115 protein-coding genes, 3 rRNA genes, 3 pseudogenes and 1 riboswitch (2 of these 122 only partly in view) are annotated in these 110,684 nt (G+C 68.7%); of the genes and pseudogenes, 77 read left to right on the top strand and 44 right to left on the bottom strand.

The features are described 5' to 3' along the window. Window positions 1-211, top strand: partial view of a hypothetical protein gene (locus ACQEU1_RS17930; RefSeq protein WP_433202562.1) — the 3' portion only. 344 nt of this gene lie to the left of the window's left edge; the window shows 211 of its 555 coding nt (coding positions 345-555); its start codon lies off the left edge, out of view; it ends in the stop codon at window positions 209-211. A gap of 351 nt (window positions 212-562) precedes the next feature. Here the strand turns inward: ACQEU1_RS17930 and ACQEU1_RS17925 are convergent, their stop codons facing one another. After that, on the bottom strand, window positions 563-1,141 hold the full coding sequence (locus ACQEU1_RS17925; RefSeq protein ID WP_433202559.1) for an N-acetyltransferase family protein: 579 nt from the start codon (window positions 1,139-1,141) through the stop codon (window positions 563-565). A 55-nt stretch (window positions 1,142-1,196) separates the two neighbouring features. Here ACQEU1_RS17925 and ACQEU1_RS17920 point away from each other — a divergent pair, with 55 nt between their 5' ends. Genes ACQEU1_RS17920 through ACQEU1_RS17905 form a run of 4 tightly spaced genes read left to right on the top strand, consistent with a single transcriptional unit; the run spans window position 1,197 to window position 5,731 of the window. Next, window positions 1,197-2,111 carry an ABC transporter ATP-binding protein gene (locus ACQEU1_RS17920; RefSeq protein ID WP_433202556.1) on the top strand — a complete coding sequence of 305 codons (915 nt, stop codon included), beginning with the start codon at window positions 1,197-1,199 and terminating at the stop codon, window positions 2,109-2,111. Beyond that, window positions 2,111-2,884: an ABC transporter permease gene (locus ACQEU1_RS17915; RefSeq protein ID WP_433202553.1), complete on the top strand. Its 774-nt coding sequence runs from the start codon at window positions 2,111-2,113 to the stop codon at window positions 2,882-2,884. Before ACQEU1_RS17920 ends, ACQEU1_RS17915 begins: the two co-directional genes overlap by 1 nt. Then, window positions 2,881-3,726, top strand: a complete 846-nt coding sequence (locus ACQEU1_RS17910) for an ABC transporter permease (protein WP_433202550.1) — start codon at window positions 2,881-2,883, stop codon at window positions 3,724-3,726. The genes ACQEU1_RS17915 and ACQEU1_RS17910 overlap by 4 nt, the downstream gene beginning before the upstream one ends. Window positions 3,727-3,769: 43 nt before the next feature. Next, on the top strand, window positions 3,770-5,731 hold the full coding sequence (locus ACQEU1_RS17905; protein WP_433202547.1) for a TIGR03960 family B12-binding radical SAM protein: 1,962 nt from the start codon (window positions 3,770-3,772) through the stop codon (window positions 5,729-5,731). Here ACQEU1_RS17905 and ACQEU1_RS17900 read toward each other — a convergent pair. Together ACQEU1_RS17900 and ACQEU1_RS17895 are read right to left on the bottom strand one after the other, a co-directional pair. Continuing rightward, on the bottom strand, window positions 5,721-6,458 hold the full coding sequence (locus ACQEU1_RS17900; protein WP_433202544.1) for a PhzF family phenazine biosynthesis protein: 738 nt from the start codon (window positions 6,456-6,458) through the stop codon (window positions 5,721-5,723). The two genes, ACQEU1_RS17905 and ACQEU1_RS17900, sit on opposite strands and share 11 nt — an antisense overlap. Then, on the bottom strand, window positions 6,455-7,885 hold the full coding sequence (locus tag ACQEU1_RS17895) for a S8 family peptidase (protein ID WP_433202541.1): 1,431 nt from the start codon (window positions 7,883-7,885) through the stop codon (window positions 6,455-6,457). The genes ACQEU1_RS17900 and ACQEU1_RS17895 overlap by 4 nt, the downstream gene beginning before the upstream one ends. 205 nt (window positions 7,886-8,090) lie before the next feature. On the opposite strand from ACQEU1_RS17895, the gene ACQEU1_RS17890 reads away from it, so the two are divergent. From ACQEU1_RS17890 to proB, 6 genes are all read left to right on the top strand, one after another. Further along, window positions 8,091-8,816: a TIGR03936 family radical SAM-associated protein gene (locus ACQEU1_RS17890; RefSeq protein WP_433202538.1), complete on the top strand. Its 726-nt coding sequence runs from the start codon at window positions 8,091-8,093 to the stop codon at window positions 8,814-8,816. Window positions 8,817-9,029: 213 nt separating this feature from the next. Then, the gene (locus tag ACQEU1_RS17885) at window positions 9,030-12,071 is read left to right on the top strand and encodes a translation initiation factor IF-2 N-terminal domain-containing protein (protein WP_433202535.1); all 3,042 of its coding nucleotides are present in this window, start codon (window positions 9,030-9,032) and stop codon (window positions 12,069-12,071) included. Between the two features lie 265 nt (window positions 12,072-12,336). Further along, window positions 12,337-12,648, top strand: coding sequence for a 50S ribosomal protein L21 (gene rplU / locus ACQEU1_RS17880; RefSeq protein ID WP_065913850.1), 312 nt, complete (start codon window positions 12,337-12,339; stop codon window positions 12,646-12,648). A gap of 14 nt (window positions 12,649-12,662) precedes the next feature. Then, window positions 12,663-12,920, top strand: a complete 258-nt coding sequence (rpmA, locus tag ACQEU1_RS17875) for a 50S ribosomal protein L27 (protein WP_053735607.1) — start codon at window positions 12,663-12,665, stop codon at window positions 12,918-12,920. A 139-nt stretch (window positions 12,921-13,059) separates the two neighbouring features. After that, entirely contained in the window at window positions 13,060-14,511 is a 1,452-nt protein-coding gene (gene obgE / locus ACQEU1_RS17870; protein ID WP_433202530.1) for a GTPase ObgE, read from the top strand. A 4-nt stretch (window positions 14,512-14,515) separates the two neighbouring features. Beyond that, a complete protein-coding gene (gene proB / locus ACQEU1_RS17865) occupies window positions 14,516-15,643 on the top strand; it encodes a glutamate 5-kinase (RefSeq protein ID WP_433202527.1) in 1,128 nt (375 codons plus the stop codon). Here the strand turns inward: proB and ACQEU1_RS17860 are convergent. Then, complete coding sequence (locus tag ACQEU1_RS17860; RefSeq protein ID WP_433202524.1) at window positions 15,636-16,901, bottom strand: MFS transporter; 1,266 nt, start codon at window positions 16,899-16,901, stop codon at window positions 15,636-15,638. The two genes, proB and ACQEU1_RS17860, sit on opposite strands and share 8 nt — an antisense overlap. A gap of 12 nt (window positions 16,902-16,913) precedes the next feature. Next, entirely contained in the window at window positions 16,914-17,498 is a 585-nt protein-coding gene (locus ACQEU1_RS17855; RefSeq protein WP_433202521.1) for an alpha/beta fold hydrolase, read from the bottom strand. Between the two features lie 56 nt (window positions 17,499-17,554). Here ACQEU1_RS17855 and ACQEU1_RS17850 point away from each other — a divergent pair, with 56 nt between their 5' ends. After that, complete coding sequence (locus tag ACQEU1_RS17850) at window positions 17,555-17,920, top strand: VOC family protein (RefSeq protein WP_433202518.1); 366 nt, start codon at window positions 17,555-17,557, stop codon at window positions 17,918-17,920. Here the strand turns inward: ACQEU1_RS17850 and ACQEU1_RS17845 are convergent. After that, complete coding sequence (locus ACQEU1_RS17845) at window positions 17,902-18,804, bottom strand: AraC family transcriptional regulator (protein WP_433202515.1); 903 nt, start codon at window positions 18,802-18,804, stop codon at window positions 17,902-17,904. The genes ACQEU1_RS17850 and ACQEU1_RS17845 overlap by 19 nt on opposite strands. 82 nt (window positions 18,805-18,886) lie before the next feature. Between ACQEU1_RS17845 and ACQEU1_RS17840 the strand changes: the two genes are divergently transcribed. After that, window positions 18,887-19,297 carry a DUF1772 domain-containing protein gene (locus tag ACQEU1_RS17840; protein WP_433202512.1) on the top strand — a complete coding sequence of 137 codons (411 nt, stop codon included), beginning with the start codon at window positions 18,887-18,889 and terminating at the stop codon, window positions 19,295-19,297. Here the strand turns inward: ACQEU1_RS17840 and ACQEU1_RS17835 are convergent. Further along, complete coding sequence (locus ACQEU1_RS17835) at window positions 19,275-20,459, bottom strand: cytochrome P450 (RefSeq protein WP_433202509.1); 1,185 nt, start codon at window positions 20,457-20,459, stop codon at window positions 19,275-19,277. The two genes, ACQEU1_RS17840 and ACQEU1_RS17835, sit on opposite strands and share 23 nt — an antisense overlap. A 40-nt stretch (window positions 20,460-20,499) precedes the next feature. Here ACQEU1_RS17835 and ACQEU1_RS17830 point away from each other — a divergent pair, with 40 nt between their 5' ends. Continuing rightward, on the top strand, window positions 20,500-21,216 hold the full coding sequence (locus ACQEU1_RS17830; protein WP_433202506.1) for an alpha/beta fold hydrolase: 717 nt from the start codon (window positions 20,500-20,502) through the stop codon (window positions 21,214-21,216). A 246-nt stretch (window positions 21,217-21,462) separates the two neighbouring features. Here ACQEU1_RS17830 and ACQEU1_RS17825 read toward each other — a convergent pair whose 3' ends face one another. Next, on the bottom strand, window positions 21,463-23,550 hold the full coding sequence (locus ACQEU1_RS17825) for a RecQ family ATP-dependent DNA helicase (RefSeq protein WP_433211557.1): 2,088 nt from the start codon (window positions 23,548-23,550) through the stop codon (window positions 21,463-21,465). Between the two features lie 233 nt (window positions 23,551-23,783). Here ACQEU1_RS17825 and ACQEU1_RS17820 point away from each other — a divergent pair, with 233 nt between their 5' ends. The 10 genes from ACQEU1_RS17820 (at window position 23,784) to ACQEU1_RS17775 (ending at window position 33,938) form a co-directional block, all read left to right on the top strand. Next, window positions 23,784-25,049, top strand: a complete 1,266-nt coding sequence (locus ACQEU1_RS17820; protein WP_433202503.1) for a glutamate-5-semialdehyde dehydrogenase — start codon at window positions 23,784-23,786, stop codon at window positions 25,047-25,049. Window positions 25,050-25,065: 16 nt separating this feature from the next. Beyond that, window positions 25,066-26,235, top strand: a complete 1,170-nt coding sequence (locus tag ACQEU1_RS17815) for a cytochrome P450 (protein ID WP_433202500.1) — start codon at window positions 25,066-25,068, stop codon at window positions 26,233-26,235. A 181-nt stretch (window positions 26,236-26,416) separates the two neighbouring features. Further along, the gene (gene nadD / locus ACQEU1_RS17810; RefSeq protein ID WP_382444478.1) at window positions 26,417-26,998 is read left to right on the top strand and encodes a nicotinate-nucleotide adenylyltransferase; all 582 of its coding nucleotides are present in this window, start codon (window positions 26,417-26,419) and stop codon (window positions 26,996-26,998) included. Between the two features lie 85 nt (window positions 26,999-27,083). Further along, on the top strand, window positions 27,084-27,287 hold the full coding sequence (gene cspE, locus ACQEU1_RS17805) for a transcription antiterminator/RNA stability regulator CspE (RefSeq protein WP_030468099.1): 204 nt from the start codon (window positions 27,084-27,086) through the stop codon (window positions 27,285-27,287). Between the two features lie 141 nt (window positions 27,288-27,428). After that, window positions 27,429-27,812 (top strand): ribosome silencing factor, encoded by a 384-nt coding sequence (gene rsfS, locus ACQEU1_RS17800; RefSeq protein ID WP_045316502.1) that lies wholly within the window; start codon window positions 27,429-27,431, stop codon window positions 27,810-27,812. Window positions 27,813-27,820: 8 nt separating this feature from the next. Then, complete coding sequence (locus tag ACQEU1_RS17795) at window positions 27,821-28,426, top strand: histidine phosphatase family protein (protein ID WP_433202493.1); 606 nt, start codon at window positions 27,821-27,823, stop codon at window positions 28,424-28,426. Then, entirely contained in the window at window positions 28,423-29,136 is a 714-nt protein-coding gene (gene octT, locus ACQEU1_RS17790) for a diglucosylglycerate octanoyltransferase (RefSeq protein WP_433202490.1), read from the top strand. Before ACQEU1_RS17795 ends, octT begins: the two co-directional genes overlap by 4 nt. 20 nt (window positions 29,137-29,156) lie before the next feature. Then, window positions 29,157-30,050, top strand: a complete 894-nt coding sequence (locus tag ACQEU1_RS17785; protein ID WP_433202487.1) for a DegV family protein — start codon at window positions 29,157-29,159, stop codon at window positions 30,048-30,050. Window positions 30,051-30,137: 87 nt separating this feature from the next. Beyond that, window positions 30,138-30,836, top strand: a complete 699-nt coding sequence (locus tag ACQEU1_RS17780; protein WP_433202484.1) for a helix-hairpin-helix domain-containing protein — start codon at window positions 30,138-30,140, stop codon at window positions 30,834-30,836. A gap of 306 nt (window positions 30,837-31,142) precedes the next feature. Beyond that, window positions 31,143-33,938 carry a DNA internalization-related competence protein ComEC/Rec2 gene (locus ACQEU1_RS17775; RefSeq protein ID WP_433202481.1) on the top strand — a complete coding sequence of 932 codons (2,796 nt, stop codon included), beginning with the start codon at window positions 31,143-31,145 and terminating at the stop codon, window positions 33,936-33,938. Here ACQEU1_RS17775 and thrC read toward each other — a convergent pair. Next, entirely contained in the window at window positions 33,922-35,178 is a 1,257-nt protein-coding gene (gene thrC, locus ACQEU1_RS17770; RefSeq protein ID WP_433202478.1) for a threonine synthase, read from the bottom strand. The two genes, ACQEU1_RS17775 and thrC, sit on opposite strands and share 17 nt — an antisense overlap. A gap of 11 nt (window positions 35,179-35,189) precedes the next feature. Continuing rightward, a riboswitch (SAM riboswitch) is annotated at window positions 35,190-35,335 on the bottom strand. Between the two features lie 78 nt (window positions 35,336-35,413). Between thrC and holA the strand changes: the two genes are divergently transcribed. After that, window positions 35,414-36,391 (top strand): DNA polymerase III subunit delta, encoded by a 978-nt coding sequence (holA, locus tag ACQEU1_RS17765; protein WP_433202475.1) that lies wholly within the window; start codon window positions 35,414-35,416, stop codon window positions 36,389-36,391. Window positions 36,392-36,394: 3 nt separating this feature from the next. On the opposite strand, the gene ACQEU1_RS17760 is transcribed toward holA, so the two are convergent. From ACQEU1_RS17760 to ACQEU1_RS17750, 3 genes are all read right to left on the bottom strand, one after another. Then, window positions 36,395-37,204: a hypothetical protein gene (locus ACQEU1_RS17760; RefSeq protein WP_433202472.1), complete on the bottom strand. Its 810-nt coding sequence runs from the start codon at window positions 37,202-37,204 to the stop codon at window positions 36,395-36,397. Window positions 37,205-37,297: 93 nt separating this feature from the next. Continuing rightward, the gene (gene rpsT / locus ACQEU1_RS17755; protein WP_166047155.1) at window positions 37,298-37,564 is read right to left on the bottom strand and encodes a 30S ribosomal protein S20; all 267 of its coding nucleotides are present in this window, start codon (window positions 37,562-37,564) and stop codon (window positions 37,298-37,300) included. Window positions 37,565-37,690: 126 nt separating this feature from the next. Beyond that, the gene (locus tag ACQEU1_RS17750; RefSeq protein WP_433202469.1) at window positions 37,691-39,955 is read right to left on the bottom strand and encodes a glycoside hydrolase family 3 N-terminal domain-containing protein; all 2,265 of its coding nucleotides are present in this window, start codon (window positions 39,953-39,955) and stop codon (window positions 37,691-37,693) included. Window positions 39,956-40,106: 151 nt separating this feature from the next. Between ACQEU1_RS17750 and ACQEU1_RS17745 the strand changes: the two genes are divergently transcribed. Beyond that, on the top strand, window positions 40,107-40,841 hold the full coding sequence (locus ACQEU1_RS17745; protein WP_433202466.1) for a PIG-L deacetylase family protein: 735 nt from the start codon (window positions 40,107-40,109) through the stop codon (window positions 40,839-40,841). 3 nt (window positions 40,842-40,844) lie between these two features. Here ACQEU1_RS17745 and ACQEU1_RS17740 read toward each other — a convergent pair whose 3' ends face one another. Further along, window positions 40,845-41,063, bottom strand: a complete 219-nt coding sequence (locus tag ACQEU1_RS17740) for a hypothetical protein (protein ID WP_433202463.1) — start codon at window positions 41,061-41,063, stop codon at window positions 40,845-40,847. After that, entirely contained in the window at window positions 41,063-41,992 is a 930-nt protein-coding gene (locus tag ACQEU1_RS17735) for an SPFH domain-containing protein (protein WP_433202460.1), read from the bottom strand. The genes ACQEU1_RS17740 and ACQEU1_RS17735 overlap by 1 nt, the downstream gene beginning before the upstream one ends. A gap of 73 nt (window positions 41,993-42,065) precedes the next feature. On the opposite strand from ACQEU1_RS17735, the gene ACQEU1_RS17730 reads away from it, so the two are divergent. From ACQEU1_RS17730 to ACQEU1_RS17695, 8 genes are all read left to right on the top strand, one after another. Further along, window positions 42,066-42,500, top strand: coding sequence for an NUDIX hydrolase (locus ACQEU1_RS17730; protein ID WP_433202457.1), 435 nt, complete (start codon window positions 42,066-42,068; stop codon window positions 42,498-42,500). A gap of 44 nt (window positions 42,501-42,544) precedes the next feature. Further along, entirely contained in the window at window positions 42,545-43,891 is a 1,347-nt protein-coding gene (locus tag ACQEU1_RS17725; protein WP_433202454.1) for a polysaccharide lyase 6 family protein, read from the top strand. 389 nt (window positions 43,892-44,280) lie between these two features. Continuing rightward, window positions 44,281-45,797: ribosomal RNA gene (locus ACQEU1_RS17720) — 16S ribosomal RNA — on the top strand. Window positions 45,798-46,141: 344 nt separating this feature from the next. Further along, a 23S ribosomal RNA gene (locus ACQEU1_RS17715) occupies window positions 46,142-49,225 on the top strand. Window positions 49,226-49,335: 110 nt separating this feature from the next. After that, window positions 49,336-49,452, top strand: a 5S ribosomal RNA gene (gene rrf, locus ACQEU1_RS17710). The 16S, 23S and 5S rRNA genes sit together here, the layout of an rRNA operon. A gap of 189 nt (window positions 49,453-49,641) precedes the next feature. After that, window positions 49,642-51,282: a circularly permuted type 2 ATP-grasp protein gene (locus ACQEU1_RS17705; RefSeq protein ID WP_433211554.1), complete on the top strand. Its 1,641-nt coding sequence runs from the start codon at window positions 49,642-49,644 to the stop codon at window positions 51,280-51,282. Window positions 51,283-51,295: 13 nt separating this feature from the next. Continuing rightward, the gene (locus ACQEU1_RS17700) at window positions 51,296-52,243 is read left to right on the top strand and encodes an alpha-E domain-containing protein (RefSeq protein WP_433202451.1); all 948 of its coding nucleotides are present in this window, start codon (window positions 51,296-51,298) and stop codon (window positions 52,241-52,243) included. A gap of 2 nt (window positions 52,244-52,245) precedes the next feature. Next, window positions 52,246-53,088, top strand: a complete 843-nt coding sequence (locus ACQEU1_RS17695) for a transglutaminase family protein (RefSeq protein ID WP_433202448.1) — start codon at window positions 52,246-52,248, stop codon at window positions 53,086-53,088. A 361-nt stretch (window positions 53,089-53,449) separates the two neighbouring features. Here ACQEU1_RS17695 and ACQEU1_RS17690 read toward each other — a convergent pair whose 3' ends face one another. Beyond that, a complete protein-coding gene (locus ACQEU1_RS17690) occupies window positions 53,450-53,872 on the bottom strand; it encodes a type II toxin-antitoxin system PemK/MazF family toxin (RefSeq protein WP_433202445.1) in 423 nt (140 codons plus the stop codon). Between the two features lie 89 nt (window positions 53,873-53,961). Between ACQEU1_RS17690 and lepA the strand changes: the two genes are divergently transcribed. Together lepA and ACQEU1_RS17680 are read left to right on the top strand one after the other, a co-directional pair. Continuing rightward, on the top strand, window positions 53,962-55,797 hold the full coding sequence (gene lepA / locus ACQEU1_RS17685; protein WP_285645378.1) for a translation elongation factor 4: 1,836 nt from the start codon (window positions 53,962-53,964) through the stop codon (window positions 55,795-55,797). Between the two features lie 56 nt (window positions 55,798-55,853). Beyond that, window positions 55,854-56,390 (top strand): EF-hand domain-containing protein, encoded by a 537-nt coding sequence (locus tag ACQEU1_RS17680; protein ID WP_433202442.1) that lies wholly within the window; start codon window positions 55,854-55,856, stop codon window positions 56,388-56,390. Here the strand turns inward: ACQEU1_RS17680 and ACQEU1_RS17675 are convergent. Together ACQEU1_RS17675 and ACQEU1_RS17670 are read right to left on the bottom strand one after the other, a co-directional pair. Next, entirely contained in the window at window positions 56,357-56,737 is a 381-nt protein-coding gene (locus ACQEU1_RS17675) for a PPOX class F420-dependent oxidoreductase (protein WP_433202439.1), read from the bottom strand. The two genes, ACQEU1_RS17680 and ACQEU1_RS17675, sit on opposite strands and share 34 nt — an antisense overlap. Further along, complete coding sequence (locus ACQEU1_RS17670; RefSeq protein ID WP_433202436.1) at window positions 56,734-57,324, bottom strand: dihydrofolate reductase family protein; 591 nt, start codon at window positions 57,322-57,324, stop codon at window positions 56,734-56,736. The genes ACQEU1_RS17675 and ACQEU1_RS17670 overlap by 4 nt, the downstream gene beginning before the upstream one ends. An 89-nt stretch (window positions 57,325-57,413) precedes the next feature. Between ACQEU1_RS17670 and ACQEU1_RS17665 the strand changes: the two genes are divergently transcribed. After that, entirely contained in the window at window positions 57,414-57,872 is a 459-nt protein-coding gene (locus ACQEU1_RS17665) for a winged helix-turn-helix transcriptional regulator (RefSeq protein ID WP_433202433.1), read from the top strand. 38 nt (window positions 57,873-57,910) lie between these two features. After that, window positions 57,911-58,522 carry a class I SAM-dependent methyltransferase gene (locus ACQEU1_RS17660; protein WP_433202430.1) on the top strand — a complete coding sequence of 204 codons (612 nt, stop codon included), beginning with the start codon at window positions 57,911-57,913 and terminating at the stop codon, window positions 58,520-58,522. Window positions 58,523-58,576: 54 nt separating this feature from the next. On the opposite strand, the gene ACQEU1_RS17655 is transcribed toward ACQEU1_RS17660, so the two are convergent. Together ACQEU1_RS17655 and ACQEU1_RS17650 are read right to left on the bottom strand one after the other, a co-directional pair. Continuing rightward, entirely contained in the window at window positions 58,577-58,804 is a 228-nt protein-coding gene (locus ACQEU1_RS17655; protein ID WP_433202427.1) for a hypothetical protein, read from the bottom strand. Window positions 58,805-58,878: 74 nt separating this feature from the next. Beyond that, the gene (locus ACQEU1_RS17650; protein ID WP_433202424.1) at window positions 58,879-59,310 is read right to left on the bottom strand and encodes an HD domain-containing protein; all 432 of its coding nucleotides are present in this window, start codon (window positions 59,308-59,310) and stop codon (window positions 58,879-58,881) included. Window positions 59,311-59,411: 101 nt separating this feature from the next. On the opposite strand from ACQEU1_RS17650, the gene ACQEU1_RS17645 reads away from it, so the two are divergent. The 4 genes from ACQEU1_RS17645 to ACQEU1_RS17630 all read left to right on the top strand — a co-directional run bounded on the left by ACQEU1_RS17645 (window position 59,412) and on the right by ACQEU1_RS17630 (window position 65,112). Continuing rightward, a complete protein-coding gene (locus tag ACQEU1_RS17645; RefSeq protein ID WP_433202421.1) occupies window positions 59,412-60,878 on the top strand; it encodes a chitinase in 1,467 nt (488 codons plus the stop codon). 124 nt (window positions 60,879-61,002) lie between these two features. After that, a complete protein-coding gene (locus tag ACQEU1_RS17640) occupies window positions 61,003-62,049 on the top strand; it encodes an NAD(P)H-dependent flavin oxidoreductase (protein WP_433202418.1) in 1,047 nt (348 codons plus the stop codon). 10 nt (window positions 62,050-62,059) lie between these two features. Beyond that, window positions 62,060-63,583 carry a DUF885 domain-containing protein gene (locus ACQEU1_RS17635; RefSeq protein WP_433202415.1) on the top strand — a complete coding sequence of 508 codons (1,524 nt, stop codon included), beginning with the start codon at window positions 62,060-62,062 and terminating at the stop codon, window positions 63,581-63,583. After that, a complete protein-coding gene (locus tag ACQEU1_RS17630; protein WP_433202412.1) occupies window positions 63,583-65,112 on the top strand; it encodes a DUF885 domain-containing protein in 1,530 nt (509 codons plus the stop codon). Before ACQEU1_RS17635 ends, ACQEU1_RS17630 begins: the two co-directional genes overlap by 1 nt. On the opposite strand, the gene ACQEU1_RS17625 is transcribed toward ACQEU1_RS17630, so the two are convergent. Both ACQEU1_RS17625 and ACQEU1_RS17620 read right to left on the bottom strand, forming a co-directional pair. Next, window positions 65,087-66,505 carry an amino acid permease gene (locus ACQEU1_RS17625; protein ID WP_433202409.1) on the bottom strand — a complete coding sequence of 473 codons (1,419 nt, stop codon included), beginning with the start codon at window positions 66,503-66,505 and terminating at the stop codon, window positions 65,087-65,089. The two genes, ACQEU1_RS17630 and ACQEU1_RS17625, sit on opposite strands and share 26 nt — an antisense overlap. A 59-nt stretch (window positions 66,506-66,564) precedes the next feature. Next, a complete protein-coding gene (locus tag ACQEU1_RS17620) occupies window positions 66,565-67,533 on the bottom strand; it encodes a zinc-binding dehydrogenase (protein WP_433202406.1) in 969 nt (322 codons plus the stop codon). Between the two features lie 70 nt (window positions 67,534-67,603). Between ACQEU1_RS17620 and ACQEU1_RS17615 the strand changes: the two genes are divergently transcribed. From ACQEU1_RS17615 to ACQEU1_RS17600, 4 genes are read left to right on the top strand one after another with little or no spacing between them, the layout of a single operon-like run. Then, window positions 67,604-67,822, top strand: coding sequence for a hypothetical protein (locus tag ACQEU1_RS17615; protein WP_355305336.1), 219 nt, complete (start codon window positions 67,604-67,606; stop codon window positions 67,820-67,822). After that, entirely contained in the window at window positions 67,819-68,274 is a 456-nt protein-coding gene (locus ACQEU1_RS17610; protein WP_433202402.1) for a ribonuclease domain-containing protein, read from the top strand. The genes ACQEU1_RS17615 and ACQEU1_RS17610 overlap by 4 nt, the downstream gene beginning before the upstream one ends. After that, window positions 68,271-68,534, top strand: a complete 264-nt coding sequence (locus ACQEU1_RS17605) for a barstar family protein (protein WP_433202399.1) — start codon at window positions 68,271-68,273, stop codon at window positions 68,532-68,534. The genes ACQEU1_RS17610 and ACQEU1_RS17605 overlap by 4 nt, the downstream gene beginning before the upstream one ends. Before the next feature lie 43 nt (window positions 68,535-68,577). Continuing rightward, the gene (locus ACQEU1_RS17600; protein WP_433202396.1) at window positions 68,578-68,994 is read left to right on the top strand and encodes a hypothetical protein; all 417 of its coding nucleotides are present in this window, start codon (window positions 68,578-68,580) and stop codon (window positions 68,992-68,994) included. 12 nt (window positions 68,995-69,006) lie between these two features. Here ACQEU1_RS17600 and ACQEU1_RS17595 read toward each other — a convergent pair whose 3' ends face one another. Then, entirely contained in the window at window positions 69,007-69,774 is a 768-nt protein-coding gene (locus ACQEU1_RS17595; protein WP_433202393.1) for an enoyl-CoA hydratase family protein, read from the bottom strand. 61 nt (window positions 69,775-69,835) lie between these two features. Between ACQEU1_RS17595 and ACQEU1_RS17590 the strand changes: the two genes are divergently transcribed. Both ACQEU1_RS17590 and ACQEU1_RS17585 read left to right on the top strand, forming a co-directional pair. Beyond that, a complete protein-coding gene (locus ACQEU1_RS17590) occupies window positions 69,836-70,453 on the top strand; it encodes a DJ-1/PfpI family protein (protein WP_433202390.1) in 618 nt (205 codons plus the stop codon). Next, a complete protein-coding gene (locus ACQEU1_RS17585; RefSeq protein ID WP_433202387.1) occupies window positions 70,440-70,874 on the top strand; it encodes a MarR family winged helix-turn-helix transcriptional regulator in 435 nt (144 codons plus the stop codon). The genes ACQEU1_RS17590 and ACQEU1_RS17585 overlap by 14 nt, the downstream gene beginning before the upstream one ends. A 21-nt stretch (window positions 70,875-70,895) precedes the next feature. Here ACQEU1_RS17585 and ACQEU1_RS17580 read toward each other — a convergent pair whose 3' ends face one another. From ACQEU1_RS17580 to ACQEU1_RS17565, 4 genes are all read right to left on the bottom strand, one after another. Next, window positions 70,896-71,510 carry a cyclase gene (locus ACQEU1_RS17580; RefSeq protein WP_433202384.1) on the bottom strand — a complete coding sequence of 205 codons (615 nt, stop codon included), beginning with the start codon at window positions 71,508-71,510 and terminating at the stop codon, window positions 70,896-70,898. A gap of 474 nt (window positions 71,511-71,984) precedes the next feature. Beyond that, window positions 71,985-72,464: a hypothetical protein gene (locus ACQEU1_RS17575; RefSeq protein WP_433202381.1), complete on the bottom strand. Its 480-nt coding sequence runs from the start codon at window positions 72,462-72,464 to the stop codon at window positions 71,985-71,987. Between the two features lie 117 nt (window positions 72,465-72,581). Further along, complete coding sequence (locus ACQEU1_RS17570) at window positions 72,582-73,199, bottom strand: response regulator (RefSeq protein WP_433202378.1); 618 nt, start codon at window positions 73,197-73,199, stop codon at window positions 72,582-72,584. Continuing rightward, window positions 73,196-74,305 (bottom strand): sensor histidine kinase, encoded by a 1,110-nt coding sequence (locus ACQEU1_RS17565; RefSeq protein WP_433202375.1) that lies wholly within the window; start codon window positions 74,303-74,305, stop codon window positions 73,196-73,198. The genes ACQEU1_RS17570 and ACQEU1_RS17565 overlap by 4 nt, the downstream gene beginning before the upstream one ends. A gap of 112 nt (window positions 74,306-74,417) precedes the next feature. On the opposite strand from ACQEU1_RS17565, the gene ACQEU1_RS17560 reads away from it, so the two are divergent. Continuing rightward, window positions 74,418-74,591, top strand: a complete 174-nt coding sequence (locus ACQEU1_RS17560) for a hypothetical protein (RefSeq protein WP_433202372.1) — start codon at window positions 74,418-74,420, stop codon at window positions 74,589-74,591. On the opposite strand, the gene ACQEU1_RS17555 is transcribed toward ACQEU1_RS17560, so the two are convergent. From ACQEU1_RS17555 to ACQEU1_RS17515, 9 genes are read right to left on the bottom strand one after another with little or no spacing between them, the layout of a single operon-like run. After that, window positions 74,588-75,283: a sirohydrochlorin chelatase gene (locus ACQEU1_RS17555; protein WP_433202369.1), complete on the bottom strand. Its 696-nt coding sequence runs from the start codon at window positions 75,281-75,283 to the stop codon at window positions 74,588-74,590. The genes ACQEU1_RS17560 and ACQEU1_RS17555 overlap by 4 nt on opposite strands. Continuing rightward, a complete protein-coding gene (locus tag ACQEU1_RS17550) occupies window positions 75,280-76,152 on the bottom strand; it encodes an ABC transporter permease (protein WP_433202366.1) in 873 nt (290 codons plus the stop codon). The genes ACQEU1_RS17555 and ACQEU1_RS17550 overlap by 4 nt, the downstream gene beginning before the upstream one ends. Further along, a complete protein-coding gene (locus tag ACQEU1_RS17545; RefSeq protein ID WP_433202363.1) occupies window positions 76,136-76,912 on the bottom strand; it encodes an ABC transporter ATP-binding protein in 777 nt (258 codons plus the stop codon). The genes ACQEU1_RS17550 and ACQEU1_RS17545 overlap by 17 nt, the downstream gene beginning before the upstream one ends. A 28-nt stretch (window positions 76,913-76,940) precedes the next feature. After that, complete coding sequence (locus ACQEU1_RS17540) at window positions 76,941-77,990, bottom strand: ABC transporter substrate-binding protein (protein ID WP_433202360.1); 1,050 nt, start codon at window positions 77,988-77,990, stop codon at window positions 76,941-76,943. A 15-nt stretch (window positions 77,991-78,005) separates the two neighbouring features. Further along, window positions 78,006-79,349 carry a sulfate adenylyltransferase subunit 1 gene (locus ACQEU1_RS17535; RefSeq protein WP_433202357.1) on the bottom strand — a complete coding sequence of 448 codons (1,344 nt, stop codon included), beginning with the start codon at window positions 79,347-79,349 and terminating at the stop codon, window positions 78,006-78,008. Further along, window positions 79,350-80,255 carry a sulfate adenylyltransferase subunit CysD gene (gene cysD, locus ACQEU1_RS17530; RefSeq protein WP_433202354.1) on the bottom strand — a complete coding sequence of 302 codons (906 nt, stop codon included), beginning with the start codon at window positions 80,253-80,255 and terminating at the stop codon, window positions 79,350-79,352. 8 nt (window positions 80,256-80,263) lie between these two features. Next, window positions 80,264-80,959 (bottom strand): phosphoadenylyl-sulfate reductase, encoded by a 696-nt coding sequence (locus ACQEU1_RS17525; protein WP_433202351.1) that lies wholly within the window; start codon window positions 80,957-80,959, stop codon window positions 80,264-80,266. Continuing rightward, window positions 80,956-81,114 (bottom strand): hypothetical protein, encoded by a 159-nt coding sequence (locus ACQEU1_RS17520; RefSeq protein WP_030472080.1) that lies wholly within the window; start codon window positions 81,112-81,114, stop codon window positions 80,956-80,958. Before ACQEU1_RS17520 ends, ACQEU1_RS17525 begins: the two co-directional genes overlap by 4 nt. After that, window positions 81,111-82,790 (bottom strand): nitrite/sulfite reductase, encoded by a 1,680-nt coding sequence (locus ACQEU1_RS17515; protein ID WP_433202347.1) that lies wholly within the window; start codon window positions 82,788-82,790, stop codon window positions 81,111-81,113. The genes ACQEU1_RS17520 and ACQEU1_RS17515 overlap by 4 nt, the downstream gene beginning before the upstream one ends. Before the next feature lie 369 nt (window positions 82,791-83,159). On the opposite strand from ACQEU1_RS17515, the gene hemW reads away from it, so the two are divergent. Next, window positions 83,160-84,368, top strand: coding sequence for a radical SAM family heme chaperone HemW (gene hemW / locus ACQEU1_RS17510; protein ID WP_433202344.1), 1,209 nt, complete (start codon window positions 83,160-83,162; stop codon window positions 84,366-84,368). Here hemW and ACQEU1_RS17505 read toward each other — a convergent pair. Then, on the bottom strand, window positions 84,365-84,571 hold the full coding sequence (locus tag ACQEU1_RS17505; protein WP_433202341.1) for a hypothetical protein: 207 nt from the start codon (window positions 84,569-84,571) through the stop codon (window positions 84,365-84,367). The genes hemW and ACQEU1_RS17505 overlap by 4 nt on opposite strands. A gap of 126 nt (window positions 84,572-84,697) precedes the next feature. Between ACQEU1_RS17505 and hrcA the strand changes: the two genes are divergently transcribed. From hrcA to ACQEU1_RS17475, 6 genes are all read left to right on the top strand, one after another. Then, window positions 84,698-85,720, top strand: coding sequence for a heat-inducible transcriptional repressor HrcA (gene hrcA, locus ACQEU1_RS17500; RefSeq protein WP_433202338.1), 1,023 nt, complete (start codon window positions 84,698-84,700; stop codon window positions 85,718-85,720). 42 nt (window positions 85,721-85,762) lie between these two features. Next, window positions 85,763-86,911, top strand: coding sequence for a molecular chaperone DnaJ (gene dnaJ, locus ACQEU1_RS17495; RefSeq protein WP_433211550.1), 1,149 nt, complete (start codon window positions 85,763-85,765; stop codon window positions 86,909-86,911). Continuing rightward, on the top strand, window positions 86,908-87,639 hold the full coding sequence (locus ACQEU1_RS17490; protein WP_433202335.1) for a 16S rRNA (uracil(1498)-N(3))-methyltransferase: 732 nt from the start codon (window positions 86,908-86,910) through the stop codon (window positions 87,637-87,639). The genes dnaJ and ACQEU1_RS17490 overlap by 4 nt, the downstream gene beginning before the upstream one ends. Window positions 87,640-88,165: 526 nt before the next feature. After that, entirely contained in the window at window positions 88,166-88,822 is a 657-nt protein-coding gene (locus tag ACQEU1_RS17485) for an alpha/beta hydrolase (RefSeq protein ID WP_433202332.1), read from the top strand. Between the two features lie 9 nt (window positions 88,823-88,831). Further along, a complete protein-coding gene (locus tag ACQEU1_RS17480; protein WP_433202328.1) occupies window positions 88,832-89,422 on the top strand; it encodes a TetR/AcrR family transcriptional regulator in 591 nt (196 codons plus the stop codon). Between the two features lie 8 nt (window positions 89,423-89,430). Further along, window positions 89,431-89,757, top strand: coding sequence for a histidine triad nucleotide-binding protein (locus ACQEU1_RS17475; protein WP_433202325.1), 327 nt, complete (start codon window positions 89,431-89,433; stop codon window positions 89,755-89,757). 130 nt (window positions 89,758-89,887) lie between these two features. Here the strand turns inward: ACQEU1_RS17475 and ACQEU1_RS17470 are convergent, their stop codons facing one another. Beyond that, window positions 89,888-90,691, bottom strand: a complete 804-nt coding sequence (locus ACQEU1_RS17470) for a GNAT family N-acetyltransferase (protein WP_433202322.1) — start codon at window positions 90,689-90,691, stop codon at window positions 89,888-89,890. Between the two features lie 103 nt (window positions 90,692-90,794). On the opposite strand from ACQEU1_RS17470, the pseudogene ACQEU1_RS17465 reads away from it, so the two are divergent. From ACQEU1_RS17465 to ACQEU1_RS17405, 13 genes and pseudogenes are all read left to right on the top strand, one after another. After that, window positions 90,795-91,487: pseudogene (locus tag ACQEU1_RS17465) on the top strand (PhoH family protein); the annotation flags it as partial. Next, a pseudogene (locus ACQEU1_RS17460) lies at window positions 91,476-92,285 on the top strand (LAGLIDADG family homing endonuclease); the annotation flags it as partial. The pseudogenes ACQEU1_RS17465 and ACQEU1_RS17460, both read left to right, overlap by 12 nt. A gap of 282 nt (window positions 92,286-92,567) precedes the next feature. Continuing rightward, window positions 92,568-92,924 (top strand): annotated as a pseudogene (locus tag ACQEU1_RS17455) (PhoH family protein); the annotation flags it as partial. Window positions 92,925-92,929: 5 nt separating this feature from the next. Further along, entirely contained in the window at window positions 92,930-93,475 is a 546-nt protein-coding gene (gene ybeY, locus ACQEU1_RS17450) for an rRNA maturation RNase YbeY (RefSeq protein ID WP_285645297.1), read from the top strand. 22 nt (window positions 93,476-93,497) lie between these two features. Then, window positions 93,498-94,787: a hemolysin family protein gene (locus ACQEU1_RS17445; RefSeq protein WP_433202318.1), complete on the top strand. Its 1,290-nt coding sequence runs from the start codon at window positions 93,498-93,500 to the stop codon at window positions 94,785-94,787. Next, window positions 94,780-95,112 carry a cytidine deaminase gene (locus ACQEU1_RS17440; RefSeq protein WP_433202315.1) on the top strand — a complete coding sequence of 111 codons (333 nt, stop codon included), beginning with the start codon at window positions 94,780-94,782 and terminating at the stop codon, window positions 95,110-95,112. Before ACQEU1_RS17445 ends, ACQEU1_RS17440 begins: the two co-directional genes overlap by 8 nt. Before the next feature lie 56 nt (window positions 95,113-95,168). Next, a complete protein-coding gene (gene era / locus ACQEU1_RS17435) occupies window positions 95,169-96,065 on the top strand; it encodes a GTPase Era (RefSeq protein ID WP_433202312.1) in 897 nt (298 codons plus the stop codon). After that, complete coding sequence (recO, locus tag ACQEU1_RS17430; protein ID WP_433202309.1) at window positions 96,066-96,818, top strand: DNA repair protein RecO; 753 nt, start codon at window positions 96,066-96,068, stop codon at window positions 96,816-96,818. It abuts the gene before it with no gap. Between the two features lie 48 nt (window positions 96,819-96,866). Continuing rightward, window positions 96,867-97,691 carry an isoprenyl transferase gene (locus ACQEU1_RS17425; protein ID WP_433202306.1) on the top strand — a complete coding sequence of 275 codons (825 nt, stop codon included), beginning with the start codon at window positions 96,867-96,869 and terminating at the stop codon, window positions 97,689-97,691. Continuing rightward, complete coding sequence (locus ACQEU1_RS17420) at window positions 97,688-98,086, top strand: YbjN domain-containing protein (RefSeq protein ID WP_090100486.1); 399 nt, start codon at window positions 97,688-97,690, stop codon at window positions 98,084-98,086. Before ACQEU1_RS17425 ends, ACQEU1_RS17420 begins: the two co-directional genes overlap by 4 nt. 23 nt (window positions 98,087-98,109) lie before the next feature. Further along, window positions 98,110-98,535: a hypothetical protein gene (locus ACQEU1_RS17415; protein WP_285645285.1), complete on the top strand. Its 426-nt coding sequence runs from the start codon at window positions 98,110-98,112 to the stop codon at window positions 98,533-98,535. Continuing rightward, window positions 98,532-99,542, top strand: a complete 1,011-nt coding sequence (locus tag ACQEU1_RS17410) for a permease (protein ID WP_433202301.1) — start codon at window positions 98,532-98,534, stop codon at window positions 99,540-99,542. Before ACQEU1_RS17415 ends, ACQEU1_RS17410 begins: the two co-directional genes overlap by 4 nt. Then, window positions 99,539-100,240: a TIGR03943 family putative permease subunit gene (locus ACQEU1_RS17405; protein WP_433202298.1), complete on the top strand. Its 702-nt coding sequence runs from the start codon at window positions 99,539-99,541 to the stop codon at window positions 100,238-100,240. The genes ACQEU1_RS17410 and ACQEU1_RS17405 overlap by 4 nt, the downstream gene beginning before the upstream one ends. A 42-nt stretch (window positions 100,241-100,282) precedes the next feature. Here the strand turns inward: ACQEU1_RS17405 and ACQEU1_RS17400 are convergent, their stop codons facing one another. The 3 genes from ACQEU1_RS17400 to ACQEU1_RS17390 are packed head-to-tail and all read right to left on the bottom strand — an operon-like array spanning window position 100,283 to window position 101,318. Further along, window positions 100,283-100,681, bottom strand: a complete 399-nt coding sequence (locus ACQEU1_RS17400) for a Fur family transcriptional regulator (protein WP_191304953.1) — start codon at window positions 100,679-100,681, stop codon at window positions 100,283-100,285. Beyond that, the gene (locus ACQEU1_RS17395) at window positions 100,678-101,028 is read right to left on the bottom strand and encodes an ArsR/SmtB family transcription factor (RefSeq protein ID WP_382439549.1); all 351 of its coding nucleotides are present in this window, start codon (window positions 101,026-101,028) and stop codon (window positions 100,678-100,680) included. Before ACQEU1_RS17395 ends, ACQEU1_RS17400 begins: the two co-directional genes overlap by 4 nt. 11 nt (window positions 101,029-101,039) lie before the next feature. Continuing rightward, on the bottom strand, window positions 101,040-101,318 hold the full coding sequence (locus ACQEU1_RS17390) for a hypothetical protein (protein WP_433202293.1): 279 nt from the start codon (window positions 101,316-101,318) through the stop codon (window positions 101,040-101,042). Between the two features lie 17 nt (window positions 101,319-101,335). On the opposite strand from ACQEU1_RS17390, the gene ACQEU1_RS17385 reads away from it, so the two are divergent. Beyond that, window positions 101,336-101,713: an antibiotic biosynthesis monooxygenase gene (locus ACQEU1_RS17385; RefSeq protein WP_433202290.1), complete on the top strand. Its 378-nt coding sequence runs from the start codon at window positions 101,336-101,338 to the stop codon at window positions 101,711-101,713. Here ACQEU1_RS17385 and ACQEU1_RS17380 read toward each other — a convergent pair. Beyond that, the gene (locus tag ACQEU1_RS17380) at window positions 101,694-102,371 is read right to left on the bottom strand and encodes a tetratricopeptide repeat protein (RefSeq protein ID WP_433202287.1); all 678 of its coding nucleotides are present in this window, start codon (window positions 102,369-102,371) and stop codon (window positions 101,694-101,696) included. The two genes, ACQEU1_RS17385 and ACQEU1_RS17380, sit on opposite strands and share 20 nt — an antisense overlap. Before the next feature lie 93 nt (window positions 102,372-102,464). On the opposite strand from ACQEU1_RS17380, the gene ACQEU1_RS17375 reads away from it, so the two are divergent. The 3 genes from ACQEU1_RS17375 to ACQEU1_RS17365 all read left to right on the top strand — a co-directional run bounded on the left by ACQEU1_RS17375 (window position 102,465) and on the right by ACQEU1_RS17365 (window position 105,343). Next, complete coding sequence (locus tag ACQEU1_RS17375) at window positions 102,465-103,850, top strand: glycine--tRNA ligase (protein ID WP_189159985.1); 1,386 nt, start codon at window positions 102,465-102,467, stop codon at window positions 103,848-103,850. Between the two features lie 118 nt (window positions 103,851-103,968). Beyond that, a complete protein-coding gene (locus ACQEU1_RS17370; protein ID WP_433202284.1) occupies window positions 103,969-104,439 on the top strand; it encodes a hypothetical protein in 471 nt (156 codons plus the stop codon). 31 nt (window positions 104,440-104,470) lie between these two features. Continuing rightward, window positions 104,471-105,343, top strand: coding sequence for a hypothetical protein (locus ACQEU1_RS17365; protein ID WP_433202281.1), 873 nt, complete (start codon window positions 104,471-104,473; stop codon window positions 105,341-105,343). Here ACQEU1_RS17365 and ACQEU1_RS17360 read toward each other — a convergent pair. Both ACQEU1_RS17360 and ACQEU1_RS17355 read right to left on the bottom strand, forming a co-directional pair. Then, on the bottom strand, window positions 105,333-106,238 hold the full coding sequence (locus tag ACQEU1_RS17360; RefSeq protein WP_433202278.1) for a serine hydrolase: 906 nt from the start codon (window positions 106,236-106,238) through the stop codon (window positions 105,333-105,335). The genes ACQEU1_RS17365 and ACQEU1_RS17360 overlap by 11 nt on opposite strands. A 16-nt stretch (window positions 106,239-106,254) precedes the next feature. After that, on the bottom strand, window positions 106,255-106,986 hold the full coding sequence (locus tag ACQEU1_RS17355) for a Type 1 glutamine amidotransferase-like domain-containing protein (RefSeq protein ID WP_433202275.1): 732 nt from the start codon (window positions 106,984-106,986) through the stop codon (window positions 106,255-106,257). A 60-nt stretch (window positions 106,987-107,046) separates the two neighbouring features. On the opposite strand from ACQEU1_RS17355, the gene ACQEU1_RS17350 reads away from it, so the two are divergent. The 4 genes from ACQEU1_RS17350 to ACQEU1_RS17335 all read left to right on the top strand — a co-directional run bounded on the left by ACQEU1_RS17350 (window position 107,047) and on the right by ACQEU1_RS17335 (window position 110,585). Further along, a complete protein-coding gene (locus tag ACQEU1_RS17350; RefSeq protein WP_433202272.1) occupies window positions 107,047-107,712 on the top strand; it encodes a YdcF family protein in 666 nt (221 codons plus the stop codon). Next, entirely contained in the window at window positions 107,712-108,950 is a 1,239-nt protein-coding gene (locus ACQEU1_RS17345; protein ID WP_433202269.1) for a deoxyguanosinetriphosphate triphosphohydrolase, read from the top strand. The genes ACQEU1_RS17350 and ACQEU1_RS17345 overlap by 1 nt, the downstream gene beginning before the upstream one ends. A gap of 10 nt (window positions 108,951-108,960) precedes the next feature. After that, entirely contained in the window at window positions 108,961-109,965 is a 1,005-nt protein-coding gene (locus tag ACQEU1_RS17340) for a serpin family protein (protein WP_433202266.1), read from the top strand. 101 nt (window positions 109,966-110,066) lie between these two features. Then, window positions 110,067-110,585: a Scr1 family TA system antitoxin-like transcriptional regulator gene (locus tag ACQEU1_RS17335; protein ID WP_433202263.1), complete on the top strand. Its 519-nt coding sequence runs from the start codon at window positions 110,067-110,069 to the stop codon at window positions 110,583-110,585. Here the strand turns inward: ACQEU1_RS17335 and ACQEU1_RS17330 are convergent. Then, on the bottom strand, window positions 110,582-110,684 hold the 3' portion of the coding sequence (locus ACQEU1_RS17330; protein WP_157512840.1) for a hypothetical protein. It continues 74 nt past the right edge of the window; only the last 103 of its 177 coding nucleotides appear in the window; its start codon lies beyond the right edge, outside the window; its stop codon occupies window positions 110,582-110,584. The two genes, ACQEU1_RS17335 and ACQEU1_RS17330, sit on opposite strands and share 4 nt — an antisense overlap.

Below are 110,684 nucleotides of genomic sequence, written 5' to 3'. Positions count from 1 at the left end.
CGATGGCGCGGAGGGGTTGGACGTCGCCGGGGACGTTTGCCGGCATTTCCGGGGGTGGCGGTTCGAGGAGGAGGGGCGGGAGTTCTGGGTGCCCGAGTTCTCGATGCTGTCGGTGGACTCGCGGATGATGATCCACACGACTTTGTGGGGGAACCACACGGTCAGCACGATCGTGGTGCGGCCTGATCGGTTGGCTGCGTTCGGTCCGTAGGTGGGTCTGTTGCGTTGGCGGGTTGCTGTTGCGTGCTTCCCCTGGGGCTCTGCCCCAGACCCCGGCAATCTGATCAGGGGGCAGGCGCTGTGAGCAGGCTGATGGCGCGACTCATGATGGGACCCCACCGCCGGGCCCTCTTGGCCAAGGGCCAAAGCAAAAGCCAACCGCCTCGGCTTCGCCGTCGGGTCGGCTCGCCTTCGGCCTCGCGCTCCTCAGGCGTGCCCGCCCCGGTCCTTGATCGCCTTCGGCCTCGCGGGACTGTCAGACCCCATCGCTAGGTTGGGTCGCGGGGGAGCCGAAACCCGAGGTGACCCCTGCGAAAGCCTGCCGCGATCAGGCCCGTCGCGATCAGGCCCGTCGCGGGCTGCTGCCCAGCCCGCCCGCCGCCGCCCCGTTCAGCGAGGTCCCCTCCGGGTAGCCGAGCGGCAGGTACATCCACACGTCGTCCCAGCGCTCCGCCCCCACCGCGATCGCGTTCGGCATCCGCCCGCACTCCCGGAACCCGAGCCGCTCGTACAGCTCGATCGCCCCGTGGTTGTTGCCGCGCACCCCGAGCATGAGGATCTCGATCCCGGCCGAGCGCGCGTGGTCGATCAGGCCCTCCACCACCCGCTTGCCCAGGCCGAGGCCGCGTGCCGACGGGTGCGCCATGATCTGCTGGACCTCGGCCCGGTGCTGGAACACGGCGGTCGAGCCCCGGCGCCACAGGCCCACCGCGCGCACCACGCCGTCCACCTCCACGGCGCAGAAGGCGGCGTCGCCGTCGCGGACCTGCTTCAGGACGCCGTCGAGCCACGTCGAGATGCGCTCGAAAGAGGGAGGGGAGTGGTAGCCGACCGCTCCGCCCGCCGCCACGACCTCGTGGACCACCGCGTGGATCTCGGCGCGGAGGTGGTCGTCGGCTTCCGAGAGCCACAGGAGCGTCATGGGGCGATCGTAAATGCAGTGAAAAATGTCGGACCCCTTCGTTAACGTCGGGCGGGTGGACAACCTCGTTGAGGCCAAGGCCCTGACCAAGCACTTCGGGTCGTTCGAGGCCGTGCGCGGCATCGACGTCGAGGTGCGGCGGGGTGAGGCGTTCGGGTTTCTCGGGCCCAACGGTGCCGGGAAGTCCTCGACCATGCGGATGATCTCGTGCGTGTCGGGGCGCACCGGGGGCGAGCTGAAGGTGCTCGGGATGGATCCCGGGACCGACGGGCCGAAGATCAGAGCGCGGCTCGGGGTGGTGCCCCAGCTCGACAACCTCGACACCGAGCTGACGGTGCGGCAGAACCTGCAGATCTACGGCAGGTACTTCGGGATGTCGCGGCAGAAGTGCCGGGAGAAGGCCACTGAGCTGCTGGAGTTCGCGCAGCTCGCGGACCGGGCGGACCACGAGGTGGAGCCCCTCAGCGGTGGCATGAAGCGCCGGCTCACGATCGCGCGGTCGCTGGTGAACGACCCGGAGCTCCTGCTGCTGGACGAACCGACGACGGGGCTGGACCCGCAGGCGCGGCACCTGTTGTGGGACAGGCTGTTCCGGCTCAAACAGGACGGCGTCACGCTCATCATCACCACGCACTACATGGACGAGGCCGAGCAGCTGTGCGACCGGCTCGTGGTGATGGACGGCGGCCGGATCGCGGCCGAGGGGTCGCCCAAGGAGCTGATCACCAGGTACTCGACCAAGGAGGTGCTGGAGCTGCGGTTCCAGCCCAACGAGGAGAAACCCGACCTCACCAGGTTCGCCGACCGGGTCGAGGTGCTGCCGGACCGGTTGCTGCTGTACACGCAGGACGGTGAGGCGACCTTGCAGAGAGTGCACGAGCAAGGGGTGACGCCCGTGCAGAGCCTGGTGCGCAGGAGTTCGCTGGAGGACGTGTTCCTCAGGCTCACCGGCCGGACGTTGGTGGACTGATGGAGACCCTCAAGGCGAGCTGGTTCGGGTTCGAGAAGACCTGGACGTGGTACCGGCGCAACTGGCGGGCCACGGCCGTGTCCGGCTTCCTCACGCCGGTGTTGTTCCTGCTGGCGCTGGGCGTCGGGTTCGGGTCGCAGGTGCGGTCGACGGCGTTGATCGGCGGAGTGCCGTACCTGCAGTACCTCGCGCCCGCGCTGGTGGTGGTCACGGCGGTGCAGGGGGCGACGTTCGAGTCGACGTTCCCGGTCATGTCGCAGTTCATGTGGCAGAAGTCGTTCATCGCCATGGTGGCCACGCCGATCACGCCCGCGCAGGTGCTCTACTCGCAGGTGATGTGGCTCGGTTCGCAGTTGCTGCTGCGGTCGGTGGTGTTCGTCGGCGTCGCCGCTGCCCTCGGTGCGGCGGCCGGGCCGGGGATCCTGCTCGCGGTCCTGGCCGGGACGCTGGCGGGGCTCGCGTTCGGCGTGCCGCTGGTCGCCTACAGTGCCACGTTGGAGAAGCCCGAGGCCTTCAACAACATCTTCCGGTTCGTGCTCATGCCGATGACGTTGTTCACCGGCGCGTTCTTCCCGGTCAGCCAGCTGCCGGACTGGTTGGTGCCGGTCGTGTGGCTGACGCCCGCGTGGCACGGCATCGAGCTCGCGCGCGGCGCGACGTTCGGCACGTTGGACCTCTTACCGGCGTTGGGGCACATCGCGTACCTCGGCGCGTTGGTCGCCGTCGGGATCGTGCTCGGCGTGAAGTTCTTCCACCGGAGGCTGGCGGTATGACGCAGACCCTCGACCGCGCCGACCAGGCCCGGCCCGCCAGCGTGGGGCTGCTGTGGCGGGTGATTCCGCCCGGCCTCTACGGCGGCAAGGCCAGCAAGCTCGTCGAACGGTCCGCGATGGTGAACCGGCGCGCGTGGTTCGTGCTGGTCGGTGGGGCGTTCGAGCCGATGCTGTTCCTGTGGTCCCTCGGGCTCGGGTTCGGCCAGATGGTCGACTCGGTGGCCGGGCCGGACGGGCAGCCGGTCAGCTACGCGGCGTTCGTCGCGCCCGCGTTGCTCGCGGCCAGCGCGATGAACGGCGCCGTGTACGACGCGACGTTCAACGTGTTCTTCAAGTTCAAGTACGCGAAGCTCTACGACGCGATGCTGACGACCCCGATGGGGCCGATGGACATCGCGATCGGCGAGATCTCGTGGGCGTTGCTGCGCGGCGGGCTGTACTCCGCAGGGTTCATCGCGGTCATGCTCGGCATGGGGCTGGTCTTCTCGCCGTGGGCGATCCTGGCGCTGCCCGCCGCGCTGCTGGTGGCGTTCGCGTTCGCGGCGGTCGGCATGGCGGCGACGACGTTCATGCGGTCGTGGCAGGACTTCGACCTGGTGCAGCTCGCGGTGCTGCCGATGTTCCTGTTCTCGACGACGTTCTACCCGCTCAGCGTCTACCCAGGCTGGTTGCAGGTGGTGGTCTCGTGGACGCCGCTCTACCACGCGGTCGAGCTGATGCGCGGCCTCACGCTGGGCGTCGTCGGCTGGGGCATGCTCGGTCACCTCGCGTACTTCGCGGTGCTCTCGGCCGTCGGAACGGTGGTCGCGGCCCGTCGTCTGGGCAAGTTGTTGCTGGACTGACCGCCGATTCGGCGCGGGCAGTGAGGGCCGTTACTCTGGTCGTGTGAGTGTCGAGTCTGTTTTCCCCAGGTTGGAGCCACTGCTGCCGCAGATCTCCAAGCCGGTGCAGTACGTCGGCGGGGAGCTCAACGCGACCGTCAAGGACTGGGACGCGGCGTCCGTGCGCTGGGCTTTGATGTACCCCGACGCGTACGAGGTCGGCCTGCCCAACCAGGGCGTCATGATCCTCTACGAGATCCTCAACGAGCTGCCGGACGTGCTCGCCGAGCGCACCTACGCGGTGTGGCCGGATCTCGAGAAGCTCATGCGTGAGCACGACGTCCCGCAGTTCACGGTCGACGGGCACCGCCCGCTCAAGGCGTTCGACCTGATGGGCATCAGCTTCGCGACGGAGCTGGGCTACACCAACATGCTGACGGCGCTGGACCTCGCCGGCATCCCGCTGCACGCGCAGGACCGCACGGAGGACGACCCGATCGTGGTCGCCGGCGGGCACGCGGCGTTCAACCCCGAACCGATCGCGAAGTTCGTGGACGCGGCGGTGCTCGGCGACGGCGAGGAGGCCGTCCTCGAGATCACCGAGATCGTCAGGAACTGGAAGGCCGAGGGCTGCCCCGGCGGCCGCGACGAGGTGCTGACCAGGCTCGCCGAGACCGGTGGCGTCTACATCCCGCGCTTCTACGACGTGGAGTACCTGCCGGACGGCCGGATCCAGCGCGTCGTGCCGAACCGCGACCGGGTCCCGTACCGCGTCTTCAAGCGCACCACGATGGACCTCGACGCGTGGCCGTACCCGAAGCAGCCGCTGGTGCCGCTCGCCGAGAGCGTCCACGAGCGGATGAGCGTCGAGATCTTCCGCGGCTGCACGCGCGGCTGCCGCTTCTGCCAGGCGGGCATGATCACCCGCCCGGTGCGCGAGCGGTCCATCGAGGGCATCGGCGCCATGGTGCAGAAGGGCCTGGCCGCCACCGGCTTCGAAGAGGTCGGCCTGCTCAGCCTCTCCAGCGCGGACCACAGCGAGATCGCCGAGATCACCAAGGGCCTCGCGGACCGCTACGAGGGCACCAACACCGGCCTGAGCCTGCCGTCCACGCGCGTTGACGCGTTCAACATCGACCTCGCGAACGAGCTGTCCCGCAACGGAAGGCGCTCGGGTCTCACCTTCGCGCCCGAGGGCGGCAGCGAGCGGATGCGGCGCGTCATCAACAAGATGGTGTCCGAAGAGGACCTCATCCGGACGGTGTCGGCCGCGTTCTCCAACGGCTGGCGGCAGGTGAAGCTCTACTTCATGTGCGGCCTGCCGACCGAGGAGGACGAGGACGTCCTGCAGATCGCGGAGATGGCGAAGAACGTCATCCGCGCGGGCAGGCAGGCGAGCGGCCGCAACGACGTCCGCTGCACCATCTCGATCGGCGGGTTCGTGCCCAAGCCGCACACGCCGTTCCAGTGGGCCGCGCAGTGCGACCCGGACGTGGTCGACGACAGGCTCCGCAAGCTCCGCGAGGCCGTCAACGCCGACCGCAGCCTCGGCCGCAACATCGGCATGCGCTACCACGACGGCAAGCCGAGCCTCATCGAAGGCCTGCTCAGCCGGGGTGACCGGCGCATCGGCGACGTCATCGAGGCCGTGTGGCGCGACGGCGGCCGGTTCGACGGCTGGAGCGAGCACTTCTCCTACGACCGGTGGACCACCATGGCCGCCCGGGAGCTGGAGCAGTTCGGCGTCGACCTCGCCTGGTTCACCACCCGCGAGCGCGAGGAGCTGGAGGTCCTGCCCTGGGACCACCTCGACTCGGGCCTCGACAAGGAATGGCTCTGGGCCGACTGGCAGGACGCGCTGGACGAGCGCGAGCAGGACGACTGCCGCTGGACCCCGTGCTTCGACTGCGGTGTCTGCCCCGCGATGGGCACCGACATCGAGGTCGGCCCGACCGGTCGCAAGCTGCTGCCGATCTCCCCGGTCGGGGTCGGCTCGCCGGTGAAGAACCCCGCGCTCACGCCGTGACGGCGAGCCCGCCCACCATCACGCCCGCCGCCGACGCGGTGGCCGTGATGGTGGCGGGCCTGCCGAGCGAGTCACCCATGTCGACGGTGACGTCCGCGGCCAGGTGAGCCGCCAGACAGGCCGTGCTGTTGGCGTTCGCGACGTCCTCCGGCACGCCGATCGACGGTGCGAACATCCTTGCCACGTACCGGTTTCCGGCTGAGTAGGCATAGCAGCCGAGCAGTCCGAGCTCGTCGGTCGCGGCCTTCAGCAGGTCAAGATCCGGGGTCAGCGCGGCGACGTCCGGCACCTCGACGAGCATGCGCGGCCTGCCCAGCGTCGCGATCACGCACGAGCCGTCAGCGCCCAACGCGCGCACGACCGCATCACGTTCCGCACGGGTCGCATCCCGGACCTGGATCGGCCCCGGATCGAAGAACGCCTCGACGCCCGCCGACGTGGGTTCCGCCGTGCCCAGGAACGCCCGCCCGCCTGCCCTCAGGGTGAACTCCCGCGTGCCGTCCGCGGCCAGCACCGCCAGCGCCGCGACGGTTCCGTGCCCGCACCCCGGCAGCTCGCCCGCGGACGTGAAGAACCTCAACGCACCCTCAGGCCCGAGAAAAACGGCGTGAGAGGTGCCGTGCTCGACGGGCAGCGCACGGCGTTCGGCCTCGCTGAAACTTCCGTCCGGCAGCACCAGCGTCGGACTGCCGCCCAGCCCGTCGCGCGGACAGGCCCGGACGATCACTTCGTGACGGCGGAGAGCGCGTCCACGAGCCCGTGGCCGTAGAACGAGTTGTACTCGGAGTACCCGGTGCAGAACGCGTCCTGCACGCCCGTGCCGTTGAGGTCGTAGTCGTCCGGGCAGGCCAGCGTCTGCGCCTGCGCGTTCAGCATCCGGCCGAGCGACACCGCGTCCGCCTCCGGATGTGTCGAGGCGATCAGCGCCGCCACCCCGGACACGTGCGGGGCCGCCATCGAGGTGCCGCACGAGTAGTCGTAGCCGGACGGCACGGTCGACAGCACGCACCCGTTCGGCGTGCGCTGATCGCCACCCGGCGCCGTCACGTCGATCGTGCCGAGCCCGTACGAGCTGTACCCGGCCTTGGTCTTGGCCGAGTCGACCGCCGACACGCCCACCACGTTCTTGAGCTGCGCGGGCAGCACCACGCACGTCGAGTCGACCGGCCGCGTCTGCGCCTCGCCGTTCGTCGGCGACACCGAGTCGCGGCCCGGCCGGGACAGGTCGGCGGCGGCGTTGCCGGCGGCGGCGACGTTCAGCACGTTGCGCGAGGTCGCGTAGTCCACGGCGCGGCGCACGGCCTCGTAGATGACCCGCTGACCTGGCTCGCTCTGGCACGTGAACAGGTACGGGTCGATGAAGTAGCTGTTGTTGGTGATGGTCATGTTCTGCGCGGCGGCCCACATGAAGCCGCACACCGCGTACTCCGGGTAGATGAACCCGTCGTCGTCGACGACCTTCACGGACGCGATGCGCACGCCCGGCGCCACGCCCGTGGTGCCCTTGCCGTCGTCGGCGGCGGCGATGGTGCCCGCGACGTGCGTGCCGTGCGGCGACGTCGTCGGGATCCACGCGGACGGCGAGGTGTCGGGCTTGCCGGTCAGGCAGCCCGCGGACAGTTCGGGGGCCAGCGCGCCCACCAGGTCGGGGTGCCGGGCGTCGATGCCGGAGTCCAGCACGCCCACGACGACGGACTTGGAGCCCGTGGTGATCTCGTGCGCCTGCGGGGCCCGGATGAGATCCATGTCCCACTGCTCGGCCGAGCGCCCTCCGGACGGCCGGAAGAGCTCCGTGTCGTCCTTCTTCCGCTTCACCGACCGCTTCGACACGCTCTCAGCTTGGGCGCTGTACGCGCGTTCCGGGCCGATCCGCCGCAGGAAGCCGGGGTCGGGCGAGGTGGCCACCGCGACCGAGATCTGCGAGTAGTAGACGGTCGTCAGGCCACACGCCTCGGTGATCTCCGCGTCGGCCTGCTCGGCGGGCGTGGACTGCGGGAACACCACCAGGTAGCGCAGCAGCGGACCCGGCTGGATGCAGCCGGGAGCCTCGGGCGTCAGGTCCGGTTCTGCGCCGGCGGGCAGGGACGCGGCCAGTACCCCGGCCACGAGCAAAGCGGTCATCGCCGCCGCTCGGGCGCGGTGGAGCAGAGGCACCAGTGACCTCCAGGTAGGCAGGGCGTCCAGTCAGCCGGACGGTAGCCACGCGCAACGATCTAGACAAGCTGAGCGTGATTAATCGTGTTCACGGTACCGTCCTCATGGACGAACAGCCTGCGCCGATGGGACCGCTCACCCGTCGGAACACCACTCGGGAGCACCACTGAGCCGCAACCTGCCCAACAACCCGTCGGCCGCCGCCGTGCAGAAGCTGCGCCTCCGCTACACCAAGCGGGGGAGGCTGCGATTCACTTCGCACCGCGACATCGCTCGCACGTTCGAACGTGCGCTGCGCAGGGCAGGCGTGCCCATGGCCTACTCGCAGGGGTTCAGCCCTCACCCGAAGGTGTCGTGGGTGGGTGCCGCGCCGACCGGCGTGGCGAGCGAGGCCGAGTACGTCGAGGTCTCCGTGGTCGAGAAGGTCGACCCGGTGGCCCTCAAGCTCGCGCTCGACGAGGCGCTGCCACCCGGCATCGACGTCGTCGAGGTCGTCCAGTCTCTCGGTGGCAACCTCACCGAGCGCATCGACGCGAGCGAGTGGCGGATCGAGCTCGACGGGGTCACGCCCGACGAGCTCGCGAAGGCGGTGGAGGTCTTCCTCGCGGAGGAGTCCGTCGAGGTCGAGCGACTGACCAAGAGCGGCACGAAGATGCTCGACGTGCGGCCCGCGGTCGTGTCGGCGCTGGTCGAACCACGTTCGAGCGACGCCGGACACGATGACACCGCTTTGTCACGACCGTGTGGGATACTCATGACGGTCGTACGGCAGGCAACGCCTACCGTTCGACCCGACGACGTGCTGAATGCGCTTCGCGTCGTGGCCGATCTCGTGCCGCCGGTACCTGCGAAAGCAACCCGGATGGCGCAGGGACGCCTCGACGGCGACGGCAGGCTGGTCGACCCGCTCCAGCAGGACAGAGAGTCCTGACGAGCGCAGGACGCTCCAGCCGTGACGCGCAAACAGGAGGAGCGGCGCTGACAGCGGCGTCGTCGTGGGACCTGCGCAAGCGTGCGCCCGGTGAGGCGCCACGCCACTGCGCGCGAGGCAAGGATTCCCGCCGCGAGCAGCGGTGGAGAGAGACAAGAGAGGCCCCTGCGCGGCCGCGTCCTCACGGGACGCGCCCGGGGGTGGAGGAGCTGCATGTCGAACAAGGAACAGCCTGCCGGTGGCACCGGCGGGCAGGGCGTGGTTGCCGCACGCCCTGAACTGGCGGACCTGCCGGACAAGTTGCGGGTCCACGCGCTGGCAAAGCTGCTGGAGGTCAGCAGCAAGGACGTGATGACGGCGCTGGCCGACCTCGGTGAGGTCGCCCGCAGCGCGCAGTCGAGCGTGAGCCGCGACGTGGCCCTGAAGGTCGCCGAGACGCTCATCGACTGGGACGACGTCGTCACGGGCGAGGTCACCGAGGACTACGAGGCCCCCGCGGTCCCGGCGTTCGAGGCACCCGCGCTCGCGCCGCTCTTCGCCGCCCCGAGCGCCGTCTTCCTGCCCCCCACGCCGGTCGAGCGCCCCAAGGCGCCCGTCTCGCCGTTCGTGGTCGAGCAGGAGCCGGTCGTCGAGGAGAAGTCGGTCGGCGAGATCGCCGCGGACGAGCTCGACGCCGCCGAGGCCGCCGCGGAGGCGGACGCCGACGTGGACTCGGACGACGAGGCCGACGGCCGCCGTCGCCGCCGCCGGGGCCGTCGTGGCCGCGGCCGGGGCAAGGGCACCGACGCCGAGTCCGGCGACGAGAGCGACGAGGCTCCCGAGCAGGACGCGGGCGAGGCCGCCGACGAGACCGAGGCGTCCGACGAGACCGACGACGAGGGAGACGAGAGCTCGACGCGCCGTCGCCGCCGTCGCCGTCGCCGCAAGACCGGCGCGGACGACGACGTCTCGTCCGAGGACGACCCGCCGAACACCGTCGTGCACGTGCGCGACTCGCGGGACGCGCGCGACGACAAGGCCGACTCCGAGGCCGCGCAGAACGAGGTCCGCAGCATCCGCGGCTCCACGCGCCTCGAGGCCAAGCGCCAGCGCCGCCGCGACGGCCGCGAGGCCGGCCGCCGCCGTGCCCCGGTGCTGACCGAGGCCGAGTTCCTGGCCCGCCGCGAGGCCGTGGCCCGCACGATGGTCGTCCGCGAGCGCGGCGACCGCACCCAGATCGGCGTGCTGGAAGACGGCGTGCTGGTCGAGCACTTCGTCACGTCGTCGGGCACCGGCTCGATCGTCGGCAACGTGTACCTCGGCCGCGTGCAGAACGTGCTGCCGAGCATGGAGGCCGCGTTCATCGACATCGGCCGCGGCCGCAACGCCGTGCTCTACGCCGGTGAGGTCGACTGGGACGCCGCCGGTCTCGAGGGCAAGTCCCGCAAGATCGAGCAGGCGCTCTCCAGCGGCGACTCGGTGCTCGTCCAGGTCACCAAGGACCCGGTCGGCCACAAGGGCGCGCGCCTCACCACGCAGATCAGCCTGCCGGGCCGCTTCCTCGTCTACGTGCCGGGCGGTGGTGCCACGGGCATCAGCCGCAAGCTGCCGGACAACGAGCGCAAGCGCCTCAAGGACATCCTCAAGCGCGTCGTCCCCGAGGACGCCGGCGTGATCATCCGCACCGCCTCCGAGGGCATCTCCGAGGAGGAGCTCGGCCGCGACGTCACGCGTCTGCAGGCCCAGTGGAAGGTCATCAAGGAGAAGTCCGAGAGCACCTCCACCAAGGCGCCCTCGCTGCTCTACGAAGAGCCGGACCTGCTGGTGAAGGTCGTCCGCGACCTGTTCACCGAGGACTTCGCGCAGCTCGTCGTCCAGGGCGACGAGGCGTGGGAGGTCATCGACTCGTACGTCCGCCACGTGGCGCCGGACCTGCAGGACCGCCTGAAGAAGCACGTCGGCAACAACGACGCGTTCGTCGAGTACCGCATCGACGAGCAGCTGCTGAAGGCGCTCGACCGCAAGGTCTGGCTGCCCTCGGGCGGCTACCTGATCATCGACCGCACCGAGGCGATGACGGTCATCGACGTCAACACCGGCAAGTTCACCGGGTCCGGCGGCAACCTCGAAGAGACCGTCACGCGCAACAACCTGGAGTCGGCGGAGGAGATCGTCCGCCAGCTCCGGCTGCGCGACATCGGCGGCATCATCGTCATCGACTTCATCGACATGGTCCTGGAGTCGAACCGCGACCTGGTCCTGCGCCGCCTCACCGAGTGCCTCGGCCGCGACCGCACGCGTCACCAGGTCGCCGAGGTCACGTCGCTGGGTCTCGTGCAGATGACCCGCAAGCGGGTCGGCACCGGCCTGCTCGAGGCGTTCAGCCAGACGTGCGAGCACTGCCGCGGCCGTGGCGTCGTCGTGTCCACCGAGCCCGTGCACTCGCACGGCGGTGGCAACGGCGGCGGCCAGCAGCAGCCGCAGGGCGGTGGCCGCAAGTCGCGCCGCAACAAGGGCGGGTCCGAGCACGCGGCGGAGCCTGCCGAGGTCGTCGAGGCGTCCGTCGAGGCTCCCGAGGCCCCGGCCGAGCCCGAGGTCTTCGAGCCGGGCGAGCCGGAGGACGTCTCCGAGGATGCGGTAGCGGCCGACCAGGAGCACGAGGGCCACGGCCGGCGCCGCCGCCGTCGCCGGGGCCGCGACAAGGAGCCGCAGGCCGTCGTCGACGCCGTCGTGGTCGAGGAGCAGGCGCTCAACGGTCACGTGCCGCACGAGTTGGCCGAGGACCCGGAGCCCGTCGAGGTCGACCCGGTCGTCCTCGAGGAGGCGGCGGAGGAGCTCGTCGAACCCGTCGAGCCCGTCGCCGAGCCGGTCGTCGAGAAGCCTCTCGTCACCGGTCGCATCGGGGCGCAGCAGCCGGCCGTGACCGGTCGCATCGGCTCGCAGCAGCCCGCCGTGACGGGGCGCATCGGGTCCCAGCTGCCCGCGGTGGAGCCTGAGGCCGTGCGGGAGCCCGTGACGGCTCCCGAACCGGTGGCGGCGCCAGAACCCGTCGCCGAGCCCGCTCCGGCCGTCGTGGAGGCCCCTGCGGCCCGCCCGCGGCGCCGTGCGGCCAAGCGCGCGGCCGGTGCCCCCGCCGCGACCGAGGCGTCCGCCCCGATCGTGGTCGAGGTGCCGAAGCAGCCAGAGGTCCAGATGCCCGCGCCGGTGGTCACCACCACCACGCGCCGTCGCCGCGCCGTGTCGCGGCCGGCGGGACCGCCGGTGCAGGAGGACTGACGCGGATGAACGAGACCGGGGCCGCCTTTCTGGCGGCCCCGGTTTTGTTTGTCCGGAAAGGTTGTGAGGGACCGCACAGCCTGCGGAAACGCGATCGGGGCACCCCAGTTTGCTCCTGCGGTACCCACTCCCGTAACCTTGACGACGGCCCGCCATCCGACGGGTCCTGTCGTGTGCCTCCTCTGGTGCCTGTGGTGGAAACACCAATCCCAGACTGGTTGGCGCATGGCCCGTCACCATCGAGTAGCAGGAGACTTCCGTCCTGATGTACGCGATCGTCAAGACCGGCGGCAAGCAGTACAAGGTCGCTGTCGGCGACATCGTCGAGGTCGAGAAGCTCGAGGGCGAGCCGGGCACCGAAATCTCCCTCCAGGCGCTGCTCGTGGTCGACGGCACTGACGTCACCGCTGACGCGGACGCCCTGGCGAAGTTCTCGGTAACCGGCAAGCTGGTCGAGCACACCAAGGGCCCGAAGATTCGCATCCACAAGTTCAAGAACAAGACCGGCTACCACAAGCGACAGGGTCACCGTCAGAAGCTGACCCGCGTCGAGGTCACCGGCATCACCGGTAAGTGAGGACCTGACTTCTCATGGCACACAAAAAGGGTGCATCCAGTTCCCGCAACGGCCGTGACTCCAACCCCCAGTACCTGGGTGTGAAGCGGTTCGGCGGTCAGGTCGTCAAGGCCGGCGAGATCCTGATCCGTCAGCGCGGCACCAAGTTCCACCCCGGCGTCGGCGTCGGCATCGGCAAGGACGACACGCTGTTCGCCCTGCTGCCGGGTGCGGTGGAGTTCGGTACGAAGCGCGGTCGCAAGACCGTCAACATCGTCCCGGTCGCGGTCTGAGGACCGTCTCCGCGACGTAGTTAGAACCTCTGCGAGGGGCGGAACCGGTCACCCGGCTCCGCCCCTCGTTGTTTGTCCTGAAGTTGTACGTACGCAGCATGTTCGCGCGCGGACATGTCGTTCGAAGGGAAGTAGTTCCGTGGCCCGCTTCGTAGACCGGGTGGTGATCCACGCTGCCGCCGGCAACGGGGGCAACGGTTGTGCTTCAGTGCACCGCGAGAAGTTCAAGCCCCTCGGCGGCCCCGACGGCGGCAACGGCGGCAGTGGCGGCAACGTCATCCTCGTCGTCGACTCGCAGGTGCACACCCTGCTCGACTTCCACTTCCGCCCGCACGCCTCCGCCACCAACGGCAAGGCCGGTGCCGGTGCGCACCGCGACGGCGCGAACGGTGACGACCTGGTCCTGCGCGTGCCGGACGGCACCGTGGTGATGACCGAGGGCGGCGAGATCGTCGCCGACCTCGTCGGTGAGGGCACCCAGCTCATCGCGGCGGCCGGTGGCCGTGGCGGTCTCGGCAACGCCTCGCTCGCGTCCAAGGCCCGCAAGGCGCCCGGTTTCGCGTTGCTCGGTGAGCCTGGCGAGACGCGCGACCTGGTGCTGGAGCTCAAGTCCGTCGCGGACGTGGGCCTGCTGGGCTTCCCGTCGGCCGGCAAGTCGTCGCTGATCTCCGTGCTGTCCGCCGCGAAGCCGAAGATCGCCGACTACCCGTTCACGACGCTGGTCCCGAACCTCGGCGTGATCACCGCGGGCGAGACCGTCTTCACGATGGCGGACGTCCCCGGCCTGATCCCCGGCGCCTCGCAGGGCAAGGGCCTCGGCCTCGACTTCCTGCGCCACATCGAGCGCACCGCCGTGCTCGCGCACGTCGTCGACTGCGCCACGTACGAGCCGGGCCGCGACCCGATCGCCGACATCGACGCGCTGGAGAAGGAACTCTCCGAGTACACCCCGGCGCTCGGCGGCAACTTCGAGGACCGCCCGCGCGTGGTGATCCTCAACAAGGTCGACATCCCCGACGCCCAGGACCTCGCCGACATCGTCCGCCCGGAGATCGAGGCCCGCGGCCTGCCGGTCTTCGAGGTGTCGACGGTGTCCCGCCAGGGCCTGCGGGAGCTGTCGTTCAAGCTGGCCGAGGTCGTCCGCGAGTACCGCGAGGCCCAGCCGAAGAAGGAATCGACCCGAATCGTGCTGCGGCCGACCGCCGTGGACGACGAGGGCTTCACCGTGACCGAGGACCCCTCGGTCGAGGGTGGCTTCATCGTGCGGGGCGACCGTCCCGAGCGCTGGATCCGCCAGACCGACTTCTCCAACGACGAAGCCGTCGGTTACCTCGCGGACCGCCTCAACAGGCTGGGCGTCGAGGACAAGCTCGTGAAGATGGGCGCCATCCCCGGCTGCCAGGTCACCATCGGCGACCTGGTGTTCGACTGGGAGCCGACCACGCCGGCGGGCATCGCGATGACGATGACCGGCCGTGGCACGGACGTCCGCCTCGAGCGCAACGACCGCATCGGCGCCCACGAGCGCAAGGCCCTGAAGAAGGCCCGCCGCGCGCCCGGTGACTACGGCGACGACTTCGACGAGGAGTAAATCCGTGACGGCCCCCGTGGTCTCACAAGCTCGGCAGGCGGTCGCCTCGGCGCACCGCATCGTGGTCAAGGTCGGTTCCTCTTCGTTGACCACGGCGGAAGGTGGCCTCGACCCGGCGCGTCTCGACGCGCTGGTCGACGCCCTCGCGGCCCGTTCCGCGGCAGGCAGCCAGGTGGTGCTCGTGTCGTCCGGCGCGATCGCCGCGGGCCTGGCGCCGTTGAAGATCTCCCGCCGCCCGCGCGACCTCGCCACCCAGCAGGCCGCGGCGAGCGTCGGCCAGCTCACCCTCGCGCACGCCTACGCGAACTCGTTCGGCCGCTACAGCCTGACGGTCGGCCAGGTCCTGCTGACCGCCGACGACGTGGTGCGCCGAGCCCACTACCGCAACGCGCAGCGCACGTTCGACCGGCTGCTTGCCCTGGGCGCCGTCCCGGTGGTGAACGAGAACGACACCGTGGCCACCGAGGAGATCCGCTTCGGCGACAACGACCGGCTGGCCGCCCTGGTGGCCCACCTGGTCGGCGCCGACGCGCTGTTCCTGCTCTCCGACGTGGACGCCCTCTACTCGGGCGACCCGCGCAAGCCGGGTTCCGTGCGCATCGCCGAGGTCGCGTCGGCGTCCGACGTGGACGGCGTGAACGCCACCGCTCCCGGCGCGTCCGGTCTGGGCACCGGCGGCATGGCCTCGAAGCTCGCCGCCGCCCGCCTGGCGTCGGCGGCGGGCATCCCGGTGCTGCTCACCGGCGCTACCGAGGCAGGTCGCGCGCTGACCACCGCCGACGTCGGAACCGCTTTCGCCGCAACGGGTTCCCGCCTCACCGCCCGCCGCTTCTGGCTCGGGTACGCCACCGACGCCAACGGCCGCCTGCACCTCGACGACGGCGCCGTCGCCGCCGTCGTGGGCCGCCGCCGGTCGTTGCTCGCGGCCGGGATCACCGGCGTGGACGGCGACTTCGAGGCGGGCGACGTGGTCGAGTTGGTCAGCCTCGCGGGCGAGGTCGTGGCCCGCGGTGTGGTCGGCTACGACTCGGCGGAGCTGCCGTCGTTGATCGGCCGCAAGAGCCACGACCTGGCTTTGGAACATCGCCGCGAGGTCGTGCACGCGGACGACCTGGTGCCGCTGACTAGGTGAGCTCGACGCCCTTCGTCTCGGGCAGGGTCAGCACCACGAGCAGCGTGATCACCGCGCCGACCGTGACGTACCAGAAGAAGACGGTGCCGCCCACGGCCTGGATGACCAGCGGGGCGGTGCCGCCGAACACGGCGACGGTCAGGTTGTACCAGGCGCCGATGCCGAGCCCGCGCAGTTCCGTCGGGAACAGCTCGCTCATGATCGCGGGCGCGATCGCCGTGAACGCGCTGTAGAGCCCGAGCCCCACGGCGAACACGATCACGAGGTTCGCCAGGCCGGGTTTGACCAGTGTGGAGAGCGGCACCACCAGCAACGCCATCGCCGCCGACCACACGAGCATCTGCGGTTTGCGGCCGTAGCGGTCCGCCGTCCAGCCCATCGGGTACTGCAGCGCGATGAACACCACCGTGCCGATCGACAGCGCCAGGAACACGTCGATGTCGTTGGCGCCCTTGGTCTTCACCGCGAACGGAGTCAGCGCGGAGAAGAACGTGTAGAAGCTCAGCGTCGACAGCAGCGTGACGCCGATGATCTGCGCGACGGCCTTCGGGTGTTCCTTGATCGTCGTCAGCAGCGGGTTGCGCAGCTTCTCGGCCTTGGCCTTGTTGTCCTCGAACTGGTCGGTCTCCTTGAGCTCGCGCCGCAGCCACAACCCGATCAGGCCGAGCACCCCGCCGATCAGGAACGGCACGCGCCAGCCGTAGGAGGCCATTGCGGCCTTGTCGAGGTTGCGCGACAGGAAGAACCCGAGCAGCGACGCGATCAGCACGGCCGCGCCGGTCGAGATGTAGAAGAACGACGAGTAGCGGCCGCGGTGGCTCGCCGGCGCGATCTCCGCGAGGTACGCCGACGCGTTCGAGACCTCGCCGCCGAGCGCCATGCCCTGGGCGATCCTCGCCAGCACGAGCAGTGCCGGGGACAGCCAGCCGACCTGCTCGAACGTCGGCAGCAACCCGATCACCACCGAGCCACCGGACATCAGCACGATCGTCAGCAACATCGCCGTGCGACGGCCTTTGAGGTCCGCGAACCGGCCGAGCAGATAGCCGCCGAGCGGGCGGAAGAAGAAGGCGAGCGCGAACGTCGCGAAGGTGCTCAGCAGCGCCGCGGTCTCGTTGCCGGACGGGAAGATCTGCGTGGCGAAGTAGATGCTGAACGCCGTGTAGATGCCCCAGTCGTACCACTCCACGGCGTTGCCGGCGCTCGATGCGACGAGCGTCCGCACGGGCAGTCGATGCTTCTCCGATGTAACCGCCATGCGTGCACCCAATCACACACGGCGACGAATTGGGGCGTACGTCTCCACTGGATCGTTGGTCAGGAAGTCGACGATCATCGCGTTGCACAGCGCGGGTTTCTCGTGCAGCAGCCCGTGTGACGTGCCTGGAACGACCGCGAGTTCGGCGTTCGGCAGCGCGCGGTACATGGACGTGGCGTGCTCCAGCGTCACCTCGTCGTCGTCCCCGATCATGATGAGCGTGCGGTTCGTGAGCTTGCTCAGGTCCGTTTCGGACAGCGCGGGCGAACGGTGGTGCATGGGCGTGAGTTCCGTCGCCGGGTCCCAGCCTTCGTGGTGGTAGACGCCGCACACGACCACAAGGCGTTGCACGAGATCTGGGCGCATCACGGCGGTGAGCAGACCCACGGTGGCGCCGTCGCTGCACCCGAGGAGGTGAGCGGGCCCGACGCGTTCGAGGAACCTGATGGTCTCGCCGGCCATCTCGGTGTGGTCCTGGGTGGCCTGGTCGACGCGATGTGGCGCGTGCAACGCGAAGTCCGCGAGCGCGTCGTACTGCGGCCCGAACGCCGAGGGGTCCGCGCCGCCGGGGTGCAGGAGCACCAGTGTGTCAGCCATGTGCGAGTAGACCTCTCTCGTCGTCGATACTCATCGCCGTGCGATCTATTGGTTTGGTGACGTTGGTGGTCCGCGACTACGACGAGGCGATCCGCTTCTACGTGGACGGACTCGGGTTCACGCTGGTCGAGGACACTCCGCAGGGCGACAAGCGCTGGGTCGTGGTGTCGGCGGGTGAGGGTGCGTCGCTGCTGCTGGCCCAGGCTGACACGGATCAGCAGCGAGCACGAGCAGGCGACCAGACCGGTGGCCGTGTCGGGTTCTTCCTCACGACTGACGACTTCGACCGCGATCATGCCCGGATGTCCGCTTTCGGCGTGCGTTTCCTGGAGACGCCCCGTGAGGAGGTCTACGGCAAGGTCGCCGTGTTCGAGGACCTCTACGGCAACCGCTGGGACCTGCTTCAGCCCGCCCGCGCCTGACCGGGGGACACCCCGACGATCCGCTTGAACGCCCGGCTGAACGCGGCCTCGGACTCGTAGCCGAGGCCGCGGGCGACCTCGCTCACCGTGCTGTCGCGGTCTTTGAGGCGGTTCATCGCGACGTGCATGCGCCACCGCGTGACGTAGCGCATCGCCGGTTCGCCGACGAGTTCGGTGAACCGCGCCGCGAACGCCGACCGCGACATCGCCGTCTGGTGCGCCAGCCGTTCGACGGTCCAAGGCTGCGCCGGATCGCGGTGGATGAGGGCGAGCGCCTGCCCGATCTGCTGGTCCTGCAACGCCCCCAGCCACCCGGTGCGCGCCGCCGGGTCGTTCGCGAGCCACGACCGGATCGTCTGGATCACCAACACGTCCGCCAGCCGCGTGATGACCGCCTCGCCACCGGGCCGCACCGCCTTCGACTCGGCGGCGATGAGGTCGATGGTGGCGCGCATGTCGTCCGCGCGCCGCACGTACAGCACGCTCGGCAGCACGGTGACGAGGTGCTTCGCCGCCGGGTGGTCGAACCGGACCGCGCCGCACACCAGGTGCGTCACCGCGCCACCGCCGCCGTGCCGCAGGATCGCGTAGTTCTCCGTCTCGAACTCGTGCGGCAGCGTCGTGACGACCGGTGTCTCCGCGCCCTCGCCGTGGAACAGCCGGTGCTGCTGCCCGCCCGGCACGAGCAGCACGTCGCCGGGTTCGAGCCCGATGACCTGGCCGTCGACCTCGACGTCGCACCGCCCGCTGGTGAGGACGTGGAACCACAGGCAGTCGCCCATGTCGGGCATCGTCGCGCCCCACGGCTCGGTGAGCTCGTTGCGGCAGTAGAAGGTGCCGGACATCCTCAACAGGTGCAGTGCCTCGCCCAGCGCGTCCGTCATGCACCCCAGTCTGGACGAACGAGCAAGCCTGCGCGATGAATTGTCATTGAGAGTCCTGCTTCAGCGCGTCAAAGTTGTCGCCATGGGGACAACCACGCTGATCGCAGCCACCGCCACCGGCCTGATGGCAGGCCTGTTCTTCGCCTTCTCCGTCGCCGTCATGCCCGGCCTCGCGGACCTGCCCGCCGAGCACGCCCGCGCGGCGATGCGGCGGATCAACGCCCGCATCCAGAACCCGCTGTTCCTGCTGGTGTTCCTCGGCACCGCCGTGCTGTGCGGCATCGAGGTCTTCCAGGGCAGGATCGCCGGCGGCCTGCTCTACGTCGTCGGGTCGTTCCTGCTCACGATGTTCGTCAACGTGCCGATGAACAACCGCCTCGAACGCACCGACGACGCCTACTGGCCCACCTACCTGCGCACGTGGACGCTCTGGAACCACGTCCGCGCGGTGGCCTGCGTCGCCTCGACGGTCATCCTGCTGCTCGGATTCTGAGGCCGTTCTTCGGCCGCATCGCCGCGAGCCCGGTAGGCGTGAGGCGCTGGGGGAGCAGTTCGGGCTTCGGCTGCTCCAGCAACACCTTCAGCATCACCGTGAGCTCGGTCGTCGCGAGCCCCGCCCCGACGCACCGGTGCGGGCCACCACCGAACGGCAGGAACTCGTGCGGCGCAGGCTTGGTCTCCCACCTGTCCGGGTCGAAGGTGAGCGGCTCCGCGAACACCTCGGCACTGCGATGCGTCACGTACGGGCTGTACAGCAGGAAAGTGCCCTGCCTGATCTTCTTCCCGGCGAACTCGAACTCCTGCGCCGCCACCCGCGCCGACACCACGGCAGGCGGGTACAGCCGGAGCGTCTCGTTGACGACGTTCGCCAGGAACTCGTCGTCCTCCCGAGCCCGCTCCCACACCCCGTTGTGCCGCAACAGGTTGAACACGGCCCAGGCCATCGCACCACTGGTCGTCTCGTACCCGGCCGCGATCAGCGTGACGATCTGGTCCCGCACCTCCAGATCGCTGAGCCCGTCCCCCTGCACGAGCGCCGTCAGCACGTCCCCGGCCGCCCCACCCTGCCGAGTGGCCTCGATCGCCTGGTACACCCGAGCGTCCACGGCCCGCCGCGCCCGCATGGCGTTGCGCCAAGCAGGAGCCCGCAACGTCCGCAACAACGTGACCACCGTCGGGTTCCGATCGATCAGGTTGATCAACACCTGCAGGTGCGCCCCGAAGAAGTCCGAGTCCCGAGCCAACTCCTCACCGAACAACGCGTGAATCGTGCTACGCCTGATAGCTCGCCGAAACTCCTGGTAGGCGTCCACCACCTCACCAGCCCGCCACCCCGCGACCGTCGCCTCGGCATTGGCCCGCATCACCGGCACGTAACTCGCGATCTGCCGATGAGCCAACGCGGGCTGCACAACCCGTCGCCGCCGCTTGTGGTCCTCCCCGTCGCTCACGATCAACGACGTGGGCCCGTCCACCGGCACCAGCGACTGAAACGCCCGCTCCACCTCGAACAACTCGGAGTGCCCGAACACGAACCGGTTCGCCTCAGCCCCGAGCAGATACGTGTAGGGCCCCATCCGCACAACGGGCCCGAACCGCCGGTGCAGCGCCAAAAGCACATCCGCCTGCCGATACCGCACGACGTCCGGAATCATGACGACGACAGTGCCACACCGAACGGGGGGACAGATCGCAATGCCGGCACGGATTCCACCACCGACCGTGCACACCGGCACCGCGACCATCACCTACCGCCGCGAGGGCACCGGCCCGACGGTAGTCCTGCTGCACGCCCTGGCCAGCAGCTCGGCCACCTGGTCCACCCTGACCCGCGACCTGGTGACGTCCGGCCGTGAGGTGATAGCGCCAGACCTGCGCGGCCACGGCGACAGCTCGTGGACCAGCGACTACCTCCTCGACTCGATGGAACAGGACATCACCGGAGCCCTGGACACCCTCGGCGCCAAGAGCTTCGACCTGGTGGGCCACTCACTAGGCGCCCACCTCGCGGCCCTGCTGGCCGGCAGACACCCGGCCCGCGTCCGCAAGCTCGTCCTGGAAGACCCACCGGTACCACCCAGAACCGCCCCGCCACGCCGCCCGAGACGCGGCGTCGCCCTGTACCTGACCGCCCACGGCCTCGTCAGCCGCCGGTTCGACCGCAGACTGGTCGCACCGGTCCTGACCCAGCTCCGCGCACCGGACCCGGCGTGGTGGGACGCGGTGTCCGCGATCGAGGCCCCGACGCTGGTGGTAGGCGGAGGCCCGCGCAGCAGCGTGCCGGGGGAGCGGCTGACCGAACTGGCCGCGACGATCCCGAACGCCGACCTGGTCACGATCGACGCCGGCCACCACGTGCACGGCACCAGGCCCGAGGAGTTCCGCGACGCAGTGCTGCGTTTCCTCGGTTAGCAGCCAGACCGCTGTGCAGCGGTTCTCCGGCGAGCTGCCAAGCCGCGCATCCTCCGCCAGCGGCCAAGTCTCCGCGCCGCGCCTCGCCGGCCATTGGCGCCGTGCTGTGCTTCCCCAGCCCGCCAGCCCGCCAGCCCGCCAGCCCGCCAGCCCGCCAGCCCGCCAGCCCGCCAGCCCGCCAGCCCGCCAGCCCGCCAGCCCGCCAGCCCGCGGCAGGGCACCGCGCCTCGATCCCTCTGCCGGCCGTCAGTTCGTCACCGCGAGTGCGAACGGCAGGACCGCGGAGGCCCCCTCCTTCCTGAGCATCCGTGCCGCCACCGTCATCGTCCAGCCGGTGTCGACGTGGTCGTCCACCAGCAGCACCGGACCGTCCACACCGGACAGATCTGGTGCCTCGCCCGACCGCACCAGGCCGGCGAGGCGCTGGGCGCTGTTGGCGCGGTGCGTCGACTCGCCGAGCCAGACCGTGCCGAGCAGCGGCAGCCTGCCGATCGAGGCGATCTTCTGGCCGAAGCTGCCGACCAGCTGGGGGCGGCGCCGTGAGCCGATCGTCACCACGCCTACCGGGCGTTCGTCCCAGCCCCAGGCCGACAGCACCTTGACGCAGGCCGCGAACACGTCGTCCGGGATCTCGCGGTCGGCGGTGCCGTCCGCGAGCAGGTCGCGCAGGCGGTTGCCCCAGCCGATGTCGGTGAGGCGGCCCAGCGCCCTGCCGGTGGCCGCCACCTCGGCCGCCGGGATCTTGCCGGACAGCGGGACGCCGATCGCGCCCATGCCCGTCGGCCACATCTTGCGCGGCGCCACGTCGAGGCCGGGGCGCAGCAGCCGTTCGCGCGCGGCTTCCGCTGCCACCTCGGAGACCTCGACCGACAGGCGTTCGCCCGTGCAGTTGTCGCAGCGGCCGCACTCGTGCGAGGTCGGGTCGTCCAGCTGGTCCTGGAGGAACTTCATCCGGCACTGGTCGGTGCGCAGGTACTCGACCATCACCTGCTGCTCGGCCTTGCGGGCCTGCGCGATGCGCGCGTACCGCTCGCCGTCGTACTCCCACGGCCTGCCCGTCGACTCCCAGCCGCCCTTCACCCGCCGCACCGCGCCGTCGACGTCCAGCACCTTCAGCACCACCTCGAGCCTGCCGCGCGACAGCTCGACCATCGGTTCCAAAGCCGCCGTCGACAGCGCCTTGCCCGCGCCGTCCAACGCGGACAACACCTGGCGCACCACCACTTCCGGCGGGAACGCCAGCGACGTGAAGTACGCCCAGATGTCCCGGTCCTCGTGGCCGGGCAGCAGGACCACCTCGGCCCGTTCGACACCGCGGCCCGCACGACCGATCTGCTGGTAGTAGGCGATCGGCGACGACGGCGCGCCCACGTGCACTACGAAGCCCAGGTCCGGCTTGTCGAACCCCATGCCCAGCGCCGAGGTGGCCACCAGCGCCTTGACCTTGTTGCCCAGCAGGTCTTCCTCGGCCCGCTCGCGCTCGGCCGGCTCCGTCTTGCCCGAGTACGCGGCCACCGCGAAGCCGCGCGAGGCGAGGAACGCCGCGATGTCGTCCGCCGCCGCCACCGTGAGCGTGTAGATGATCCCGGATCCCGGCAGCCGTTCGAGCTGCTCGGCCAGCCACCCGAGCCGCGACTCCGCCGTGGGCAGCAACGCCACCGACAACCGCAGGCTGTCCCGGTCCAGCGGCCCCCGCAACACCAGCGTGCCCTCGTCGGCGCCGAGCCCCAGCTGCTCGGTGACGTCGTGCACCACCCTGTCGTTGGCCGTCGCCGTCGTCGCCAGCACCGGCACGCCCGGCGGCAGCTCCGTCAGCAACGTCCGCAGCCGCCGGTAGTCGGGCCGGAAGTCGTGCCCCCAGTCCGAGATGCAGTGCGCCTCGTCGACCACGAGCATGCCCGCCGACGCCGTCAACGAAGGCAGCACCGAATCGCGGAAGTCGGGGTTGTTCAGCCGTTCCGGGCTGACCAGCAGCACGTCGACCTCACCGGCCGCGACCTGCTCCTGCACGGCGTCCCACTCGCCGGGATTGGCCGAGTTGATCGTCACCGCGTGCACACCGGCCCGCGCCGCCGCGTCGATCTGGTTGCGCATCAACGCGAGCAACGGCGACACGATGACCGTCGGACCCTCACCGAGCTGGCGCAGCAACGCCGTCGCGATGAAGTACACGGCCGACTTGCCCCAGCCCGTGCGCTGGACGACGAGAGCTCTGCGGCGCTGGGCCACGAGGGTGTGGATCGCGGTCCACTGGTCCTCGCGCAGCACCGCCTCCGGGCCCGCCAGTGCCCGGAGCCGTTCCTCCGCCAGTTCTCGCAACGCGATGTCGTCCATGGGGAGCAAGCTTGCCAGGGTGTGCTCGTCTGCCGCTGCTTCGCAGACGGCGGCGAGTTCGCCGGGGAGTCGGTCGTCCGGCCGAATCGCTCGTGCCGAACTGGGCTTCGCCGAGTCCGGCACGAGCGGTTGACCGGACGACCGACGCGAACTCGCGATGTGGTCATCCATGAGAGCAAGCGTGGCAGGCAGGTCTGACAATTGTGATTGTCGCAGGTCGTAAGCTGTGTGGCGTGACTGATGACCTGCGCGACCAGGTGCACGCGGCAGCTCGCCGCGCCCGTGTCGCCGCCGACGAACTCGTCCTCGCCACCCGCGAGCGCAAGGACACCGCGCTCCTGGAGATGGCCGCCGCGCTGCGCAAGCGCGCGCCAGAGATCATCGAGGCCAACCAGAAGGACCTCGAAGCGGGCAAGGCAGCGGGTCTCCCAGCCAACCTCCTCGACCGCCTCACGCTGAACGACGCCCGCGTCGAGGGTGTCGCGGCAGGCCTGGAAACCGTTGCGGGACTGGCGGACCCGGTCGGCCAGGTGATCACCGGCGGCATCCTGCCGAACGGGCTCGAGCTCAAGCAGGTCCGCGTCCCGATGGGCGTCGTCGGCATGGTCTACGAGGCCCGCCCGAACGTCACGGTCGACGCCGCCGGTCTCGCGCTCAAGTCCGGCAACGCCGCGCTGCTGCGGGGTTCCTCGACCGCCGAGCACTCCAACACCGCGCTCGTCGGCATCCTGCGCGACGCACTCGAAAGCGTGAACCTCCCGGCCGACAGCGTGCAGCTCCTGCCGTGCCACGACCGCGCGTCCGTCACGCACCTCATCACCGCGCGCGGCCTGGTCGACCTGGTGATCCCGCGCGGCGGTGCCGGTCTGATCAACGCCGTGGTCGAGCAGGCCACGGTGCCCACGATCGAGACCGGCGTCGGCAACTGCCACGTCTACGTCGACGCGAACGCCGACCTCGACATGGCGGAGGCGATCGTCCTCAACGCCAAGACGCGGCGCACGAGCGTGTGCAACGCGGCGGAGTCCGTGCTGGTGCACAAGGACGTCGCGCACGAGTTCGTCCCGCGCATCACCAAGGCGTTGCAGCAGGAGAACGTCACGATCCACGGCGACGAGCAGTTCGCGCGGCAGCCGGACGTGCTGACCGCCACCGAGGAGGACTGGGGCACCGAGTACCTGAGCCTCGACATCTCGGCGAAGGTCATCGACTCGTTGGACGACGCGGTGAAGCACATCGCCACGTACGGTTCCGGCCACAGCGAGGCCATCGTGACGAACGACGTCACGGCCGCACGCAGGTTCACGGCCCGTGTGGACGCCGCTGCTGTGTTCGTCAACGCCTCCACGGCCTACACCGACGGCGCGGAGTTCGGCATGGGCGCGGAGATCGGCATCTCCACGCAGAAGCTGCACGCCCGCGGCCCTATGGGCCTAACCGAGCTGACGTCCTCTAAATGGGTCGTGTGGGGAGAAGGCCACACGCGCCCCAAGGCGTAGCTCTACGTTCGGAGACATGGCTCCCACCTACCCGTTCTCCGAAGCTGCCGGGCTGACCCTCGATCCGACCTATGAACGGCTACGGCGCGACGAACCCGTCACGCGCGTGACGTATCCCTACGGCGGCGAGGGTTGGCTCGTCACGTCCTACGAAGACACGAAGTTCGTCCTGGGCGACCCGAGATTCAGCCGTGCGCGCACGGTCGACCAGGACGTGCCGAGGATGCAGCCGCTCATCGCACCGGGCGGCTCGATCCTCACGCACGACGGAGCCGACCACGCCCGCATGCGCCGGCTGGTCTCCAAGGCGTTCACGGTGCGCCGCGTCGAGGAATTGCGGCCGCGCGCCCAACGGATCACCGACGAGCTGCTGGACGGCCTGGACAACCCCGGTGACCTGGTCGAGGGCTTCTCGATGCCGTTCCCGATCACGATCATCTGCGAGCTGCTCGGGGTGCCGTTCGAGGACCGCGCCGACTTCCGCACGTGGTCGAACCAGGTGCTGTCCACGGTCGGCGGCCTCTCACCGGAAGAAGCCATGCACGGCATGATCAAGCTGCACGGCTACTTCACCGAACTGGTCGCCAAGCGCCGTGCGCATCCCACGGACGATCTGATCAGTGCGCTCGTGGCCGCTCGCGACAACGAGGACAGGCTCAGCGAGGACGAGCTCGTCAGGTTCGGCATCACGCTCCTCGTCGCCGGGCACGAGACGACCGCGAACATGATCGCGAACAGCGTCGTCGCCCTGACCGACCACCTGGACGCCTTGAAGGACCTCCACGAGCACCCGGAGAAGGTCCCGAACGCCGTCGAGGAGCTGCTGCGGTTCATCCCGCTGGGCGCCGGAGCCGGCTTCACCCGCATCGCCACCGAGGACGTCCAGGTCGGCAACGCGCTCGTGAAGGAGGGTGACGCCGTGCTGGTGGTCGTGTCGTCGGCGAACCACGACGAGTCGATGTACACCAACGCCGCGGAACTCGACCTTGAGCGTGAGGTCGGCCAGCACCTGCAGTTCGGTCACGGCATCCACTTCTGCCTCGGGTCGCAGCTCGCGCGGATGGAGCTCCAGGTCGCACTCGGCGCTCTGACGCGCCGGATGCCGGATCTGCGGCTCGCCGAACCCGTCGAGTTCCGCAAGGGATCGCTGGTCAGGGGCCCGGTGAAGCTCCTGGTGGCCTGGTGAGAAAAATCTTGGGCGAGCCGCGTCATGGGGGACCGGCCCGCGCGTTCCTCCAGTGCGCGCGGCTTTGCTTCGGGGTGAGCCGCGACCCGCACGGCTCGTCCTCCCCCTGAGCCGTTCGGTGTGATCAGCACGACCGGCGCTGGGTCTCGGGAGCGGCCCGGCGCCGGTCTACGCTGGATCGATGCGCATCGGCGTCATGGGTGGCACGTTCGACCCCATCCACCACGGCCACCTCGTGGCCGCCAGCGAGGTGCAGGCCAGGTTCGACCTGGACCGCGTGATCTTCGTGCCGACGGGTCAGCCCTGGCAGAAGGCGTCGCGGGAGGTCTCCGAGGCCGAGGACCGGTACCTGATGACGGTCATCGCCACGGCCTCGAACCCCCGGTTCTCGGTCAGCAGGGTCGACATCGACCGCGACGGCCCCACGTACACCGTGGACACGCTCACGGACCTCAAGAAGCAGTACCCGGACGCCGACCTGTTCTTCATCACCGGCGCCGACGCGCTGGAGCAGATCCTGTCCTGGAAGCGCGCCGCCGACGCGTTCGACCTCGCCCACTTCATCGGAGTCACCCGTCCGGGCTACACGCTGAACGACCGCCACCTGCCGCCCGGTTCCGTGTCGTTGGTCGAGGTCCCGGCCATGGCCATCTCGTCGACCGGCTGTCGCGCGAGGACCGCGTCGGGTCAGCCGGTCTGGTACCTCGTGCCCGACGGAGTGGTCCAGTACATCGCGAAAACAGGCCTGTACTCCGAGTCGTAACCACGTTCGAGTGGATTTTGCGTGCATCCGAGCGCGCGGGGAGCAACAATCAGCGGGTTGTTGCTGGTTCGTGGAAGGCAAGACTTTGGCTACAGGCACCGTGAAGTGGTTCAACGCCGAAAAGGGCTTCGGGTTCATCGCGCCCGACGACGGCTCGGCAGACGTCTTCGTGCACTACTCGGAGATCCAGTCCAAGGGTTTCCGCTCGCTCGAGGAGAACCAGAAGGTCGAGTTCGAGGTCGGCCAGGGCCAGAAGGGGCCGCAGGCCCAGCAGGTCCGCCCGCTCTAAGCTTCGGCGCAGGTGAAGGCCACCTCAGGGCGCTGAGGTGGCCTTCGTCATGCCTGCGTGTGAAGTACCCGTTGGCGCACGCCGGTACCCTCAGTAACTCGTGTGGGCGTATCGACGCCCGCCGGAAGTCAGAGGAGTGACGTGGCAGCCACCGACGAGGCACGACGGCTGGCGCTGGTCGCGGCGAACGCAGCGGCCGACAAGAAGGCGCACGACGTGACGGTGCTCGACGTCTCCGACCAGCTCGTGATCACGGACGTGTTCGTGATCGCGTCCGCTCCCAACGAGCGGCAGGTCGGCGCGATCGTCGACAACATCGAGGAGAAGCTGCGGGAGGCCGGCACGAAGCCGGTGCGCCGCGAAGGGGCTCGCGAGGGCCGGTGGGTGCTGCTGGACTTCGTGGACGTCGTCGTGCACGTGCAGCACACCGAGGAGCGCAGCTTCTACGGCCTGGAGCGGCTGTGGAAGGACTGCCCGCGGATCGAGTTCGAAGCGGACGTCCCCGCCGACTCGACGGCTGAATGAGGTAGCGGATGGCCCTGAGCCGGCTCGTGCTGTGGCGGCACGGTGAGACCGACTACAACGCGACCGGGCGCCTGCAGGGTCATCTGGACTCGTCGCTCACCGAGACCGGCCTGAACCAGGCGAGGTTCGCCGTGCCGGTGCTCGCCGGGTTCGCGCCGGAGATCGTCGTGGCCTCCGACCTGCAGCGCGCCCGCAACACCGCCGGGGTGTTCACGTCGTCGACGGACATCCCGCTGCGGATCGACGAACGGCTGCGCGAGACCCACCTGGGCAAGTGGCAGGGCCTCAACGTCGCCGAGGTCGAGCAGGAGTGGCCAGGCCAGGTCAAGGTGTGGCGCACCGACCCGACGTTCGCGCCGCCGGACGGCGAGTCGCGGGTCGAGGTGGCCGAGCGCGCCATCCAGGTCGTGCACGAGGTGGACGCCGAGTTCTCCGAGACCGTCATGCTGTGCGCGCACGGTGGCCTGATCAGCGCGTTGACCGGCCGGTTGCTGGAGCTGCCGGTGCAGAACTGGTCTCAGCTCGGCGGGATCTCCAACTGCCACTGGACCGTGTTCACCCGGCGCAACGACCAGTGGCGGCTGACCTCGTACAACGCGGGCACCACGCGTTGAGACTGCTGGTCCTCGGGGACTCGCTGTCGTTCTTCGGGCCGTCCGGACCGCTGCCCGCCGACCACCCGCGCCTGTGGCACAACATCTGCGCCGAGCAGTTGGGCGGGTCGGCGGAGCTCGCGGCCGGGTTCGGGTGGACGGCACGGGACGCCTGGTGGGCGTTGACCGGGGATCCGCGGATCTGGTCGTTGCTGCCCCGTACGGACGTGCTGGTGTTCGCGGTGGGGAGCATGGACACGTTGCCCTCGCCGTTGCCCACCTACCTGCGTGAGGGGCTGCGTTACGTGCGGCCTGACTGGCTGCGGCGGTGGGTGCGTGCGCGCTATCAGTTCGTGCAGCCTCGGTTGGCGCCTTACACGCGTGCGTCGCTGCCGCCCGCGTTGACGGCGCGGTACCTGAAGGACATGTTGCAGTCCGTTCGGAATCTTCAGTACACGATGCCGGCGGTCGGGATCGTGCCGTCGGTGCATCGTGCGGCGACGTACGCGAGCGCGCATCAGGGGCACGCGGCCGCGGTGGCGCACGTGCGCGGGTGGGCCGGGGCCGCGGGGGTGCCGTTGCTGAACTTGCCCGCCGTGATCGGGGAGCACGTGCGGTCCGGTGCCGGAAATCCGGACGGGATGCACTGGGGCTGGGAGGGGCACGAACTCGTGGGTGCGGCGATGGCCTCCCTCATCTCGTCCGTGGCGTTGAGTCCCTCGGAGGAGTGAGCCCCGTAGGCTCGTCGCTCGTGCGCATCACCATCGTCACCGACTCCACGGCATACCTGCCCGAGGGGTTCGCGAAGCGCCATGCGATCACGGTCGTGCCGTTGCACGTCGCGGTGGACGGAGCCGGACGTCTCGACGGTGTCGACTTCGGACCGTTCGAACTGGCCGCCGCCCTCGCCGAGCACCGCCGGGTGACGACGTCGCGGCCCACACCCGGTGAGATGGCCGAGGTCTACCGCGAGGCGCTGTCGTCGTCTGACGCGGTCGTGTCCGTGCATCTCTCTCGTGAGCTGTCCGGCACGTGGGAGGCCGCACGGCTGGCTGCTGAGGAGATCGATCCGACCCGCATCCGCGTGGTCGACTCGAGGTCGACGGGCATGGGGCTCGGGTTCTCGGTGTTGCGCGCGTGCGCGGCCGTGTCCGCCGGGCGTTCGCACGCCGAGGTCGAGGAGGCCGCTTCGTCGGCCGCGGCGGAGACCCGGATGTTCTTCTGCCTGGAGACGCTGGAGCACCTGCGCCGGGGTGGCCGGATCGGTACGGCGGCGGCACTGGTGGGGACCGCGCTGGCGGTGAAGCCGTTGCTGCACATGGACGACGGCCGGATCGTGCCGCTGGAGAAGGTGCGCACGATGGGCCGCGCGGTGGGGCGCCTGGTCGACCTGGCGGCGGCCGCGGCGGGCGACGGCCCGGTAGGACTCGCCGTGCACCACCTGGCCGCGCCGGAACGTGCCGCGGAGCTCGCGACCCGCCTGGACGAACGGCTGCCCGGCTCGACGGGATGCGTGATCTCGGAGGTCGGCGCGGTGATCGGCGCGCACACCGGACCGGGCGTGCTGGGCGTCGTGGTGCTGCCGGGAGGACCCGACAGCATCCCACAGACCCCCGACAACTCCGCGGTTCCGACCGGCGAGTGATCGCGACCTGTCCACAACCCGCGAGTAATCCACAGCCCCGGAGCCAACCCCGCCTCCCCACCCACCCCGCTCCGTAACGTCGCTCGCATGTCCTCCCGCTCCCACCCGGACCCCCTCCCGACCGAACGCCTGGCCGCCTTGGCCGACAAGGTGAGAGCCGACCCGACCCTGGTCCACGCGCGATCAGAGGACGCGGCCGACACCGCCCCGCCCCACCGCCGCTTCCGCCTGCCCTCCCTCCCGCGCCGAGGCCTGCTGGCCCTGGGCATAGCCGTGGCGTGCACGGTCATAGGCCTGGGCAGCTGGTGGCAGAGCCCCGCCGCCGAACCGGCCCCGGACCTGGCGCTGGTGAGCACCTCGGCCCCGGCCGCGGACCTCGTCGTGAACGTGATCGGCGAGGTGGCCACCCCGGGCCTCGTCACCGCCACGTCCGGCGCCCGCGTGGCCGATGCCATCCACCTGGCCGGAGGCATGAAGCCGGGCACCGACCTCCACAACCTGAACCTGGCCCGCAAACTCACCGACGGCGAGCAGATAGCGGTGGGCATCCCACCGCCACCCGCGGCCGCCGCGCCCCAAGCTCCAGGCATCCAGCCCAAGCTGAACCTGAACACCGCCACCACGACCGAGCTGGACGCCCTCCCCGGCATCGGCCCGGTGATGGCCCAACGGATAGTCGACCACCGCACCCGCAAGGGCCCCTTCACCGCGGTCGACCAACTCCGCGACGTGGAAGGCATCGGCGAGTCGAAGCTGGCCAAGCTCGCCGAGCTGGTCCACACCTGATTAGGCCGGCGCCCGTCCCGGAGCGCTGCCCCCTCACCCGCGACGCCCCGGTTCCCCGGCGTAGCTCCACCCCTCACCGACCGGAGTCAGTCATGTCCTCCGTCCGCATCACCAGCCACGCTCACGTCGAGACCGCGTGGCACCACCCCACCTCCCGGCGCCTGAGCCTCCACCCGCGCACACTCCCGCACCGCGCGGCCGCGAGGCGTCCCACGCTGCCCCGCCCCCGCCGAGGCAGTCCCAGCCGCGATCCGAGACCTCCCACGGACGACGCCCACCCCGTTCTCTCACGAGCGAGGGCCGCCGATGGCTAGCAAACTCCCGGCAGCCCACGACTTCCGTCTCGTCCCGGCAGCGGCCGCAGTCTGGGCCACGGCCGCCGCCGGCCTCTTCCTGAGCTGGCAGACGGCCGCGCTGACAGGCCTGACGGCAGGAGCGCTCGGCCTGCTCGCCTGGCGCAGAGCCTGGTGGACCAGAACCTGCGCCATCGCCCTCCTGATCTCCGGCCCGGCGGCCGCGATCTGGGTGGGCGCGGCAGTCCACCGAGCCGAGACCCACCCGCTGCGCCAGGCCGCGAACGAAGGCCGCTCCACCACCCTCACCGCCGAACTCACGTCCAGACCGAAGGGAATCCGGGCCGAGGGCTTCGGCGGCACCCAGGCGGGCGTGGAGAACGTCGTCATCAGGGCGACGGCCGACGGTGCCCAGCTGGTCGTGCTGGCCCCGGCGGAGAAGTGGCGGGATCTGTTGCCGGGGCAGAAGGTCACGGTCAAGGGCACGCTCGCCCCGCCCAGGGGCGGTGACCTGGCCTCAGCCCTGCTGCGGGTGCGCGGGCCTCCGCAGAACCCGCAACCGCCGCCGGCGTACCAGAGTTGGGCCGCCGAGCTCCGCGACGGTCTGCGGCAGGCCAGCAAGGTGCTCGACGACGAGGAGGCCGGGCTGCTGCCGGCGCTCGTGGTGGGCGACACCGAGCAGATGGTGCCGCGCATCGTGGACGAGTTCCGGACGGCCGGGCTCGCTCACCTCCTCGCGGTGAGCGGGGCGAACCTGGCCATCGTGAGTGGTGCGGTCTACCTGCTCACCCGGCGTCTCGGGCCGCGGCCGGCCGCTGGGGCCGCGTTCGTGGCACTGGTCGGGTTCGTGGTGCTGGCAGGGCCGGAGCCGAGCGTGTTGCGGGCCGCGGTCATGGGCGCGGTGGCGTTGCTGGCGTTGGTGCTCGGCCGGCAGCGGTCGGCGGTGCCCGGGCTGGCGGCGGCCGTGCTCGTGCTGGTGATGCACGATCCGGCGCTGGGCGGCGAGCCCGGGTTCGCGTTGTCCGTGGTGGCCACGGCGGCGTTGGTGCTCGTCGCGCCGGGATGGGCGCGGGCGCTCAAACGGCGTGGCGTGCCGAACGGGCTGGCCGAGGCGATCGTCGTGCCCACGGCGGCGAGTCTGGCCACCGCGCCGCTGGTGGCCGGGATCTCCGGGCAGGTGAGCCTGGTGTCGGTGGTGGCCAACCTGGTCGCCGGGCCGGTCGTCGCGCCGGCGACGGTGCTGGGGGTCGTGGCGGCGGCCGTCGCACCGGTCAGCGGTGCCGCGGCCGAGGTCGTGACGCACGTTGCCGGGCCCGCGGTGAGCTGGCTGGTCCTGGTCGGGCGGCAGGCGGCGTCGGTGCCCAGTGCTGCGGTCGGCTGGCCCGACGGCTGGGTCGGGGCGGTGGCGCTGACCGCGGTCACCGCCGCGGTGGTGTTGTTGTTGCGCTTCAAGAAGACGCGGACGTTGGTCGTCGCGGTGCTCGTCGGTGGGTTCGTGGTGCTGGTGCCCATGAGGGTGGTGGCGCCGGTGTGGCCGCCGGACGGGTGGAAGGTCGTCAGCTGCGACGTGGGCCAGGGCGATGCGCTGGTGCTGGCGACCGACGCGCCGGACACGGCGGTGCTGGTCGACACCGGGCCCGATCCCGGTGCGGTCGACCGGTGCCTGAAGACGTTGGGAATCAAGAGGATTCCGCTCCTGGTCCTGACGCACCTGCACGCGGACCACGTCGGCGGGCTGGAGGCCGCGCTCACCGGGCGTGCGGTGGGGGCGATCGCGGTCGGACCGCTCAAGGAGCCCGTCTGGGCTTGGCGAGAGGTCGGTCAGCTCGCCCGCGCTCAGCACGTGCGGGTGGTCGAGCCGCAGGCGGGGGAGCGGTTTTCCCTGCCAGGACTGGAGATGGAGGTGATGGGTCCTCGAAGGCCGCCGGTCGCCGAGGACGGGAACACGACGGTGAACGACTACTCGCTCGTGCTCAGAGCGCACACGCGAGCGGGCCGGGTGCTGCTCACCGGGGACGTCGAACTGGCCGGCCAGGCGGCGTTGCTGGGGGAGCGGGACCTGCGTGCCGAGGTGCTCAAGGTGCCGCACCACGGGTCGCGGTACTCGCTGCCCGCGTTCCTGCGGGCGGTGCGGCCTCGGGTGGCGCTGGTGAGCGTAGGCGAGGGCAACAGGTACGGGCATCCGAGTCCGCACGTCGTGGACGTGTTGCGGATGGGAGGCGCGTTGGTGTTGCGCACGGATGAGGACGGAGACCTGGCGGTGTTGCCGGGCAATCGAGTCGTACGAAGGAGAAGAGATGGTCTGGGTGAGGTTGTTCAACGCGCGCTACCCGATTCCCGGTGGCACGCCGGGGCTCGCGTGGGCGCTGTGGCAGACGAACTACACGGCCACGCCGTGGCCGCACGACGAGCTGAAACCCGATTTCGGTTATTACATCTGCGAATCGCTCGACGACGGCACGCGCGCCGTCACGTACCGGGCGAAGATGACGCACGTGCTGGCGCCGACGAAGGCGGAGTCGCCAGAGGCGGCGTACGACCTCGCGGCCGAGCACGTGTTCGACGACGCGCTGCGGATCGCGCCGGACGTGTGGCACGACTACCACTACAACGCGTTGAAGGCGGAAGCCCCGTGGCCGCAACGGATCGTGGCGTGGCGGGCAGAGGTGACGCCGGTCGGGCCGCACGTGGTCGAAGGCCTGGACCGGTTCCCGCGCACGGGGTGGCTCAAGACGGACGCCATCTCCCTGTGAAGCGGGGAGATGGCGTCCGGGAGGAGGTGAGGCGCCGGGCTAGCCCAGGGCGTTGATGACGGCTTCCGCCGACGGCGGGACCGTCGCGCGCGGGCCGATCGTGTCGCCGAGGGCGTCGAGGGTCTTGAGGCCGTCGCCGGTGATGAGCAGCACGGTCTCGGCGTCGGGGTCGAGCTGGCCCGTCTCGATCAGCTTCTTCGCCGTCGCGACGGTCACGCCGCCGGCGGTCTCGGCGAAGATGCCCTCGGTGCGGGCGAGCAGCTTGATGCCCTCGACGACCTCTTCGTCGGTGACGTCCTCGATGGCGCCGTTGGTGCGGCGCACCGCGTCGAGCACGTACGGGCCGTCGGCCGGGGCGCCGATCGCCAGCGAGCGGGCGATGGTGTCCGGGCGGACCGGGCGGATGACGTCGTGGCCCGCCTTGAAGGCGGCGGAGATCGGGGAGCAGCCGGTGGCCTGCGCGCCGAACACCTTGTACGGCGAGGCTTCCACCAGGTCGAGCTGGCCGAGCTCGCGGAACGCCTTGTCGACCTTGGTGAGCTGCGAGCCGGACGCGATCGGCACGACGATCTGGTCGGGCAGGCGCCAGCCGAGCTGTTCGGCGACCTCGTAGCCGAGCGTCTTCGAGCCTTCCGCGTAGTACGGGCGGACGTTGACGTTCACGAACGCCCAGTCCTCGTTCTCCGCGGCGAGCTCCTGGGCGAGGCGGTTCACGTCGTCGTAGTTGCCGTCGACGGCGATCAGGGCGCCCTCGTACACCGCGCTCATGAGGATCTTGGCGCGTTCGAGGTTGGAGGGGACGAGGACCACGGACTTCCAGCCGGCCCGGGCGGCGGCCGCGGCGACGGCGTTCGCCAGGTTGCCGGTGGACGGGCAGGCCAGCACCTTGAAGCCGAGTTCGCGGGCCGCGGCGAGCGCGACGCCGACGACGCGGTCCTTGAAGGAGTGGGTGGGGTTGCCGGTGTCGTCCTTCACCCAGATCTTGCGGACGCCCAGGGCCTTGGCGAGGTTGTGCGCCTCGACCAGGCGGGTGCCGCCGGGATCGGTGTTCGGGTGCTGCTCCACAGTGGACGGAACGGGGAGGAGGCCGCGGTAGCGCCAGATGGACCTGGGGCCGGCCTCGATGTCCTCGCGCCGGATCTTCCCGAAGTCGTAGGCCACTTCCAGCGGCCCGAAACACTCGAGACAGGCGTACTCAGGAGCGAGAGGGGTTTCGTTTCCACACTCACGGCACAGCAGCGCGCGGGCCGGGCCGAGGTCGAACTGGGTGCTCGTGGGCACAGTGACAGCAGTCATCGCGAGGTATCTCCTCATCTTTCCCGCGAAATCGAACGGGTCGGAATTGGCACCGTGATCGTCTGCGCTCAGATGCGTCCACAGGTATGTGCACACAGCGCTGACGCCGGTTGCCGGGGCTTCTTCGGGCCGTTCCCTCTGCCCCTCTGGATGAGCGGTGTTCAGTTGTGGCCACCAAGCTACGGCACCAGTCCGTTGCTGAGCCACAAACGTCCACGATCCGGGACGTGGGAGGATGCGGAGCGTGAGCGCACCGGAGTCTCTGCAACTCATCGTCGGCGAAGAGGAGTTGCTGGTCGAACGGGCTGTTCGGGCGGCTTTGGACGCTGCCCGCGAGGTCGACTCGACCGCCGATCTGACCCGCGTCCAGGTGACTGATCTCACGGCTCCCGAGCTGGCCGAACTGGTGAGTCCGTCGCTGTTCGCGGAGGGGCGGGTGATCGTCCTGCTGAACGGGCAGGACATCAGCAAGGAGATCGCCGACATGGTGCTCTCCTACGTCAAGGCGCCCGCGGACGGCATCACGCTCGTCGTCGTGCACACCGGCGGTGGTCGCAGCAAGGCCGCCAAGGACCTGCCGGGACAGCTGAAGAAGGCCGGTGCCGCGGTCATCGAGTGCGCCAAGGTCACCAAGCCGGCCGAGCGCGAGGCGTTCGTGCGCAACGAGGTGCGGCGGGCGGGCGGCAAGATCGACCCGGAGGCCGTCGCCACGCTCATCGACGCCGTGGGCACGAACCTGCGCGAGCTCGCCGCGGCCGCGTCGCAGCTCGTGTCCGACACCGACGGCAAGGTGACGGTCGAGGAGATCCGCCGCTACCACCAGGGCAAGGCCGAGGTGACGGGGTTCGCCGTCGCGGAGAAGGCCGTCACGGGGGACCGGGCGGGCGCGATGGAGGCGTTGCGCTGGGCGATGCAGCTCGGTGTGCCGCACGTGCTGGTCGCGGACGCGCTGGCGGACGCGGTGCGCACGGTCGCGCGCGTGTCCGCGGTGGGCCGGGCCGATCCGTTCAGCCTCGCCGGCCCGCTCGGCATGCCGCCGTGGAAGATCAAGAAGGCGCAGGCGCAGGCCCGCGGCTGGGACCAGACGGGTCTCGCCGACGCGATGCAGGTGGTCGCGGGACTCAACGCCGACGTGAAGGGCGTGGCGGCCGACGCCGACTACGCGCTGGAGCGTGCCGTGCTCCGGATCGTGGCCGCCCACAGCCGCCGCTGACACTCACTTCTCGCGCGGGATGCCGATCAGGTACTGGGCGCCGGTGAAGCCGCGTTCGACGCCGATCGTCCAGTCGAACGTGCCGGTGCCGGTCAGGCCGTCGACCATCCGCCGCAGTTCCGCGCGCCCGTACATGCGCAGGAACGACACGACGCTGTCCCAGAACATCATGGACGGCAGCACCGGCACGACGTAGGTGAGCGCCAGCCGGAGCAGGTAGCGCGGCAGCGGGTTGCGCTGGAACGGCGCCGCGAGCAACACGGTCAGCGTCAGGAAGAACGGAAAGACCAGCACGTAGAGCCACGACCGTTTGGTGTCCACGACGACGATGGGCTGCCGGGTGTCGACGGCGTTCTGCAGCATGCGCGTGGCCAACGGCGGCGGGAAGTGGTGGAAGGCGCCGTAGATCGTCCGCGTGCCCTCGATGCGGCAGTCCGTGGCGTCGACGGACGACGAGACGTGGTCGACGGTGCAGCACGAGTCGGGCAGGCGACGCCGGTTCACCGAGGCCACGCGTTCGAAGGCGGGCACGTTCGGCACGAGGTCCGTCAGCGTGACCTGGGTGTGGACGCCCTCAGCGTGCAGCCGCCGCTGGATCAACGGCACCGGGCCGCCGGAACCGGCGCAGAGGTCGACGATCCGGTGGTCCGCGCCCGACCGCAGGGCCAGCGCCAACGGCCGCGCGTACTCGCGGGCGGCGTCGGTCAGCCGGTAGATGGTGGTGATGGACTCCGTGTGCAAGGTGCGCAGCACCGGCGGAGTGCCGTCGAGGTCGTGCAGCTCGAAGAAGTCGAGGCGCGGCAGCGATTCCATGGACTCACGCCTACACCAGAAACGCGGAAGAGCCCCACCTCCGCGAGGAGATGGGGCTCTTCCAGAAGCTCAGTGCGAGCTCCGCGAGCGAGATCAGCCCTCGAGGGCGTTCGCGCGCAGGGCCATCGCCGACTTCTTGTTGGCGGCCTGGTTGGCGTGGATGACGCCCTTGGTGGCGGCCTTGTCGAGCTTGCGGGACGCGTCCTGCAGGAGCTCCAGGGCCTTCGCCTTGTCGCCGGCCTCGGCAGCCTCGCGGAACTTGCGGATGGCCGTCTTCAGGGACGACTTGACCGACTTGTTGCGAAGGCGGGCCTTCTCGTTGGTCTTGATCCGCTTGAGCTGGGACTTGATGTTCGCCATGCGACATCACCCTTCTTGTCGAAACCGGGGTTCGTGGCGCGCATTTGTCGGCACCGGTCACGAGGACCGGCTCTCCTCCACGGCGGAGTGCCGCGCGTTCACGACGACGAAGGATATCAGGCCAGCTCAGCGCACCGTGAAGGCGGCCTTCTCGGCACCGACCACGGCCTCGTAGCCACCCCGGGCGACCTCACGCCGTCCGTCACCGTCCACGTCGCCGACGGTCAGCGCGAGCTGCGAGAGCTTGAACGGCACCTCGACCTGCTTCGACTGTCCCGCAGCGAGTTCGACGCGGGTGAAGCCCACCAGCCTGGCGTCCGGCGTGAGCACGGGGGAGGCCGGCTGACGCACGTAGACCGGCACCACCAGAGTGCCCGCACGCGCACCGGTGTTCGCCGCCGTGAACTTCACCACGCCGTTCGAACGGTCCACCGACGCCGTCATCCCCGAAGTGGTGAACGACGTGTACGACAGCCCGTGCCCGAACGCGTAGAGCGGGTCGTACTTCGCGCCCGCCGAGGTGTTCGCGCCCGGCAGCTGGTCGTAGGTCAGCGTGGGGTCGCCCAAAGCCTTGGGCCACGAGATCGGCAGCTTGCCGCTCGGGTTGACCGCGCCGAACAGCACGTCCGCGATCGCCCTGCCACCCTCGCTGCCCGGCAACCAGCCCGCGACCAGCGCGTTCGCGTCCGCCGCCGCACCGAGCACCTGCGGCCGCGCGGTCAGCAGCACCACGACCACCGGCTTGCCGGTCGCCTGCACCGCGTCCACCCACGCCTGCTGCTCAGGCGTCAACGCGGGGTTCTCCGTGTCGGCAGGACCCTCCGCACCGGGCTTCTCGCCGAGGACGACGACGACCGCGTCCGCACCCGCCGCCTCGGACACCGCCGCGGCCTGGGTCGGAGCGTGCACCACCGACGCACCGGGAACGGCCTCGCGCACACCCGTCAGCACGGTCGCGGTCGGCGGCAACGGCGAGTCGTCCGGCACGCCCTGCCACTCCACGGTCCAGCCGCCGAGCTGACGCCGCACGTCGTCAGCGGTCTCACCGGTCACCACGATCTTCTTCGCAGCGGACGACAACGGCAGCACGCCGTCGTTCTTCAACAGCACCGTGCCCTCGGCCGCCGCCTGGCGCGCGAGGTCGCGGTCGACACCGACCACGTTGCCGTCAGCCTTCGCCGGGTCCACGTACGGCTTCTCGAAGAGCCCGAGGTCGAACTTGAGCTTCAGGACCCGCCGCACCGCCTGGTCGATCCGCCCGCGCGACACCGAGCCGTCCCGCACGTTCGCGAGCAGCAACGACGTGAACTCGGCCGCGTTGGACGGTTCCATCGCCATGTCCACACCGGCGTTGACGCTCATCGCGATCGCCGTCTTGTAGTCCGGTGCGACCTTGTGCCGGTCCACCAGGTACCGCATGTCCTGCCAGTCCGAGACCGCGACGCCCTTGAACCCCATGCGCTCGCGCAGCTGCGTCTGCAGCATGTACTTCGACGCGTGCACCGGCACGCCGTTCAACGAGCCAGAGTTGATCATCACCGTGCGCACGCCCGCGTCGAACTGCGCCTGGAACGACGGCAGCACGACGTCCTGCAGCTGCCGGATGGGGATCTGCGCCGCCGCGCGGTCGTGGCCGTTCGCCGGCGCCGAGTACCCGGCGAAGTGCTTCGCCGTCGCGGTCAGCTGGGCCGTGTCGTCCACCTTGGCCTGCTGCCCGCGCACGTTCGCCGCCGCCAGCTGCCCGGACAGGAACGGGTCCTCGCCGTACGTCTCGTAGTAACGGCCCCACCGCGTGTCGCGCGCGATGTCCGAGACGGGCGCGAAGTTCCAGAAGACACCGGTGGCGCGCAACGCCTTCGACGCCGACACCCCGATCTTCTCCTGCAACGCCGGGTCCCACGTCGCGCCGAGCCCGATCTGGTGCGGGAACATCGTCGCGGAGATGACGTTGTTGTGCCCGTGCACGCCGTCCGACCCGTAGATGATCGGGATCTTCAACCTGTTGTTCTCCAACGCGTAGCGCTGGATGGCGTTGTTCATCTCGGCCCACGCCTTGGGCGTGTTGTCGAGCGGCGCGTCACCGCCGCCGGACAGGATCGACCCGACGTGCGCGTCGGCGAGCACCGCCTTCAGGCAGGAGTCGACCAACGGCCCGTTGACGTTGTTGCAGTCACCGCGCAGCTTCCCGACGCGGATCTGCGCCATCTGCCCGATCTTCTCTTCGAGCGTCATCCGCCGCAGCAGGTCCTCGACCCGCCGCTCCGTCGACGCCCGGCTGTCCAGGTAGATCTCTCTACCCGCCGCCAGACCACCGGCCGGTGTCAGCGACGCGATCACCACAGCAACGCCCAGCACGCCTAGTCCGGCGCGCTTGCGGGAGAACAAAGACAAGACTCCTCCACGTTCCCGGTGCGCCCGCCGGACACCATCGCGTAGGAGGAGTCGGACGAAACACCTCCGAACGGAGGAACTCGATGACAGCGTTTTCATACAGGTGAAACGCCTGATCAGCAGACCCCGCCGAAAGGAGGAAAATGGCGGGATGACACTGCCCGCGCTGCCTGAGGAGACGTTCAGACGGGTGCTCTGCGTCGTCGCGCATCCCGACGACATGGAGTACGGCACGTCCGCGGCGATCGCCCGCTGGACCGCCCGCAACATCGAGGTCGGCTACCTCCTGCTCACCGCAGGCGAGGCCGGGATGCCGAACCCACCGGAGGAGACCGCCCGGCTGCGCGCCGCCGAGCAGCAGGCCGCCTGCGCCGTCGTCGGCGTGGAGCACCTGACGATCCTCGGCCACCCGGACGGCCATCTCGTCTACGGCCTGGACCTGCGCCGGGACATCTGCCGCGAGATCCGCCGGTTCAAGCCGGACGTGGTGTTCGGCAGCTCGTTCGAGGTCCAGGCGCCGTGGGGCTTCGACCAGGCCGACCACCGCGCCGCCGGCCTCGCGACGCTCGACGCGATCCGGGACGCGGGCAACCGCTGGATCTTCCCCGAGCAGGTCGACGAGGGTCTCGAACCGCATTCGCCGCGCTGGTACCTGGTTCCCGGGATGGGGCCGGGCGCGACGCACGGGGTGGACGTGACGGGGGAGCCGTTGCGGCGAGGCGTGGAGTCCCTCGAAGCACACGGTGCCTATCTGGCCGCGATCCCGGGGCATCCCGCCCCCGCGGACTTCATCCCCGGGATCGCCGCGATGGGCGGCCAGGCCATGGGCGTCGAGCACGCCGTGCTCTTCCGCGCCCATGACCTGGAGGCTCGACCGGAGTTCTGACGCTCATTCGTCCGGGTCTTCTTCCGCGGGCTTCTTGGGGGGCCGGCCCCGGCGAGGCATCTTCTTCGCCTCGCCGGGCAGCCGGCCCGCTTCCGCCAGCGCACGCCGCAGCAGGAACTCGATCTGCGCGTTGGTGCTGCGCAGCTCGTCGTTCGCCCACCTGCTCAACGCGTCGTGCACCGCCGGATCAAGCCTGAGCAGAACGCTTTTGCGATCGGCCATCAGGTGTAGAGCGACCCGGTGTTCACCACGGGCTGAGTGGAACGGTCCCCGCACAGGACGACGAGCAGGTTCGAGACCATCGCCGCCTTGCGCTCCTCGTCGAGCTCGACGACCTCGTGGTCGGCGAGCCGCTCCAGCGCGAGCTCGACCATGCCGACGGCACCCTCGACGATCCGGGTCCGCGCCGCCACGACCGCGCCGGCCTGCTGCCGCTGCAACATGGCGTGGGCGATCTCCGGCGCGTACGCGAGGTGCGTGAGCCGCGACTCGATCACCTTCACGCCCGCGGACTGCACCCGTGCCGAGATCTCGATCGCCAGCGTCTCGGTGATCTCGTCCGCGTTCTCCCGCAACGACAGCCCCGTCTCCTCGTGGTTGTCGTACGGGTAGCTGTTCGCGATGTGCCGTACCGCGGTCTCCGTCTGGATGCCCACGAACCGCACGAAGTCGTCGACCTCGAACCGTGCGCGCGCGGTGTCCTCGACCTGCCACACGACCACGGCCGCGATCTCGATCGGGTTGCCGTCCGCGTCGTTGACCTTGAGCGTCGCCGTCTCGTGGTTGCGGATCCGGACGGAGATCTTCTCCCGCGTGGTGAGCGGGTTCGCCCACCGCAGACCGTCCGTGCGCGCCGTGCCCACGTAACGGCCGAGGAACTGCAACACCCGCACCTCACCGGGCGCGACCGTGAAGAGCCCCTTCCAGATCAACGCCACCGCCAGCAGCAGCAGAACGCTGGCGATCATCCACCCCACCGGCGCCTCTCTGGTCGCGTCGGCGGAGTTGATGCCACTGATGATCGTCCACACCATCGCCACGAACACCGCCAGCCCCAGGAAGAACATCGGCAGACCCGACAGCTCCCGTGCGTGCTTCTCACGGACGGCTGGTGCGGGCATGTGCACTGTCGCCTCGATCGTCGCGCTCATCCGGACCCCTTATCGAAGTAGTAGCTAAGTGATATCACTTTTTTCGCGGTGATCGCAAGTTACGCTGCGTCGCATGAGGGCGAAGAAGCAGCGTGTGGCCGCCTACGGGGTGTGCATCAACGAGAGCGACGAGATCCTGCTGGCGCGCTGGCTCGGCCCTAAGGGCAAACGTTGGATCCTCCCCGGCGGAGGCATCGAGCACGGCGAGCACCCGTACGACGGCGTCATCCGGGAGTTCGAGGAGGAGACCGGCTACGCCGTCGAGGTGGTCCGGCTGATCGGCATCGACTCCGAGCTCCGCGAGGATCCCGACCGCGACTACCATGCACTTCGGATCATGTACGAGGTGCGCGTCGTGGGCGGTGAGCTGCGCAACGAGGTGGGCGGCACGACCGACCTGGCCCAGTGGCACCCGCTGGCAGAGATCGGACAACTGGAGCGCGTGCCGTCTCTGGACGTTGCCCTGGGCCTCTACCGAACCGCACCGCCGGCGGGCATCTTGCGGTAGATTCCGAACTACCGCCGCCAACTTGCCTCCAATGGAGTTGGCGAATGATCCGATCACTGGCCGCAGTCGGCGCGGCCGCCCTGCTGTCGTCCATCGTCACCGTGCCGGCCCACGCGGCTGTCGTCAGCGTTGCGAGCACGGCCTCCCTGCAGGCCGCCCTCGACACCGCGCGTGCCGGTCAGCGCATCGTGCTGGCCGAAGGCCGGTACACCGCCGACCACCCCGTGAAGATCACCAAATCGGGCATCACCGTCGCCGCGCGCACCGTCGGCGGCACCGCGTTCACCCGCGGCGGCTTCGAGCTCGGAGCCGTGCGAGGCGTGACGATCGAGGGTTTCGTCTTCGACGGGACCAGCACGCTGTCGGTGCCGGCGGAGGCGCAGGCCACGCGCATCACCCGCAACACCTACAGCGGCAACAAGGACGGCGCCTCGCTCAGCGTAAGCGCCGATGACGTCGAGATCGACCACAACACGTTCCAGAACCGGAACAACGAGGGCGTCTACCTGCAGATCACCGGCCCCGGCAGCGAGATCGCCAAGAGGTCGTGGATCCACCACAACTACTTCTACAACCACCAGTTCTCCGGTGCGAACGGCGGCGAGTCGATCAGGCTCGGGTACAGCCACAAGCAGTCGAAGTCGGCGAACGCGATCATCGAGTACAACCTCTTCGAGAAGGCGGACGGGGACGCCGAGGCCATCTCGGTCAAGTCGTCGGACAACACGATCCGCTTCAACACGATCCGCAACAGCAAGGGCTACATCGTCCTGCGGCACGGCAACCGGAGCACGGTCGAGGGCAACCTGCTGTTCAACAGCGGCATCCGGTTCCACGGGAACGACCACAAGGTCTTCAACAACTACGTGGAGAACACCAAGGACCGCGCGATCGTGTTCGGCTCCGGGAGCGAGGCGGACAGCGGGCCGACCTCCACGGGACACGACCGGCCGGACCGGGTGACGGTCGCCTTCAACACCCTGGTCGGCACCGGAGCGGTCGTGGACAGCGACGGCGGGAACTTCAAGGCGAAGGACTGCGTGCTCGCGAACAACGTCATCCGCGGTTCGTCGGGCGGCGTCGTCTCCATGCACTCCGGTTCCACGGTGAAGTACGAAGGCAACGTCATCTGGGGCGGTACCGGCGGTGCGATGCCGTCGTCCGGCTACAAGTCCGTGGATCCGAAGCTCGTGAAGGACGCCAACGGGCTGTTCCGGCTGTCCTCGGGAAGCCCGGCCATCAACGCGTCGGTGGGTTCCTACTCCTATGTGACGCGTGACTTCGACCTGCAGGCGCGCTCCGGCACGCGTGATGTCGGGGCGGATGAGTACAACTCGGCGGCGGTGCGGAAGCCGCTGACGAAGGCCGACGTCGGGGTCTCCGCGCCCTGACGAACGCATTTGTCCTGGTAGCCGCCCGTGTGGCGGTTACCGGGACCCCCCGATTTGGAGATCGAAACAGGCCCGTGTAATGTTCTCCATGTCAGAGCGAAGCGGGCCGGGAAATACAGACCGGAACGGGCCTGGCCAAAAAACCGGAAGAGAAAGAGCCTCCGAGAGGCCGATTTGACACCGGGAAGCAAGACCAAATAAGCTTCAAACACAGCCCCGAGAGAAAGCCTCCGGAAACGGAGACCAGATCCGGTGAGCGCGTGTTCTTTGAGAACTCAACAGCGTGCCGAAACACAGCCAGTAATATGAATACCCCTCGTCGGGGTATTCCTTTGAGAGTAATACCAGATTGCCAGACATATTCCGTCTGGAGCGATCAAACACAATCCTTATTGGAGAGTTTGATCCTGGCTCAGGACGAACGCTGGCGGCGTGCTTAACACATGCAAGTCGAGCGGTAAGGCCCTTCGGGGTACACGAGCGGCGAACGGGTGAGTAACACGTGGGTAACCTGCCCTGTACTCTGGGATAAGCCTTGGAAACGAGGTCTAATACCGGATACGACCACTTGACGCATGTCTGGTGGTGGAAAGTTCCGGCGGTATGGGATGGACCCGCGGCCTATCAGCTTGTTGGTGGGGTAATGGCCTACCAAGGCGACGACGGGTAGCCGGCCTGAGAGGGTGACCGGCCACACTGGGACTGAGACACGGCCCAGACTCCTACGGGAGGCAGCAGTGGGGAATATTGCACAATGGGCGAAAGCCTGATGCAGCGACGCCGCGTGAGGGATGACGGCCTTCGGGTTGTAAACCTCTTTCAGCAGGGACGAAGCGCAAGTGACGGTACCTGCAGAAGAAGCACCGGCTAACTACGTGCCAGCAGCCGCGGTAATACGTAGGGTGCGAGCGTTGTCCGGAATTATTGGGCGTAAAGAGCTCGTAGGCGGTTTGTCGCGTCGGCCGTGAAAACTTGGGGCTTAACTCCAAGCTTGCGGTCGATACGGGCAGACTTGAGTTCGGCAGGGGAGACTGGAATTCCTGGTGTAGCGGTGAAATGCGCAGATATCAGGAGGAACACCGGTGGCGAAGGCGGGTCTCTGGGCCGATACTGACGCTGAGGAGCGAAAGCGTGGGGAGCGAACAGGATTAGATACCCTGGTAGTCCACGCCGTAAACGGTGGGTGCTAGGTGTGGGGGGCTTCCACGCCCTCTGTGCCGCAGCTAACGCATTAAGCACCCCGCCTGGGGAGTACGGCCGCAAGGCTAAAACTCAAAGGAATTGACGGGGGCCCGCACAAGCGGCGGAGCATGTGGATTAATTCGATGCAACGCGAAGAACCTTACCTGGGCTTGACATGCACTGGAAACCAGTAGAGATATTGGCCCCCTTGTGGCCGGTGTACAGGTGGTGCATGGCTGTCGTCAGCTCGTGTCGTGAGATGTTGGGTTAAGTCCCGCAACGAGCGCAACCCTCGTTCCATGTTGCCAGCACGTAATGGTGGGGACTCATGGGAGACTGCCGGGGTCAACTCGGAGGAAGGTGGGGATGACGTCAAGTCATCATGCCCCTTATGTCCAGGGCTTCACACATGCTACAATGGCCGGTACAAAGGGCTGCTAAACCGCGAGGTGGAGCGAATCCCATAAAGCCGGTCTCAGTTCGGATCGGGGTCTGCAACTCGACCCCGTGAAGTCGGAGTCGCTAGTAATCGCAGATCAGCAACGCTGCGGTGAATACGTTCCCGGGCCTTGTACACACCGCCCGTCACGTCACGAAAGTCGGTAACACCCGAAGCCCGTGGCTCAACCCGCAAGGGGGAGAGCGGTCGAAGGTGGGACTGGCGATTGGGACGAAGTCGTAACAAGGTAGCCGTACCGGAAGGTGCGGCTGGATCACCTCCTTTCTAAGGAGCATCTGCTTCTGTTCTGAGCGAACGTCTCAGCAGAAGCCAGAACCTGCACCAGCCTCGATGCTGGGTAGGGCTCATTAGTGGATGCTGGCTGGCTAGACGTTCGGTTGCTTTGACAGTGAGTACTGCAGGTTCGCCTGCGTGGAAAGGTGTCGAAGGGGCTGGATGAACAGATCGGTACGCTGTTGGGTCCTGAGAGAACACGCTTAGTGTCTTTCAGTGATCGGCCATCGGCCGCGGATGAACCACCTAGCCACTGGGTTAGGCCGGCATCGCGCAGTAGAGCTGGTGGATCTGATTGTTCTTTGAGAACTGCACAGTGGATGCGAGCATCTTTGTAGCAAGTTAGTAAGGGCATACGGTGGATGTCTTGGCACCAGGAGCCGATGAAGGACGTAGGAGACTGCGAAAAGTCTAGGGGAGCTGTCAACCGAGCTGAGATCCTAGAATTTCCGAATGGGGAAACCCGGCCCCAGTCATGTGGGGTCACCCATACCTGAACACATAGGGTATGTGGAGGGAACGCGGGGAAGTGAAACATCTCAGTACCCGCAGGAAGAGAAAACAACCGTGATTCCGTGAGTAGTGGCGAGCGAAAGCGGATGAGGCTAAACCGCGTCTGTGTGATACCCGGCAGGGGTTGCATTCGCGGGGTCGTGGGACCTCTTGGTCAGTTCTGCCGGACTGGCAAACAGTCAGAAAACGCATCGTTAGAGGAACGTGTCTGGAAAGCACGGGCGTAGAGAGTGAAACCCTCGTACTCGAAAACGTAGCGTCTGTTTAGAGTGTTCCCAAGTAGCAGCGTACTCGTGAAATTCGCTGTGAATCTGGCGGGACCACCCGCTAAGCCTAAATACTCCCTGGTGACCGATAGCGGACTAGTACCGTGAGGGAAAGATGAAAAGTACCCCGGGAGGGGAGTGAAATAGTACCTGAAACCGTGTGCCTACAATCCGTCGGAGCCTTTAGGGGTGACGGCGTGCCTTTTGAAGAATGAGCCTGCGAGTTAGTGCTACGTGGCGAGGTTAACCCGTGTGGGGTAGCCGTAGCGAAAGCGAGTCTGAATAGGGCGCTTGAGTCGCGTGGTCTAGACCCGAAGCGGTGTGATCTAGCCATGGCCAGGGTGAAGCGCGGGTAAGACCGCGTGGAGGCCCGAACCCACCAGGGTTGAAAACCTGGGGGATGAGCTGTGGTTAGGGGTGAAAGGCCAATCAAACACCGTGATAGCTGGTTCTCCCCGAAATGCATTTAGGTGCAGCGTCGTATGTTTCACCGCGGGGGTAGAGCACTGGATGGTCTAGGGGGCCCACAAGCTTACCGAAATCAACCAAACTCCGAATACCGTGGTGTGAGAGTGCGGCAGTGAGACTGCGGGGGATAAGCTTCGTAGTCGAGAGGGAAACAGCCCAGAACGCCAGCTAAGGTCCCTAAGTGTGTGCTAAGTGGGAAAGGATGTGGGGTCGCACAGACAGCCAGGAGGTTGGCTTAGAAGCAGCCACCCTTTAAAGAGTGCGTAATAGCTCACTGGTCAAGTGGTCCTGCGCCGACAATGTAGCGGGGCTTAAGCACACCACCGAAGCTGTGTCATTTCGAGCTTGACTCGGGATGGGTAGGGGAGCGTCGTGTAGCGGTTGAAGCGGCGGAGTAATCCAGCCGTGGACGCTATGCGAGTGAGAATGCAGGCATGAGTAGCGAAAGACGAGTGAGAAACTCGTCCGCCGGATGACCAAGGGTTCCTGGGCCAGGCTAATCCGCCCAGGGTAAGTCGGGACCTAAGGCGAGGCCGACAGGCGTAGTCGATGGACAACGGGTTGATATTCCCGTACCCGTGTGAACGCGCCCATGATGAACCTTGTGATACTAACCGCCCGAAGCACCAGTGAAAGCCCTTCGGGGTCGATCTGACTGTGGAGCGCGGGACCTGAACTTGTAGTAGTCAAGCGATGGGGTGACGCAGGAGGGTAGCTCCGCCAGTGAGTGGTAGTACTGGTGCAAGCGTGTAGGCCGAACTGTAGGCAAATCCGCAGTTCATATAGGCTGAGACGTGATGCGTAGCCGATTGAGGCGAAGTAGAGTGATCCCATGCTGCCGAGAAAAGCCTCTAGCGAGCTTTCACGCGGCCCGTACCCCAAACCGACACAGGTGGTCAGGTAGAGAATACCGAGGCGATCGGGCGAACTGTGGTTAAGGAACTCGGCAAAATGCCCCCGTAACTTCGGGAGAAGGGGGGCCGTAGCGCTTGAAGCCTCTTGCGGGCTAGGGCGAGACGGCCGCAGAGACCAGCGAGAAGCGACTGTTTACTAAAAACACAGGTCCATGCGAAGTCGCAAGACGATGTATATGGACTGACGCCTGCCCGGTGCTGGAACGTTAAGGGGACCGGTTAGTCCTTCGGGGCGAAGCTGAGAACTTAAGCGCCAGTAAACGGCGGTGGTAACTATAACCATCCTAAGGTAGCGAAATTCCTTGTCGGGTAAGTTCCGACCTGCACGAATGGCGTAACGACTTCTCGACTGTCTCAACCGCAGGCCCGGCGAAATTGCATTACGAGTAAAGATGCTCGTTACGCGCGGCAGGACGGAAAGACCCCGGGACCTTTACTATAGCTTGGTATTGGTGTTCGATTCGGCTTGTGTAGGATAGGTGGGAGACTGTGAAGCGGCCACGCCAGTGGTTGTGGAGTCATCGTTGAAATACCACTCTGGTCGTATTGGATGTCTAACCTCGGTCCGTGATCCGGATCAGGGACAGTGCCTGGTGGGTAGTTTAACTGGGGCGGTTGCCTCCCAAAGAGTAACGGAGGCGCTCAAAGGTTCCCTCAGCCTGGTTGGCAATCAGGTGTTGAGTGCAAGTGCACAAGGGAGCTTGACTGTGAGACTGACGGGTCGAGCAGGGACGAAAGTCGGAACTAGTGATCCGGCCATGGCTTGTGGAAGCGTGGTCGCTCAACGGATAAAAGGTACCCCGGGGATAACAGGCTGATCTTCCCCAAGAGTCCATATCGACGGGATGGTTTGGCACCTCGATGTCGGCTCGTCGCATCCTGGGGCTGGAGTAGGTCCCAAGGGTTGGGCTGTTCGCCCATTAAAGCGGTACGCGAGCTGGGTTTAGAACGTCGTGAGACAGTTCGGTCCCTATCCGCCGCGCGCGTAGGATACTTGAGGAAGGCTGTCCCTAGTACGAGAGGACCGGGACGGACGGACCGCTGGTGTGCCAGTTGTTCTGCCAAGAGCATTGCTGGTTGGCTACGTTCGGAAGGGATAACCGCTGAAGGCATCTAAGCGGGAAGCTCGTTCCAAGATGAGGTATCCCACTCTTCGTGAGTTAAGGCCCCCAGCTAGACCACTGGGTTGATAGGCCAGAGGTGGAAGACCGGTAACGGTTGGAGCTGACTGGTACTAATAGGCCGAGGACTTGTTACAAAGACGCTACGCATCCACTGTGCGGTTCTGGGAGAACAACCAGAACCGATCGACCCCCGCAAGGCTGGTTCAGCTTGCTGGTCGGGGTTGCTGGTTGAATTCCATAGTGTTTCGGTGGTTATAGCGTTGGGGAAACACCCGGTCCCATTCCGAACCCGGTAGTTAAGCCCTTCTGCGCCGATGGTACTGCACTGGTTACGGTGTGGGAGAGTAGGTCGCCGCCGAACTTAATTTGCCCTGCGGGTTGAGCGCCACAAGCGCTCCCCGCAGGGCTTTTTTGTGTTCCACGGACCCCGCCACCAGTCCTGCGGAAGTCGTTCGAGGCAGAACGAGCGCCGGCCAGTCGAGACGTACTTGGTTTCCGGCAGGTTTCTGTCCGGTCGGCCTAGTGCGAAATCAGGCTGAACGGGGTGAAGATGTGGACCATGGAACGCCGAGCCCGCACCTCAGGACTGCGCCGCAGCCGCACGGTCACCGCGCCGAGGCTCGGTGAGCTGTTCAACGGCTATCTGGATCCCGAACGGCCGCACGCCGGCGCCTACGACGAGATGTTCTCCACGGACGACGGGGTGCGCAGTGCGTACCGCGCGCTGTACGAGTCGGTGGCTCCGTCGCAGGTCAACGACCTGAACGCGCGCAGCGAGGCGCTCGGGCGGGCCTTTGTGGACCAAGGGATCACGTTCTCGCTCAGCGGGCAGGAGCGGCCGTTCCCGCTCGACCTCATTCCGCGGATCATCACCGCGAGCGAGTGGTCGAAGCTGGAGAAGGGCATCGTTCAGCGGGTCCGGGCGTTGGAGATGTTCCTCGCGGACATCTACGGCGACGCGCAGATCGTTCGGGACGGGGTGTTGCCACGGCGGCTCATCACGTCGTGCGAGCACTTCCACCGGGAGGCGGCCGGCATCAGTCCGCCCAACGGGGTGCGCATCCACGTCGCCGGGGTGGACCTGGTGCGGGACGAGCAGGGGACGTTCCGGGTTCTGGAAGACAATCTGCGGTGTCCTAGTGGCGTCTCGTACGTCATGGAGAACCGTCGGACCATGGCGCGGGTGTTTCCGGACTTGTTCGCACGGCACCGTGTGCGCGCTGTGGGTGATTACGCGGTGCATCTGCTGCGGGCGTTGAGGAATGCTGCCGCGCCTAACGCCGCGGATCCGAACGTTGTGGTGCTCACGCCCGGTCTCGCCAACTCCGCCTACTTCGAGCACTCGCTGCTAGCGCGGCAGATGGGCGTGGAGCTCGTCGAAGGGCGTGACCTGTTCTGCCGCGACAACTTCGTCTACCTGAGGACGACCGAGGGCGAACGGCAGGTCGACGTCATCTACCGGCGCATCGACGACGACTTCCTCGACCCGGTGCACTTCCGGCCCGACTCGGTGCTGGGGATCGCCGGCCTGCTGAACGCGGCACGCGCGGGCAACGTCGTCGTGGCCAACGCGGTCGGCAACGGGGTCGCGGACGACAAGCTCGTCTACACCTACCTGCCCGAGATCGTGCAGTACTACCTCGGCGAGAAGATGTTGCTGCCCAACGTGGACACGTTCCGGTGCTGGCTGGACGACGAGCGGGGGCACGTGCTCGACCGGCTCGACGAGCTCGTGGTGAAGCCCGTCGAGGGGTCCGGTGGGTACGGGATCGTGTTCGGGCCGGACGCGACGATGCGCGAGCTGAACTCGTTGCGCAAGCGGATCAGGAGCAACCCGCGCGGGTGGATCGCGCAGCCCGTCGTGCAGCTGAGCACCGTGCCGACGAAGGTCGGCGACAAGCTCGCGCCGCGGCACGTCGACCTGCGGCCGTTCGCGGTGAACGACGGCAACTTCATCTTCGTGCTGCCCGGCGGGCTGACGCGGGTCGCGTTGCCCGAGGGCAGTTTGATCGTGAACTCGTCACAGGGTGGCGGGTCGAAGGACACGTGGGTGCTGGCGGCCAAGTCGTCCACACAGGAACGGGAACTGGCTGAGCCCGGGCTCGCCGGCTCGGCCGAGATGGAGGCCGCGGCCGCGGAGCAGGGGCCGGAGCTCACCACTTCCCAGCAACAGCAACAACAGCAGCAGTAGGGAGGCGCGCGAAGTGCTGGCACGCAACGCTGAGTCGCTGTACTGGATCGGCCGTTACGTCGAACGCGCCGACGACACGGCGCGCATCCTGGACGTGTCGGTCCACCAGTTGTTGGAGGACGCGACCGTCGATCCGGACGCCACGTCCCGTCAGCTGCTGACGGTCCTGGGCATCACACCGCCCGATGGCGCCGACCAGTTCGACGTGTGGTCGTTGACGGAACTGGTGGCGTACAACAAGGAGAACCCCAGCTCCATCGTGTCGTCGGTGAACAGCGCGCGCGAGAACACGCGTGGCGCTCGTGAGGTCGTGTCGACCGAAATGTGGGAGTGCCTCAACGCGATGTGGAACGCCGTCGCGGAACGGCAGACCTACGCGCGCACGATGGGCCCACACGCGTTCTTCAGCTTCGTGGAGGAACGCGCGGCCATGTTCGCCGGGCTCGCGGACTCCACGATGTCCCGCGACGACGGCTGGCGGTTCCTCGTGCTAGGACGGTCCGTCGAGCGCGTCGACATGATCGTGCGGCTGCTCCTGGCGCGTGTGGGAGACAAGGCTTCATCGCCTGGTTGGGTCACGGTGCTGCGGTCTGCCGGTGCGCACGACACGTACCTACGGACGTACCGCGGAGCGTTGGACGCGTCGAGAGTGGTGCAGTTCCTGTTGTTGGACAGGCTGTTCCCGCGGTCGGTGTTCCACGCACTGCGACAGGCCGAGTCGTGTTTGGAGCAGTTGGAGAACCAACCGTCCGTGCGCGTCGGTGCGCGCGCGGAGGCACTCAGGCTGCTCGGCAAGGCACGGAGCGACCTGGAGTTCCTGCGGCCGCACGACCTGCTGCCCGACCTGCCGAAACGTCTCGCCGCACTGCAGAAGACCGTCCGTGACGTCGGTGAAGCCGTGTCGCAGCAGTACTTCCACTCGGCGCCGTGGGTCGCCTGGACGAACACCGAGGTGGGCTGACCATGAGCTGGCGAGTGCGGGTAGTGCACACGACGGGTTACCGCTACGAGGCACCGGTCGTGCAGTCGTACAACGAGGCACGGCTGACACCGCGCGGTGACCGCAAACAGAACGTGGTCGTCTCACGCGTGGAGACGACGCCGGCCACCCGTGCGTTCCGATACACGGACTACTGGGGCACGGAGGTCACGTCGTTCGACCTCCACGCACCACACAAGGAACTACAGGTCGTGGCGTCGTCGGTGGTGGAGACGAGCGCGGAGATCGAACCGGTGACCGTGGGCACGTGGGCGGACATGCGCGAGGAGAACCTGCTCGACCGCTACACGGAGTTCCTCGAACCCACCCGCTACACCACCAGCAACCGCGAACTGCTCTCGATCGCGCGCGAGTTGAAGAAGGGCAAGACGCCGTCCGAGGCCGTGCTCGCCGCCTCGCAGTGGGTGTGGGAACAGCTCAAGTACCAACCGGGATCCACGGGCGTGCACAGCTCCGCCGTGGACGCCTGGCACGAACGCAAGGGCGTCTGCCAGGACTTCGCGCACCTGACGTTGGTGCTGCTGCGCGGCATGGGCATCCCGTCGCGCTACGTCTCCGGATACCTGCACACGAAGAAAGACGGCGCACTACGAGAGACGGTGCGAGGCGAGTCGCACGCGTGGATCGAAGCGTGGACCGGCGGGTGGTGGGGGTACGACCCCACGAACGCGATGCCGGTCGGGCCGCGGCACGTGTGGGTGGCGCTCGGACGTGACTACGCGGACGTGGCGCCGTTGAAGGGCATCTACTCGGGCGGGGCGGCGACCGCATTGGAGGTCACGGTCGACATCACGCGCCTGGCATAGGGTTGTTTTCACCCGAATGAGCGCCTTTGTTGGAGGCGCTGCAATCCCTGGCGTCGGTCGTATGAGCGTGATCACATCGATGGCGTGCAGCAGGGCTCTGGGTGACGAGCCGCGCCGGCTTCGGGAGTCCTGCACCGATCTGGGGGGTGTCCACATGGCCCCGCGGCTGGGCTGGCACCCGAGCAAGGTGACCAACATCGAGAAGGGCAAGGCGCGGGCGAGCGAGATCGACCTGGTGCAGACACCGGAGTACGCCGAAGCGCTGTACCGGGTGGGCGGGTTCGTGGCGGAGGAGATGTGTCCTGTGGGAGGCCGACGCGGGCACGCTGACGTTCAGCGCACCCGCGTGGCGTGCGTTCGTTCAGCGCCAGCCGTGACGGTCGCGCAGGGCGTCCACGACCTGGCCGAACGCGGCAGGGGCGAGCACGGCGCCCTCGCGGCGGATGTCGTCGTCCGAGTCGAGGGCGAAGACGCGGTCCAGGCGCAGGTAGGAGGGGCGGCCCTCGCGGTCCCAGGCGCCCGCGCCCAGTTCCAGGTAGTCGTCGCGCGGCTCCTTCGAGGAAAGCATCAACGCGACCAGTTCACGCTTCATGTGGCCCACGACCAGCAGCGGCCGGTCCTTGCCACGTGAGGCGTCCTCTTCGTAGGGCACCCAGGCCCAGACGACCTCGCCGGGGTCCGCGTCGCCGTCCATCGAGGGCTCGTAGGCGAGCTTGGCGGCTTCGGCGGCGTCGAAGATCTCGCGTACCGCGCCCTTCTCGGGGCGGGGGTCTTCACCGTTCATCTGCACGGACGCACCCTAGTGGTGCAGAGCACGTGACCCTCTATGGGACCATAAGGGGACACCCGTCCGATTTTCTGTTGAGGACTGCCTTGACCACGTTCGCCGACACGACCTTCACGCCGCCGGACCTGATCCGGAACTTCTGCATCATCGCGCACATCGACCACGGCAAGTCGACGCTGGCCGACCGCATGTTGCAGCTCACCGGCGTGGTCGAAGCGCGGGCGATGCGCGCTCAGTACCTCGACCGGATGGACATCGAACGAGAGCGCGGCATCACCATCAAGGCGCAGAACGTGCGTCTGCCGTGGCAGCTCGAAGGGCAGGACCACGTCCTGCACATGATCGACACGCCTGGTCACGTCGACTTCACCTACGAGGTGTCCCGCGCGCTGGAGGCCTGTGAAGGCGCCGTGCTGCTGGTGGACGCCGCGCAGGGCATCGAGGCGCAGACGCTCGCGAACTTGTACCTGGCGATGGAGAACGACCTCACCATCATCCCGGTGCTGAACAAGATCGACCTGCCCGCGGCGGACCCGGACAAGTACGCCAAGGAGATCTCGCACATCGTCGGCTGTGAGCCGGAGGAGGTGCTGCGGGTCTCGGCGAAGACCGGTCTCGGCGTCGAGGCGCTGCTGGACGAGGTCGTGCGGAAGGTGCCGGCCCCGGTCGGCGCCGCGGACTCCCCGGCCCGCGCGATGATCTTCGACTCGGTCTACGACACCTACCGCGGCGTCGTGACCTACATCCGCGTCGTGGACGGCAAGATCACGCCGCGCGAGCGCATCAAGATGATGTCGACGGGCGCGACCCACGAGATCCTCGAGGTCGGCATCGTCTCCCCGGAGCCGAAGCCGTCGCAGGGCCTCGGCGTCGGCGAGGTGGGCTACCTGATCACCGGCGTGAAGGACGTGCGCCAGTCCAAGGTCGGCGACACCGTCACGTCCGAGCGCAAGGGCGCCACCGAACCGCTGGCGGGCTACCGCGAGCCGCGTCCGATGGTCTACTCGGGCCTCTACCCGGTCGACGGCTCGGACTACCCGGAGCTGCGCGAGGCGTTGGACAAGCTCCAGCTCAACGACGCCGCCCTCACCTACGAGCCGGAGACGTCCGCCGCGCTGGGCTTCGGGTTCCGCTGCGGCTTCCTCGGCCTGCTGCACCTGGAGATCACCCGCGACCGGCTCGAACGCGAGTACGGCCTCGACCTCATCTCCACGGCGCCGAACGTCGTGTACCGCGTGGTGATGGAGGACGGCACCGAGCACGTCGTGACGAACCCGTCCGACTGGCCGGAGGGCAAGCGCGCCGAGGTGTACGAGCCCGTCACCAAGTGCACGATCATCGCGCCGTCCGACTACATCGGCGCGATCATGGAGCTCTGCCAGTCCAAGCGCGGCCAGCTCGGCGGCATGGACTACCTGTCGGAGGACCGCGTCGAGCTGCGCTACACGATGCCGCTCGGCGAGATCATCTTCGACTTCTTCGACTCGCTGAAGTCGCGCACCCGCGGCTACGCCTCGCTCGACTACGAAGAGTCCGGCGAGCAGGACGCGGAGCTCGTCAAGGTCGACATCCTGCTGCAGGGTGAGACGGTCGACGCGTTCAGCGCGATCGTGCACAAGGACTACGCCTACGCGTACGGCACGCGCATGGCGACCCGTCTGCGTGAGCTCATCCCGAGGCAGCAGTTCGAGGTGCCGATCCAGGCCGCGATCGGTGCCCGCGTGATCGCCCGCGAGACGATCCGCGCGATCCGCAAGGACGTGCTGGCCAAGTGCTACGGCGGTGACATCACCCGCAAGCGCAAGTTGCTCGAGAAGCAGAAGGAAGGCAAGAAGCGCATGAAGATGGTCGGCCGGGTCGAGGTGCCGCAGGAGGCCTTCGTCGCCGCGCTGTCCACGGACGAGCCGAAGGGCAAGAAGTAGGTTCAGCTGTTCGTGCGACTGTTGGCGTCCCTGCGCGGTGCCTAACGTCGATGGCCATGACCTCTGTTACGAGCCATGACAACGACGTCCGCCGGTTCCGGAAGTGGGACGCCAACAACGACGGGGTCATCGACCGCTCCGACTACGAGGCGGAGGCACGGCGGATCGTCCACGCGTTCGGGGAGAGCCTGAACAGCGGGCGCGGCCGTGCCGTGATGGAAGCGTTGATCGTCCTGCACCAGCGCCAGGCGGAGGCCGCGGGCGTCGGTCCTTCTGGCGTGATGAACCAGGAGCAGTACCTCGCGGCCAACGAGGAGCTGATGTTCGGCCGCGGCGACCAGGGTTTCGACGACCTGCTGCGGCCCGCCATCGCCGCGATCGCCGACCTGTGCGACACCGACCGCGACGGGCTGGTGAGCAAGGTGGAGCTGCGGCAGTGGCTCGGGAACGCGGTGGGGTTGAGCGACGCCGACTCCGACGCGGCGTTCGACCGGATCGACCTGGACGGCGACGGGGCGCTCACGGTGGACGAGTTGGTGATCGCCGTGCGCGAGTTCCACTACGGGCGGTTGGACATCGCGTTGCTGGGCTGAATCAGGGCGACGACCCGTTCGTCGTCGCGTCCGTAAGGCGTGCCGATGTACTTCAGCGCGATGGCGTCCACGATCTGCCACGCGGCGTCGCCGGTGATCCACTCCACCACCCGTCCGCGCAGGGTGATCGGGTGGAACGGGTTGTCCGGCGGCGTCAGGGAGATCGCCACGCGCGGGTCGCGGCGCAGGTTGCGGGCCTTCTGGGACTTCGGGCCGGTGAGGATCGCGATGTGGTCGCCGTGCGTGCCGATCCACAACGGCACGGAGTGCGGTGCGCCGTCGGGCAGCAGGGTGGCCAGGTGGGCGATCGGGGTGCCGTCGAGCACCGCGCGGAGGTCGTCGTTCATCGCTGCACCTCGTAACGGAGGTGCGTCACGCCGGGGGCGGGGACTGCCTCGATCAGGTTCAGGCGCACGTGGTCCGGGAGTTCCTGGAAGAACGGGCGGCCGGCGCCGAGCAGGACGGGGACCTGGTGCAGCACGATCTCGTCTACCAGGCCCGCGCGCAACGCCGACGTCAGCACGCCGCCGCCCATGAGGCCCACGTCGCGGCCGCCGGCGAGGTCGCGGGCCGCGGCGACGGCGGACTCGATCGAGTCGGCCGGGGTCTGCTGGGAGGAGAGCGTCGGCACCGCGGAGCGGCTCAGCACCACGACTCGGGTGTTCGGGGCCGGGCTGCCGCCGCCGAAGCGTTCGGAGTCCTCGTAGGTCTTGCGGCCCGCGACGATCGCGCCGAGGCGGGAGGCGAGCGAGTCGAACAGTGGTGCGCTGGCCTCGCTCAGCTTGAAGCCGTCGAAGACCGTGCTCGGGACGGTGCCGTCGAAGTACCAGTCGAAGAGCTGCCCGCCGTCGCCGAGGCCGTGGCCCGGCCGGGCGTCCCGTCCGGTGATGTACCCGTCGACCGACACCGCGTGGGCGCTGATCACCTTGCTCATCGCAACCTCCTTTGAGTTCCTTTAAGAGACTCCATGACCGTAGCAGGCACAGTTCCTTAAGGGAACCCCGAACTGCTAACCTCGGTGTCATGCAGCGGACCAGCTTCAGCGGGATGGCGTGTTCGATCGCCCGCACGCTCGACGTCGTGGGGGAGCCCTGGACGCCGTTGATCCTGCGGGACGTGTGGGTCGGCATGAATCGGTTCGAGCAGCTCCAGGCCGACCTCGGGATCTCCCGCAAGGTGCTGACCGAACGGCTGAACCACCTGGTGGAGCAGGGAGTCCTGGAACGCAGGCCGTACGACCAGCGGCCGCGCTACGAGTACGTGCTCACGGTCAGGGGCACCGAGTTGATCGACCTGCTCATGGTCATGAAGGGCTGGGGCGACCGGTGGCTCGCGCCGGACGGGCCGCCGGTGCTGTACCGGCACCACGCGTGCGGGGAGATCGCGGACGTCGAGCTGCGGTGCGATCACTGCGGTGAGCCGATGCGGGCGGGCGACGTCGACCTGCTGCCCGGCCCTGGCGTTGCTGGATCGGCAACGTAGTTTGCCGTAACGGCACGAAGGCGAGCATCGTCAGAACCATGACGACCGCACAGGAGTTCTGGGAGACCTTCTACTCGGAGCGGGACCAGGTCTGGTCCGGCAACCCGAATCCGCTGCTGGTGCGCGAGGTGGAACGGCTCGCGCCCGGCAGTGCGCTCGACCTCGGGTGCGCCGAGGGCGGCGACGCCGTCTGGCTCGCCAAGCGCGGGTGGCGGGTGCTCGGCGTCGACGTGTCGCAGGTCGCGCTCGACCGGGCGATCCGGCACGCCTACGACGCCGGCGTCGAGATCTCGGTGGAGCAGCACGACCTCAAGGTCACGTTCCCCGACGGCCTGTACGACCTGGTCAGCGCCCAGTTCCTGCACTCGCCGGTGGAAGAGGACGGCGAACGCAACAGCATCCTCAAGCGCGCTTCCCAGGCCGTCGCGCCGGGCGGGCACCTGGTCGTCGGCGGGCACGCGGGCGCGCCGTCGTGGTCGCCCCACCAGGACTACTACTTCCCGACGACCAAGGACGTGCTCGACCACCTGAAGCTCAAGGACAACTGGATCATCGTCACCGACGACGTGGTGGAACGGCCGCTGGTCGGGCCCGAGGGGCAGCAGGAGATGCGCAAGGACAACGTCCTCACCCTCAAAAGACTCTTCTGAAAACGCGAAGGCCACCCTCGGCATCGTTGCCGGGGTGGCCCAAGGATGTGTTCGTCAGGCGGAGCGCAGGAGGCGGTCCATGGCCTGGCGGTTGATGATCGAACGGAGCTCGCCGGTCGCCTCCGCGGGGTGCCGCGAGAGGATGGCGTCCAGTTCGAGTCGGTCGCTCTCCGTGGTGTAGCTGGCCAACTGCCGCTCCAGGCTCTGCCGCTTCACCCGAGCCGCGCGGCGCGTGGCAAGGGTCGAACGCAGGGACTTGACGGACAGGTCGTGGCGGGTCATCGGATCCTTCCAATCTTGGTTACGATCCGATAATACACGCTGCTAGGGGCATCTGTACCGATATAGAAGGCGAGCTAGCTCACGTACTCCGCGAGCAACCCCAGCGCCCGCGCGTACTTGGCCTGCAGACGTTCCCTCGTGGCGTCGTCCAGCTGGGCCATCCTGGCGGGGGAGAGGTTGTCGCCGATGTCCGCGCGCTTCACGGAGAGTGCCAACGGGTTCGCGGCGACTCGGCGCAGGTAGTCCTCCTGCGGCTCCTCCGGCAGGTGCGACAACGCGACCACGGCGTCCACGACGGCAGCGGGGCAGCCGCGCGAAGCAAGATCTTCAGCCGTCACCCACGTGTCCTCGATGACGTCGTGCAGCACGGCGGTCATCTGCTCGTGCTCGCCGGTCACGGAAGCCATGACCCGCAACGGGTGCCCGATGTACGGCCGGCCCGACTTGTCGACCTGCCCGTCGTGCGCGGAGGTGGCCAGTGCGATCGCGTCTTCGAGGGTGAACACGGCATCAAGCTAAACCAGGTCTTGACCGGACGCAGTGGTCTAGTCCATTTTTAGTCCACTCACAAAACATGGCCGCCGCATGAGTTGTGTGGAGGTGGACCATGTCCAAGGCCAGACGAGCAGCCATCGCGCTGCTGTCCGCGCTGCTAGCGTGCGCCGGTCTGGTGTTGGTGATCAACGGCAACGCCGCCGCCGCGAACCTCGCGGCCAACAGCGGCTTCGAGGCCGGCAACCTCAGCGGCTGGACCTGCACCGAAGGCACGAGCGTCAGCAACAGCACCAAGCGCACCGGCCAGTACGCGCTGCAGGGCGCGCCGGTCGGCCAAAGCAACGCGCGGTGCCAGCAGACCGTTTCGGTGCAACCGAACACGGCCTACAAGCTGAGCGCGTGGGTCCAGGGCAGCTACGTCTACCTCGGCGTCACCGGTGGCGTGGAGAAGAACACCTGGACGCCCGGCTCGAGCGGCTTCAGCCAGCTGACCGTCGACTTCACCACCGGCAGCGCCACCAGCGTCACGATCTACCTGCACGGCTGGTACGGCCAGCCCGCCTACTACGCCGACGACGTCAACCTCGACGGTCCCGGCACGCCGCCGACGACCACGAGCACGACGACGTCGACCACCACCACTACGACGACCACGACCACCACCACGACGGGCAACCCGCCGAACACCGGTTTGCCGAAGCACGTCCTCACGGGCTACTGGCAGAACTTCTACAACGGTGCGCGCGCTCTGAAGCTGGCTGACGTCCCCACCACCTACGACATCATCGCGGTCTCGTTCGCCGACGCCACGGCGGTGCAGGGCCAGGTCGCGTTCAACCTCGACCCCGGTCTGAGCAGCCAGCTCGGCGGCTACACCGACGCGCAGTTCCGCGCGGACATCCGGACGGTCCAGAACCGCGGCCAGAAGGTGATCATCTCCGTCGGCGGTGAGAAGGGCACGATCAGCGTCGGCAACTCCACGGCCGCCACGAACTTCGCCAACAGCGTCAAGGGCCTCATCTCGTCCTACGGCTTCAACGGCGTCGACATCGACCTGGAGAACGGCGTCAACGCCCAGTACATGGGTCAGGCGCTGCGCGACATCTACAACGGCGGCGGCAAGGTCCTCACGATGGCGCCGCAGACGATCGACATGCAGAACGTCAACGCCGAGTACTTCAAGCTGGCGCTGGCGACCAAGGACATCCTGACGATCGTCAACATGCAGTACTACAACTCCGGCTCGATGCTCGGCTGCGACCAGCAGGTCTACAGCCAGGGCACGGTCAACTTCCTGACCGCGCTCGCCTGCATCCAGCTCCAGAGCGGTCTGCGGGCCGACCAGGTGGGCCTCGGCCTGCCCGCGTCGCCGTCCGGAGCCGGTGGTGGCTACCAGTCGCCGTCCAACGTCAACAACGCGCTCAGCTGCCTCGCCCGCGGCACCAACTGCGGGACGTTCAAGCCGAGCACGACCTGGCCGTCGATCCGCGGCGCCATGACGTGGTCGATCAACTGGGACGCCTCGAACAACTGGCAGTTCGCCAACACGGTCGCCCCTCATCTGGACTCCCTGCCCTAGATGATGGAACCGGTCGGCGCCACGTCCACTGTGGACGTGGCGCCGATGCGCGCCAGTCGTTGCGTCATCAAGAACACAGGCCTTCACCAGGCATTCGTCGCCCGATCCAACTAGGTTGTCCTCCATGTTCCCCACGCTGGGTGTCCCCGTTATCGCCGCGCCCATGGCAGGTGGCCCCTCCACCCCCGAACTGGTCGCCGCGGTCAACGAGGCGGGCGGGATGGGGTTCCTCGCCGCCGGCTACGTCACGGTCGAGCAGCTCGCGGAGAAGATCACGCGCACGAGCGAGCTCACGAGCAAGCCGTTCGGGGTCAACCTGTTCGTGCCCGGCACACGGCCGACAGCGGACATCTCGTCGTACGTGCAACGCGTCACGTCCTACGCGGAGAGGGTCGGCGCGGTCCTCGGCGATCCGCGCTGGGACGACGACAACTACGCCGCGAAGCTCGAGCTCGTGCTGGCGCTGCGGGTGCCCGTGGTGTCGTTCACCTTCGGCCTGCCCGACGTGGACGACGTGCAACGGCTGAGGGCCGCCGGGTCCACGATCGTCGTGACGGTCACCACCCCGAGCGAGGCCCGCCAGGCGCAGCAGATCGGCGCGGACGTCGTGTGCGTGCAGGGTTCCGACGCGGGCGGCCACCGCGGCACGTTCGCCGACGACGGCATCTCGCCCGGTGGCGGCGAGCTCTACGGCACCCTCGCGGCGATCCGGCTGGTGCGCGCCGCCGTCGACCTGCCGGTGATCGCGACCGGTGGCCTGGTCACCGGCGCCGACGTCGCCGCCGTGCTCGCCGCGGGCGCGGTCGCGGCCCAGCTCGGCACCGCGTTCCTCGGCTGCCCGGAGGCCGGAACCAATGCGGCCCAACGGGAAGCGCTCGCCGAAGGAGCCCGGCGCACGGCGCTGACCCGCGCGTTCAGCGGACGCCCTGCCCGGGGCCTGGTGAACCGGTTCCTCATCGAGAACACCCCGCACGCGCCCGCCGCGTACCCGAACGTGCACCACCTCACCAAGCCGGTGCGCGCCACCGGTGAGGTCGAGGTCATGTCCCTGTGGGCAGGCACGACCTACCCGCTCGCGACGGCCGAACCCGCGGGCGAGGTCGTGCGCAGGCTCGGCGCCGAGCTCGAAGAAGCGGTCAAATCCCTGGCAGAGCGGTTCTCGCGGGGCTAAGAAGGAGAGCGTGACCTCGCTCTCGGACAAGACCTTCCAGGCGATGATGGACTGGTATCCGTACTTCGCCACGCTCGTCGGCGTTCCCGGCTGGGACGACCGGCTCGAGGACCCCAGTCCGGAAGGCCATCGCGACCTGCGGGCCAGACTGACCGACGTGCTCGACCGGCTCGACGCGAGCGACGAGGACCCGGTCTCGAAGGACGTGATCCGGCACCAGGCGACGTCGATCATCACCATGATCGACGCCCGGCTGGTCGAGCACAGCGTGGCGCGCGGGCTGAACTCGCCGGTCTCGGTGCTGCTCCGGTCCACCTCGCAGATCGACTTCTCGCAGCGGGTGTCCGGGATCCCGCGCTTCCTCGACCAGGTGGCGGGCCGGCTCGCCGGCTCCGACCGCCGGCCGCTCGCCCGGCACGTGCTCAGCGGCGCGGACCACGTCGAGAGGTTCCTCGCCTCGCCCCGGCAGGAGTGGGAGGGCGACGCGGACGTGCGCCCGGCGTTCGCGAAGTACCGCGAAACCCTGCTGGGCGTGCCCGGACGGCCCGACGAGCAGGCAGGGCTGTGCTGGCTGCCCGAGGGCGAGGAGAACTACCGCAAACTGGTCCGCGACTACACCACGGCGTCCTACACGCCCGACGAACTGCACCGGCTCGGACACGACCTGATCGCCGGGCTGCGCGAGGAGTACGCCGAGATCGGCTCACGGCTCTGGGGCACCTCGGACGTGCAGGAGATCTTCCGTCGGTTGCGCACGGAACTGTTGTGGGCCAAAGAAGAAGACATGCTCGTCAGTGCCGAGCAGGCCGTCGTGCGGGCGAACGCCGAGGCGCCGAAGTGGTTCGGGAGGCTGCCGAAAGCCCGGTGCGAGGTCAGGTTCACGCCGGAGCAGGACCGCGCCAACGCGCCGTTCGCCTACTACGTCGACGCGGCGCTCGACGGTTCACGGCCGGGCGTCTACTTCCTGAACCCGTTCGACGCCACCTCGCGCAGCCGCACGGTGTCCGAGGTGACGGCGTTCCACGAGGCCGTTCCCGGGCACCACTTCCAGATCTCGATCGCCGCCGAGACCGAGCTGACGAACGTGCGCAAGTTCGCGTTCGTCGACTCCTACCTCGAAGGCTGGGGCCTCTACACCGAACGCCTGGCCGACGAGATGGGCCTCTACTCCTCCGACGAGGCACGCCTCGGCATGCTCGGCCTCGACGCGATGCGCGCCGGACGCCTGGTCGTCGACACCGGCCTCCACGCGCTGGGCTGGTCGCGGCAGCAGGCCGTCGACTACCTGCGCGAGAACACCGTGATGGACAACTCGGAGATCGAGGGCGAGATCGACCGGTACATCGAAACTCCTGGTCAGGCGCTCGCGTACATGGTGGGGCGGCTGGAGATCCTGCGCATTCGGGCCGAGGCCCGCGCGGCTCTGGGGCAGAGTTTCGACATCAGGGCGTTCCACGACCTGGTGCTGGAGAACGGCATCGTACCGTTGTCCACATTGAACGCTCTTGTCACCGAATGGTCTGGGAGGGCCTGATGTCACTGGCGGATGAGATGTTCCAGGCGGTGATGGACGCGTCGCCGCTGTCCGCCGCGATGTTCGGCCTGCCCGGCTGGGACGACCAGCTCGAGGACCTGAGCGTCGAGGGGGAGCAGGCGGTCCGGGCGCGGATCGCCGGCATCCTCGACCGGATCGACGGCAGCGACGAGGACCCGGTCACGCTCGCGGTGATCCGGCACCAGGGCCAGGCGATCATCGACCGCACCGACGCCCGCCTCGTCGAGCACACCGTCGCGCAGGGCCTGACCGCGCCGGTCAACGGCCTGCTGATGATCGCGACGAAGGTCGACGTGTCGCAGCGCCTCGACAAGTTCCCCGCCTACTTCCGGCAGGCAGCGCAACGGCTGCGCGACACCGACCGCAAGCCGTTGCAGCGCCACGTCGAGGCCGGGGTCGAGCGCGTGCAGGCGTTCCTGGACTCGCCCGCGCAGCCGTGGGAAGGCGACCACTCCGCCGAGATCCGCGCCGCCGTCACCGAGTTCCGCGACCAGCTGGCGTCGATCACGGACGGCCGCGGCGACGAGCACGCCGGCCTGTGCTGGCTGCCCGAGGGCGCGGAGAACTACCGCAAGCTGGTCCGCAACTACACGACCACCTCGCGCAGCCCGGAAGAGCTGCACCAGCTCGGCCTCGACGTCATCGCGTCGCTGCGCGAGGAGTACGCGGAGATCGGTTCGCGGGTGTGGGGCACCTCGGACGTGCCGGAGATCTTCCGCCGCCTGCGCACGGAACTGTTGTGGGACAACGAGGACCAGATGGTCGAGAGCGCGACCGAGGCGATCGCCCGCGCCGAGGCCGAGGCGCCGAAGTGGTTCGGCCGCATGCCCAAGGCCGACTGCGAGGTGCGACTGGTCGACGAGGCAGGGCGCGCGACGGCCCCGATCGCGTTCTACATGCCGGCGGCGCAGGACGGCTCACGGCCGGGCATCTACTGGCTGAACCCGTTGGGCGCCACCGAACGCAGCCGCACGCTGTCCGAGGTGACGGCGTTCCACGAGGCCGTTCCCGGCCACCACTACCAGGTGAGCATCGCGGCCGAGACCGAGATGCACCCGCTGCGCAAGTTCGCCTTCATCGAGGCGTACCTGGAGGGCTGGGGCCTCTACACCGAGCGCCTCGCGGACGAGATGGGCCTGTACTCGTCGGACGAGCAGCGCCTCGGCATGCTCGGCCTCGACGCGATGCGCGCCGGGCGCCTGGTGGTCGACACCGGCATCCACGCGTTCGGCTGGTCGCGCCAGCAGGCCATCGACTACCTGCGCGAGAACACCGTGATGGCCGAGCCGGAGATCATCTCCGAGATCGACCGGTACATCGAGGTGCCCGGCCAGGCGCTCGCGTACATGGTGGGACGCCTGGAGATCCTGCGGATCCGGGGCGAGGCCGAGCAGCGGATGGGCGAGCGGTTCGACGTCCGCGCGTTCCACGACCTGGTGGTGGGGAGCGGCGCGGTGCCGCTCTCCACCCTCGACCAGATCGTCACCGAGTGGAGCGACGCTCCATGACGGAGTGCTTCTTCGAGTAGGTGAAGTAGATGATCAGGCCGATCACGAACCAGACCGCGAACCGCAGCCAGGTCTCCGGGGTCAGGAACGTGATCAGCCAGATCGAGAAGATCACGCCGATCACCGGCACGACCGGCATGCCCGGGGTCTTGAAGGTCCTGGGCAGGTCGGGCTGCTTGTACCGCAGCACGATCACGGCCACGCACACCACGACGAACGCCAGCAGGATGCCGATGTTGGTGAGCTCGGCGGCCTCCGCGATCGGCAGGAACCCGGCGATGACCGCGGAGGCGATGCCGAGCACCCAGGTGATGCGCGACGGCACGTGCTTCACCGGGTGCGACTTCGCGAACCACGGCGGCAGCAGCCCGTCGCGGCTCATCGAGTAGCCGACGCGGGCGGCGCCCATCATGAACGTGAACAGCACCGTCGTGATGCCGAGGATCGCGCCGACGCTGATGATGATGCCCAGCGCGGGCAGGCCGATGTCGGCGAACGCCGTGGCGAACGCGGACTCCGCGTCGACGTCCTTGTAGTTCACCATTCCGGTGAGCACGAGACAGGCCAGCACGTACAGCACCATCGACACCGCGAGCGAGTAGATGATCGCCTTGGGCATGTGCTTCTGGGAGTCCTTCGACTCCTCGGCGGCCGTCGACATGGCGTCGTAGCCGAACACCGCGAAGAACACCGTCGCCGCACCCGTGAGCGCACCCGAGATGCCGAACGGGAAGAACGGGTTGTAGTTGTCCGTGTTGATGTGGAACGCGCCGACGATGACGACCAGCGCCACGACCGCGATCTTCAGGTACACCAACGTCGTTTCGAACCGTGCGGCGTTCTTCATGCCCATGTTCAGCACGTACGCGATGAGCAGGCACAACAACACGGCGAACAGGTTCACCTTGTACGTGCCATCGGCGACACCGGGTGCTTCGGTGCCCGGTGCGCCCAGCATCCACTGGGGGAGGTGGATGTCGAGCAGGCTGAGCAGTTCGGTGAAGTAGCCGGAGATGCCGATCGCGACCACCGCCACGATCGCCGTGTACTCCAGCAGCAGGTCCCAGCCGATGAACCAGCCGACGATCTCGCCCAGCACCGCGTAGCCGTAGGTGTAGGCGCTGCCCGCCTTGGGGATCAGGCCCGCGAACTCCGCGTAGGAGAACGCCGCCGCCGCGCTCGCGATGCCCGCCACCAGGAACGAGATGAGCACGGCAGGTCCGGCGGTCTTGTTCGCGACGGCACCGGCGAGGGAGAAGATGCCCGCGCCGATGATGCCGCCGATGCCGATCGCGGTGAGCTGCCACAGGCCCAACGTTCTGGTGAGCCCGTCGCCTTTGTCCTCGGCGATCTGGTCTATGGGCTTGCGCCGGAAAACGCCCTGCGTAGTCATGGGAACACTGTCACGCGATTCGTGTTCACCCGCTGACCAGCAGGGCGTTTTGTGCCGATTTACGGGCGCGTGAAGACGATCTTGCCCGCGGTCTCGCCGTCCAGCATCGCCCTGAGGCCCTGCTCGGCGTCCTCGAACTTGAGCTCGGCGCCGATCTGCGGCTTGAGGTCGTTGAGGGCGCAGAACCGGATGAGGTCGCCCAGCTCCTCGCGGGTGCCCATGGTCGAGCCGACCACGCGCAGCTGGAGGAAGAAGAGCCGCTGGAGCTCGGCGGCGGACGCGTCACCGGACGTCGCGCCGGAGATCACCACGATGCCGCCGGGCTTGAGGGCCTTCATCGAGTGCGACCAGGTGGCCTTGCCGACGGTCTCGAACACCGCGTCGACCCGTTCCGGCAGCCGTGCGCCGGACTCGAACGTGTCGTGCGCGCCCAGCGTCTTGGCGAGCGCGCGCTTCTCCTCCGTGCGGCCCGTCACCCACACACGGAAGCCCGCAGCCCGTCCGAGCTGGATCAGCGCGGTCGACACACCGCCCGACGCACCCTGCACGAGCATCGTCTGACCGGGGCGCAGACCGGACTTCACGAACAGCATCCGGTACGCCGTCAGCCACGCCGTGCCCATGCAGGCGGCCTCGGCGAACGTGAGGTCGGCGGGCTTGGGCAGCGCGTTGCGGGCCGGGACCACGACGTAGTCGGCGAACGTGCCCTGGTGCTTCTCGGTGAGCAGCGTGCGCTTGGGGTCGAGGGTCTCCTCGCCGGCCCAGTTCGGGTCGCCGATGACGGAGTGCAGCACCACCTCGGTGCCGTCGTCGAGGACGCCCGCGCCGTCGCAGCCGAGGATCATCGGGAACTGCTCGGGCTTGATGCCGACGCCGCGCAACGTCCACAGGTCGTGCATGTTGAGGCTGGCCGCCTTGACCGCGACGCGCACCCACCCGTTCTGGACCTCGGGCTCGGGGCGCTCGCCGACGCGGAGCGAGGCCAGCGGGTTCTCGGGACTGGGTTCTGCTGCGTAAACGGCGAACATGGTTCGCAACATACCCATCTTGACCGTGGCCAAATGCCGTGACACGGGTCACGAGGCTAGGCTCGGGTGCGTGGACTGGCTGGTGCAGTGGTGGGACGGGGTCGAGCTGTGGGTCGTGCAGCTGCCCGTCGCCGTGCAGTTCCCCGTCGTGATGATCGTGGTGTTGCCCTTGTGCCTGGGCGTGGCGCGGCTGATCGACCGGGTCGCTGACTGGGGCGCGAACAACCCGGCGTCCGTCGGCTCGCCCGAGCCGGAGCCGGAGCCTGAATCGGAGAAGGTCGCCGCGTGAGTCCTGGTCGTCGCCTGTCCGTCGCGCTGGTCGGGCTCATCGCACTTGTCGTCATCGGGTGGTTCGTCAAGGACACGACGTCCTCGACGCCTGGATCCGACCCCTCGAAGGCTCCGGCCACCAGTGCTGCCGCTGTTCAGGGCGTGCCGGGGGCCAAGACCTCCGGCCTCGACGTGCAGGCGCTGTCGAAGCTGCCGGCCGAGGCCGTGAAGACGTGGAAGCTGATCGAGTCGAACGGGCCGTTCCCGTACCCGCGCAACGACGGCGTGACGTTCCAGAACCGCGAGAAGCGGCTGCCGAACAAGGACTCCGGGTACTACAAGGAGTACACGGTGCCAACGCCGGGAAGCCCTGACCGGGGTGCGCGGCGGATCGTGACCGGGTCGGAGAAGGAAGTCTTCTACACCGGCGACCACTATTCGTCGTTCGTCGTCGTGGATGTGGCGAAATGAAACGGCACATTCTCGTTTCGGAAAAGGCCGCCGCGATCTCGGCGATTGCCTCCGCATTGGACTTCCCGTCGTGGTTCGGGCAGAACCTCGACGCGTTGTACGACAGCCTGACGGACCTCTCGTGGTTGCCGGCAGGCGAATACGTGCTGGTCGTGCCCTCGGATCTGGACTCCTCCGTGCTGGAGGTGCTGCGGGACGCGGTGAAGCAGACCGCCGGCTCCGGTGACCGAAAAGTGCGGGTGATTCGCACGGAAAGGTGACGTGCGCTGCGCATTTCCCGTCCGGAGTGGACAGTGCCATTCCATGGGAACGCAATTCCGTCGCCTGAGCTGTGCGCTCGGCGTTGTCGTCGTGGTCGGAACGCTGTGCCCGGCGGTGTCTTTCGCCGGTGACCCCGACTGCTCGCAGGAGGGGCCTTTCACGCCGTTCGAGACGATCGACGGCGACAACCCGGTGACCATGCGCAACGGCCGGGTGGTCGAGCTGCGCGCGTCGAACAAGTCCCAGTGCGCGTGGGGCCGCATCTCGCACGGCACGCCCGGCGAGGAGATCTGGACGGACCGCAAGGAGCCCTCGTCGAACTCGCACGAGGGCTTCCTCGGGTACACCAGGATCGACTCGGGTTCCGCGAAGTACACCGACGCGTTCAAGAACGACGGCCGGGTGATGCGCGCCTGCGGTTCGTCTCAGGGCGTCATCGAGTGCACGGGATGGTTCTAGTCGCCGTTGGATCTATTGGGCGGGCACCCATGATGGCTTGCGCTTCTCCTTGAACGCGGTGATGCCCTCCTGGCCCTCGGGTCCGCCGAAGTGCTGAGCTGACAGCGCGAGCATTTCCGCGAAGACCTCGCCGAGGTTCGCGGACCGTTCCTGCTGGAGCATGTTCTTCGTGGCCGCGAGCGCGTTGGGGGCGCCGAGCGCGAGCATGTCGGTGTAGCGGCGGACCTCGGCCTCGACGTCGTCGGTGGCGGCGTTGAGCAGGCCGATCTCCTTGGCGCGCTGGGCGTCGAAGGTCTCGCCGGTCAGGAACAGCTCGTGCGCCTGGCGGGGGAGCAGCCGCGGTAGCACCGTCACGGAGATGACCGCGGGCACGACGCCGATCCGGACCTCGCTGAACGCGAAGGTGGCCTTGACGTCCGCGACGGCGATGTCGCACGCCGCCACGATGCCGACGCCACCCGCGCGGGCCGGGCCGTTGAGCGCGGCGACGACCGGCTTCGGGCTGGTCCAGAGCTGTTCGAGGATCGCGGGGAACTCGTTGACGCCCTGGTCGCCCGCGCTCGCGCCGGCGGCCTCCTTGAGGTCCATGCCGGAGCAGAACACGGAACCCGTGTGCGTCAGCACGACCACCCGCACGTCGTCGTCCTTTGCCGCTGAGCTCAGGTGGTCCCTGAGCTCGCGGCGCAGCTGTGACGACAGCGCGTTGCGGTTGTGGGGGGAGTCCAGCGTGACCGTCGCGATGCCACGCCGCACCTCGTAGTGGACCAGCTCGTCTGCCATGTCGCTGACCTTAGTCGCTCGCTGATTGACAGTATGCTGTCAACTATGACAGTCTGCTGTCATGACGCAGACGGTGTACCTCGCGCTGACCGACCGGCTCGCCGACTGGGAGTACGGGCACGTGGCGGCGCAGGTGAGCATCCAGCACTTCCAGCAGCAGCCGGGGCGTTACGAGATCCGGACGGTGGGGCTGACGCTGGACCCGATCCGCACGGTCGGCGGGGTGCGGATGCTGCCGGACGTGGCGCTGGCCGACGTTTCCGTCGAGGACGCGGCGATGCTCGTGCTGCCGGGCGGCGACGGCTGGGAGGACGCCACGCTGGTGGCGGCGTTCGGTCAGCTGGCGCGGCGGTTCCGTGCCGCTGGCAAGCCGGTGGCCGCGATCTGCGGCGCGACGGTCGCGCTGGCCGCCGCGGGGCTGCTCGACGACGTGGCGCACACGTCGAACTTCGTTGGCGCGCTTGGTTCTTACGGCGGCGCTTCGCTGTACCGCGACGAACGCGTCGTGCGCGACCAGGGCGTGATCACGGCCGGTGGAGCTTCTTCGTTGGAGTTCGCGAGGGAGGTGCTGGCGGAGCTGGAGACCTTTGCGCCGCCCACGTTGCAGGCCTGGTACGAGTGGAACCGCGAGGACACCGCCGAGGCGTTCGGGAAGCTGGTGGCGAGTGTCCAGGAGTGAGTCCGGCGACGTCCTGACCGACGTCGTGATGCGCACTTTCCGCTTGTACGGCGCGTTTCTCGACGCGGCCGAGGTGATGACGAAGCCGGTAGGTCTGACGGCGGCGTGGTGGCAGGTGCTCGGCGCCGTGCTGCGCGAACCGTTGTCGGTGTCCGGCGTGGCGCGGGAGATGGGCTTGACCCGCCAGTCCGTGCAACGGATAGCGGACCTGTTGGTGGACAAGGGTTTGGCCGAGTACCTGCCCAACCCGGCACACGCCCGCGCAAAGCTCCTGCGGCCCACGACCGAGGGGTATGCGGCTGTTTCTCGTTTGCGGGAAGCGCAACACGAGTGGGCCAACCGCGTCAGTGCGCAGGTCTCCGTGGAAGACCTGCGCACGACGCTCGCCACGATGACCGCCCTGGTGGCGGCTACGTCCTGATGCCCGGCAGGGGGTGGGGCATCAGCCGATCGTGGTCGTGGTGAGGACGGGACTCGGGTCCGGGTAGCCCTTCGCGGCCGCGTTCACCGGGAACCCGATGACGCTGACGACGGCGGTGAAGGTGAGACCGGGGGCGTCGTAGCTGGTGCCACCCAGCTTCGTGGTGATCGTCCCGGTCCCGCCGGCCTGCAGGTTGATCGTGACGGTGGGCAGCTCGAAGTCAGCCCCGCCCTTGATCGGCCCGGGCACGGTGAGCACGACGTCGTTGCCCTGCAAGGCGATCGTCGGCGTGCCACCCAACCCGGCCCCACCGGCCAGCGAGGCGGACGTGAACTTGGAGTTGCCCGGCACGGGAAGCTTGAGGGCGAGGCCCTTGATCTCCCGGACCTGCCGCCCACCCGCCTCGGCGGGAACCTTGTTGGGCGCGGGGTCGATGGTGACCTTGACGGCCCCGTTGGGCGCGACCGTCGCCGGCGCCGAAGCGTCAACGCCCTGGTCGAGCGTGAAGTCCGTCGTCTGCCCGACGGCACTCGCGCGAAGCTTGTAGGTGATGGTCTGCGGGGCTGCGGACGCGTTGGTGGCGAACATGAGCATCGGTACCAGTGCTGCTGCGGTTGCGATTCCGGCTAGCTTCATGGCCTCTCCCCGTTGAGTGGACGAGGGACTCTTCCAGCACGCGGCGTAACCACCTGACTACTCATGAGTAGGTTTCACGTCAACAGTTCACACTTCACATCGCCCGAACGGCTGCGCGCATTCGATCTTGTGGCGGCGGCGGAAAGTGGGTGGTCATTCGTAGTCGCGGATCATGGCGAGCTGGATCGCCATGATCCTCCACGAGGGCGGATCGACTTCGTCCGCAGAGTGGTGCGGCGCCCCTCGGTCGTCATCGCCCGCACTCAACTGCCCTCGCGGTAGGGGTCTCCGCTCGTCTCGTCCTTCGCGGTGTCACGGAGTGGCGGGTACTCGGGTGGGGGCGGTCGAATTCGGGCGGCGCGGAAGCGGTTGGGGTCAAATGTGTGCTAGGCTGTTCGCAGAGCCTCTGCCGCTAGGTGGAGGAAGTGAGCCCAGGTGCGCGTCCGGACGGTCGCTGCCTGGGCTTCGCGCTTTCTAGAGCTGCCCCAGGTCGACGACGGTCCCCGTGACGGGCGCGATGCGGCGCTTCCAGTCGCCGCCCGCACCGTGACACCACGCGAGCGCGTCGCTGACCCACAACGCCGGCTCGGAAGACGACTGGATGTGTTCGTAGACCAGTCCGGCGTCGCGGGCCTTGGTCCGGGTACCGATCACCAGCCTGTCCCTGCCGTTGGCGACGGGGTCGCGGGAGTCGAGCACCAGGCGGGTGACGCCCTGACCGATCGCATCTTCGACCAGCAGGGGGAGCAGCGTGGCCCTGACCCGTTCGCTCTTGCCGCGGCCCGCGTAGATGTTGACCACCAAGTCGCAGCACGCGAGCCTGTCCGCGATCAGCTTGCGCCGCACGGGTTTCTCGGTCTTGAAGTGCACGCGTCGTGAGCCGGGCAGCAGCAGGGCGCGCATCATCGAGCGGGTGGAGTGCAACGCGCCAGGGGAAATCAGGACGGCTGCCATGAGGTAGCCGCTCCGTTCTGACTCGTCGACGAACATATGCATCCAAACAGGATCGCAGGCACCCCTGACAATCCTCGGCCGGGTCGTTGCAGGTAGACCAAGGAATTGCTGGCAGAGCTAGGACAACGGCGGCAGCCACCCCCGGCTCAGCGCCACCGTCACCGCCGCCGTCCGGTCGCTCACCCCGAGCTTGGCGAACACGTGCAGCAGGTGACTCTTCACCGTCGCCTCGCTGACGCTCAACTCCCCGCTGATCGCCCCGTTCGACATCCCCCGCGCCACCAACCCCAGCACCTCGGCCTCCCGGGCACTCAACCCAGGCCGCTGCACCGCGCTCACCAGCTTTGTGGCCACCGGCGAAGCCAGCACGGTCTCTCCGCGCGCGGCCGCCCGCACCGCCTCCACCAGCTCGACACTGGGCGCGTCCTTCAGCAGGTAGGCCGTGGCCCCGGCCTCGATCGCCCGCAGGATGTCGCCGTCCGTGTCGAACGTCGTCAGCACGACCACCCGGCAGTCGGTGGACGCGACGACCTGCGCGGTGGCGGCGGCCCCGTCCAGACCGGGCATCTTCAGGTCCATCAACACCACGTCCGGCGTCAGCGACCCGGCCAGCCGCACCGCATCGGCACCGGACCCGCACTCGCCCACCACGGTCAGGTCGCCCGCGGCCTCCAGGATCGTGCGCAGGCCGTAGCGGACGACCGGGTGGTCGTCGACGAGCAGCACCCGGATCACGCGTCCTCCAGCCGTACGTGCACGCGCACTCCCGACCCCTCGACCGAACGCACCTCGAACGAGCCACCGGCGGCGGCGACGCGGTCGCGCAGGCCGTCCAAGCCGTAGCCTCGCACCGCGTCCAAGCCGAACCCGCGGCCGTTGTCCGCTACGACCAGCGAGACGCCGGACGTGTAGTCGAGCGTGACGGTCACGGAGGACGCGGAGGCGTGTTTGCGGACGTTGGCCAGCGCTTCCTGAGTCACGCGCAGCAGCACGACTTCGCGTGCAGGAGGCAACGGCCGGTACGAGCCCTCCATCACGAAGCCAGAGGACAGGCCGAGTTCGGTGCCCAGCCGGGAGGTGAGGCGTTCCAACGCGGCGGGTAGTGAGAAACCGTCCAGGGCGGCCGGCGTCAGCGCGGCGACGAGGGCGCGGATCTCGGCCAAGTTCTCGGACGTCGTGGCCTCGGCCAGGGCCAGGTGCCGGTCGCGGGCAGCGGGGTCGGTGGCTGCTCGGGCCGCGCGCAGCAGCAGAAGCACCGAGGTCGCGCCCTGTGCGAGGGTGTCGTGGAGGTCGCGGGCCAGGCGTTCGCGTTCGGTCAGCACGCCCGCTTCGTGGCTCACCAGGGCCAAGGCGGCTCGTTCGCGGCTTTGGGAGATGATCCGCGCTATCCACAGGCCCAGCATCACGGCGGGGATCACGCTCAGCACGATGACCACGGCCGCGCCCACCGCGTCGCTCGAAAAGCCCGTGGAAACCAGGACGACGGTGCCGATCGACAACGACGTCAGCAGCGTCGCCCAGGTCGCCAGGCGGGGTTCGAGCAACGCCCAGATGTGCGGGTACAGCGTGAAGAACAGCACCGACAGGGCGGGGACGAGCGCGAACATCGCGACCACCAAAGGGATCGCGACCGCTAGGTAGAGGACGCCGCGCCGGTCGCGGGCCAGCGGTGCGCCGACGCGCCAGTACCAGAGGCACAGCAACCCGAGCAGCACCAACGCGACGGGCTGGAAGTGGTCCTCCGCGAACACCAGGACGACGCCGACCACCGCGAACACCGCGAAGGCCGCGTGCCAGGCGACCGCCGTGCGGTCCCAGGCGTCGTCCGAGGAGGAGGGCACCCGCAAACTCTGCTGCCACGGCAGCGAAAACACCAGTAGCCGGTCGACGGAACGACGAACCCACCGGTCCATCGATACCGGCTCACACCAGGAACAACGACCATTCCGGACCATGAAGAAGAAGTCGAGCCTGGTCCTGCTGATCCTGTCGATGGTCTACGCGGCCGTCATCGCCCTGCTCGCCGTCGCCGATTCCACCGCGCTCACCGCCGTCGCGATCGCCGGGGGAGCGCTGCTCGGCATCGGCTGGGCGACGGTCGGCTACCTGAACGCCCAGAAGAGCTAGGCCGCGACGATCTGGCGCGAAAGAGCCGAGTCGTAACGGTCCAGCACGAGCTGTGCGACCTCCACGTCGTCTCCCAACGGCCGCGCCACGACGGCGTCCGGAGCCAGCGAAGCCACCTTGTCCGGCAACAACCCCGGCGCCAGGAACCACGACGCCACCGCGATCCGAGTAGCGCCGCGAGCCTTCAACCGCTCGACGGCCTCGGGAACGGTGGGCGAGGCGATGGAGGCGAAAGCCGCCTCCACCCCGGCCCACCCGGAGTCACGAGCCCACCGCCGGGCCACCGCCGCCACCGCCTCGTTGGCCGGAGCGTGCGAAGACCCGGCACCGGCCAGCACCACGCCCAAGGACGAGTCGCCGAAGGAGACCCCGGCCTCCGACAGCCGGCGCAGAGCAGCCGACTCCAGCCGGGGATCCGGGCCGAGGACATCGGTCACGACGGCGGGAACCCGGGACTCGGCGACGGCGGCCGGAACGTCGACACGCGCGTGATATGCCTTGCCCAGCAACAAAGGCACGACGACCGAAGGCCCGCGCAGCACGTCGCCCAACCGGGGCGCGCACAGGTCCAGGAAGCACCCGCGCACGTCGAGCTCGGGCCGCAACGACCGCACGACGTCCAGAAGAGCGTGGATCGACGCGGCCGAACGCGAGTCACGGCTGCCGTGCGCGACAGCGACAAGAGGAATCACAACGCCCCCGTCAGTCCACGAGCGCGCAGTACCGTGCGCTCCAACGGGCGGAACAGCAGCAGCTCGATCCCAATGCCCACCAGCAGGATCAGGAAGATCGCTGCGATCACCATGTTGATGTCGTTCAACGACGACCCGTTGTGCAGGTACTGCCCGAGCCCCACGCCGAGCTGGGGCGAGGTCGCGATGATCTCCGCGGCCATCAGCGAGCGCCACGAGAACGCCCACCCCTGCTTCAACCCCGCCAGATATCCCGGAAGCGCGGCAGGCAGCAGGATGTGCCGGGCCGAGGCGAACCGGCCGGCTCCCAGCGCACGCCCGACGCGAGGCAGCAGCGGCGGGATCTGGTCGATGCCCGCCACCAGGCCGTTCGCGATCGACGGAACGGATCCCATCAGCACCACGAAGTAGATCGTCGACGGCGTCACGCCGAACCACAGGATCGCGGCGGGCACCCACGCCACGGACGGCAGCGACTGCAGACCGGTCAGCAGCGACCCGATCGCCGCGCGCACCACCCGCACCTTCGCGATCAGCAACCCGAGCGGCGTCGCGATCAGCACGGCCGCGAGGAACCCGAGCACCGCGCGGTGCAACGAGGTCCACAGGATGCCGAACGCCTCACCGGTCGAGATCGAGCGGACGAGCTCGTTCCACACGTTCACCGGCGCGGGCAGCTGGAACTCGGGCAGCAGAGCCGAAGCCCACAACGCTTGCCACACGCCCAAGAGCAGCGCGAAGGCGATGATCGGCGGCACGCCCGTCTTCAGGAAACGGCGCCAGAACGGAGGCTTCTGCGCCGAGACCGGCACGTCCAAAGCGTCCAGGCCGGCGCCGACCTTGTCGAGCGTGTCAGGAGGCGTGGCCACTGATGACCTCTCGCAGATGGGTGTTGATCTCGTCGAGCACCGTGTCGGAAGAATCGGTGACGTCCCACTCGCGCACCACACGGCCCGGGCGCGAGGACAGCAGCACGACGCGCTGACCGAGACGAACGGCCTCACGCACGTCGTGCGTCACGAAGATGATGGCGGTGTTCGTGGTCTCCCACACGCGCAGCAGTTCGCTCTGCAGCACGTCACGGGTGATGGCGTCCAACGCCGCGAAGGGCTCGTCCATCAACAACAGAGCGGGCGAGCCGTCGGCGGACACGGTGGTGGACGCCAGCGCACGAGCCAAAGCCACGCGCTGACGCATACCGCCGGACAGCTCGTGCGGACGCTTGTCCGCGACATCGCCCAGCCGCACCAGTTCCAGCAACTCCAACGCACGACGCTTGCGCGCCAACCGGCCGACCCCGGCGAACCGCAACGCCAGCTCGACGTTGCGGGCCGCGGTCAGCCACGGCATCAAAGCAGGTTCCTGGAACATCACGGCCGGGCGCGAGGTGTTGATCTGCAACGAGCCCGACGTCGCGCCGTCGAGGCCCGCGACGATGTTGAGCAGCGTGCTCTTGCCGCAGCCGGACGCGCCGAGAAGACACACGAACTCGCCGGGCTTGACCTTGAGGTCCACCCCGTCGAGTGCCACCACGGCCGAGGAGCCGTGACCGAAGACCTTGCGGACGCCCGTCAACTCGACGGCGGTGTCCGCGGTGGACAGAAGAGCGGATTCGAGCGTGGCGGTCATGGTGTGTCTTCCCCTCGCGTCGGAAGTGCTACTTCTTGTCCAGGCCCGCGGCCTGCACCTGCGGCTTGCCCTGCGCCTGCAGGACCTTGTTCAGCAACGTGAAGTCGGCGTACCCGGCGACGTTCGCGGCCTCCTTGGCCACCCCGGCGGTCACGGCGTCCTTCGCGAGCTGCGGGAAGTGTTTGGCCTGCGCGTCCGTGGTCAGCTCGATGTTGTCCCACGCGGCGTCGAGGATCTTGTCGCCGAGCTTCTTGGACGTGAGCTTCTCCAGGTGGGCGTTGGCCGCCTTCTTGGCCTCGTCCTTGTTCGCCTTCGCCCAGTCGATGGCGGCGACGTGGCCCTTCAGCACGGCCTCGACGGTTTCCGGGTGCTCCTGCAGGAACTTCGTCCGCACGATCACGACCGTCGTCGGGAACGCCCCGCCCTCCCACAGCGTCTTCTCGTCCAGCAGCACCTTGCCGCCGCCCTCGTTGACGATGCGCGCCGACCACGGCTGCGGCGCCCACGCGGCCTGGATGTCGCCCTTCTTGAACAGGTCGAGCGACGCGGCGTTCTCCACGTTCTGGACGGTGACCTGACCGGTGAGGTTCTTCTCCGCCAGGTACTTCTTCAGCGACACGTCCTGCGTGTTCGCGAGCTGCGGCGTCGCGACGACCTTGCCCTTGAGGTCCTCGATCGAGTTGATCTCGGGCTTCACCACGAGCTGCGCGCCACCGGACGTGGCACCCGCGATGAGCTTCACCGCCTCGCCCTTGGACTTCGCGTAGGCGTTGATCGCCGGGCCGGACCCGATGTAGGCGATGTCGAGCGACTCGCCCAGCAGGGCGTTCACCTCGTCGGGACCGGCGTTGAACGTCTGCGTCGTGAGCTTGGTGTTGCCGAGCTCCTTGGCGTACAGGCCGTTCTCCACGCCGATCAGCGCGGCGGCGTGGGTGATGTTCGGGAAGTAGCCGAGGCGGACCTCGGCGGCGGCGCCCTTGGACTCGGCGGCGGGGGTGTCACTGCTTCCGGCGCGGCTGCAACCGGAGATGGCTGTCAGTGCGATCAGAGCGACGGCAAGGGCGGGCTTGAGGTTCACGGGGTTTCAGGCCTTTCAGGGACCGGGAGACACGAGGGCGTGATTGTCAGGGGTAGCGGTGCTACCCCCGGTACAGCTCTCCACGCCGTCCTCAAGCAGCGGCAGCGGAGCCCCGACCAGTCCGGCGGCGAGCGTGGAACCATCGCTCGCGTCGATCACCAGGAAGGACCCGGTGCGCCGGCTGAAGCTGTAGTCGTCCAGCGGTACTTCCTCCGCGAGTCGCAACGACACGCGGCCGATCTCGTTGAGCTCCAACGAGGCAGGGCTGTCCACACTGGACAGGTTCTGCTCGTCGAAGCGGTCGCGCAGCTCGGTGACCATCGCCTGCACGGTGCGCGTGCCGTGCTTGACGAGGACGCGCGCTCCCGGCCGCAGCGACTTCTCCGCGAGCCAGCAGAGCGTGGCCTCGAAGTCGTCGGTGACGGTGGGCGCGTTGCCCGCGGAGGCGATCAGGTCGCCGCGCGAGATGTCGATGTAGTCCGCCAGCAGCAACGTCACGGACTGGCCGGCCGCCGCCTCCGCCAGTTCGCCGTCCGCCGTGTCGATCTTGGTGACCGTCGAGCGACGGCCGGAGGGCAGCACGACGATCTCGTCGCCGGGCTTGACCGTGCCCGCCGCGACCAGGCCCGCGTAGCCGCGGTAGTCGAGGTGCTCTGCCGTGCGCGGGCGGATCACGTACTGCACCGGGAAGCGGAACGGCGCGTCGTGCGGGTCGGGCTCGACCGGCACGTTCTCCAGGTGCTCCAGCAGGGTCGGGCCGGAGTACCAGGGCGTGTTCGCGGACTTCTCCACGACGTTGTCGCCCGCGAGCGCCGACACCGGGATCTGGACGACCGCGTCCTCGGTGTAGCCGAGCGCCGTGGCGTGCGCGGTGAACTCCTTGGAGATGCGGGAGAACGTCACCTCGTCGAAGTCCACGAGGTCGATCTTGTTGACCGCCAGCACGAGCCGCGGCACGCCGAGCAGCGCGAGCACGGCCGCGTGGCGTCGCGTCTGCTCGATGACGCCCTTGCGCGCGTCGACCAGCAGCACCGCGAGCTGCGCGGTGGACGCGCCCGTGACGGTGTTGCGCGTGTACTGCACGTGTCCCGGGGTGTCCGCCAGCACGAACGACCGCTTGGGCGTCGCGAAGTACCGGTACGCCACGTCGATCGTGATGCCCTGCTCGCGTTCCGAACGCAGGCCGTCGACCAGCAACGACAGGTCCGGCGTCGCGAGACCGCGGTCGGCGCTCGCGCGGTGCACGGCGTCGAGCGTGTCCGCGAGCACGGACTTGGTGTCGTAGAGCAACCTGCCGACGAGCGTGGACTTGCCGTCGTCCACGCTGCCCGCGGTGGCCAGCCTCAACAGGTCGCTCATCTAGAAGTACCCCTCCCGCTTGCGGTCTTCCATGGCGGCCTCGGACAACCGGTCGTCGGCCCGCGTGGCGCCGCGCTCGGTCAGTCGTGAAGCGGAGACCTCGGCGATCACCGCGTGGATGTCGGAAGCGTCGGACTCGACGGCGCCGGTGCACGAGCCGTCGCCGACCGTGCGGTAGCGAACCGTCTTGCGCAGCAACGTCTCGCCCTCGCGCGCGGTGCCCCACGGGCCCTCGGCGAGCCACATGCCGTCGCGCAGGAACACGTCCCGCTGGTGCGAGTAGTAGATGTCCGGCAGCTCGATGCCCTCGCGCTCGATGTAGTTCCACACGTCGAGCTCGGTCCAGTTGGACAGCGGGAACACGCGGACGTGCTCACCGGCGCGGTGCCGGCCGTTGTAGAGGTTCCACAGCTCGGGGCGCTGGCGCTTCGGGTCCCACTGGCCGAACGCCGTGCGCAGGCTGAAGATCCGCTCCTTGGCGCGGGCGCGTTCCTCGTCCCGGCGGCCGCCGCCGAAGACCGCGTCGAACTTGTGCTGCGTGATCGAGTCCAGCAGCGGCACGGTCTGCAACGGGTTGCGCGTGCCGTCCGGGCGCTCCTCCAGGCGTCCGTCGTCGATCCAGTCCTGGACCTTCGCGACCTCGAGGCGCAGACCGTGTTGCGCGACGACGCGGTCGCGGAACTCGATGACCTCGTCGAAGTTGTGTCCGGTGTCGACGTGCAGCAACGGGAACGGCACCGGCGCCGGGTAGAACGCCTTGATCGCCAGGTGCAGCAGCAGCGTCGAGTCCTTGCCGCCGGAGAAGAGGATCACCGGCCGGTCGAACTCGCCCGCGACCTCGCGGAAGATGTGAATGGCCTCGGATTCGAGGCGCCCCAACGTGTCCAGAGCTGTGCCAGTCGCCATCTCGGCGTTCATCCGTGCAACCCGCATTCCGTCTTCGACTGACCGGCCCAGCGGCCGCTGCGCGCGTCCTGGCCCGGCAGTGGCTTGGAGGTGCACGGCAGGCAGCCGATCGAGGGATATCCCTCCTGCACCAACAGGTTCTCGAGGATGCCCTTCTCGTGGATGTAGGAGTTGAACTCGTCGTCCGACCACGGCGCGATCGGGTTGATCTTCACCAGGCCGTTGCGGTCGTCCCACTGCACGATCGGCGTGTTCGCCCTCGTCGGGGCGTCCACGCGGCGCACGCCGGTGACCCACGCGTCGTACTTCGCGAGCTCACGGCGCAGCGGCACGACCTTGCGCAGGTTGCAGCACGTGGCCGGGTCCGACTGGTACAGCAGGCCGAACTCGGCCTCCTGGTCCGCGACGGACTGCTCGGCGGCGGCGTTCACGATCCGCACGTCCGGGTAGACGACCCCGACGGCGTCGCGCACGCCGATGGTCTCCGGGAAGTGGTAGCCCGTCTCCAGGAACAGCACGTCGAAGTCCGGCTTCACCTTGGCGGCGAGGTCGATCAGCACGGCGTCCTGCATGTTCGACGCGACGATGTAGCTGTCGCCGAACGTCCGCGCGACCCACTCCAGCGCCTCTTCCGGGCTAGCGTCCTTCAACTCCAGCTCGGCGGCATCGGCGACGATCTTGAGGTCTTCCTTCAGATCGCTCACTTCTTCACCTCCTGCGGCAGGTTGAGCCCGACGAACGAGACCTTGAAGACGCGGCGGCACCCAGTGCACAGCCACGCGTAGCTCGGCTCCTCCTGCGGACGGAGGTCCTCGTCGCCGCAGTAGGGGCAGTAGAACGGCGTCGCGCGTTCGCTCATCGCAGCGACCCCTCCTCGGCGCGCGCGACCCACTGGGCGAACCGCTCGTCGGTCTCCCGCTGTGCCACGAAGTTCCGCACCACCCGCTCGACGTACTCGGGCAGCTCGGCCGCGGTGACCTTGTGGCCGCGCAGCTTCCGGCCGAAGCCCGCGTCGAGACCGAGGCCGCCGCCGAGGTGCACCTGGAAGCCCTCGACCTGGTTGCCCGCGTCGTCCGTGACGATCTGGCCCTTCAGCCCGATGTCCGCGGTCTGGATGCGGGCGCAGGAGTTGGGGCAGCCGTTGATGTGCACGGTGATCGGCGCCGTGACGCCGTCGACGATGTCCTTGAGGTTCGCCTCGAGCTGCGTGACGAGGTCGAGCGCGCGCGCCTTGGTCTCGACGATCGCGAGCTTGCAGAACTCGATGCCGGTGCACGCCATGATGCCGCGCCGCCACGGCGACGGGTCGACCTGCAGGCCCAGCTTGGCGAGGTCGCTCTTGAGCGTGGCGATCTCGGCGTCGGGCACGTCCAGCACGATGATCTTCTGCTGCGGCGTGAAGCGGACGCGGTTGGAGCCCGCTCGTTCGGCGTACTTGGCCACCTCGACCAGGATCGAGCCGGACACGCGTCCCGCGACGGGCGCGGCGCCGACGTAGTTCAGGCCGTCCTTCTGCTTGTGCACGCCGATGTGGTCGAGCGGCTGGTCCAGCTGCTCGGGCGCCGGGCCGTCGATCATCTTGCGGCCCAGGTACTCGTCCTCGACGACCTGGCGGAACTTCTCCGGGCCCCAGTCGGCGACGAGGAACTTGATGCGGGCGCGGTGCCGCAGGCGGCGGTAGCCGTAGTCCCGGAAGACGGAGATGACCGCCTCCCAGACGTCCGGCACCTCGTCGAGCGGCACCCAGGCGCCCAACCGCTTGCCCAGCATGGGGTTCGTGGACAGGCCGCCACCGACCCAGAGGTCGAAGCCCGGTCCGTGCTCGGGGTGGTTCACGCCCACGAACGCGATGTCGTGGATCTCGTGCGCGACGTCCTGCAGGCCGGAGATGGCGGTCTTGAACTTGCGCGGCAGGTTCGAGAAGCGCGGGTCGCCGATGTAGCGCTCGAGGATCGTGTCGATGGCCGGCTGGCCGTTGATGACCTCGTCCTGCGAGATGCCCGCGACCGGCGAACCGAGGATGACGCGCGGGCTGTCGCCACACGCCTCCATCGTCGTCAGGTTCACCGCTTCGAGCTTCTGCCAGATCGTGGGGACGTCCTCGACGCGGATCCAGTGGTACTGGATGTTCTGGCGGTCGGTGATGTCCGCGGTGTCGCGCGCGTAGGTCTGCGAGATCTCGCCGAGGACGGTCAGCTGCTCGGTGGTGAGCGCGCCGCCGTCGCTGCGCACGCGCATCATGAAGAACTCGTCGTCCAGCTCCTCCGGCTCGAGCGTGGCCGTGCGGCCGCCGTCGATGCCGGGCTTGCGCTGCGTGTAGAGGCCGTACCACCGGAACCGCCCGCGCAGGTCGGCCGGATCGATGGAGTCGAAGCCGCCGTGGGCGTAGATGTTCTCGATGCGGGCGCGGACGTTGAGCGGGTTGTCGTCCTTCTTGCTCCGCTCGTTGGGGTTCAGCGGCTCTCGGTATCCGAGTGCCCACTGCCCCTCGCCGCGACGCTGCTTGGCGCGCGGTGACGTCTGCGGCGGGACCATCGCCATCCTCCGGGGTTTCGAGGCGCTTCGTGCGCATGCGAGCCCGGAGGTGCTTGTGGTGGGGGCGTCGTCAGCGCACCAAGCGCCGACGGGAACAAATCAGCGCAGGGTTATGCCGAACGACGGCACATCGCGCTGGAGACACGACGGAAGTCGACGTGGCGGCGGGCCACGAGGCGGACTCCAGTCGAATGCATGACCTCAGTGTGCATGCCGTCCAGACCGTGGTCCACCGTCAACCGCATGGTGGGATCTACGAGGAGAAGTTGACATCTTCTACCGGTTTCGCTCTGTGATAGTTCTGTCACCGACAGAGACTTCGCCTGGTCGGACACCGCCGTTCGGGCTGCGTGGGGGACACTGAGCGTCATGCCCTCCGCTCTGCCCGAAGGCGAGCCCGCGCCCGCCGACGGTTCGCTGCCCCCTTCCGCACTGGCCGGTGTCGGTTCGCGCCCGTTCGGCATCTACGTGCACGTGCCGTTCTGCGCGACCCGCTGCGGCTACTGCGACTTCAACACCTACACGCCCGGTGAGCTGGGCACCTCGGCCTCGCCCGAGTCGTGGCTGGAGGGCCTGCGCCGCGAGCTCGACCTCGCCGCCTCCGTCCTCGGGTCCGCACCTTTGGCCGAAACCGTGTTCGTCGGCGGCGGAACGCCTTCCTTGCTGGGCGCGTCCGGGCTGGCTTCCGTGTTGGACGCCGTGCGCGACTCGTTCGGCCTGGCTCCCGGCGCCGAGGTCACCACCGAGTCGAACCCGGAGTCGACCTCGGCCGCGTTCTTCTCGGGAATCCGGGACGCCGGCTACACGCGCGTGTCGCTGGGCATGCAGTCGGCCGCGCGCCACGTCCTCGCCGTGCTCGACCGCAAGCACACCCCCGGCCGTCCGGGTGAAGCAGCCCTGGAGGCCCGTGCCGCGGGCTTCGAGCACGTGAACCTCGACCTCATCTACGGCACGCCGGGGGAGCGCCCCTCAGACCTGGCCGCGTCGCTGGACGCCGTGCTGGCCGCGGGCGTCGACCACGTGTCCGCCTACGCGTTGATCGTGGAGGACGGCACGGGCCTGGCCCGCCGCATCCGCCGGGGCGACCTCCCGATGCCCGACGACGACGTGCTGGCGTCGTCCTACGAGATGGTCGACTCGGTGCTGACCGGCGCGGGCTTCTCCTGGTACGAGGTGTCGAACTGGGCGACTTCCGTTGCGGCGCAATGCCGGCACAACGTCCTGTACTGGAAGGGCGCCGACTGGTGGGGCTTCGGCCCCGGCGCGCACAGCCACGTCGGCGGCGTCCGCTTCTGGAACGTGAAGCACCCGGCCCGCTACTCGTCCCTGCTGGCCGAGGGCAACTCACCCGCCGCGGGCCGCGAGACGTTGTCCTTGGAGGACCAGCGCGTCGAACGAGTGCTGCTCGAACTGCGCCTCGCCTCCGGGCTGCCCATCGAGGTGCTGGACGCCGAAGGGCGTGACGCTGCCAAGCAAGCCATCGCCGACGGCCTGCTGGAGCCGTTCGACGACCGTTGCGTGCTCACCGACCGAGGCCGTCTGCTCGCCGACGCCGTGGTGCGCCGCCTGCTGCCTTAGCGGGCCCGCAAGTCGTGCTGGCTGAACACCTCGGCGACCTCCTCGCCGTTCTTCAGGTAGGTCGCGGCGCCCCACCACAACCCGTCCTCCCTGCGCACCTCCTCCCAGACGACGGTCCCCTCCCACCACTGGTCATCGCTGTGGACCAGGCACGGTCTCCCCGGTTCCGGCTCAGGTGGCCGCAGCCACACCACGTTGCCCACGTTTGGACCCTAGCGAGCGGCACCGACAAAAACAGGAGCCCCGATCGAGCGCGACTTCAGAGCGCGCACCAGGCACGAAAACGGCTGGGTAAACTCGGAGACAGGGGACACGGGAGGTGAACAGCGGTGAACGCCGATGAGCGTCGGTTCGAGGTGCTGCGCGCCATCGTCGCCGACTACGTGTCCAACCAGGAGCCCGTCGGGTCGAAAGCCCTGGTCGAGCGGCACAACCTGGGTGTGTCGAGCGCGACCGTGCGCAACGACATGGCCGCGCTGGAGGACGACGGGTACATCGCCCAGCCGCACACCAGCGCCGGGCGCGTGCCCACGGACAAGGGCTACCGGTTGTTCGTCGACCGGCTGAGCGAGATCAAGCCGCTCTCGCAGGCCGAGAAGCGGGCCATCCGCAGTTTCCTGGACGGTGCGCTCGACCTCGACGACGTGATGCGCCGCAGCGTCCGGCTGCTCGCCCAGCTGACGCGGCAGGTCGCGGTGATCCAGGTGCCCACGCTGTCGCGCGCGGCCGTGCGGCACCTGGAGGTGCTGCCGATCACGCCGTCGCGGCTGATGCTGGTGCTCATCACCGACACCGGGCGCGTCGACCAGCGGATCGTGGAGCTCGGGGACGTCATCAGCGAGGAGCACGTGGCGCAGCTGCGCGGCGTGCTGAACACGGCGATGGCGGGTCAGCGGCTCGCGGACGCGAGTGCCAAGGTCGCCGAGTTGCCGGACGAGGTTCCGTCGAACCTGCGCGACCCGATGCTGCGAGTCGCTACTGTGCTCATCGAGACGTTGGTGGAGCATCCCGAGGAACGGCTGGTGCTCGGTGGCACCGCGAACCTCACGCGCAACATCACCGACTTCCCGGGCTCGCTGCGCCAGGTGCTCGAGGCGTTGGAGGAGCAGGTCGTCGTGCTCAAGCTGCTCGCCGCCTCCCGCGACCCCGGCCGCGTGCTGGTGCGCATCGGCGAGGAGAACGAGGCCGCGGAGATGCGCAGCACGTCCGTGGTGTCCATCGGCTACGGCAGCCGGGACAACCCGCTCGGCGGCCTGGGCGTCGTCGGGCCCACGCGCATGGACTACCCGGGGACCATGGCGGCCGTCCGCGCGGTCGCCAACTACGTCGGTGAGATCCTGACCGGTCGTTGACCAACAAGTACTTGCTAGTCGATGAAGATGAAAGCGAACAAGGTGGCCAGGGATTACTACGGCATCCTCGGTGTCTCGCAGACCGCGACACAGGATGAGATCAAGCGCGCCTATCGCAAGCTCGCCAGGCAGCTGCACCCGGACGTCAATCCCAACGAGGAGGCCCGCTTCAAGGAGGTGACGGCCGCCTACGAGGTGTTGTCGAACCCCGAGAAGCGCCGCGTCGTCGACCTGGGAGGCGACCCGCTCGACTCCGGCGGCGGTGGCCGCGCGGGCGGTGACCCGTTCGCGGGCTTCGGCCTCGGCGACATCATGGACGCCTTCTTCGGCGCCTCGTCCGGCGGTGGCCGGGGTCCGCGCAGCCGCGTGCAGCCCGGCTCCGACGCGTTGATCCGGCTCGACATGACGCTGGAGGAGTGCGCGGCGGGCGCCACCCGCGAGCTCACCGTCGACACGGCGATCCTGTGCGACCGCTGCCACGGCGCGGGCACCCAGAACAACTCCAAGCCCGTCCAGTGCGACACGTGCCACGGCCGCGGCGAGGTCCAGTCCGTGCAGCGCTCGTTCCTGGGCCAGGTCGTGACGTCCCGCCCGTGCCCGGTCTGCCGCGGCTACGGCGAGGTCATCCCCGACCCGTGCCAGCAGTGCGCGGGCGACGGCCGCACCCGGTCGCGCCGCACGATCTCCGTCAACATCCCCGCCGGCGTCGCCGAGGGCATGCGGGTCCGGCTCGCGGGCCAGGGCGAGGTCGGCCCCGGCGGCGGCCCCGCCGGCGACCTCTACGTCGAGGTCGAGGAGCACCCGCACGAGATCTTCGAACGCGACGGCGCCGACCTGCACTGCATCGTGCAGATCCCGATGACGACGGCCGCCCTGGGCGCCACGTTGCCGTTGAAGACGCTGGACGGCGAGGAAGAGCTCCAGATCGACCCCGGCACCCAGCCCGGCACGCAGCTCGTGATGACGGGCCGCGGCATGCCGAAGCTGCGGTCCACCGGCCGTGTCGACGGCCGCGGCGACCTGCACGTGCACCTCGAGGTCGTCGTGCCGACCAAGCTCGACGCCGCCCAGTCCGCACTGCTGCGCGACCTCGCCGACCTGCGCGGCGAGAGCGAACCGTCGTTGTCGCACAACGGCAAGGGCGGCGGCGGGCTGTTCTCCCGCCTGCGTGCCTCGCGCGGCCACCGGTGACGCTGCCGGTCTTCCTCGTCGACGGGTTGCCGCCGGGCGAGGAGTTCGTGCTGGACGGCCCGGAAGGCCGGCACGCCGCCACCGTCAAGCGCCTGCGCGTGGGCGAGGAGCTCGTGCTGTCCGACGGGTCCGGCGCCCAGGTGCGGTGTGCTGTCGTGGCGGTCGAGCGCGACGCGTTGTCGTTGCGCGTGGTCGAGCGCTGGGTGGAGCCGGAGGCCACGCCCAGGGTCGTGCTCGCGCAGGCGTTGGTGAAGGGTGACCGAGGTGAGCTCGCCGTGGAGCTCGCCACCGAGGCCGGCGTCGACGGCGTGGTGCCGTGGCGCGCTTCCCGGTGCATCACCAAGTGGGAGGACGGGCCGCGCGGCGCGAAAGCGTTGGGGCGCTGGCGATCCACCGTCCGCGAGGCGGCCAAGCAAGCCCGCCGCTCGCGGGTGCCGTTCGTCGACGAACCCGTGAGCACCACTCAGCTCTCTCATCGCGTGTCGTCGTCGGCGCTGACCCTCGTGTTGCACGAGAGCGCGGTGGAACGCCTTGCCGACGTGCCGCTGCCCGACTCGGGGGACGTGCTGCTCGTGGTGGGTCCAGAAGGCGGAATCACCCCCGAGGAACTCGACGCGTTGCGATCATCGGGTGCCCGCGTGGTCCGATTGGGCCCAACCGTTCTGCGTGCATCTACCGCCGCGGCCGTTGCTCTTGGTGCCATCGGGGTCCGCACGGCACGCTGGTGACCCCGATCACGGTCAACATGAACATCGGATGGATTGGCTTGACGGAAGTTGTAGCGAATCCCAGGCCGATGGGGTTACCCTAGTTCGCAGAGGGGCTGATTGGTCTATCCGGAAACGGAGTAGACGATTGCGCTCTTCTGACCAAAAGACTCGCCGGACACCTCCCCCCTCGGTCCGGCGTCGGCGCCTCGCGGCGAAGCGACCCCCAGGCTTCGGACCGCGAGGCGCCCCTTTTGGTTGAGGGGGCTGCTCGGGGCCTTTGTCATCAGGCGGCTCGTCATGAGTCCTCTCTTCCTGACGAAACACGGCGCTGCCCTGCGTGAGGGTGTTCAAAGACCCAGCCAGAGCGCTTCGGTGCTGCAGTAGACCGTCCGTTGTCGGGCAACGAAACCATCTGCTTGTTTCACGCTTGCCCGAGATGCGGCCGCAGGCTCGTGCTCCACCGGGTGTTGGCTGTTGTTCGGGGTTGTGAACGTTTTCAGATGGCTTGTGAACGATTACACAAGCCTTTCTGTAGTTTCTGGGTGTGCAGCGAATTGCTTACGGTGACCACGGCAGTCAGTTCGGTGAGCTTTATGAACCGGACGGCGTTGCTCTGGGTGCTGTTGTCGTCATTCACGGTGGTTTTTGGCATCAGCGTTACGGGCTCGAACTCGGCCGGCCGCTGGCCGAGGTGCTCGTCGCTGACGGGTACCGCGTGTGGAACGTCGAGTACCGGCGGGTCGGCGGTGGGGGTGGCTGGCCGGAGACCGGGGACGACGTGCTGGCCGCCATCGACGCCGTCGATCTCGGGCCCGTGGTGACCCTCGGGCACAGTGCCGGTGGGCATCTCGCGGTGTGGGCTGCCAAGCGGAGTTCGCGGGTGGTGGGGGCGGTGGCGCAGGCGGCTGTCCTGGACTTCACGCGCCACATCACGCCTCGGGCGCTGGAGTTGTGCCGCGAGGAGCAGTTCGCGGACGCCTCGCCGGCCGCGCTGGTGCCCATCGGGAAGCCCGTGGTGTGCGTGCACGGGGATCGGGACGAGGACGTGCCGGTGGAGCAGTCGATCGAGTTCTGCGCGGTGGAGCCTCAGGCGGAGCTCGTCGTGGTGGAAGGCGGCACGCACATGGACATGATCACGCCCGGCACCGAGGCGTGGGAGCGGTGCCGCGCGGCTGTCGGCCGGCTTGCGGGCGGCTGCTAGAAAGGGCCGGTGCCGAAGGTTGTCGACCATGAGGAACGCCGCCGCGAACTCGCCGAGGCAGTGTGGCGCATCGTGCGGCGGGACGGGATAGACCACGCGTCGGTGCGCGCGGTCGCCGCCGAGTCCGGGTGGTCGAGCGGGTCGCTGCGCCACTACTTCCCCACGCAGGACGCCCTGCTGGGGTTCGCGATGGAGCTGGCCTACCGGCGGTTCATGGCGCGGCTGGAGAAGATCGACACCACGGCGGGCCACCGGGAGGTGCTGCGGGCGTTCGCGCACGAGATGCTGGCGCTGGACGAGGAACGGCGCGTCGAGGCCGCAGTGCTGTTGTCGTTCCTGCCCCGGGCGATGGTGGAGCCGTCGTTGCACGAGCTGGAACGCATCGGCACGCGCGAGCTGTACGGCGAGATCGCACGCGTTCTCGTTGCGGCACAAGGAGCCGGCGAACTGCGTGACGGCGTGGTGCCGATGAAGGCCGCGCGCCGGTTCATCGTGCTCGTCGACGGGCTCAACATCCACCACGGGCTCGGGCCCGACGAGCTCACCGCGGCCGACATGGTCGAGGCCGTCGACGAGCAGCTGGACGCGATGTTCGCTTAGCTGGGGGCATGTCCTGTTTGTTCTGCCGGATCGTCGCCGGTGAGGTCCCCGCGACGGTCGTGCACGAGACCAAGACGACGCTCGCGTTCCGCGACATCCAGCCCAAGGCGCCCGTGCACGTGCTGCTGATCCCGCGCGAGCACGTGCCGAACGCCGTCGACCTCGACGGCGACCAGCTCGGTGGCCTCTTCGCCGCGGCCAGGGAGGTCGCCGCGGGGGAGGGCGTGGCCGAGTCCGGGTACCGGTTGCTGTTCAACACCGGGCCGGACAGCGGCCAGGAGGTCTTCCACGCCCACCTCCACCTGCTGGGAGGAGAGCGCCTCTCCCGTCTCTAGGTCGAGGTCGTGCCCGCCGAGCGCGACGATCTCGTCGAGGTCGTTCGTCCGTCGCGATATGCGATATATCGGCGGTAGAGCCGTGAAGGTGCCGCCTGCGCGGTTCTGCCGACCAAGCCCCGGTGGAGGTTCAGCCCAGCGCGTGCGAGGCCGGTGCGAAGTAGCGTGAACGGTCACCCGGCACGTCGTCGGCGCCGTGCACCATCAGCAGGCAGCCGCCGGGACGCTCCTCGAAGCCCAGACCAACCAGATAGTCGGCAACGTCGGCGTCGTCGGTGTCGACGCGGACGGCACCCCGCCCGGCCGCCACGTCCGCGACCAGGTCGCACGCGGCCGCCGCGGACGGCGCGACCAGCGGGCCGACCGTCACGCCGGTCGGGTTCGGGCGCGTGGCGACGACGCCGTCGTCGGACATCAGCACCTCGTACGGCCCCGACGGGTCGAGCACGAGGTCCCAGAACGCGGGCCGGGTGTACCCGCCGGCCTCGGCGTCGAGCGCGGTGAGCCTTCGCGCGTCCGCGGGCGTGGCCTGCCGCGTCACGCCGGGCGCCGGGCCGTCGAACGTGCCGAAGTGCGAGGTGGTCCGCCCGACAGGGTGAAAGCCGAGTTTCTCGTACAGCGGCCGCCCCTCGGTCGTCGCGAACAGCGCCGTGGCCATTCCCGGCGGGCTGATATCCAATATATTGGACATCAGCCGCGTGCCGATGCCCCGCCGCGCCGCCCAGGACGCGACCAGCACACCGCTGATCGTCTGCATCTCCGGGTAAGGCGTCGTCAGAGCCGTTCCGAGCAGCCCGGACGCGTCGAACGCGCCGTAGCCGGGACCAAGGGCGAGCATCATCTCCCACTGCGCCGGGGTCCACGTCCAACCCCGGTCCGTGATCAGCTTCATGCACTCGGGTACGTCGTCGACGTCGAGCCTGCGGATCTCCACGATTCGTGAGCACACACCGTGAGCAATCCGGTAGCCACTCATTTTCGGCCGGACTAGCATCGAAGGCACCAGATCCGAGCGACAGGAAGCAGGCCGGGGCCACGTGGCCGAAGAAAACCAGCAGAGCAACAAGGAAGGTCAGTCCCGGTTCGCCGTGCCGGAAGGTGCGGTGCTCACGCTGCTCGGGTCGCGCGACGAGAACCTCCGGCTCGCGGAGGAACTGCTCGACGCCGACGTGCACGTGCGCGGGAACGAGATCACCTTGTCCGGCGACCCCGCCGACGTGGCCTTCGCCGAACGCGTCTTCTCCGAGCTCATCACCCTCGCCGGCCGCGGTCAGGCCATCGACCAGAACAGCGTCCGCCGCATCATCGCGATGCTCAGCGCGAACGACGTCGAGTCGCCGGCCGAGGTCCTGAGCCTCGACATCGTGAGCCGCCGAGGCCGCACGATCAGGCCGAAGACGCTGAACCAGAAGCACTACGTCGACGCGATCGACAAGAACACCATCGTGTTCGGCATCGGCCCCGCCGGCACCGGCAAGACCTACCTCGCCATGGCCAAGGCCGTGCAGGCGCTGCAGTCCAAGCAGGTCAACCGCATCATCCTCACCCGCCCGGCGGTCGAGGCAGGCGAGCGCCTGGGCTACCTGCCCGGCACGCTGTACGAGAAGATCGACCCGTACCTGCGCCCGCTCTACGACGCGCTGCACGACATGGTCGACCCGGAGTCGATCCCGCGCCTCACCCAGGCGGGCACGATCGAGGTCGCACCCCTCGCATACATGCGCGGTCGCGCACAGCCGATCTTCACGCCGGTCCTGACCCCGGACGGCTACCGCCCGATCGGCTCGTTGCAGGTCGGTGACCTGGTCATCGGCTCCAACGGCGAACCGACCCCGGTGCTCGGCGTCTTCCCCCAGGGCGAGAAGGACGTCTACCGCGTCACCGCGCAGGACGGCTCGTCGACGCTGGCCTGCGGGGAGCACCTCTGGACGGTCCGGACGGCCTCCGACCGCCGTCGGAACAAGCCGTGGCGGGTGCTGGAGACCAAGGAGATGATCGGCAACCTCCGCGCGGTGCACGCGCGGCGTTACGAGTTGCCGATGCTCAGCGCGCCGGTGTGCCTGCCGGAGCGCGAGGTGCCGATGGACGCGTACGCGCTCGGCCTGCTGCTCGGCGACGGGTGCATCACGGGGTCGACGACGCCGTCGTTCTCCACCAGCGACCCGGCTCTCGCGTTCGCTTTGCAGGTCGCGCTGGAGCCGATCGCGGTGCGGAAGAAGAACGCCGTCGACTACACGCTGAACCGCGTGAAGGCGCCGGGCGACGTCGTGACCATCGAGAACCCGGTGACCGCGGTCATGCGGGAACTGGAGTTGCTCGGCACGCGTTCGCACACCAAGTTCGTTCCCGAGGTCTACCTGCACAACAGTGCGGACGTGCGTCTCGCCGTGCTGCAGGGCCTGCTCGACTCGGACGGCGGTCCGGTGACCCAGATGGGCCGCACCTGCCGCATCCAGTACGCGACGACGTCGGAACGTCTGCGGGACGACGTGGTCGAACTGGTCCGCTCGCTCGGAGGTGTCGCCTACTGGCGCTGCCGTCCAGCCGAGGGCCGCAAGCCCGGCCTGGCGAAGGGACGTGAGGTCGGCTACCGGCACGACGCCTACGTCCTCGACATCAGGCTGCCCGAGGGCGTCGAGCCCTTCCGGCTCAAGCGCAAGCGGGAGAAATATCACGCCGGCGGTGGCGGCGGGCGTCCGATGCGGTTCATCGACAGCATCGAGCCCGCGGGCCGGACGGAGACCGTGTGCATCCAGGTGGCGGCGCAGGACTCCCTGTACGTCACCGAGGACTACCTGCTGACGCACAACACGCTCAATGACGCGTTCATCATTCTGGACGAGGCGCAGAACACCACGCCCGAGCAGATGAAGATGTTCCTCACCCGCCTCGGCTTCGGCTCCAAGGTCGTCGTCACCGGTGACATCACCCAGGTCGACCTGCCGGGTGGCCAGCGCAGCGGCCTGCGGGTCGTGCGGGACATCCTCGAAGGCGTCGAGGACGTGCACTTCTCCGAGCTGACCAGCCAGGACGTGGTCCGCCACCGCCTGGTCGGCGACATCGTCGACGCCTACGACAAGTGGCAGGTCAGGCAGGACGCCCTCGACCAGAACGGGCAGCACCACGGACCCGGTGCGCGGCGGGGTAACCAGCGGCGAGGACGATAGGCGCCGTGAGCATCGAGATCGCCAACGAGTCGGGTGTCGGAGTCGACGAGGGTTCCATCGTCTCCGCCGCCCGCTTCGCGCTGGACCGCATGGGCGTGAGCCCGCTGGCCGAGCTGTCCGTCCTGCTGGTCGAGCTGGACGTGATGGCCGACCTGCACGAGCGCTGGATGGACCTGCCGGGCCCGACGGACGTCATGGCCTTCCCCATGGACGAGCTGGACTCGGCGCGCCGCCCCGACGCGGCAGGGCTCGGGCCCGCGCTGCTCGGGGACATCGTGCTGTGCCCCGCGTTCGCGAAGGACCAGGCCAAGAAGGCGGGCCACAGCCTGCTGGACGAGCTGCACCTGCTGACCGTGCACGGTGTGCTGCACCTGCTCGGCTACGACCACGCCGAACCCGCGGAGGAACGTGAGATGTTCACGTTGCAGAACCGCATCCTCGGCGACTTCCGCACCGCGCGGGACGAGGCCGAGCGGGCCGCTCACCAGCGCAGCACCGACGACAAGGTGCTCGGCGCGGTCGGCCTGGACGAGAAGACCGACGAAGCCTGACGTCCTCTAGAGAAAACGGACCATGACCGCGAACCCTGCCAGTGTGATCGTGCTGGCCGTTCTGCTCGTGCTCGCCGCTGGTCTGTTCGCGTGTGTGGATGCCGCTCTCGGCACCGTGTCGCGCGCACGGGTGGAGGCCCTGCAACGGCAGGGACGCTGGGGCACCGGGCAGTTGCTGCAGGTCCTCAACGACCGGCCGCGGCACGTCAACCTGTTGCTGCTGCTGCGCCTGTTCTGCGAGATGTCGGCGGCGGTGCTGGTCACGACCGTGTTCCTGGACTACGTGGAGCAGGACTGGCTGGCCGTCCTGTACTCGTGCCTGAGCATGCTCGTCGTGTCGTACGTGCTCGTCGGCGTCGGGCCGCGCACCCTCGGCCGTCAGCACCCGTACGCCGTGAGCCTGCTCGCGGCGGGAACGGTGCGGCAGCTCGGTCGCGTGCTCGGGCCGCTGTCCAAGCTGCTGATCCTCGTCGGTAACGCCATCACCCCCGGTAAGGGCTTCCGCGAGGGTCCGTTCAGCTCCGAGGTCGAGCTGCGCGAGCTCGTCGACATGGCGCAGGAACGCGGCGTCGTGGACGAGGGCGAGCGCGAGATGATCCACTCGGTGTTCGAGCTGGGCGACACGATCACCCGCGAGATCATGGTGCCGCGCACCGAGATCGTGTGGATCGAGCAGTCGAAGTCGCTGCGGCAGGCGCTCGCGCTGTCGTTGCGCACCGGCTACACCCGCGTGCCGGTGATCGGCGAGAGCGTGGACGACGTGCTCGGCGTGGTGAACCTCAAGGACCTCATGCGGGCCACGCTCGCCGAGGGCGAGGACCCGAAGAGCGTCTCCGAGCTGATGCGCCCGATGAGCTTCATCCCGGACAGCAAACCCATCGCGGACCTGCTGCGCGAGATGCAGGTGTCGCGCCGGCACATGGCGATCGTCGTCGACGAGTACGGCGGCACCGCGGGCCTGCTGACGATCGAGGACATCCTCGAGGAGATCGTCGGCGAGATCACCGACGAGTCCGACACCGACGACCGCCCGCCGGTCGAGCACCTGGAGGACGGCGCGGTGCGGGTCAGCGCGCGCCTGCCGGTGGACGACCTCGACGCGTTGTTCGGCACCGAGCTCGACGACCACGAGGTCGAGACCGTCGGCGGCCTGCTCGCGCAACGGCTCGGCCGCGTGCCGCTGCCGGGCACCGAGGCGGAGATCGCCGGCCTGCGCATGCGGGCAGAGGGCGGCAAGGACGAACGCGGCCGCATCCGCGTCACCACGGTGCTCGTGCGCCCCGTGCAGAAGGAGAGCGAAGAAGATGAGTGACCTGGACCCCGAGGACGCCAAGCTCGTGACGCTCGCACGGTCCGTGCGCGCGCGTAACGGGTCGAAGGAAGGTGCGGCCGTCCGTGATCTCGACGGCCGCACGTACAACGCGTCCGAGGTCAGGTTGCCCTCGCTGAAGCTGACGGCGCTGCAGGCCGCGGTGGCCGCCGCGGTGTCGAGCGGAGCGCAGGGCCTGGAGGCCGCCGTGGTGGCGGTCGACGCCGCGGCGCTCGACGAGGAGTCGATCCAGGCGGTGCGCGACCTGTCGCCGAGCGGTCCGGTGATCCACGTGAACGCGGCGGGAGACGTCGTCGAGCTGCACTAGCGGCGGCACCTGGGGCCTGGGGGAGCACGTTTGCGGCTGCCAGGGACAATGGACTGATGGATGGTTACCGCTCCGGGTTCGCGTGCTTCGTCGGCCGCCCGAACGCAGGGAAGTCGACGCTGACGAACGCACTGGTGGGCACCAAGGTCGCCATCACGTCCAGCAAGCCGCAGACCACCCGCCACACGATCCGCGGCATCGTGCACCGCGACGACGGCCAGCTCGTGCTGGTCGACACGCCCGGTCTGCACCGGCCGCGCACGCTGCTCGGCCAGCGCCTCAACGACCTGGTCCGCGAGACGTGGTCGGAGGTCGACGTCGTCGGGTTCTGCGTGCCGGCGGACCAGAAGGTCGGGCCCGGTGACAAGTTCATCGCGGCCGAGCTGGAGAAGGTCGCCAAGCGCACGCCCGTGATCGGCATCGTCACCAAGACGGACCTCGTCTCGCAGCAGCAGGTGATGGAACAGCTGCTCTCGCTGCAGAAGGTGATGGAGTTCGCGGAGATCATCCCGGTCTCCGCGGTCAACGGTTTCCAGGTCGGCGCGCTGGGCGACCTGCTGCTGAAGAAGCTGCCAGAGGGCCCGCAGCTGTTCCCGGACGGCGACCTGACCGACGAGCCCGAGCAGACGCTGGTCGCCGAGCTCATCCGCGAGGCCGCGCTGGAGGGCGTGCGCGACGAACTGCCGCACTCCATCGCCGTGGTGGTGGAGGAGATGGCGCCGCGCGAGGGCCGGGACGACCTGATCGACATCCACGCGTTCGTGTTCGTGGAGCGGCCGTCGCAGAAGGCGATCATCCTCGGGCACCGGGGTGAGCGGCTCAAGCAGGTCGGCATGGCCGCGCGCAAGCAGATCGAACGCCTGCTGGGCTCGCGCGTGTACCTGGACCTGCACATCAAGATCGCCAAGGACTGGCAGCGCGACCCGAAACAGCTGCGCCGACTGGGGTTCTAGATGGCGAACCTGTACCGCGACACCGGCATCGTGCTTCGTGTGCAGAAGCTCGGTGAAGCGGACCGGATCATCACGTTCCTGACCCAGAAGCACGGCAAGCTGCGGGCCGTGGCGAAGGGCGTGCGCAAGACGTCGTCGAAGTTCGGCGCCCGGCTCGAGCCGTTCTGCCACGTCGACGTGCAGTTCTACCCCGGCCGGACGCTCGACATCATCACGCAGGTGCAGACGCTGGACGCGTTCGGCGTGGGGATCGTCACCGACTACCAGCGGTACACGGCGGCGTGCGCGATCGCCGAGACCGCCGACCGGCTCACGGCCGAAGAGGGCGAACCGGTGCTCAGGCTCTACATGCTCGTGGCCGGTGCACTGCGCGCGTTGGCTGCGGGGGAGCGTGACCCGTCGTTGTTGTTGGACGCGTACCTGATGCGTGCGATGGCGTTCGCGGGATGGGCTCCCGCGGTGAACGAATGCGCGAAATGCGGTGATCCGGGGCCGCATCGGGCGTTCAGCATCCAGGCGGGCGGCTCGTGTTGCCCGAACTGCCGTCCAGCGGGTGCCTCTTCGCCCTCGCAGGACACGTTGGCGCTGCTCTCGGCGTTGCTGCACGGGCAGTGGCACGTGGTGGACGAGATCCCGCACATCGCCCGCCGGGACGCGAGTGGCCTGGTCGCGGCCCATCTGCAGTGGCACCTCGAACGGCAGCTCCGCTCGTTGCCGTTGGTCGAACGCAAGGCGCAGCCCGCCGACGGCTAGTCTTGCGCCTACCGACAATGGTTTTCGCTCGAAAGGATGTCTGGTCGAATGCTGCGTCGCCGCCGCTCTGAGCGTGAGAAGCGCGTCCCGCGCCCGCCGGAGCCGCACGAGTCCGGTGCGACGCCCCCGGACATCCCGCTCGACCAGGTGCCCAAGCACATCGCGATCGTGATGGACGGCAACGGCCGGTGGGCGAACCAGCGCGGGCTGTCCCGGGTCGAGGGCCACAAGCGCGGCGAGCAGGTCGTGCTCGACGTCGCGAAGGGCTCCATCGAGCTCGGCGTGAAGTGGCTCTCGCTGTACGCGTTCTCGACGGAGAACTGGAAGCGCAGCCCAGAAGAGGTGCGCTTCCTGATGAACTTCAACCGCGACGTGATCGCGCGCCGCACCGACGAGCTCGACGAGATGGGCGTCCGCATCCACTGGGCAGGCCGCTCGCCGAAGCTGTGGGGCAGCGTCATCAAGCAGCTCCAGGAGGCCGAGGTCCGCACGGCCGAGAACGACGTGCTGAACCTCGTGATGTGCGTGAACTACGGCGGCCGCGCGGAGATCGGCGACGCGGCGCGGGAGATCGCGCGGCTGGTCGCCGCCGGGCAGGTCAACCCGGACAAGGTCGACGAGCGCATGCTCGCGAAGTACATGTACAAGCCGGAGATGCCGGACGTCGACCTGTTCATCAGGCCGTCCGGTGAGCAGCGGATCTCGAACTTCCTGCTGTGGCAGTCCGCGTACGCCGAGATGGTGTTCCAGGACATCCTGTGGCCCGACTTCGACCGCCGCGACCTGTGGCGCGCCTGCGAGAAGTTCGCCGGGCGCGACCGTCGCTTCGGTGGCGCCGTCGACAAGCCGGACGAGGAGGTGGTGTCGTCGTGAACGCGAGCGGAGAGGCCCTGGAGGCCGCGCGCAAGGCGTTGGAGCTGTTCCACGACGTGTCGGTGGACGACGACGGCGCGCTGAGCTTCCGCCACGGCGACGTGCCGTGCGCGGTGCAGGGCATGGAGCTGGCCGAGGGCCTGACCGTGCTGTCGCTGACCGTCGTGGTCGCGTGGGACCTGCCGGCGGAAGCGGCGGCGTGGGTCGCCGAACGCGCTGGTCAGGGCCTGTTCGGTACGCTCGGGGTGATCCACTCCGAGCGCGGGACGGACGTGATGCTGCGGTACGCGTTCCCCGCGGACGGCCTCAAGCCCGAGCCGTTGAGCACGCTGCTCATGCTCGTCGTCTCGACCGCGTCGCAGGTGCGCGGCGAGCTCCTCTCCCGGTTTTCTTGAGAAAGGACCCTTCGATGGGTGGCGTGATCATTTACGAGCCGGAAGAGGACTCGGACGTCAACGAGTTCCCCTGGACCGTCACGTTCGAGCCGTCGGGCGGCGACGACTGGGACTCGTTCATCTGCGGCCCGTACGAGCGTGACCACGCCGTCGCGCTGGCGGAGGCCGTGGCGCTGGAGGACGAGGAGGGCGGCGTGCTGGCGATCGTGAAGCCGATGCTGCCCGCGCTGTCCGCCGAGGACGTCTCCGCCACCATCGAGGAGCTGCGCGAAGCCGCCCTCGAAGAGGAGGAGGACGAGGAGGAGACCGTCAACGGCACTCCCGTCGACTTCGACGACGACGATCTCGTGGAGGAAGAGGCCGAGTTCGCCGAGCCGCCCTCGCCAGAGGAGATCCGCGAGGGCATGGCGCGCCAGTACCGCCGGCTGCTGGACCTGGACTCGGAATGACGATCACCGGCGAGATCCGCTCGCCGAAGCGGCGCACCGGCCCGCCTCGGCTGAAGATCACGTCGTTGGAGGTGCTGTGCGGGATCCTCGTTCTCGCACTGCTCTTCCAGTCCCGGCTGGTCGACCTGCTCGACGTGCCGAAGCTGCGCACGGCGTCGACCGTGTTCGTGGCGATCTGCGTGCAGGCCATGCCGTTCCTCGTGCTCGGCGTGCTGATCTCGGGCGCCATCGCGGCGTTCGTGCCCGCGTCGGCGTTGCGCCGGATGCTGCCGTCGAAGACCGCGCTGGCCGTGCCGGTGGCGGGTGTCGCGGGCGTGGCGCTGCCGGGGTGTGAGTGCGCCTCGGTGCCGGTGGCTCGAAGGTTGATGCAGCAGGGCGTCGCGCCCGCCGTCGCGTTGACGTTCCTGCTGGCCGCGCCCGCCGTGAACCCGATCGTGCTGGTGTCGACGGCGGTGGCGTTCAACGACACCCCGATGATGGTCGTGGCGCGGTTCGTGGGCTCGTTGCTGACCGCGATGGTCATGGGCTGGCTGTGGGTGCGGTTCGGCAAGATGGAGTGGATCGCCGAACGGGCGCTGGCGCGCATGGCCGACCACACCGGGCGGTCCAAGTGGGCCGTGTTCGCCGAGAGCTCGCGGCACGACCTGGTCGACGCCGGCGGGTTCCTGGTGCTGGGCGGGCTGTTCGCGGCGGCGTTCAAGACGTTCGTGCCGGTCGCGTGGATGCAGACGCTCGGCGGTCAGATCGTCCTCGGCGTGATCGTGATGGCGTTCCTCGCCGTGATCCTCGCGCTGTGCTCGGAGGCCGACGCGTTCGTGGCCGTCGCGTTCTCCGCGTTGCCGCTGCTGCCGCGCCTGGTGTTCCTCGTCGTCGGCCCCGCCGTCGACGTGAAGCTCATCGCGCTGCAGGCCGGTGCTTTTGGCAAGTCCTTCGCCTTCCGCTTCGCACCCGCCACCTTCGTGGTGGCGATCCTGTGCGCCGTCGTGTCGGGAGTGGTGCTGCTGTGAGGCGCGAGACCCAGAACATCCTGCTGGTCCTGCTCGGCGGGGCACTGCTGAAGATCAGCTTCTCCGGGCTGTACCTGCGGTACGTCCAGAAGTCGCTGCTGCCGCTGCTGATCGCGGCCGGCGTGATCATGATCGGCCTGGCGCTGTTCTCGATCGTCCAGGACGTCCGCCGGGGCAAGGCCGCCGCGGACGACCACGAGCACTCGCACTCGTCGCGCTCGACGTGGCTGATGCTGCTGCCGGTGCTCGCGGTGTTCCTGATCTCGCCGCCCGCGCTGGGCGGCGACGTCGTGAACTCGGCCGCCGACACCAACCAGACCCAGCGCGCCCGCAACCTGCTCGGCGAACTGCCGTCCGGCGACGTCATCCCGTTGTCGATGACGGAGTTCGTGACGCGCACGGCGTGGGACGAGTCGGGCACGCTCGACAACCGCCGCGTGAAGCTGACCGGCTTCCTGCTGCGCGCCGAGGGCGAGACCTACGTCGCGCGGCTCGCCATCTCCTGCTGCGCGGCCGACGCGCGGCCGTTGAAGGTGCGCCTCGGCGGGGACGTGCCCGCGCTGCCGGACGAGCAGTGGGTCGAGGTGACCGGGCAGGTCGTGCCGAAGTCGGCGAACGAGAAGAACTCGTGGGTGCCGAGCTTCACCGTGGAGTCGTTCGCGGCGGTGGCCGAACCGGTCGAGCCGTACGAGAGCTGAGCGTCGAACCGCCGATATATCGGATATCGGCGGCTCTCGCTGCTACTTCAGGCCCTTGGCCGTGCACTCCGCGCACGTGCCGAAGATCTCGACGGTGTGGCTGACCTGGGAGAAGCCGTTCTCGGCCGCGACACGGTCCGCCCACTTCTCGACGGCGGGGCCTTCCACCTCGACCGTGCGGCCGCAGTGGCGGCACACCAGGTGATGGTGGTGATGGGCCGAGCAACGGCGGTAGATGGCCTCGCCCGAGTCGGTGCGCAGCACGTCGACCTGGCCCGCGTCCGCGAGGGACTGCAGGGTGCGGTAGACCGTGGTCAGGCCGATGCCCTCGCCGCGGCGGCGCAGTTCCTCGTGCAGCTCCTGGGCGCTGCGGAAGTCGTCCAGCTGGTCGAGCAGGTTCGACACCGCGGTGCGCTGCTTGGTGGACCTCAGTCCGGTCACAACTTCTCCTCGACGTGCGTCACAGCGTCCACCACGATGTGCGCCAGGTGTTCGTCCACCAGTCTGTAAACGACCTCTCGGCCGTGCCTTTCGCCGTGCACCACGCCCGCCGACTTCAGCACCCGCAGGTGCTGGCTGATCAGCGGCTGGGCGACGCCCAGTGCCTCGACCAGCTCGTGCACGCAGCGGTCGTGCTCCCGCAGCTGCAGCACGATGGCGATGCGGACGGGGGCGGCGAGGGCTCGGAGCAGGTCGCCCGCCTCGACGAGGGTGTGCGCGGGGCGGGGTGGCGCCGGCGCGGGGGCCTCGCGTTCGGGGGAGTGCTCGCCGTGCAGCTGAGCGGTCATGGCGGCGCACCTCACCTGGTAGGGATTTTCACAACCAATTCTACGGTGATGATGAGCAGTACCAGCAGGACCACCACGCGCAATGTGCGTTGAGCTGGGGAAAGAACCTTCCAGGTGGCCGCCAGCAGGGTTCCCGCGGCCACGATCAGGACGCCGAGCAGCACCGCGCCGACCGTGCCGCCGACCCAGACGCCGGTGATGAACAGGCCGAGCACGAGCACGAACGCCACTGCCGGGCGGACGCGCGCCAGCGGGCCGTCGCCGGGCAGGAGGGGACGCTTGGAGGTCACCGTGCCATCCTTGCACCGTGCTGCTGGTGTGCCGCTTCCGCGTATCCGACCCAGAGACGTTCACCGCGCGCGTCGAGAACGCGTTGCGGCTGCTCACGGCTCAGCCGGGGTGTCACAAGGGGACGCTGGCGCGGTCGACCGACGAGGACGACCGGTGGGTGCTCACGGTCGAGTTCGAGTCCGTCGTGGCATATCGGCGCGCGATGTCGCCGTTCCCCGTGCGCGAACACGTCATCCCGCTGCTGTCCGAGGCGCTGACCGACGAGCCCGCGATGTACGAACCGGCGTTGACCAGCGAGGACGGCGAGGTCGTGACGCACACGAGCGTGCTCGCCGAGGACGCGTTCACGGTGCGGCTCGGCGAGGCCGCCGGGCCTACGAGCCCGCGGCGATAGCCTCCATCTCCTCGCCCCACTCCTCCTGCGAGTCGTGGGGGAGGAGCTCGAGGGCGCGCCGTGCGGCGGCCGCGGCCTCTTCGGACCGGCCCAGCGCGTGCAGCGTCTTGGCCTTGCCGCTCTCCGCGTACGCCTCCGGCGTCTTCTCGAAGGCGTCCAGCGCCTCCTCGAAGCGGCCGTTCTCGAAGTAGAACCAGCCGAGGTTGTTGTGCAGCGGGCCGAGCCAGCGCACCAGCTCCGGGTTCGCCACCACGATCTCCAGGCCCTGCCTGGTCCACTTCTCCGGGTCGTCCACCAGCGACGCCATGTGCGCGGCGTCCACCGCGAGCGACAGGTCGCCGCGCGTCTTCGCCAGGATGAACGCCGCCACGAACAGCGGTTGCGCCGCCTCCGGGTCACCCGCCGAGCGGTGCAGCCTGCCCCGTTCGAGCAACGCCCGCACCCGGCCCGTCGAGTCCGGCGCGACGAGCACCTCCGCCTCGTCGACCAACGTGTGACCTGCGGCGAAGTTCTCGCGCAGGCCCTCGACGCGCGCCAGCTGGGTCAGCACCTCAGCGCGTTCGTCGTCCGTCTCCACGTCGCCCAGGAACGCGCGGAACCTCGCCTCGGTGCCGTCCAGATCGGCGAAGTCCCACAGCTCTCGCAGCCGGTCTTCCATTCCTGCAGGGTAAGGCTCCGGTCGCCCGTTCGGGGCGCAACGTGACGGGCTAGGCTTGAGCCCCCGATTCTCATTCCCCCGATGGAGTTCCCCTTGCCCGCCGATCGCATCGAAACCGTTGTCAGCCTCTGCAAGCGCAGGGGGTTCGTCTACCCGTGCGGGGAGATCTACGGCGGTACCCGCTCGGCGTGGGACTACGGACCTCTCGGCGTCGAGCTCAAGGACAACATCAAGCGCCAGTGGTGGAACTTCATGGTCCGCGGCCGTGAGGACGTCGTGGGCCTGGACTCGTCGGTCATCCTGCCGCGGGACGTGTGGGTCGCCTCCGGTCACGTCGAGGCGTTCGTCGACCCGCTGGTCGAGTGCGAGTCGTGCCACAAGCGGTTCCGCGCCGACACGCTGTCCGAGGAGTACGCGGAGCGCACCGGCAAGGAGGTCGCCGAGGGCGACGTCTCCGACGTGCCGTGCCCGAACTGCGGCGTGCGCGGCACCTACACCGAGCCGAAGATGTTCAACGGCCTGCTCAAGACGCACCTCGGTCCGATCGAGACCGAGGAGGGCCTGCACTACCTGCGCCCCGAGACCGCGCAGGGCATCTTCACGAACTTCCTGAACGTGCAGACGACGTCGCGCAAGAAGCCGCCGTTCGGCATCGGCCAGATCGGCAAGTCGTTCCGCAACGAGATCACGCCGGGCAACTTCATCTTCCGCACCCGCGAGTTCGAGCAGATGGAGATGGAGTTCTTCGTCGAGCCCGGGACGGACGAGGAGTGGCACCAGTACTGGATCGACGAGCGCACCCGCTGGTACACGGACCTCGGCATCTCCAAGGAGAACCTGCGGCACTACGAGCACCCGAAGGAGAAGCTGTCGCACTACTCGAAGCGGACCGTGGACGTCGAGTACCGCTTCCAGTTCGGCGGCCAGGAGTGGGGTGAGCTCGAAGGCATCGCGAACCGCACCGACTTCGACCTCACGACGCACTCGAACCACTCGGGTGTCGACCTGTCGTACTTCGACCAGGCGACGAACTCGCGCTTCAAGCCGTTCGTCATCGAACCCGCCGCCGGCGTGGGCCGCCCGATGATGGCGTTCCTGCTGGAGGCCTACACCGAGGACGAGGCCCCGAACGCCAAGGGCGGCGTGGACAAGCGCGTCGTGCTGAAGCTCGACCGCCGGTTGGCTCCGGTCAAGGTCGCGGTGCTCCCGCTGTCGCGCAACGCCGACCTGTCACCCAAGGCCCGCGACCTCGCGACGGCCCTGCGCCGCAACTGGAACGTCGACTTCGACGACGCCGGCGCCATCGGCCGCCGCTACCGCCGCCAGGACGAGATCGGCACGCCGTTCTGCGTGACGGTCGACTTCGACACGCTCACCGACCTCGCCGTGACGGTGCGGGAGCGCGACACGATGTCGCAGGAGCGCGTGGCGATGGACCAGCTGGAGTCGTACCTCGCGGCCCGCCTGGTGGGCTGCTAGCCGTCGCTCCGTTCGGCCCCCGCCCGCTAGTTCGGGCGGGGGCCGAGTGGTGTTGATCGCTGAGATTTCCGGGTTCTCGTCCCGGTTTTTGCTCGGCAGGCAACAGATCGTCTGGCTCGTGCGTGATGAGTGCATGCGCGAGGAGACCGGGGGGATGATCCCGGAAGAGATCAGGCGGTACGGCGTCGCACTCGTCGCGGCGGGGCCAGGCCTCGCGCTCGCGGCGTTCGTGGCGGGCATGACGTTGCCGTTGTACGACCACGTCCGCCCGTGGCTGGCCTGGCCGGGCGCCGCGGTGGCGCTCGGGTGTGTGCTGAGCGGAGCGCTCGTGCTCCGGGTGCCGGACCTGGCGCGGCTGAACAAGCTCCTGCGCTACTGCCTCGGGGTTCCCGTCGGCCTGGGTGTCGTCACGCTGAGCATCCTCTACACGGACCACCCCGAGGTCGACGGTCTGCTGACGAGCCTGAGCTCGGTCGTCTTCACCCTGGTGGTCGTGGTGTCGATCGGGGCGACGCTGTTCGTCGCGCAGCAGGTGGAACGCGTCGTCAAGGCGGGGACCGCCGGGCAACCCGGTACCGAGTTCCTCTGATCCTGAGCAACATTCCGGCCGGTTGTCGCGTGTGAAGAGCGTGACGGGGGAGCAGTTCCGCAGGCGTGGCGTGGTGCTGGCGGTCGCCGGTGCCGTGCTGGTGGCGTGGGTGGCGGTCGTCGCGGCACTGGCGGAGGTCGGGACTCCGCAGGTGCTCGGGGCGGCGGCGGTGAGCGGCGGGCTGGTGTGCCTGTGCGCGGCGGTCATCGGGCTGGTGGCGGCGCGGATCGCGGACGCGGCGTCGGCGGCTCGGGTGCGGCACGTGGTCGTGGCGCTGGAGGGCACCGCGATCGCGATCTTCTTCCCGTTCTACTGGTTCGCGTCCAGCGTCGAGCCCGTGGGCAAGCCGGGTGACTTCGCGCTGGGGATCGTGTCAGTGCTCGTGGTCGCCGTGGTGATCGCGCTGGGGCTCGCGCTGTGGGGCAGCATCGTCGTGCACAGGGTCGTGGTGGCCGAGTTCGGGCCGCTCGTGCCCCTGTCCACCGAGCCCGCGTCGGTGCAGCGGATCAGGGTGCTCGGGACCGTGCTCGTCGTGGTGGGGGCCGCGCTGACGGTCGCCGTGGTGGCGCTGGCGTTCGCGGTGCCGACGAGGTTGTTGTTCCTCGAGGCGTCCGGGCTGCTGGTGACGCTCATGCCGGTGGCGCTCGGGTTGTCGTTGGCGCGCGAGAAGAACGTCTACACGGCGCGGCGGCGGAACGCCGTCGCGTACGTCGTCGTGCCCGCGGCCGTCGGGTGGGCCGCCGCGAAGGTCGCCGTGATCGGCGGTGCCGCCGGGATGTTGTTCAGCGCGGTGGTCTTCGGGGCCATCGTGCTGCTCGTGGTCGCGATCCTGGTGACGCGCGACTACAGCGCCCTGTGGGACTGGCCGGCGCGGCCGGGGCAGGAGCGCCGGGTCAGCCCTTGACGCCCAGCTTCGCGAGGGCGGCCGTGCTGACGGCGTTGATCGAGGTCCTGGCCGTGGTCCACGACCCGGTCGGGTTCGTCGTCAGGACGGCGACGGCGTAACGGCCGTCGACCACGCCCGCGCTGTGCAGGTAGACCTCGGCGGGCAGGTAGAACATCCAGCCCTGCTTGGCGTAGGCGCCGGTGACGCCGAGCAGGCCGAACGCCTGGTCGAAGCCGTCGGCGGCGGTGGCGGACGCCTTGGAGAGCGCGCCGACGATCGCGTCGCGCTGCGGTGAGCCGAGGATGTAGTGGTAGAGCCGCACCATGTCGTTCGCGGTGATGACGACCTCTCCCCACTGCGAGGGGTCCTCAGGTGCGTGAGTACCTGTCAGTCCCGCTGCCGCGGCGACCCGGCCGATCGCGTCCATGCCGTCGAACCTCGTCCACAGCACGTCCATGGCGTTGTCGTCGCTCAGGCTCAGCGCGCGGTCGACGAGGTCGACGTCGTCGCCAGACAACGGCTGCCGCAACGCGTCGACGGCGAGGATCAGCTTCGACAGCGACGCCGAGTAGAACGGCTTGTCGCCCTGCGAGGACACCAACTGGCCGGTTTGCAGGTCGAGCACCGCGAGCCCGACGTCGGACGCGCCGCCGGCAGCTGCGATATCCGATATATCAGCGGCTGATATATCGGATATCGCTGAGGTAGAGCCGATATCCGATGTATTGGATCCCGTATCCGATACATCGGCGCCGTCGTTCGGGTCGGCGGCGTCACTGGAGCCGTCGCCGGTGTCCAATACATCGGGGCCGCGCGATATATCAGCCGAAGGCTTGCCGTGCGCGAGGCACGGCGACGCGTCCGGAATGACGAACACCGCCGCGACGAGGAAGACGATCAGGGCCCAGCGCACCCTTCCAAGGTCCGCGTCAGAGCAGCCTGGTGTCGAGCTTTTCCTCCTGTGCGGTTGCTGAAGAATCCTCCCTGACCACCACGTATGCGCCGGAGCCCTGGCGTTCCGTCACCGCTTCGGCGAGCTCGGTGCCGCGGTAGAGCAGGCCCACGCCGTCGTCGGTGCAGTAGGTCGTCGGCAGCACCCCGGCCGCCACGGCCTCGTGGACCTTGGGGCGGCGCTGCTCCTCGGAGTCGTAGTGCACGCCGTTGCCGTAGGGGAGGAAGCCGAGGCCGTTGGTGACGATCCGGAGGTCGGGGCCGAACGAGTCGGTGCTGCCGCCGGAGTGCCAGCAGATCGACCCCGCCGACACACCGCCGAGCACCACGCCGGACTCCCACGCCTTGCGGAAGACGGGGCCGAGTCCGTGCACCTCCCAGACCGCGAGGAGGTTCGCGACCGAGCCCCCGCCGACCCAGACGACGTCGTGGGACAGGACGTAGTCCTCCAGGTCGTCCGTCGGCGGCATCGGGAAGAGGTTGAGCGGCGACACCTCGACGCCCGCGACCCTTCCGGCCTCCTCCACGTTCGCGTTCATGACCCGCTGGTCACCGCCGGCTGTTCCGACGTAGCACAACCGCGGCGTGCGGCCGTCCACACCGGCGAGGTCCAGCGCGAAGTGGATCAACTTGTTGAACTCGGCGAAGGTTCTGCGCCCTGCGCGCAGACCTCCCGACGTGGCGAGGATGGTGGGCTGCTCAGCAGGCATGACGATGATCCTCGCAGGGGCGTCAACGCCGCACCCGCCGAGTCTGGAACCATGCAGGGTGTGCGGACCACGCCCCTCAAACCACTCGCCAGGATTCGCCGGATCGTGTTGCGCCTCGTCTTCGGGGCGCTGGCCGTCGCCGTGCTCGTCGGCGGAGGCACCGCGTTCCGGGTGTGGCAGGTCGCGCGCGTGGACGACTGGACGAAGGCCGACATGGCGATCGTCCTCGGCGCCGCGCAGTACAACGGCGTCCCGTCGGACGTGCTCGCGGCCAGGCTGGAACACGCGCTCGGCCTCTACCAGGAGGGCGTCGTCGGCTACATCGCGACGACCGGTGGCCGCCAGCCCGGTGACAACTTCACCGAGGGCCAGGTCGGCAAGCTGTGGCTGGTCAAGCGCGGGGTGCCGGAGGACAAGGTGCTCCAGGTCGGTGAGGGCGCGGACACGCTCGGGTCGTTGCGGGCGGTCGCGTCCGTGGCGAAGGAACGCGGCCTGAGCACCGCCGTGATCGTCAGCGACCCGTGGCACTCGCTGCGCGCCCGCACGATGGCCGAGGACGCCGGGCTGACGGCCTGGACGTCACCGACGCGCAGCGGTCCGAACGTGCAGACGCGTGAGACGCAGTGGTTCTACATCAAGCGCGAGACCGGAGCCCTGCTCTACTACCGCCTGATGAAGGCGCACGCCGGCGTGTTCGAGGAGCTCAACCTCCCTAAAATCGGGTGATGGGATACACCGGCCACGACGCGGAGCGCCTGCTCCCCGAGGAACCCAAGAGCGCCGCGCTGCCGGGTTCCCGCACGGAGGCGCGCACACCGTTCTCCCGCGACCGGGCGCGCGTGCTGCACTCGGCGGCGTTGCGCAGGCTCGCGGGCAAGACCCAGGTCGTCGGTCCCGGTGAGGGTTCCGAGGTCACCGGTGTGCCGCGCACGCGTCTGACGCACTCGCTGGAGGTCGCGCAGATCGGCCGCGGCATCGGCGAGGAGCTGGGCTGCGATCCCGACATCGTCGACACGGCCGGGCTCGCGCACGACATCGGGCATCCGCCGTTCGGGCACAACGGCGAGAGGGCGCTCAACGAGCTCGCAGGCCCGTGCGGAGGTTTCGAGGGCAACGCGCAGACGTTCCGCATCCTCGCCCGCCTCGAACCCAAGACCGCGCACGGCCTGAACCTCACCCGTGCCGTGCTGGACGCGTCGACGAAGTACCCGTGGACGCGCACGCCGGGCATGGTGAAGTTCGGCGTGTACGACGACGACCTCGAAGTGTTCGAGTGGATGCGTGCGGGCGCACCGGAACGTGCGCAGTGCATCGAGGCGCAGGTGATGGACTGGGCCGACGACGTGGCGTACTCGGTGCACGACGTCGAGGATGGCGTGCTGGCCCACCGCATCAGCCTCGGCGCGCTGGCCCGTCCCGACGAACGCGCCGCCATCGCCTCGCTCGCCGCGAAGACGTTCTCCGAGGAGTCCGTGGCGACGCTGGAGGCCACCGCGGAGGACCTGCTCGCACTGCCGGTGATCGGCTACTGGACCGGCCACGAGTACGACGGCTCGCTCGGCGCGCAGGTGGCGCTGAAGAACCTCACCAGCGAACTGGTCGGCCGCTTCGCCTCCGCCGCCGTCACCGCCACCCGCGCCGTGCACGGCGACGGCACGCTGACGAGGTACTCCGCGTCGCTGGAGGTCCCGAGGCAGGTCGCCGCCGAGGTGGCGCTGCTCAAGGCGATGGCCGTCCGGTACGTCATGAGCGACCCCGCGCGCCTCGCCATGCAGGCGAAGCAACGCGACCTGATCGCCGACCTCGTCACCCGCCTGATGGAACGCCCCACCCTGCTCGACCCCGCGTTCCGCCCGGTGTTCGCGGCCGCTTCCTCTTACGCCGCACGACTTCGCGTCGTCGTGGACCAGGTGGCGCTGCTCACCGACGCGCAAGCCGTGGCCTGGCACCGCGCATCGGCGTAGGTTCGGGGTCGTGGCAGCCCACGACCTCGCCCTGACCCTGCACCGCGTCGCCGTCCCGGACCACGCCGCGAACGCGTGCTGGTCGCCGTACTCCGTGGCTTCGGCGCTGGCCCTCGCCCGCGAGGCCGCCCGCGGCGAGACCAGAGCCGAACTCGACGCCCTGCTCGGCGGCTTCGACCCCACCGCCGCACGCGACGTGCCCGAACTGGCCGTCGCGAACACGCTGTGGGCCGACGACGACCTGACGATCGACCCGGACTTCTCGCTGGCCGCCTCCGTGCGCCGCACGGCGTTCTCCGACCCCGCGACGGTCCGCAAGCTCGTCAACACCGACGTCGCCGAGACCACCCGAGGCCTCATCCCCGAACTGCTGACGGACCCGCCGCCCGCGGACGCCGCCGCGATCATCGTGAACGCGCTGTACCTCAAGGTCGGCTGGCTGAACCCGTTCCTCGCGGGGGAGACCGCGCAGAAGCCGTTCCACGCGCCCGGCGGCGACGTCGACGTGCCGACGATGACCGTCACCGAGAAGTTCCGCTACGCCCACGCCGACGGCTGGCAGACCGTCGTGCTGCCGGCGGACTCCGGCGTCGAGACCGTGATCCTGCTGCCGGACACCTCGCTGGACCAGCCGCTACCGCCGTCCGCGCTCGACGCCCGCACCCAGACCCGCCTCGAGCTCGCACTGCCCAAAGTGGACGTTCGAGCGCGCTTCACCCTCAAGAACACGTTGCGGCAGCTCGGTGTCGAGCGCATGTTCCAGCGCGATGCCGACTTCTCCGGCCTCTCGCCGGACGAGCGGATGTTCGTCGACGACGTCGTGCACGAGGCGGTGCTGCGCCTCGACGAGGAGGGCCTCGAAGGCGCGGCGGCCACCGCGATCACGTTCCGGACGGTGTCGTTCGAGATCCCGGCCGATCCGGTGGTGGTGACGGTCGACCGGCCGTTCCTGCTGGCGGTGCGGCACGCGGGGTCGGGTGAGATCTACTTCCTCGCGCAGGTCGCCCGTCCGTGACCCATCCCGGACCGGGTCAGTCGCCCGTCCGTGAACCGTTCGCCCTGATGGGCGAGCGTTTCGCGCGGCGAGATCATGATCATGGCCTTACCGTTCTGCGCATGACCCAGCACGGTGCCGGCGAGCAGCTCGTCGTGCTCGCCGCGGCGGGAGCCACGCGCATCACCTGCTTCAGCGGCGTCACCATCCCGGTCCTGCTCAGGACCGAGTGCTACGCGAAGGCGCTGGCGGGGGCGCTGGGGCTCGCGCCGTCGCCCGAGCTGCAGCGCGACGGCGTGCTGCCGCAGTGCGTGTTCTTCATCCACGAGTACGCGCTGAACACCGTCGTCGGGGGCGACCGGCTGATGGAGGACCAGGTCCTGCACCTGCTGTTCCACGCGCCGTCGATCAGGATCGTGCCGGCCAGCGCGGGCGGGGCGGCGGCGGTGGGGCTCGACTACGCGCTCATCCAGTACGAGCACGAGCCGCCGTTGGTCTACCTCGCGAACTGGACGCTCGCCAGTGACGCCGCGACCGTCGAACGGGCCGTGGCCATCTTCCAGCGCATGCACGCCGTGGCGCTCGACAACGAACGGTCCCGTGACGTGCTCATGGAGTACGTGGCTCGCTACGACCGTTAGGGCGTGTTGCGGCGCAGGAAGAGGCGCATGCCGTCCTCGCCGGGCAGCGCGCACAGCAGCAGTTTGACGTTCTGGTGCCGCACCGGAACCGCACACGAG

The sequence above is a fragment of the Lentzea sp. CA-135723 genome, assembly GCF_050936595.1.
Lineage (GTDB): Bacteria > Actinomycetota > Actinomycetes > Mycobacteriales > Pseudonocardiaceae > Lentzea.
Note: the sequence above shows the minus strand (reverse complement) of the source record. Positions and strands in the feature narration are given on the sequence as shown.

Excerpts from the sequence above, each read along its gene's own strand:
- ACQEU1_RS17605 (WP_433202399.1), top strand. The coding sequence starts at position 68,271 with ATGAAACGGCACATTCTCGTTTCGGAAAAGGCCGCCGCGATCTCGGCG.
- ACQEU1_RS17630 (WP_433202412.1), top strand. The coding sequence starts at position 63,583 with ATGTCACTGGCGGATGAGATGTTCCAGGCGGTGATGGACGCGTCGCCG.
- ACQEU1_RS17475 (WP_433202325.1), top strand. The coding sequence starts at position 89,431 with ATGTCCTGTTTGTTCTGCCGGATCGTCGCCGGTGAGGTCCCCGCGACG.
- ACQEU1_RS17545 (WP_433202363.1), bottom strand. The coding sequence starts at position 76,912 with ATGACCGCCACGCTCGAATCCGCTCTTCTGTCCACCGCGGACACCGCC.
- ACQEU1_RS17885 (WP_433202535.1), top strand. The coding sequence starts at position 9,030 with ATGTCGAACAAGGAACAGCCTGCCGGTGGCACCGGCGGGCAGGGCGTG.
- ACQEU1_RS17860 (WP_433202524.1), bottom strand. The coding sequence starts at position 16,901 with ATGGCGGTTACATCGGAGAAGCATCGACTGCCCGTGCGGACGCTCGTC.
- ACQEU1_RS17925 (WP_433202559.1), bottom strand. The coding sequence starts at position 1,141 with ATGACGCTCCTGTGGCTCTCGGAAGCCGACGACCACCTCCGCGCCGAG.
- ACQEU1_RS17675 (WP_433202439.1), bottom strand. The coding sequence starts at position 56,737 with ATGAACGACGACCTCCGCGCGGTGCTCGACGGCACCCCGATCGCCCAC.
- ACQEU1_RS17910 (WP_433202550.1), top strand. The coding sequence starts at position 2,881 with ATGACGCAGACCCTCGACCGCGCCGACCAGGCCCGGCCCGCCAGCGTG.
- ACQEU1_RS17725 (WP_433202454.1), top strand. The coding sequence starts at position 42,545 with ATGATCCGATCACTGGCCGCAGTCGGCGCGGCCGCCCTGCTGTCGTCC.
- ACQEU1_RS17590 (WP_433202390.1), top strand. The coding sequence starts at position 69,836 with ATGACGCAGACGGTGTACCTCGCGCTGACCGACCGGCTCGCCGACTGG.
- rpsT (WP_166047155.1), bottom strand. The coding sequence starts at position 37,564 with ATGGCGAACATCAAGTCCCAGCTCAAGCGGATCAAGACCAACGAGAAG.
- ACQEU1_RS17355 (WP_433202275.1), bottom strand. The coding sequence starts at position 106,986 with ATGCCTGCTGAGCAGCCCACCATCCTCGCCACGTCGGGAGGTCTGCGC.
- nadD (WP_382444478.1), top strand. The coding sequence starts at position 26,417 with ATGCGCATCGGCGTCATGGGTGGCACGTTCGACCCCATCCACCACGGC.
- ACQEU1_RS17825 (WP_433211557.1), bottom strand. The coding sequence starts at position 23,550 with ATGGACGACATCGCGTTGCGAGAACTGGCGGAGGAACGGCTCCGGGCA.
- ACQEU1_RS17705 (WP_433211554.1), top strand. The coding sequence starts at position 49,642 with ATGTGGACCATGGAACGCCGAGCCCGCACCTCAGGACTGCGCCGCAGC.
- rpmA (WP_053735607.1), top strand. The coding sequence starts at position 12,663 with ATGGCACACAAAAAGGGTGCATCCAGTTCCCGCAACGGCCGTGACTCC.
- ACQEU1_RS17680 (WP_433202442.1), top strand. The coding sequence starts at position 55,854 with ATGACCTCTGTTACGAGCCATGACAACGACGTCCGCCGGTTCCGGAAG.
- ACQEU1_RS17645 (WP_433202421.1), top strand. The coding sequence starts at position 59,412 with ATGTCCAAGGCCAGACGAGCAGCCATCGCGCTGCTGTCCGCGCTGCTA.
- ACQEU1_RS17830 (WP_433202506.1), top strand. The coding sequence starts at position 20,500 with ATGCCGGCACGGATTCCACCACCGACCGTGCACACCGGCACCGCGACC.
- ACQEU1_RS17835 (WP_433202509.1), bottom strand. The coding sequence starts at position 20,459 with ATGATTCCGGACGTCGTGCGGTATCGGCAGGCGGATGTGCTTTTGGCG.
- ACQEU1_RS17915 (WP_433202553.1), top strand. The coding sequence starts at position 2,111 with ATGGAGACCCTCAAGGCGAGCTGGTTCGGGTTCGAGAAGACCTGGACG.
- ACQEU1_RS17520 (WP_030472080.1), bottom strand. The coding sequence starts at position 81,114 with ATGAGCGAACGCGCGACGCCGTTCTACTGCCCCTACTGCGGCGACGAG.
- ACQEU1_RS17625 (WP_433202409.1), bottom strand. The coding sequence starts at position 66,505 with ATGACTACGCAGGGCGTTTTCCGGCGCAAGCCCATAGACCAGATCGCC.
- ACQEU1_RS17595 (WP_433202393.1), bottom strand. The coding sequence starts at position 69,774 with ATGGCAGACGAGCTGGTCCACTACGAGGTGCGGCGTGGCATCGCGACG.
- ACQEU1_RS17425 (WP_433202306.1), top strand. The coding sequence starts at position 96,867 with ATGCTGCGTCGCCGCCGCTCTGAGCGTGAGAAGCGCGTCCCGCGCCCG.
- ACQEU1_RS17440 (WP_433202315.1), top strand. The coding sequence starts at position 94,780 with ATGAGTGACCTGGACCCCGAGGACGCCAAGCTCGTGACGCTCGCACGG.
- ACQEU1_RS17660 (WP_433202430.1), top strand. The coding sequence starts at position 57,911 with ATGACGACCGCACAGGAGTTCTGGGAGACCTTCTACTCGGAGCGGGAC.
- ACQEU1_RS17515 (WP_433202347.1), bottom strand. The coding sequence starts at position 82,790 with ATGGTCCCGCCGCAGACGTCACCGCGCGCCAAGCAGCGTCGCGGCGAG.
- ACQEU1_RS17560 (WP_433202372.1), top strand. The coding sequence starts at position 74,418 with ATGAAGAAGAAGTCGAGCCTGGTCCTGCTGATCCTGTCGATGGTCTAC.
- ACQEU1_RS17395 (WP_382439549.1), bottom strand. The coding sequence starts at position 101,028 with ATGACCGCTCAGCTGCACGGCGAGCACTCCCCCGAACGCGAGGCCCCC.
- ACQEU1_RS17575 (WP_433202381.1), bottom strand. The coding sequence starts at position 72,464 with ATGGCAGCCGTCCTGATTTCCCCTGGCGCGTTGCACTCCACCCGCTCG.
- ACQEU1_RS17840 (WP_433202512.1), top strand. The coding sequence starts at position 18,887 with ATGGGGACAACCACGCTGATCGCAGCCACCGCCACCGGCCTGATGGCA.
- ACQEU1_RS17845 (WP_433202515.1), bottom strand. The coding sequence starts at position 18,804 with ATGACGGACGCGCTGGGCGAGGCACTGCACCTGTTGAGGATGTCCGGC.
- ACQEU1_RS17600 (WP_433202396.1), top strand. The coding sequence starts at position 68,578 with ATGGGAACGCAATTCCGTCGCCTGAGCTGTGCGCTCGGCGTTGTCGTC.
- cysD (WP_433202354.1), bottom strand. The coding sequence starts at position 80,255 with ATGGCGACTGGCACAGCTCTGGACACGTTGGGGCGCCTCGAATCCGAG.
- thrC (WP_433202478.1), bottom strand. The coding sequence starts at position 35,178 with ATGACTGCTGTCACTGTGCCCACGAGCACCCAGTTCGACCTCGGCCCG.
- ACQEU1_RS17335 (WP_433202263.1), top strand. The coding sequence starts at position 110,067 with ATGACCCAGCACGGTGCCGGCGAGCAGCTCGTCGTGCTCGCCGCGGCG.
- ACQEU1_RS17345 (WP_433202269.1), top strand. The coding sequence starts at position 107,712 with ATGGGATACACCGGCCACGACGCGGAGCGCCTGCTCCCCGAGGAACCC.
- ACQEU1_RS17855 (WP_433202521.1), bottom strand. The coding sequence starts at position 17,498 with ATGGCTGACACACTGGTGCTCCTGCACCCCGGCGGCGCGGACCCCTCG.
- ACQEU1_RS17580 (WP_433202384.1), bottom strand. The coding sequence starts at position 71,510 with ATGAAGCTAGCCGGAATCGCAACCGCAGCAGCACTGGTACCGATGCTC.
- recO (WP_433202309.1), top strand. The coding sequence starts at position 96,066 with ATGGCGAACCTGTACCGCGACACCGGCATCGTGCTTCGTGTGCAGAAG.
- ACQEU1_RS17735 (WP_433202460.1), bottom strand. The coding sequence starts at position 41,992 with ATGAGCGCGACGATCGAGGCGACAGTGCACATGCCCGCACCAGCCGTC.
- hemW (WP_433202344.1), top strand. The coding sequence starts at position 83,160 with ATGCCCTCCGCTCTGCCCGAAGGCGAGCCCGCGCCCGCCGACGGTTCG.
- ACQEU1_RS17380 (WP_433202287.1), bottom strand. The coding sequence starts at position 102,371 with ATGGAAGACCGGCTGCGAGAGCTGTGGGACTTCGCCGATCTGGACGGC.
- ACQEU1_RS17690 (WP_433202445.1), bottom strand. The coding sequence starts at position 53,872 with ATGAACGGTGAAGACCCCCGCCCCGAGAAGGGCGCGGTACGCGAGATC.
- ACQEU1_RS17745 (WP_433202466.1), top strand. The coding sequence starts at position 40,107 with ATGACACTGCCCGCGCTGCCTGAGGAGACGTTCAGACGGGTGCTCTGC.
- ACQEU1_RS17780 (WP_433202484.1), top strand. The coding sequence starts at position 30,138 with ATGTCCTCCCGCTCCCACCCGGACCCCCTCCCGACCGAACGCCTGGCC.
- ACQEU1_RS17815 (WP_433202500.1), top strand. The coding sequence starts at position 25,066 with ATGGCTCCCACCTACCCGTTCTCCGAAGCTGCCGGGCTGACCCTCGAT.
- ACQEU1_RS17665 (WP_433202433.1), top strand. The coding sequence starts at position 57,414 with ATGCAGCGGACCAGCTTCAGCGGGATGGCGTGTTCGATCGCCCGCACG.
- ACQEU1_RS17670 (WP_433202436.1), bottom strand. The coding sequence starts at position 57,324 with ATGAGCAAGGTGATCAGCGCCCACGCGGTGTCGGTCGACGGGTACATC.
- holA (WP_433202475.1), top strand. The coding sequence starts at position 35,414 with ATGCGGAGCGTGAGCGCACCGGAGTCTCTGCAACTCATCGTCGGCGAA.
- ACQEU1_RS17620 (WP_433202406.1), bottom strand. The coding sequence starts at position 67,533 with ATGTTCGCCGTTTACGCAGCAGAACCCAGTCCCGAGAACCCGCTGGCC.
- ACQEU1_RS17695 (WP_433202448.1), top strand. The coding sequence starts at position 52,246 with ATGAGCTGGCGAGTGCGGGTAGTGCACACGACGGGTTACCGCTACGAG.
- ACQEU1_RS17760 (WP_433202472.1), bottom strand. The coding sequence starts at position 37,204 with ATGGAATCGCTGCCGCGCCTCGACTTCTTCGAGCTGCACGACCTCGAC.
- ACQEU1_RS17655 (WP_433202427.1), bottom strand. The coding sequence starts at position 58,804 with ATGACCCGCCACGACCTGTCCGTCAAGTCCCTGCGTTCGACCCTTGCC.
- ACQEU1_RS17730 (WP_433202457.1), top strand. The coding sequence starts at position 42,066 with ATGAGGGCGAAGAAGCAGCGTGTGGCCGCCTACGGGGTGTGCATCAAC.
- ACQEU1_RS17640 (WP_433202418.1), top strand. The coding sequence starts at position 61,003 with ATGTTCCCCACGCTGGGTGTCCCCGTTATCGCCGCGCCCATGGCAGGT.
- ACQEU1_RS17740 (WP_433202463.1), bottom strand. The coding sequence starts at position 41,063 with ATGGCCGATCGCAAAAGCGTTCTGCTCAGGCTTGATCCGGCGGTGCAC.
- ACQEU1_RS17535 (WP_433202357.1), bottom strand. The coding sequence starts at position 79,349 with ATGAGCGACCTGTTGAGGCTGGCCACCGCGGGCAGCGTGGACGACGGC.
- ACQEU1_RS17775 (WP_433202481.1), top strand. The coding sequence starts at position 31,143 with ATGGCTAGCAAACTCCCGGCAGCCCACGACTTCCGTCTCGTCCCGGCA.
- ACQEU1_RS17445 (WP_433202318.1), top strand. The coding sequence starts at position 93,498 with ATGACCGCGAACCCTGCCAGTGTGATCGTGCTGGCCGTTCTGCTCGTG.
- era (WP_433202312.1), top strand. The coding sequence starts at position 95,169 with ATGGATGGTTACCGCTCCGGGTTCGCGTGCTTCGTCGGCCGCCCGAAC.
- ACQEU1_RS17795 (WP_433202493.1), top strand. The coding sequence starts at position 27,821 with ATGGCCCTGAGCCGGCTCGTGCTGTGGCGGCACGGTGAGACCGACTAC.
- ACQEU1_RS17410 (WP_433202301.1), top strand. The coding sequence starts at position 98,532 with ATGACGATCACCGGCGAGATCCGCTCGCCGAAGCGGCGCACCGGCCCG.
- rplU (WP_065913850.1), top strand. The coding sequence starts at position 12,337 with ATGTACGCGATCGTCAAGACCGGCGGCAAGCAGTACAAGGTCGCTGTC.